At 51.2% G+C, this 115,343-nt stretch carries 119 protein-coding genes and 1 tRNA gene (2 of these 120 cut by a window edge); 44 read left to right on the forward strand and 76 right to left on the reverse strand.

Going from position 1 to position 115,343, the window contains the following annotated elements:
* On the reverse strand, positions 1–432 hold the beginning of the coding sequence (locus HBA55_RS38005) for a glycosyltransferase (RefSeq protein WP_206019681.1). The gene continues 855 nt to the left of window position 1, outside the view; only the first 432 of its 1,287 coding nucleotides appear in the window; it begins with the start codon at positions 430–432; its stop codon lies off the left edge, out of view.
* A gap of 295 nt (positions 433–727) precedes the next feature.
* Between HBA55_RS38005 and HBA55_RS08990 the strand changes: the two genes are divergently transcribed.
* Together HBA55_RS08990 and HBA55_RS08995 are read left to right on the forward strand one after the other, a co-directional pair.
* Complete coding sequence (locus HBA55_RS08990) at positions 728–1,420, forward strand: exopolysaccharide biosynthesis polyprenyl glycosylphosphotransferase (protein ID WP_166989653.1); 693 nt, start codon at positions 728–730, stop codon at positions 1,418–1,420.
* Between the two features lie 651 nt (positions 1,421–2,071).
* A tRNA-Leu gene (locus HBA55_RS08995) sits at positions 2,072–2,158 on the forward strand.
* A gap of 171 nt (positions 2,159–2,329) precedes the next feature.
* Here HBA55_RS08995 and HBA55_RS09000 read toward each other — a convergent pair.
* Genes HBA55_RS09000 through HBA55_RS37770 form a run of 4 tightly spaced genes read right to left on the reverse strand, consistent with a single transcriptional unit; the run spans position 2,330 to position 3,962 of the window.
* The gene (locus HBA55_RS09000) at positions 2,330–3,052 is read right to left on the reverse strand and encodes a hypothetical protein (RefSeq protein ID WP_166989655.1); all 723 of its coding nucleotides are present in this window, start codon (positions 3,050–3,052) and stop codon (positions 2,330–2,332) included.
* Entirely contained in the window at positions 3,042–3,323 is a 282-nt protein-coding gene (locus HBA55_RS09005) for a heavy-metal-associated domain-containing protein (RefSeq protein WP_166989657.1), read from the reverse strand. The genes HBA55_RS09000 and HBA55_RS09005 overlap by 11 nt, the downstream gene beginning before the upstream one ends.
* A gap of 10 nt (positions 3,324–3,333) precedes the next feature.
* A complete protein-coding gene (locus HBA55_RS09010; RefSeq protein WP_166989659.1) occupies positions 3,334–3,732 on the reverse strand; it encodes a hypothetical protein in 399 nt (132 codons plus the stop codon).
* The gene (locus tag HBA55_RS37770) at positions 3,729–3,962 is read right to left on the reverse strand and encodes a GDCCVxC domain-containing (seleno)protein (RefSeq protein WP_476704291.1); all 234 of its coding nucleotides are present in this window, start codon (positions 3,960–3,962) and stop codon (positions 3,729–3,731) included. Before HBA55_RS37770 ends, HBA55_RS09010 begins: the two co-directional genes overlap by 4 nt.
* A 68-nt stretch (positions 3,963–4,030) precedes the next feature.
* Between HBA55_RS37770 and HBA55_RS09020 the strand changes: the two genes are divergently transcribed.
* Positions 4,031–4,465 carry a MerR family transcriptional regulator gene (locus tag HBA55_RS09020; RefSeq protein WP_166989661.1) on the forward strand — a complete coding sequence of 145 codons (435 nt, stop codon included), beginning with the start codon at positions 4,031–4,033 and terminating at the stop codon, positions 4,463–4,465.
* A 70-nt stretch (positions 4,466–4,535) separates the two neighbouring features.
* Positions 4,536–5,471 (forward strand): CDF family Co(II)/Ni(II) efflux transporter DmeF, encoded by a 936-nt coding sequence (dmeF, locus tag HBA55_RS09025; RefSeq protein WP_166989662.1) that lies wholly within the window; start codon positions 4,536–4,538, stop codon positions 5,469–5,471.
* A 348-nt stretch (positions 5,472–5,819) separates the two neighbouring features.
* On the opposite strand, the gene HBA55_RS09030 is transcribed toward dmeF, so the two are convergent.
* From HBA55_RS09030 to HBA55_RS09130, 21 genes are all read right to left on the reverse strand, one after another.
* A complete protein-coding gene (locus HBA55_RS09030; RefSeq protein WP_166989664.1) occupies positions 5,820–7,022 on the reverse strand; it encodes a cation:proton antiporter in 1,203 nt (400 codons plus the stop codon).
* A 64-nt stretch (positions 7,023–7,086) separates the two neighbouring features.
* Entirely contained in the window at positions 7,087–7,440 is a 354-nt protein-coding gene (locus HBA55_RS09035) for a hypothetical protein (RefSeq protein ID WP_206019682.1), read from the reverse strand.
* Positions 7,437–10,631, reverse strand: coding sequence for an efflux RND transporter permease subunit (locus tag HBA55_RS09040; RefSeq protein WP_166989667.1), 3,195 nt, complete (start codon positions 10,629–10,631; stop codon positions 7,437–7,439). Before HBA55_RS09040 ends, HBA55_RS09035 begins: the two co-directional genes overlap by 4 nt.
* Positions 10,624–12,141, reverse strand: coding sequence for an efflux RND transporter periplasmic adaptor subunit (locus HBA55_RS09045; protein ID WP_166989669.1), 1,518 nt, complete (start codon positions 12,139–12,141; stop codon positions 10,624–10,626). The genes HBA55_RS09040 and HBA55_RS09045 overlap by 8 nt, the downstream gene beginning before the upstream one ends.
* The gene (locus HBA55_RS09050; RefSeq protein WP_240945984.1) at positions 12,134–13,501 is read right to left on the reverse strand and encodes a TolC family protein; all 1,368 of its coding nucleotides are present in this window, start codon (positions 13,499–13,501) and stop codon (positions 12,134–12,136) included. Before HBA55_RS09050 ends, HBA55_RS09045 begins: the two co-directional genes overlap by 8 nt.
* A 109-nt stretch (positions 13,502–13,610) precedes the next feature.
* The gene (locus HBA55_RS09055) at positions 13,611–13,961 is read right to left on the reverse strand and encodes a hypothetical protein (RefSeq protein ID WP_166989671.1); all 351 of its coding nucleotides are present in this window, start codon (positions 13,959–13,961) and stop codon (positions 13,611–13,613) included.
* Between the two features lie 55 nt (positions 13,962–14,016).
* Positions 14,017–14,637, reverse strand: a complete 621-nt coding sequence (locus HBA55_RS09060; protein WP_240945985.1) for a c-type cytochrome — start codon at positions 14,635–14,637, stop codon at positions 14,017–14,019.
* 12 nt (positions 14,638–14,649) lie between these two features.
* The gene (locus HBA55_RS09065) at positions 14,650–15,891 is read right to left on the reverse strand and encodes a porin family protein (RefSeq protein WP_166989673.1); all 1,242 of its coding nucleotides are present in this window, start codon (positions 15,889–15,891) and stop codon (positions 14,650–14,652) included.
* A gap of 26 nt (positions 15,892–15,917) precedes the next feature.
* Positions 15,918–16,277, reverse strand: a complete 360-nt coding sequence (locus HBA55_RS09070) for a heavy-metal-associated domain-containing protein (protein ID WP_166989675.1) — start codon at positions 16,275–16,277, stop codon at positions 15,918–15,920.
* Positions 16,278–16,382: 105 nt separating this feature from the next.
* Complete coding sequence (locus HBA55_RS09075; RefSeq protein ID WP_166989677.1) at positions 16,383–16,634, reverse strand: hypothetical protein; 252 nt, start codon at positions 16,632–16,634, stop codon at positions 16,383–16,385.
* Positions 16,635–16,725: 91 nt separating this feature from the next.
* Positions 16,726–17,376 (reverse strand): methyltransferase family protein, encoded by a 651-nt coding sequence (locus tag HBA55_RS09080; RefSeq protein ID WP_166989679.1) that lies wholly within the window; start codon positions 17,374–17,376, stop codon positions 16,726–16,728.
* Positions 17,366–17,692 carry a DUF2933 domain-containing protein gene (locus HBA55_RS09085; protein WP_166989681.1) on the reverse strand — a complete coding sequence of 109 codons (327 nt, stop codon included), beginning with the start codon at positions 17,690–17,692 and terminating at the stop codon, positions 17,366–17,368. The genes HBA55_RS09080 and HBA55_RS09085 overlap by 11 nt, the downstream gene beginning before the upstream one ends.
* On the reverse strand, positions 17,685–17,957 hold the full coding sequence (locus tag HBA55_RS09090; protein WP_166989683.1) for a DUF5676 family membrane protein: 273 nt from the start codon (positions 17,955–17,957) through the stop codon (positions 17,685–17,687). The genes HBA55_RS09085 and HBA55_RS09090 overlap by 8 nt, the downstream gene beginning before the upstream one ends.
* The gene (locus HBA55_RS09095; protein ID WP_166989685.1) at positions 17,954–20,446 is read right to left on the reverse strand and encodes a heavy metal translocating P-type ATPase; all 2,493 of its coding nucleotides are present in this window, start codon (positions 20,444–20,446) and stop codon (positions 17,954–17,956) included. The genes HBA55_RS09090 and HBA55_RS09095 overlap by 4 nt, the downstream gene beginning before the upstream one ends.
* Before the next feature lie 109 nt (positions 20,447–20,555).
* A complete protein-coding gene (locus HBA55_RS09100) occupies positions 20,556–21,017 on the reverse strand; it encodes a MerR family transcriptional regulator (RefSeq protein WP_166989687.1) in 462 nt (153 codons plus the stop codon).
* 191 nt (positions 21,018–21,208) lie between these two features.
* A complete protein-coding gene (locus HBA55_RS09105; RefSeq protein WP_166989689.1) occupies positions 21,209–21,622 on the reverse strand; it encodes a hypothetical protein in 414 nt (137 codons plus the stop codon).
* Between the two features lie 157 nt (positions 21,623–21,779).
* The gene (locus tag HBA55_RS09110) at positions 21,780–22,130 is read right to left on the reverse strand and encodes a hypothetical protein (protein ID WP_166989692.1); all 351 of its coding nucleotides are present in this window, start codon (positions 22,128–22,130) and stop codon (positions 21,780–21,782) included.
* Between the two features lie 16 nt (positions 22,131–22,146).
* Positions 22,147–22,710, reverse strand: coding sequence for a c-type cytochrome (locus HBA55_RS09115; RefSeq protein WP_166989694.1), 564 nt, complete (start codon positions 22,708–22,710; stop codon positions 22,147–22,149).
* Between the two features lie 81 nt (positions 22,711–22,791).
* Positions 22,792–23,091, reverse strand: a complete 300-nt coding sequence (locus HBA55_RS37205; RefSeq protein ID WP_206019684.1) for a hypothetical protein — start codon at positions 23,089–23,091, stop codon at positions 22,792–22,794.
* A 79-nt stretch (positions 23,092–23,170) separates the two neighbouring features.
* Entirely contained in the window at positions 23,171–23,689 is a 519-nt protein-coding gene (locus HBA55_RS09125) for a DUF411 domain-containing protein (RefSeq protein ID WP_166989696.1), read from the reverse strand.
* A gap of 697 nt (positions 23,690–24,386) precedes the next feature.
* Positions 24,387–25,229: a hypothetical protein gene (locus HBA55_RS09130; protein WP_166989698.1), complete on the reverse strand. Its 843-nt coding sequence runs from the start codon at positions 25,227–25,229 to the stop codon at positions 24,387–24,389.
* A gap of 443 nt (positions 25,230–25,672) precedes the next feature.
* On the opposite strand from HBA55_RS09130, the gene HBA55_RS09135 reads away from it, so the two are divergent.
* Positions 25,673–26,209, forward strand: a complete 537-nt coding sequence (locus tag HBA55_RS09135; RefSeq protein ID WP_206019685.1) for an STY4526/YPO1902 family pathogenicity island replication protein — start codon at positions 25,673–25,675, stop codon at positions 26,207–26,209.
* A 340-nt stretch (positions 26,210–26,549) separates the two neighbouring features.
* Positions 26,550–26,768: a hypothetical protein gene (locus HBA55_RS09140; protein ID WP_166989702.1), complete on the forward strand. Its 219-nt coding sequence runs from the start codon at positions 26,550–26,552 to the stop codon at positions 26,766–26,768.
* A 46-nt stretch (positions 26,769–26,814) separates the two neighbouring features.
* Here the strand turns inward: HBA55_RS09140 and radC are convergent, their stop codons facing one another.
* The 7 genes from radC to HBA55_RS09175 form a co-directional block, all read right to left on the reverse strand.
* A complete protein-coding gene (radC, locus tag HBA55_RS09145) occupies positions 26,815–27,306 on the reverse strand; it encodes a RadC family protein (protein ID WP_166989704.1) in 492 nt (163 codons plus the stop codon).
* Positions 27,307–27,418: 112 nt separating this feature from the next.
* Positions 27,419–27,892 carry a DUF3577 domain-containing protein gene (locus tag HBA55_RS09150; RefSeq protein ID WP_166989706.1) on the reverse strand — a complete coding sequence of 158 codons (474 nt, stop codon included), beginning with the start codon at positions 27,890–27,892 and terminating at the stop codon, positions 27,419–27,421.
* A 214-nt stretch (positions 27,893–28,106) separates the two neighbouring features.
* On the reverse strand, positions 28,107–29,663 hold the full coding sequence (locus tag HBA55_RS09155; RefSeq protein ID WP_166989708.1) for a conjugal transfer protein TraG N-terminal domain-containing protein: 1,557 nt from the start codon (positions 29,661–29,663) through the stop codon (positions 28,107–28,109).
* A 4-nt stretch (positions 29,664–29,667) separates the two neighbouring features.
* On the reverse strand, positions 29,668–30,012 hold the full coding sequence (locus tag HBA55_RS09160; RefSeq protein WP_166989710.1) for a hypothetical protein: 345 nt from the start codon (positions 30,010–30,012) through the stop codon (positions 29,668–29,670).
* On the reverse strand, positions 30,009–31,358 hold the full coding sequence (locus tag HBA55_RS09165) for an integrating conjugative element protein (RefSeq protein ID WP_166989712.1): 1,350 nt from the start codon (positions 31,356–31,358) through the stop codon (positions 30,009–30,011). Before HBA55_RS09165 ends, HBA55_RS09160 begins: the two co-directional genes overlap by 4 nt.
* Positions 31,355–32,368, reverse strand: coding sequence for a TIGR03756 family integrating conjugative element protein (locus HBA55_RS09170; protein ID WP_166989714.1), 1,014 nt, complete (start codon positions 32,366–32,368; stop codon positions 31,355–31,357). The genes HBA55_RS09165 and HBA55_RS09170 overlap by 4 nt, the downstream gene beginning before the upstream one ends.
* Positions 32,361–32,846 (reverse strand): TIGR03757 family integrating conjugative element protein, encoded by a 486-nt coding sequence (locus HBA55_RS09175; RefSeq protein WP_166989716.1) that lies wholly within the window; start codon positions 32,844–32,846, stop codon positions 32,361–32,363. Before HBA55_RS09175 ends, HBA55_RS09170 begins: the two co-directional genes overlap by 8 nt.
* 218 nt (positions 32,847–33,064) lie before the next feature.
* On the opposite strand from HBA55_RS09175, the gene HBA55_RS09180 reads away from it, so the two are divergent.
* The 6 genes from HBA55_RS09180 to HBA55_RS09205 all read left to right on the forward strand — a co-directional run bounded on the left by HBA55_RS09180 (position 33,065) and on the right by HBA55_RS09205 (position 39,979).
* Positions 33,065–33,403: an ArsR/SmtB family transcription factor gene (locus tag HBA55_RS09180; protein WP_338109383.1), complete on the forward strand. Its 339-nt coding sequence runs from the start codon at positions 33,065–33,067 to the stop codon at positions 33,401–33,403.
* On the forward strand, positions 33,403–34,041 hold the full coding sequence (locus HBA55_RS09185) for a cation efflux transmembrane domain-containing protein (RefSeq protein WP_166989718.1): 639 nt from the start codon (positions 33,403–33,405) through the stop codon (positions 34,039–34,041). Before HBA55_RS09180 ends, HBA55_RS09185 begins: the two co-directional genes overlap by 1 nt.
* Before the next feature lie 11 nt (positions 34,042–34,052).
* Positions 34,053–34,370 carry a hypothetical protein gene (locus tag HBA55_RS09190; protein ID WP_166989720.1) on the forward strand — a complete coding sequence of 106 codons (318 nt, stop codon included), beginning with the start codon at positions 34,053–34,055 and terminating at the stop codon, positions 34,368–34,370.
* A gap of 182 nt (positions 34,371–34,552) precedes the next feature.
* Positions 34,553–35,782, forward strand: coding sequence for a TolC family protein (locus HBA55_RS09195; RefSeq protein WP_240945987.1), 1,230 nt, complete (start codon positions 34,553–34,555; stop codon positions 35,780–35,782).
* Positions 35,783–35,832: 50 nt separating this feature from the next.
* Positions 35,833–36,846, forward strand: a complete 1,014-nt coding sequence (locus HBA55_RS09200) for an efflux RND transporter periplasmic adaptor subunit (protein ID WP_166989724.1) — start codon at positions 35,833–35,835, stop codon at positions 36,844–36,846.
* A gap of 10 nt (positions 36,847–36,856) precedes the next feature.
* Positions 36,857–39,979, forward strand: coding sequence for an efflux RND transporter permease subunit (locus tag HBA55_RS09205; RefSeq protein WP_166989726.1), 3,123 nt, complete (start codon positions 36,857–36,859; stop codon positions 39,977–39,979).
* A 136-nt stretch (positions 39,980–40,115) separates the two neighbouring features.
* On the opposite strand, the gene HBA55_RS09210 is transcribed toward HBA55_RS09205, so the two are convergent.
* The gene (locus HBA55_RS09210) at positions 40,116–40,373 is read right to left on the reverse strand and encodes a helix-turn-helix domain-containing protein (protein ID WP_166989728.1); all 258 of its coding nucleotides are present in this window, start codon (positions 40,371–40,373) and stop codon (positions 40,116–40,118) included.
* 117 nt (positions 40,374–40,490) lie between these two features.
* On the opposite strand from HBA55_RS09210, the gene HBA55_RS09215 reads away from it, so the two are divergent.
* Both HBA55_RS09215 and csrA read left to right on the forward strand, forming a co-directional pair.
* Entirely contained in the window at positions 40,491–40,940 is a 450-nt protein-coding gene (locus HBA55_RS09215; protein WP_166989730.1) for a hypothetical protein, read from the forward strand.
* Between the two features lie 2 nt (positions 40,941–40,942).
* Positions 40,943–41,131, forward strand: a complete 189-nt coding sequence (gene csrA, locus HBA55_RS09220) for a carbon storage regulator CsrA (protein ID WP_166989732.1) — start codon at positions 40,943–40,945, stop codon at positions 41,129–41,131.
* Here csrA and HBA55_RS09225 read toward each other — a convergent pair whose 3' ends face one another.
* From HBA55_RS09225 to HBA55_RS09280, 12 genes are all read right to left on the reverse strand, one after another.
* Positions 41,132–43,885 carry a conjugative transfer ATPase gene (locus HBA55_RS09225; RefSeq protein WP_206019687.1) on the reverse strand — a complete coding sequence of 918 codons (2,754 nt, stop codon included), beginning with the start codon at positions 43,883–43,885 and terminating at the stop codon, positions 41,132–41,134.
* Between the two features lie 2 nt (positions 43,886–43,887).
* A complete protein-coding gene (locus tag HBA55_RS09230) occupies positions 43,888–44,244 on the reverse strand; it encodes a hypothetical protein (protein WP_166989734.1) in 357 nt (118 codons plus the stop codon).
* Positions 44,204–45,562 carry a TIGR03752 family integrating conjugative element protein gene (locus tag HBA55_RS09235; protein ID WP_166989736.1) on the reverse strand — a complete coding sequence of 453 codons (1,359 nt, stop codon included), beginning with the start codon at positions 45,560–45,562 and terminating at the stop codon, positions 44,204–44,206. Before HBA55_RS09235 ends, HBA55_RS09230 begins: the two co-directional genes overlap by 41 nt.
* Positions 45,555–46,424, reverse strand: a complete 870-nt coding sequence (locus tag HBA55_RS09240; protein ID WP_166989738.1) for a TIGR03749 family integrating conjugative element protein — start codon at positions 46,422–46,424, stop codon at positions 45,555–45,557. Before HBA55_RS09240 ends, HBA55_RS09235 begins: the two co-directional genes overlap by 8 nt.
* Positions 46,421–47,119: a PFL_4703 family integrating conjugative element protein gene (locus tag HBA55_RS09245; RefSeq protein WP_166989740.1), complete on the reverse strand. Its 699-nt coding sequence runs from the start codon at positions 47,117–47,119 to the stop codon at positions 46,421–46,423. The genes HBA55_RS09240 and HBA55_RS09245 overlap by 4 nt, the downstream gene beginning before the upstream one ends.
* Positions 47,119–47,484: a TIGR03750 family conjugal transfer protein gene (locus HBA55_RS09250; protein ID WP_166989742.1), complete on the reverse strand. Its 366-nt coding sequence runs from the start codon at positions 47,482–47,484 to the stop codon at positions 47,119–47,121. The genes HBA55_RS09245 and HBA55_RS09250 overlap by 1 nt, the downstream gene beginning before the upstream one ends.
* Positions 47,485–47,487: 3 nt before the next feature.
* Positions 47,488–47,850: a TIGR03745 family integrating conjugative element membrane protein gene (locus HBA55_RS09255; protein ID WP_206019688.1), complete on the reverse strand. Its 363-nt coding sequence runs from the start codon at positions 47,848–47,850 to the stop codon at positions 47,488–47,490.
* Positions 47,851–47,916: 66 nt separating this feature from the next.
* The gene (locus HBA55_RS38170; protein WP_166989746.1) at positions 47,917–48,156 is read right to left on the reverse strand and encodes a TIGR03758 family integrating conjugative element protein; all 240 of its coding nucleotides are present in this window, start codon (positions 48,154–48,156) and stop codon (positions 47,917–47,919) included.
* On the reverse strand, positions 48,156–48,446 hold the full coding sequence (locus HBA55_RS09265; RefSeq protein ID WP_166989748.1) for an RAQPRD family integrative conjugative element protein: 291 nt from the start codon (positions 48,444–48,446) through the stop codon (positions 48,156–48,158). Before HBA55_RS09265 ends, HBA55_RS38170 begins: the two co-directional genes overlap by 1 nt.
* Positions 48,447–48,541: 95 nt before the next feature.
* Positions 48,542–49,294, reverse strand: coding sequence for a cellulose-binding protein (locus tag HBA55_RS09270; RefSeq protein WP_166989750.1), 753 nt, complete (start codon positions 49,292–49,294; stop codon positions 48,542–48,544).
* Positions 49,288–51,522: a ThiF family adenylyltransferase gene (locus tag HBA55_RS09275; RefSeq protein ID WP_166989752.1), complete on the reverse strand. Its 2,235-nt coding sequence runs from the start codon at positions 51,520–51,522 to the stop codon at positions 49,288–49,290. The genes HBA55_RS09270 and HBA55_RS09275 overlap by 7 nt, the downstream gene beginning before the upstream one ends.
* Positions 51,515–52,738, reverse strand: coding sequence for a ComEC/Rec2 family competence protein (locus HBA55_RS09280; protein ID WP_166989754.1), 1,224 nt, complete (start codon positions 52,736–52,738; stop codon positions 51,515–51,517). The genes HBA55_RS09275 and HBA55_RS09280 overlap by 8 nt, the downstream gene beginning before the upstream one ends.
* Positions 52,739–52,905: 167 nt before the next feature.
* On the opposite strand from HBA55_RS09280, the gene HBA55_RS09285 reads away from it, so the two are divergent.
* From HBA55_RS09285 to HBA55_RS09295, 3 genes are read left to right on the forward strand one after another with little or no spacing between them, the layout of a single operon-like run.
* Entirely contained in the window at positions 52,906–53,535 is a 630-nt protein-coding gene (locus HBA55_RS09285) for a hypothetical protein (protein WP_166989756.1), read from the forward strand.
* Positions 53,532–53,960: a hypothetical protein gene (locus HBA55_RS09290; protein WP_166989758.1), complete on the forward strand. Its 429-nt coding sequence runs from the start codon at positions 53,532–53,534 to the stop codon at positions 53,958–53,960. Before HBA55_RS09285 ends, HBA55_RS09290 begins: the two co-directional genes overlap by 4 nt.
* 2 nt (positions 53,961–53,962) lie before the next feature.
* The gene (locus HBA55_RS09295) at positions 53,963–54,730 is read left to right on the forward strand and encodes an ImmA/IrrE family metallo-endopeptidase (RefSeq protein ID WP_166989760.1); all 768 of its coding nucleotides are present in this window, start codon (positions 53,963–53,965) and stop codon (positions 54,728–54,730) included.
* 47 nt (positions 54,731–54,777) lie between these two features.
* Here the strand turns inward: HBA55_RS09295 and HBA55_RS09300 are convergent, their stop codons facing one another.
* From HBA55_RS09300 to HBA55_RS09340, 9 genes are all read right to left on the reverse strand, one after another.
* Complete coding sequence (locus HBA55_RS09300) at positions 54,778–55,509, reverse strand: TIGR03747 family integrating conjugative element membrane protein (RefSeq protein ID WP_166989762.1); 732 nt, start codon at positions 55,507–55,509, stop codon at positions 54,778–54,780.
* A gap of 17 nt (positions 55,510–55,526) precedes the next feature.
* Complete coding sequence (gene traD, locus HBA55_RS09305) at positions 55,527–57,599, reverse strand: type IV conjugative transfer system coupling protein TraD (protein ID WP_166989764.1); 2,073 nt, start codon at positions 57,597–57,599, stop codon at positions 55,527–55,529.
* Entirely contained in the window at positions 57,596–58,090 is a 495-nt protein-coding gene (locus HBA55_RS09310) for a PFL_4695 family integrating conjugative element protein (RefSeq protein ID WP_166989766.1), read from the reverse strand. Before HBA55_RS09310 ends, traD begins: the two co-directional genes overlap by 4 nt.
* Positions 58,090–58,581 carry a lytic transglycosylase domain-containing protein gene (locus tag HBA55_RS09315; RefSeq protein WP_240946011.1) on the reverse strand — a complete coding sequence of 164 codons (492 nt, stop codon included), beginning with the start codon at positions 58,579–58,581 and terminating at the stop codon, positions 58,090–58,092. Before HBA55_RS09315 ends, HBA55_RS09310 begins: the two co-directional genes overlap by 1 nt.
* A gap of 56 nt (positions 58,582–58,637) precedes the next feature.
* Positions 58,638–59,468 (reverse strand): TIGR03759 family integrating conjugative element protein, encoded by an 831-nt coding sequence (locus HBA55_RS09320; protein WP_166989770.1) that lies wholly within the window; start codon positions 59,466–59,468, stop codon positions 58,638–58,640.
* Positions 59,465–60,292: a FimV/HubP family polar landmark protein gene (locus tag HBA55_RS38010; RefSeq protein WP_166989772.1), complete on the reverse strand. Its 828-nt coding sequence runs from the start codon at positions 60,290–60,292 to the stop codon at positions 59,465–59,467. The genes HBA55_RS09320 and HBA55_RS38010 overlap by 4 nt, the downstream gene beginning before the upstream one ends.
* Before the next feature lie 165 nt (positions 60,293–60,457).
* Complete coding sequence (locus tag HBA55_RS09330) at positions 60,458–60,802, reverse strand: hypothetical protein (protein WP_206019690.1); 345 nt, start codon at positions 60,800–60,802, stop codon at positions 60,458–60,460.
* Between the two features lie 358 nt (positions 60,803–61,160).
* Positions 61,161–62,027: a phage integrase N-terminal domain-containing protein gene (locus tag HBA55_RS09335; RefSeq protein WP_166989774.1), complete on the reverse strand. Its 867-nt coding sequence runs from the start codon at positions 62,025–62,027 to the stop codon at positions 61,161–61,163.
* A gap of 812 nt (positions 62,028–62,839) precedes the next feature.
* Positions 62,840–63,889, reverse strand: coding sequence for a DUF4062 domain-containing protein (locus HBA55_RS09340; protein ID WP_166989776.1), 1,050 nt, complete (start codon positions 63,887–63,889; stop codon positions 62,840–62,842).
* Positions 63,890–64,418: 529 nt separating this feature from the next.
* Between HBA55_RS09340 and HBA55_RS09345 the strand changes: the two genes are divergently transcribed.
* Together HBA55_RS09345 and HBA55_RS09350 are read left to right on the forward strand one after the other, a co-directional pair.
* On the forward strand, positions 64,419–64,841 hold the full coding sequence (locus HBA55_RS09345; RefSeq protein ID WP_166989778.1) for a DUF6908 domain-containing protein: 423 nt from the start codon (positions 64,419–64,421) through the stop codon (positions 64,839–64,841).
* Between the two features lie 100 nt (positions 64,842–64,941).
* Positions 64,942–65,220: a helix-turn-helix transcriptional regulator gene (locus HBA55_RS09350; protein ID WP_338109386.1), complete on the forward strand. Its 279-nt coding sequence runs from the start codon at positions 64,942–64,944 to the stop codon at positions 65,218–65,220.
* On the opposite strand, the gene HBA55_RS09355 is transcribed toward HBA55_RS09350, so the two are convergent.
* From HBA55_RS09355 to guaB, 3 genes are all read right to left on the reverse strand, one after another.
* Positions 65,183–66,400: a tyrosine-type recombinase/integrase gene (locus HBA55_RS09355; RefSeq protein WP_166989780.1), complete on the reverse strand. Its 1,218-nt coding sequence runs from the start codon at positions 66,398–66,400 to the stop codon at positions 65,183–65,185. The genes HBA55_RS09350 and HBA55_RS09355 overlap by 38 nt on opposite strands.
* A gap of 308 nt (positions 66,401–66,708) precedes the next feature.
* Complete coding sequence (gene guaA, locus HBA55_RS09360; protein ID WP_166989782.1) at positions 66,709–68,286, reverse strand: glutamine-hydrolyzing GMP synthase; 1,578 nt, start codon at positions 68,284–68,286, stop codon at positions 66,709–66,711.
* Positions 68,287–68,335: 49 nt separating this feature from the next.
* On the reverse strand, positions 68,336–69,811 hold the full coding sequence (guaB, locus tag HBA55_RS09365) for an IMP dehydrogenase (protein ID WP_166989785.1): 1,476 nt from the start codon (positions 69,809–69,811) through the stop codon (positions 68,336–68,338).
* A gap of 322 nt (positions 69,812–70,133) precedes the next feature.
* Between guaB and xseA the strand changes: the two genes are divergently transcribed.
* Positions 70,134–71,513 carry an exodeoxyribonuclease VII large subunit gene (xseA, locus tag HBA55_RS09370; protein WP_166989786.1) on the forward strand — a complete coding sequence of 460 codons (1,380 nt, stop codon included), beginning with the start codon at positions 70,134–70,136 and terminating at the stop codon, positions 71,511–71,513.
* On the opposite strand, the gene HBA55_RS09375 is transcribed toward xseA, so the two are convergent.
* The 10 genes from HBA55_RS09375 to tilS form a co-directional block, all read right to left on the reverse strand.
* A complete protein-coding gene (locus tag HBA55_RS09375) occupies positions 71,510–72,208 on the reverse strand; it encodes an MBL fold metallo-hydrolase (RefSeq protein ID WP_166989788.1) in 699 nt (232 codons plus the stop codon). The genes xseA and HBA55_RS09375 overlap by 4 nt on opposite strands.
* A 27-nt stretch (positions 72,209–72,235) precedes the next feature.
* Positions 72,236–73,030 carry a sulfite exporter TauE/SafE family protein gene (locus HBA55_RS09380; RefSeq protein WP_166989790.1) on the reverse strand — a complete coding sequence of 265 codons (795 nt, stop codon included), beginning with the start codon at positions 73,028–73,030 and terminating at the stop codon, positions 72,236–72,238.
* Positions 73,027–73,581 carry a rhodanese-like domain-containing protein gene (locus HBA55_RS09385; protein ID WP_166989792.1) on the reverse strand — a complete coding sequence of 185 codons (555 nt, stop codon included), beginning with the start codon at positions 73,579–73,581 and terminating at the stop codon, positions 73,027–73,029. Before HBA55_RS09385 ends, HBA55_RS09380 begins: the two co-directional genes overlap by 4 nt.
* A 136-nt stretch (positions 73,582–73,717) precedes the next feature.
* Positions 73,718–74,194: a 2-C-methyl-D-erythritol 2,4-cyclodiphosphate synthase gene (gene ispF, locus HBA55_RS09390; protein WP_206019692.1), complete on the reverse strand. Its 477-nt coding sequence runs from the start codon at positions 74,192–74,194 to the stop codon at positions 73,718–73,720.
* A 53-nt stretch (positions 74,195–74,247) separates the two neighbouring features.
* Complete coding sequence (gene ispD, locus HBA55_RS09395) at positions 74,248–74,952, reverse strand: 2-C-methyl-D-erythritol 4-phosphate cytidylyltransferase (protein ID WP_166989794.1); 705 nt, start codon at positions 74,950–74,952, stop codon at positions 74,248–74,250.
* On the reverse strand, positions 74,952–75,233 hold the full coding sequence (gene ftsB / locus HBA55_RS09400; protein ID WP_166989796.1) for a cell division protein FtsB: 282 nt from the start codon (positions 75,231–75,233) through the stop codon (positions 74,952–74,954). Before ftsB ends, ispD begins: the two co-directional genes overlap by 1 nt.
* 126 nt (positions 75,234–75,359) lie before the next feature.
* Positions 75,360–76,652: a phosphopyruvate hydratase gene (eno, locus tag HBA55_RS09405; RefSeq protein ID WP_166989798.1), complete on the reverse strand. Its 1,293-nt coding sequence runs from the start codon at positions 76,650–76,652 to the stop codon at positions 75,360–75,362.
* 37 nt (positions 76,653–76,689) lie between these two features.
* Complete coding sequence (gene kdsA, locus HBA55_RS09410) at positions 76,690–77,541, reverse strand: 3-deoxy-8-phosphooctulonate synthase (RefSeq protein ID WP_166989800.1); 852 nt, start codon at positions 77,539–77,541, stop codon at positions 76,690–76,692.
* Between the two features lie 7 nt (positions 77,542–77,548).
* Complete coding sequence (locus HBA55_RS09415) at positions 77,549–79,174, reverse strand: CTP synthase (protein WP_166989802.1); 1,626 nt, start codon at positions 79,172–79,174, stop codon at positions 77,549–77,551.
* A 132-nt stretch (positions 79,175–79,306) separates the two neighbouring features.
* The gene (tilS, locus tag HBA55_RS09420; RefSeq protein WP_166989804.1) at positions 79,307–80,683 is read right to left on the reverse strand and encodes a tRNA lysidine(34) synthetase TilS; all 1,377 of its coding nucleotides are present in this window, start codon (positions 80,681–80,683) and stop codon (positions 79,307–79,309) included.
* A 95-nt stretch (positions 80,684–80,778) separates the two neighbouring features.
* Here tilS and HBA55_RS09425 point away from each other — a divergent pair, with 95 nt between their 5' ends.
* Genes HBA55_RS09425 through HBA55_RS09440 form a run of 4 tightly spaced genes read left to right on the forward strand, consistent with a single transcriptional unit; the run spans position 80,779 to position 84,593 of the window.
* Positions 80,779–82,734, forward strand: coding sequence for a S9 family peptidase (locus tag HBA55_RS09425; RefSeq protein ID WP_166989806.1), 1,956 nt, complete (start codon positions 80,779–80,781; stop codon positions 82,732–82,734).
* On the forward strand, positions 82,734–83,255 hold the full coding sequence (gene greB / locus HBA55_RS09430) for a transcription elongation factor GreB (protein WP_166989808.1): 522 nt from the start codon (positions 82,734–82,736) through the stop codon (positions 83,253–83,255). The genes HBA55_RS09425 and greB overlap by 1 nt, the downstream gene beginning before the upstream one ends.
* Positions 83,256–83,286: 31 nt before the next feature.
* Positions 83,287–83,808 (forward strand): 6-pyruvoyl trahydropterin synthase family protein, encoded by a 522-nt coding sequence (locus HBA55_RS09435; protein ID WP_338109387.1) that lies wholly within the window; start codon positions 83,287–83,289, stop codon positions 83,806–83,808.
* Positions 83,809–83,825: 17 nt separating this feature from the next.
* Positions 83,826–84,593, forward strand: a complete 768-nt coding sequence (locus HBA55_RS09440) for a queuosine precursor transporter (RefSeq protein WP_166989812.1) — start codon at positions 83,826–83,828, stop codon at positions 84,591–84,593.
* On the opposite strand, the gene HBA55_RS09445 is transcribed toward HBA55_RS09440, so the two are convergent.
* From HBA55_RS09445 to HBA55_RS09460, 4 genes are all read right to left on the reverse strand, one after another.
* Positions 84,594–85,328 carry an SDR family NAD(P)-dependent oxidoreductase gene (locus HBA55_RS09445; protein ID WP_166989814.1) on the reverse strand — a complete coding sequence of 245 codons (735 nt, stop codon included), beginning with the start codon at positions 85,326–85,328 and terminating at the stop codon, positions 84,594–84,596.
* A gap of 74 nt (positions 85,329–85,402) precedes the next feature.
* The gene (locus HBA55_RS09450; RefSeq protein ID WP_240946016.1) at positions 85,403–87,703 is read right to left on the reverse strand and encodes a CHASE2 domain-containing protein; all 2,301 of its coding nucleotides are present in this window, start codon (positions 87,701–87,703) and stop codon (positions 85,403–85,405) included.
* A 36-nt stretch (positions 87,704–87,739) separates the two neighbouring features.
* Positions 87,740–89,071, reverse strand: coding sequence for a FecR domain-containing protein (locus tag HBA55_RS09455; protein WP_166989818.1), 1,332 nt, complete (start codon positions 89,069–89,071; stop codon positions 87,740–87,742).
* 36 nt (positions 89,072–89,107) lie between these two features.
* Positions 89,108–89,791 carry a response regulator gene (locus HBA55_RS09460; RefSeq protein ID WP_166989820.1) on the reverse strand — a complete coding sequence of 228 codons (684 nt, stop codon included), beginning with the start codon at positions 89,789–89,791 and terminating at the stop codon, positions 89,108–89,110.
* A gap of 198 nt (positions 89,792–89,989) precedes the next feature.
* Here HBA55_RS09460 and HBA55_RS09465 point away from each other — a divergent pair, with 198 nt between their 5' ends.
* The 3 genes from HBA55_RS09465 to HBA55_RS09475 all read left to right on the forward strand — a co-directional run bounded on the left by HBA55_RS09465 (position 89,990) and on the right by HBA55_RS09475 (position 91,282).
* Entirely contained in the window at positions 89,990–90,313 is a 324-nt protein-coding gene (locus tag HBA55_RS09465; protein WP_166989822.1) for a hypothetical protein, read from the forward strand.
* A gap of 142 nt (positions 90,314–90,455) precedes the next feature.
* Positions 90,456–90,980, forward strand: coding sequence for a protein tyrosine phosphatase family protein (locus tag HBA55_RS09470; RefSeq protein ID WP_166989824.1), 525 nt, complete (start codon positions 90,456–90,458; stop codon positions 90,978–90,980).
* A complete protein-coding gene (locus HBA55_RS09475; protein ID WP_166989826.1) occupies positions 90,980–91,282 on the forward strand; it encodes an ArsR/SmtB family transcription factor in 303 nt (100 codons plus the stop codon). The genes HBA55_RS09470 and HBA55_RS09475 overlap by 1 nt, the downstream gene beginning before the upstream one ends.
* Before the next feature lie 63 nt (positions 91,283–91,345).
* Here the strand turns inward: HBA55_RS09475 and HBA55_RS09480 are convergent, their stop codons facing one another.
* Positions 91,346–92,125, reverse strand: a complete 780-nt coding sequence (locus HBA55_RS09480) for an enoyl-CoA hydratase/isomerase family protein (protein ID WP_166989828.1) — start codon at positions 92,123–92,125, stop codon at positions 91,346–91,348.
* Positions 92,126–92,404: 279 nt separating this feature from the next.
* Between HBA55_RS09480 and HBA55_RS09485 the strand changes: the two genes are divergently transcribed.
* Complete coding sequence (locus tag HBA55_RS09485) at positions 92,405–93,070, forward strand: PaaI family thioesterase (RefSeq protein WP_166989830.1); 666 nt, start codon at positions 92,405–92,407, stop codon at positions 93,068–93,070.
* Positions 93,060–94,208: a dienelactone hydrolase family protein gene (locus tag HBA55_RS09490; RefSeq protein WP_166989832.1), complete on the forward strand. Its 1,149-nt coding sequence runs from the start codon at positions 93,060–93,062 to the stop codon at positions 94,206–94,208. Before HBA55_RS09485 ends, HBA55_RS09490 begins: the two co-directional genes overlap by 11 nt.
* A gap of 534 nt (positions 94,209–94,742) precedes the next feature.
* Here HBA55_RS09490 and HBA55_RS09495 read toward each other — a convergent pair.
* Both HBA55_RS09495 and HBA55_RS09500 read right to left on the reverse strand, forming a co-directional pair.
* Entirely contained in the window at positions 94,743–97,043 is a 2,301-nt protein-coding gene (locus HBA55_RS09495; RefSeq protein ID WP_166989834.1) for a TonB-dependent receptor, read from the reverse strand.
* Positions 97,044–97,374: 331 nt separating this feature from the next.
* A complete protein-coding gene (locus tag HBA55_RS09500) occupies positions 97,375–97,872 on the reverse strand; it encodes a cyclic di-GMP-binding domain-containing protein, MshE-related (RefSeq protein WP_166989836.1) in 498 nt (165 codons plus the stop codon).
* A gap of 298 nt (positions 97,873–98,170) precedes the next feature.
* Between HBA55_RS09500 and HBA55_RS09505 the strand changes: the two genes are divergently transcribed.
* The 4 genes from HBA55_RS09505 to HBA55_RS09520 all read left to right on the forward strand — a co-directional run bounded on the left by HBA55_RS09505 (position 98,171) and on the right by HBA55_RS09520 (position 103,027).
* Positions 98,171–99,628: an NAD-dependent succinate-semialdehyde dehydrogenase gene (locus HBA55_RS09505; RefSeq protein ID WP_166989838.1), complete on the forward strand. Its 1,458-nt coding sequence runs from the start codon at positions 98,171–98,173 to the stop codon at positions 99,626–99,628.
* A gap of 61 nt (positions 99,629–99,689) precedes the next feature.
* Complete coding sequence (locus tag HBA55_RS09510; protein WP_166989840.1) at positions 99,690–100,049, forward strand: hypothetical protein; 360 nt, start codon at positions 99,690–99,692, stop codon at positions 100,047–100,049.
* A 141-nt stretch (positions 100,050–100,190) separates the two neighbouring features.
* Positions 100,191–100,988 (forward strand): DUF4126 family protein, encoded by a 798-nt coding sequence (locus tag HBA55_RS09515; protein WP_166989843.1) that lies wholly within the window; start codon positions 100,191–100,193, stop codon positions 100,986–100,988.
* A gap of 680 nt (positions 100,989–101,668) precedes the next feature.
* Entirely contained in the window at positions 101,669–103,027 is a 1,359-nt protein-coding gene (locus HBA55_RS09520) for a tetratricopeptide repeat protein (protein WP_166989844.1), read from the forward strand.
* Positions 103,028–103,105: 78 nt separating this feature from the next.
* Here the strand turns inward: HBA55_RS09520 and HBA55_RS09525 are convergent, their stop codons facing one another.
* Positions 103,106–103,777 carry a hypothetical protein gene (locus tag HBA55_RS09525; RefSeq protein WP_166989846.1) on the reverse strand — a complete coding sequence of 224 codons (672 nt, stop codon included), beginning with the start codon at positions 103,775–103,777 and terminating at the stop codon, positions 103,106–103,108.
* 91 nt (positions 103,778–103,868) lie between these two features.
* On the opposite strand from HBA55_RS09525, the gene HBA55_RS09530 reads away from it, so the two are divergent.
* The 11 genes from HBA55_RS09530 to HBA55_RS09580 form a co-directional block, all read left to right on the forward strand.
* Positions 103,869–104,366 (forward strand): hypothetical protein, encoded by a 498-nt coding sequence (locus HBA55_RS09530; protein ID WP_166989848.1) that lies wholly within the window; start codon positions 103,869–103,871, stop codon positions 104,364–104,366.
* A 25-nt stretch (positions 104,367–104,391) separates the two neighbouring features.
* Positions 104,392–105,591 carry a YgdI/YgdR family lipoprotein gene (locus HBA55_RS09535; RefSeq protein WP_240945989.1) on the forward strand — a complete coding sequence of 400 codons (1,200 nt, stop codon included), beginning with the start codon at positions 104,392–104,394 and terminating at the stop codon, positions 105,589–105,591.
* A gap of 190 nt (positions 105,592–105,781) precedes the next feature.
* Positions 105,782–107,332: a tetratricopeptide repeat protein gene (locus tag HBA55_RS09540; protein ID WP_166989850.1), complete on the forward strand. Its 1,551-nt coding sequence runs from the start codon at positions 105,782–105,784 to the stop codon at positions 107,330–107,332.
* A gap of 36 nt (positions 107,333–107,368) precedes the next feature.
* Positions 107,369–109,519, forward strand: a complete 2,151-nt coding sequence (locus tag HBA55_RS09545; RefSeq protein ID WP_166989852.1) for a PEGA domain-containing protein — start codon at positions 107,369–107,371, stop codon at positions 109,517–109,519.
* On the forward strand, positions 109,516–109,752 hold the full coding sequence (locus HBA55_RS09550; protein ID WP_166989855.1) for a hypothetical protein: 237 nt from the start codon (positions 109,516–109,518) through the stop codon (positions 109,750–109,752). The genes HBA55_RS09545 and HBA55_RS09550 overlap by 4 nt, the downstream gene beginning before the upstream one ends.
* 25 nt (positions 109,753–109,777) lie before the next feature.
* On the forward strand, positions 109,778–110,575 hold the full coding sequence (locus tag HBA55_RS09555; RefSeq protein WP_166989857.1) for a MotA/TolQ/ExbB proton channel family protein: 798 nt from the start codon (positions 109,778–109,780) through the stop codon (positions 110,573–110,575).
* A 2-nt stretch (positions 110,576–110,577) separates the two neighbouring features.
* Positions 110,578–111,873: a hypothetical protein gene (locus tag HBA55_RS09560; RefSeq protein ID WP_166989860.1), complete on the forward strand. Its 1,296-nt coding sequence runs from the start codon at positions 110,578–110,580 to the stop codon at positions 111,871–111,873.
* A 4-nt stretch (positions 111,874–111,877) separates the two neighbouring features.
* The gene (locus tag HBA55_RS09565) at positions 111,878–112,957 is read left to right on the forward strand and encodes a vWA domain-containing protein (RefSeq protein ID WP_166989862.1); all 1,080 of its coding nucleotides are present in this window, start codon (positions 111,878–111,880) and stop codon (positions 112,955–112,957) included.
* Positions 112,957–113,955, forward strand: a complete 999-nt coding sequence (locus HBA55_RS09570; protein WP_166989864.1) for a vWA domain-containing protein — start codon at positions 112,957–112,959, stop codon at positions 113,953–113,955. Before HBA55_RS09565 ends, HBA55_RS09570 begins: the two co-directional genes overlap by 1 nt.
* 188 nt (positions 113,956–114,143) lie before the next feature.
* Positions 114,144–114,776 carry a hypothetical protein gene (locus HBA55_RS09575; protein ID WP_166989866.1) on the forward strand — a complete coding sequence of 211 codons (633 nt, stop codon included), beginning with the start codon at positions 114,144–114,146 and terminating at the stop codon, positions 114,774–114,776.
* 3 nt (positions 114,777–114,779) lie between these two features.
* Positions 114,780–115,343, forward strand: the 5' portion of a protein-coding gene (locus HBA55_RS09580; RefSeq protein WP_166989868.1) for a hypothetical protein. Its footprint extends 123 nt past the window's final position; the window shows 564 of its 687 coding nt (coding positions 1–564); its start codon is at positions 114,780–114,782; its stop codon lies off the right edge, out of view.

The following is a 115,343-nucleotide window of genomic DNA, read 5'->3' on the forward strand; positions in this document are numbered from 1 at the left end:
ATAGACCACAGTACCGCTATAGTCATCGGGCAAGTATGGAAAAACCTCATAGTGATCCAGAAAAACGATGTCATGCTGACTGACCAACTTCGATATTTTTTGATTCAGGCCAGATGAAAACGTTCGCCTTACATTCAGAGGTTTCCCTTGAAGATAGCTGGCAACCAGCTGATACGGGTTGCGCGCAACACTCAACTCAACATGAAAGTGTTGACTGCAAGGCGATATCGAATGAAAGGCGTCGAGATATTTGGCGTCATCCTGTTTAAGTGGCGACACCAGCGTAACGTCATATCGCTCTGCAAGCGACTGCAGCAACTTCATGCTTTTCACCTTGCCTCCACTCTGCAGCGGAAAAGGAAGCTCAGGCGTAATAAATAACAGTTTTTTCATATTCTCTGATTCCTTCATGAAGTGAAAATCTTCGAACACATTGGCGGCTTCTCACTGATGCTCACAGCAGAGTTTGTGCCAACCCCGGATTCATCGGAGTCATACGTATCCACGTGAGCGTTTCTCCGTCGTCGCCTGACAACAAAATCAAACGAAAAACCTCAATCTGACTTGCAAAATGCACTTCGCTTCGCAAAAAGAAGAAGCCACGAGCGAAACTGTTTTCATGTGAACACTCAGAAATTTCTAAAAAACAGGCACTTACAAACCTGGCGCGACGTTTGCCATAGATACATCGAACCTATGAGTCAACCGTTGTAAAAGGAGTATCTATATGGCCGATGTTATGAGTAACAGGGGGAACCTTGAGGCATCCCCTCAACAGCTAAAAGCTCCGGCGATTCGTGACACATTAGAAAACGGGCTTTACTTATCTCTGAAACGTTTTATGGACTGCACGCTTGCAGGGTTGGGCATATTGGTATTGAGCCCGCTACTACCCGTATTGGCCCTGCTCATTCGCTGGGATTCCAGAGGGCCTATATTTTATGCTCAACGGCGTGTCGGCGAAAACGGAAAAGAGTTCCAATGTTGGAAGTTTCGCTCAATGTGTAGCGACGCCGAACGGCAAAGGCAGGCTCTCAACGAACGAAATCAAATGGATGGTGGAATACTTTTCAAGATCAAAGACGATCCAAGAATCACCAAACTGGGCCGTTACCTGAGAAAGTATTCAATCGACGAATTGCCTCAATTATGGAACGTTTTCTCCGGCGATATGTCTTTGGTCGGCCCTCGTCCCCCACTTCCCGTCGAAGCGGCTCAGTACACGCCTTTTGAACGCAACAGATTGAGTGTAAAACCTGGCATCACCTGCTTGTGGCAAATATCCGGCAGAAGTGATTTGCCATTCGATCAACAAGTAAAACTTGACTTAAAGTACATTCGTTTAAGGTCCATCGCTCTGGATCTGAAAATCCTTCTGCAAACTGTACCAGCCGTACTGTCAGCTCGTGGTGCTTATTAACAAAAGGGGTAGAAAAATGAATACATCCAACCATTGTTCTTCAGCAAAACAAAAGAGAATGAAAAATACAAACCCATCATCTACGCAAGACGGTGTCAGCTTACTCAGGATGGCTCATCTGAACTTTGGACTCTTCCAGCAGCTGTATCACCTGGGAACCGCTAAAGATCGTGTCTGTGGCGTATTGCAGATAAACGCTTCGGAATATGACTATCTAGCGACATTGTGTTGAGCCTTCCCTGCCAAACTGTCCTAGACAACATCGCCCTTGCTGAGCTGACTGACACAATCATCTTTAGAAGCCAGACAAGTCAGCTGACGAAAACGAAAAACCCAGCCTGATGGCTGGGTTTTTCAATCGAGATGACAGGCTGTGATTGCCTTTTCAATCACTCCCACTCGATTATAAACGAGGGTGTTTTTATCTTATTTTTCATATAGTTAGAAATCAATATTTTGGAAGTACCATGAAAAATACCATGATTAGAAAAAATTCTAAAAAATTTACATTTATTTCTTAGGGCGTACAAAAAACGACCAGAAATCATTAAAAATGAGAAAATGCTTGGATTTTCAACTTTATCAAAGCAGCATTTACGAAGCATACACTTCTTCGTCCCAAGGAAGCTACATCCATAGGTCTGTTGAGTTGCCAGAGTGATGAAATTGGTAGACATGGGAGATTCAAAATCTCCTGCCCGCAAGGGCGTGCCGGTTCAAGTCCGGCCTCTGGTACCATCTTTCCCTCTACCTAACGTAACGGATTATTTCCAGCAATCAGCTTAAACTAGCGCTTTGGGATGCAAACTGGAGTAACTCCGATAATCCTCAGGTAATGTTAGATAACCTCATCTAACGATATAAAGTAGGGCCAAATGCAAGAATTTGCATTTGAGTAATCTATTTATCTCAATGAAACCGCACGCTGAGTAAAAAACCAGTAGAATCCGGGCCATTCAAATCCTGAACAACACCACCCTCTATCACCCAGCGCCCTTGCGTCCACTGCAGGCCCAAAGTGAATTGATGGACAAACGAAGCTCCCTTTTGCCAGCGGCCACCCAGCTCAACGACTCCATACACTTCTGACGGAATCCCCCACTCTGGGTACACCGTTGGAATCAATCGATGCTGCCAGGATAGATCATAGCGTGCAGAATCCCGTCGATCTCCAGTACCGACCTGATATAGAGCATCAATATCCCATTCATTCTTATCCCGAAACCAGGTAGCTACTGCACCGGCTTGAAACGCCCCGTCCCGTGAGCTATCAGTTGGAATCACTGCACCGCCCAACAGTCCCAGACGACGCGTGCCTTTAGGTTCATCTACCTGAGAAAGAATCTGCCGGTATAGCAGGCTAAAGTCCTCAAGCCGTTCAGTATTTCCAGATGACAGGCGATAAGGAGCACCGACTAACAGCGTTTTTTTATGATCAATACCGTAGGCTAGGTTGGCTGTTAGCTGGTTAATATTAGTTTCATTGTCGTGGCTAACAACACCGCGTAAGACAGTACCACCCTTCTCTACTGGTAGCGCCACGAAAGAGCGCAACCCCATACCCAACGCGCCCGACTGGAAACACAGCCCAAGCAAACCAATCCAAAGTAGTGTCGCCCATTTATTTGGCATGGACCTTCACCGGTGTAAATCCGGAATCAATGATTGCCTGCTTGATTGCATCAATATCAGCTTTTTCATCACCGGTATCGATCCTAACTTTTTTGTTTTTTAAGCTAACATCTACCTGGGCAATTTCAGGTAACTTGCCCAATTTACGTAGCAAGCCATCAACACAGAACGCACAGGTCATACCATTGATTTCAATTTCCAAAGTCTCAGAAAATACTGTGACGGGAAATGTGATTCCCATTAATAGTGTCAACAAGGTCATAATTTTCATCTTAACCTCCCTAAACGCCCAACAGGTTCCTGAGGGGCAATAACAAAAAGGCTGCAGTAAATCCTACCGACCACACCGCCAAGGCCAGAAAAAAGATGCGTCGGTTCCAAGTCTGTGCTCGCATGCAACGGTCAGCCAAAATTGGATCAGCAGGGCAACTAACAGGGCTTTTCCAGAGTACCCATGCAGCAATTCCTAAAATCAGGGCTGAACCACCAAACATCCATGACTCATAGGACGCCAACGCGGCCAATACGGGAAATTGGCTGGTTAAGGACGCTACGACTGCCCCCATACCAATACTGACCAATAAGATAGGTAGTGCACAGCAAAGCAAGGTGCCGGTGGAAGCAAAGAGAGCCAACCAGCCCAACGCTTTTTGGGAGCCCTCAATTGATTCTCTCTTCATCGGCAACACCCCGTTTTTACACCGGATTTAATAGCCTGCTGGACCGGTGGACAGGGAACACTGCCATAAGAACAAAATACGCAGCAGTCGCCTGCCACAGGCTTAAACACCACAGAGCACTGGGGACATTGAAAGAAATACATGCAGGCGTCTTCCGGCATGATCTCTACAGTTTTGTGGCCACATTCGGGGCAGATCAGCTCAGATTCAAGCAGGACTGTCATCGGCATACCTCTATCATTTTGAGCCAGTAGTGCTAGTATAAAACCTGTAGTAACTACAGGTTCAAGTGATTTATATGCAAGAACATTCAGCTAAGACAGCGTTTAGTGTTGGAGATCTCGCCCGCGCGAGCCAATGCAAGGTCGAGACAGTTCGCTACTACGAAAAGATCGGCCTGATGCCAACTCCACAACGCACGGAAGGCGGACATCGGATATATAACCAGCCAGAGTTGAAGCGATTGATTTTTATACGTCGCAGCCGTGATTTGGGCTTTAGTGTGTCGCAGGTTCGTGACTTGTTGCGATTCGTCGATGAACCAAATCACACCTGTGGCGAAGTTAAAACCCTGACCCTGGCGCAATCTGAAGAGGTACAACGAAAAATTGACGACCTCCAGCGTCTGCATAAGGCACTATTGGAGATGGCTGATAGATGTAAAGGCGAGAACTACTCTTTGGAACAATGCCCAATTATCGACGCCCTATTTGAAGACCAAAATGAACAATAATGGCATACAGAGACTAAAACTGATCGCCATCGACTATCATATTGTTGCTCGAATACAGCAGAGATAACTAATGCATACAAACGATTTATCCAATTGGCAGCACGACCACACCTTCGGTCAAGATCAAATACGGGCAGGAGAAAAGCGTACACTTTTTGTTGTTATCCTAACCGCTGTAATGATGGTTATTGAGATCGTTGCGGGTGTTGTCTACGGATCAATGGCCTTGCTGGCGGACGGACTCCATATGGCCTCGCACGCTGCAGCGCTGTGCATATCTCTGTTTGCTTATATTGCCGCTAGGCGACTAGCCAGTGATCGACGTTTCACTTTTGGCACTGGAAAAATAAACAGTTTAGCCGGGTTTGGCAGTGCTATTTTGCTCGCTGGTTTCGCATTGGTAATGGCAACAGAGAGCATCAGTCGGTTGCTTAACCCCGTAACAATTACCTTCAACCAGGCGATTGTTGTAGCAGTAATTGGGCTAATAGTGAATGGAGTTAGCGCCTGGTTGCTAATGGCAACTCCACATGAACACCATCATGGTCACGATCACCACCACGACCACAATTTAAAAGCAGCCTATCTACATGTAGTAGCCGATGCATTAACATCATTTATGGCAATCGGCGCATTGCTAGCGGGAAAATATTGGGGGGCGAGCTGGCTAGATCCTACAATGGGTATTGTAGGTGCAATTTTGGTTGCCCGGTGGTCGTTTGGTCTACTGCTCGAAACTGGGCGTGTTCTTCTAGATCAACAAGCTAACGATGAAATTATTGACGAACTAATTAAGTCTATTGAAAAACCTGGAACAGACCGTGTTTCAGATATCCACGTATGGTGCATAGGACATGGTATTTACTCCGCTGCGCTTGTCATTATTTCTGATAAACCAATGACACCTGATCACTATCGAACTCTGCTTCCAGTGCAAAGTAACATTGTACATACAACGATTGAAGTCCATCAGTGCTCTTCTCACGTAAGCAACAAACAAAAATAGATAAACGTTAGTTTCTTTTTTAAATTGCGCATCTCTTAATGACTGCACTCGTTTTGGTTTTATTGAAATCCCTAATCCTTTGAAACATGACGATGCGTTCGCGTATCGAAAGCCGTATTAAACTGTCTCCTAATTCGAGCATCACCAAAGACAGCATTATTGATTAAATCAGACAATCGACCTTCCATTTTTTCCTGTGTGTTTTTCCCCAAAAGGACTTAAGTGTTATAGCAATATATAAATTTCGACACTACACACTTTTAATGTAAAGATGATTGAGCTCTATATTTGGTTGTATGGCCGCAAGACGTCCCTTGGATTACTCGCTCAGTTATTAACAGTCTCGTCCTATGTAAAACGACCAAATCGGCGGTAATAAAGCTTGATCCAAAAAGGCGAAAGCAGCGTCGTATAAGCGATCACCATAATCAGTGATGTATACATATCACCTCTGATAACGCCAGCGGCACTGCCAAGACCGGCGAAAATCAAACCCACTTCACCCCTGGGTACCATTGCCATACCCACTACAATACGTCGCGGAAAGGGCTCTGCAATCAACAGTGCTCCGGCAAACTTGCTCCCAATGGCTACTATCGCCAGTGTTAGCGACATGCCCCAGAAAAACCACGAACCCCAATCAACTTGGCGAAGATCTAGGGATAAACCGATCATCACAAAGAAAATTGGGGTAAATAACTGTACGATCGGTTTCATCTGGCTTTCGATTTTGCGGGCAAAGGCTGTATCAGTTTTTACCGTCAGGCCGAAGGGAAGAAAAAACCGGCGTGACAGTGCTAGGCCTGCAGCAAAGCCTCCTAGTAGCTCCGGCGCACCAAACAGGTGTGCCAACCAGGCAAAAAACAGTACCAGGGAAACAATGGTGACTGGAATTAACCCTGGATTGTCAATTCGTTTGTCCAATTTACCAATAACCGATGACATCAATTTGGCCAGCACCGGAGCGGTTAGGAAGAAGATGCTAATGTATGCCAAAACCTTAAAGGTATTAATCCAGTTGATCTCACCGGTCATTGAGAACTCATAGAGTATTGCGAGTAATATCACCCCAAAGAGATCATCCAGTACAGCAGCTCCCAAAGTAATTTGTCCCTCAGGGCTGTTCTGCCGATGAACATCCGTCAAAGTACGCACCGTAATGCCTATACTGGTGGCAGTTAGGGTGCCGCCCACAAACAGAGAAACCAGCATGGATTGCTGAAATAAAAAGTATGTTACCCCGTAGCCAAAAAGAAAGGGCGTGATAAAACCGCCTAATGCTACCATGGTGGCTTTGCGGCCGACATTTAGTAGCTTACCCATGTCGGTTTCTAGGCCGACTTCGAACAAGAGAAGAATAACACCAATTTCCGCAAGTACCCGTATCGGTTCATTGGGTTCCACCCAAGCCAATAGGCTTGGGCCGATTATAATGCCTGCCAATAATTCACCGATAACACTGGGGGCGCCTAGGGTTGCAACCAGTTCGCCGACTACACGAGCGGCTACCAGTATGATTAGCAATTGCAGTAAAAACGTATGCGGTTCCATTGCGAATCCCGAGATAAGTAGTCGTGTCTTGGAGAAGACTGTCGACTAACTTTTATAAGCTGTTTTAAAGCGCTTCCATGGCAGTAATAAACCGAATGTGGCTTTCTGGCTGAATATCTCCCAAACCCAAAGCCGTGTAGACGGCACCCTGATAATATAAATAACTCATAGCATCAGTGACTGGTGAACCTCGAAAAATGCCCAGCTCAAATGAGGATACTGACAAGCTGTAAGTGACTGCGTAGATGCCAATTTCTACAATATGTGTAAGAAACAACACAACAACAATCACTAACACCTGCGTGTGTGTTGGCAGGTTAAGCTTAGGCGTATTTGTACCCAGCCAAAGCAACACCCGGTAGCGAAACACAAAGGTAACTGCAACCAGGGCAAACGCCAACACAACAGCCAATATCACGCAGAATCCCCTCCTTCTCGAATTTTTGGAAGGGTTTCGGAAACCAAGAAATCTGTCTTTCTTCTCTCCTGAAACTGCAAAATAAAGCTATAAATAACCGGCAATACCAATAGGTTTAACACCATAACGGTCAGCATTCCGCCCAGCATCGGCGCGGCAATGCGGTGAGTAACATCCGATCCGGTACCACTACTTAACATGATGGGAATTAACCCCGCCATCGTAGAGATCGCCGTCATAGCCACAGGTCGTACACGCTTTGATGTCGCCGACAGTACGGCATTTCTAATTTCATCAAACGTCAAAATACCCTGAGAAGCAGCACGCCGCTTAGCGATTTCTGTATCGATAAAACTCAATACAAGCACACCAATCTCCGCAGCCATTCCCGCCAACGCAATAAACCCCACAGCCACAGCAACTGACATGTTGTAATCATTGATATAAACAAGCCAGATGCCACCAACCAAACCAAACGGAATCGATATCATCACAACTAGCGGCTCGGTGATGTTGCGGAAATTGAAATAGAGTAATAGAAAAATAATCAGCAGTGTTGCAGGTGCCACAATGCTCAAGCGCGCTGCGGCACGCTCCATGTACTCAAATTGCCCTGACCAAGTGATCGTATAGCCCGCAGGCACTGTGACCTGCTCCTTCAGGACACGCTTAGCCTTGGCAACATAGCCACCGATATCCGAGGTTGAAATATCAACATATATCCAAGCATTAGGACGCGCGTCTTCACTTTTAATAACCGGTGGGCCACGCTGATAATCAATATCCGCGACCATGGCCAGCGGAATTTGCGTACCTGTTGGAGTGGGTATCAATACCCTTTTTAGCGTCTCCATGTCATCACGTAATTCACGCGGGTACCGTAGATTCACCGGATACCGCTCAAGCCCCTCGACCGTTTCAGTGATATTCATGCCCCCGATAGCGCTTTGAATAATATCTTGCACGGCACCTACGGTAAGACCATAGCGCGCTGCACTCTCCCGGTTGATTTCAAAGTCAAGGTAATAACCACCCACTGCTCGGTCGCCGAAGGCTGAGGTTGTTTCCGGCAGCGTTTTCATGGCTTGCTCAATATCCTGGGAAACCTGTTGAAGAACATTGAGATCAGGCCCCGACACCTTGATACCAATAGGTGTTTTAATACCTGTCGATAGCATGTCGATACGGGTTTTGATCGGCATCGTCCAGGCATTCGCTAAACCGGGAAACTGTATTGCCTGATCCATTTCATTCATCAAATCCTTGGTCGTTTTTGAGGGATCGGGCCACTCCTCCTTGGGCTTAAGTCGTACCGTGGTTTCGATCATCGCCAGAGGCGCAGAGTCAGTCGCTGTCTCAGCCCTTCCAACTTTGCCGAATACATGGTGTACCTCAGGAAATGTCGAGAGGATCTTATCGGTCTGCTGCAGCAACTCCTTGGCTTTAGTAATTGATATACCCGGAAATGTAGTTGGCATATAGAGGATGTCACCCTCATCCAGGGGCGGCATAAATTCACTACCCAGCTTTGAATAGGGGTAATAAGTAGCTGCCAACAAACCTACCGCTAAAATCAGTGTGACACTCCGCCAACGCATGGCGAGCTTCAGGGCAGGCCCATGAATGGCATGGAGTGCGCGATTAATCGGGTTCTTATGCTCGGCCACAATCTTACCGCGCAATAAATATCCCATCATCACAGGAACAAGGGTAATCGCCAGAATGGCTGATGCTGCCATCGCGTAGGTTGCAGTAAAGGCCAGTGGACTAAATAATCGCCCTTCTTGCGCCTGCATGGTGAAGATGGGCAGGAATGAGACGGTGATAACGAGCAGCGAAAAAAACAACGCTGGCCCTACTTCCTGACAAGACGCCCCTATCGTCTTCCAACGTTCATCCAGGGTCAGCTCACTTCCCTTATCTTCACGGGCCTCGGCTAAACGGCTATGAGCATTTTCCACCATCACAATCGCCCCATCGACCATGGTGCCAATGGTGATCGCTATCCCCCCCAACGACATAATGTTGGCATTCAGCCCTTGAATACGCATGACGATAAAGGCCATCAGGATTCCCAAGGGTAGCGTAATAATCGCCACAAACGCTGATCGCGCGTGTAACAAAAACAAGATCACAACCAAGCTGACGATAACCAGCTCCTGAAAGAGCGAGGTATTCAGGCTTTTAACAGCTCGCTCAATCAAGTCACCACGGTCATACACGGGAACAATTTCAACCCCGTCCGGCAATCCAGCTTTCAGCTCTTCCAGTTTGGCACGGACAGCCTGAATGGTCGCTAACGCGTTTTCGCCAAAGCGCATAATGACAACGCCACCAGCTACCTCTCCTTCACCATTAAGGTCAACCAACCCCCGGCGAAGCTCGGGACCAATTTGCACATGCGCTACATCTTGAAGCCGGATAGGTGTGCCATCTTTGTCCACACTCACGGGGATACTATTGAGGTCATCAATTGACTGTATATACCCCAATCCACGAACCATATATTCCGTTTCAGCCATCTCCACCAGACGGCCACCCACATCCTTGTTGGACATTTTGATGGCCATCTTGATCTTATTCAGCGGTATGTTGTAACGCAGCAAAGCATTGGGGTCGACTTCAACCTGATACTGTTTAACGTAACCGCCAACCGATGCAACTTCAGAGACACCTTCTACCGTTTGTAGTGGGTAACGCAAATACCAGTCCTGCAATGAACGTAATTGGGACAAGTCATGCTTACCGGTTTTATCGACCAGGGCATATTCGTATACCCAACCTACCCCCGTGGCATCTGGCCCTAATGTTGGCGTAATTCCTTGAGGTAATCGGCCACTGACATAGTTAATAGATTCCAGCACGCGCGAGCGAGCCCAATACATATCAGTGCCATCTTCGAAGATGATGTACACAAAGGAAAAACCAAAAAAGGAGTACCCTCTAACCACCTTGGTTCGTGGCACAGCCAGCATTGATGTCGTTAGAGGGTATGTGACCTGATCTTCAACCACCTGAGGTGATTGCCCAGGGTACTCAGTAAATATAATGACCTGAACATCCGACAAATCAGGAATCGCGTCCAGCGGTGCATTTTTGTAAGCAAAAATGCCAACGAGCGAGATGATCACTGCCGCAATCAACACCATGAATCGATCACGCAGGGAGGCATTGATAATGGCGTTAATCATGTTCATGGACTCCGTGTGCTGAATGATCCACCTGTTTACTCATATCCATCTCGGAATGATCTTCCATATTCTCAGAGCCATGATTCATACCTGTATGGTCTTCCATACGATGGGAACCTTCTTCTCCGTCTGTTGCGGAATCCTGCGAGGCCTCCATCATTTTGGCCGTTGCTTCACGCAGCTTGGATTCAGAGTCCACCAGGAACTGGGCTGAGGTCACCACCTCTTCACCCGCACTGACGCCATCCAGTACCGCAACTTTGCCACTGGACTCAACACCAAGTTCGACCATACGAGGCTCAAATTTGCCAGGTTCTCTAACCACAAATACCTGCGGACGCCCACCGGATCGAATCACCGCTTCAGCCGGAATCACCACCGCATTACTTTGCTCATCCGACTTAATGCTGACTTCTGCAAACATATCAGGTCGTAATAGCAGTTCCCGGTTATCAAACACGAGGCGAACTTTCGTGGTTCGTGTCTTTGATTCTGCATAGGGGTAGATGTACTGAAGCGAGCCTTTAAAGGTCTTGCCCGGCACAGATGCCAAAGTCATCTCGACTTCATCACCAATTTTTACCCAAGGTAGCTCATACTCGTACACATCGGCGTAAACCCAGACCTGGCTTAGATCGACCATCATGTACAGCTCAGTCTTTGGCGTCACATACTGCCCCTGGCGCGACCCTATACGAATCACTGTACCGGACACAGGAGAATGAATATGGAGACTCTTCTTTATCTCACGGCTCTGTTCCAACTCCTGAATTTGATGTTCGGTAACATCCAACAATTGAAGCCGTTCACGAGAACTTTTTGCCAAATCCCGCGCCCCTTGCTTAATTTCTTCAAAGGGACTTTTTTCAAGTGCATTCAAATTGTTCAGAGCCAACAAATATTCCTGTTGAGCTGAAACCAATTTGGGGGAATAAATGCTTAGCAGGATGTCATCCTCAGCAACGTTCTGCCCGGTCTTATCGACACGTATGTCCTCAATCCATCCCTCAACTTTAGGGTGTAGTCGAGCCATACGTTCTTCATTAAAGTCGACCCTTCCCACAGCACGAATGGTTCGGCTAATCGCTGTCTGCTGGGCCGTCGCGGTACGAACGCCAATGTTTTGTACAATCACCGGATCGATCTTGACGGTACCCACAGCCTCACTGGATTCTTCGTCGGCATATACAGGCACGTAATCCATACCCATCGAATCTTTGGCGGGTACAGGTGATGTCACAGAAGGATTCATCGGGTTTCTATAAAAGAGTATTTTCCGCTCCGAAGGTTTGTCATCCTCATCTGCGTAGACTGGTATATAGTCCATGCCCATTGAATCCTTCGCTGGTACAGGCGAAGTAATACTGGGATTCATTGGATTACGATAAAAAATAGGCTTTTTTTCGTCAATCGGCACAGTAGTAGCGCCACCCCTATCGGATAGCCAATATCCAGCCCCTAGCCCGATACCGAGCATTAGCACGGCGATAATAAGTGTCGATTTATTCATAAACAGATTCCTCGCCGACAGCGGCCTCCAGGCGTGCTAATGCTTGTTTAGCATCACTCAACGCCTTCCAATATTGCAATTCATAGTTAAAGAGAGTCATTTGACTGCGCACCAGATTAAGAAAATCGACTTCACTGACCTGATATCCTGCCAACATGGATTGAACGGTTTGTTGTGCTTGTGGAATGATGCCACTGCCATACAGTGAAAATTGCTGCTTGGCTTCTTGATAATCTGTAACCGCAGAAGATATAGCTGCCGTTACTAGGCCCTTCTCATCCAGCAAGGCATAGCGATTCATTTGCAGCTCACTGCTTCTTTGTGAAACAGCTTTGGACTGTTTACGCCCGGAATAAAGTGGAACTTTTACACCCACCATGACGGAAAAGAAATCTGATCTCGACCCGCCCATAGGAGGTGGGTTGTCTCCGGTTCGATCACCGTAAGTAACCCCCAGTTTGAAATCGGGGTAATAGTCTCGCTTAGCCAAATCCAGACGTGACTGGGCGGCTTCGATTTTGGTTTCCATTTGTTTGAGGAGTGGACGCGAAGATTCAGCTTGCAGATAAAGCGTGCTCTCATCAGCCAAAGCCGGCATTGACTTGGAAACCTGGTCAGGCAAGACAATGACATCATTAGCTGGCCTATCCATTAGGATATTGAGTTTTATCACCTGATTGCGACGTATCGCCCTCAACTGAATTTCTTGATCCATCAATCTGGAAAGCTCTAACTGAGCCAGTAGTACGTCCTGCTGCAACCCCTTTCCTGTTTCGTACTTGGTTTGTGCAACCGTAATAAATTGTCGAAGTAAGGCTTGGTTGTTTTTTACTGTATCCAAAGCGCGATCTAGATAATAAAGTTGCCACCATTTGCTTTTCACATTCTTCACAAGCTGCAATCGCACCTCATCGACTGAATGCCCAGCTGCTTTCGCGTCATATTCAGCAGCCTCCTCCTTTAGGCCCAGCTTTCCCGGAAAAGGAATAACCTGACTGACACCTACCTGAAGCTGAGTCATGGGCTCTTGGTCCCTGTCAAAGGTATCAGTAGGAAAATTCATGGCATTCAGACTGACCATAGGGTCCGGCAGAGTACCAACTTGAGACGGCACTTCTAACAGGGCTTTATAGCGTTCTTGCACTTCGGCCAGATTTGGATTGTCACTGACAGCCACTTCTACTGCCGAATTTTCATTTAACACCACGGGGTTGACTTCATCGGCATACAAGTTGTCAGCCGCAATAAGGAGCGGCGCTATAGCTAATAACAATTTGTATCTACGCAAAAACACTCTCCTCCTAAACATCATCATGAAAGGAGGTTTGCCACTTGAAGCAAACTGCTTTATTTGTCTCATACGGCTTTATTCTCCCATGACAAGATGCTTCCTCTCAGGTGGTCGCCATCCACCTTGGAGGAAGCATGAAAATTTCGCCTTTCAAAAAGGCGCCTGCTGTCTTTAGTCATTATTTCTTGAATTCCACCATGTCATTTTTTTCCACGTCACCGCTTGATACTCTTGCTCGCGCAAAATGGTCATTAACAACCGAATTGATTTCTACAACACCAACGTACTCGACCCTGTAATCGTCGTCGCCCTCTTCTACAGCACCTTCCCAAACGTAGCGATAAACCTGAAGCTCTTGCCCCGGTTCAGCACCATCCTTACTACCTATGCAGACAACCACTTCATCACTATCGATACCAACCACCTGACCTCTCATAATTTTTTCGTGATAGAACTGACTACCAGCACAAGCAGTTATAAGCCCGACAAAAACCACAAGAAGGCTTGCTCTCACTATTTTGTTTAACATTTTGAATACTCCATTGGGAATAATTGATATAGCATGTAACTAAGTACGTTTAGCGTTACTCGGAAAATGATGCTTTGATATATTTCAGTGCTGCATTAAGGTCAGCATCTGAAAGCTGACTATTTCCACCTCTCGGCGGCATAGCCATCAAACTACCAGAACTTTGGTAGCCATTGATGATATTGCTGAGAAGTTCGCTGTCCTTTTTAGTTAGGCGGCCATTTTTTCTGGTAAAGTCGGGCACACTAGGCAAACCACCCCTACCATCTGCACTATGGCAGGCCATACAGTTATTTTCATAAATACCCTTTCCCAAAAGTTTATCCTGACTCTCATTTACAGAAGCTTTTACCTCAGCATTACTAACACTTCCATTTCTCGAACGGGTATTAACACCTTTCAAAAAGGTCACGATATCCCGAGTCTCTTGTCCAGTTAGACCCGCTCGTACACGCATATGGAACAGGCTAGTAAGCCCATCTTTCAAATCGGTCGGGTTGCGCATATTGTGGCAACGCGCGCAGTTTTCGGACCATGCCTTACTACCTTTGGCAAAATCCCCTGCTTCCGGATAATCGAGTGCATATAACGACTGTGTTGCTAATACCGTGAGTAACAAGAGGGCTGCTTTCTTTCTAACAGTATTTACACATTTCCAGATTAAATTTTTCATCATGGTTCTCCTCAATTAGAAGCCATAAGCCATTTGGAGCAAGAGTGCATCCTGATTAGCGTCGCTACCGGTCTGCCCATCGTTGAATTCGTAAGCTAGCTTTCCGATAAAGCTATTGGTAAAGAGGTAATTGGCCCCTATGGACCACTGCTGTTGGTCTTGGCTGTTATGAGGCGAATCGAAATCTGTATAGCGGGCTACCAATTCCCATTTGGATTGAGGGAATCGATAGGCTCCCTGGGTATACCAGGTCTCCCATGTCGCACCTTCTGATGCGGCAGTACCGCTACCGGTATCAGCGCCAACTTCCGTTTCGACATATTCGCCGCGTAAATTGAACGCTTTGTATTGCCAGTTAAAATCTGCTCCGATCACATCATAATCACGTTCACCTTCACCGTTTAGTACACTACTATCGCCATCCTCAATGGAAGTCACCGTTGCTTTACCACTCGCCGCTGACAGGCCCAGTTCAAAACCAGCGAAGGGAATAATACCCAGGCGGCCGCCCATAACCTTTTCACCATCGCCGTCAGAACCGAATCCCTCAGCCTCCACACCATCCAGTTCAAATTCACCATCTTCGAATTCGGCAATTAATTCCGGTCCATTGCTGAGATAAACAGCGTAGTTAGCCCTAACAGCTCCAATAGGAAATCCACCCCGCAACTGCAAACCCACATCTGAAACCGGAGCCGCACCATCATGGCCAAACCCAGGTGGTGCCGAGGGTAGTTTATTGATCCAGGAGGGATGAAAATTTTGTCGAAATTGACCAATTGGGCTTAAGAATTTTCCGCCCACTAAGACCATATAGTCATTGATAAACCAGTCGATGGTCAGGTATTCAAGGTTCGTTTCAGTCTTACCATCATCGCCTACAGTAAACTCAAGTTCCGATTCCAACATCACCAAATCGCGGTACTGAAAGTGAAAGATGGGAGCGAAAGTACCAACATTGAAACTACCATCCTCAGATTCTGAATCCGTATACCCGACATCAGCATAGCCAGTTATGTGGACTAGATTGTCAGCTTGTAACCGCTCTCCAGCTTTCGCAACATCCTTCTTGATAACCTGAACCTCTTCTTTAGTAGCACTCTTCTTAAGCTGCTGCCTTAGCTGATCCATTTCCTGCTGCATGCGCTCTAAGCGTTCAGCTAGCTCTTCAACAGAGGGCTCAGCTAGCGCCGCTGCTGAAACACTGAAAGCGGTGACAGTGAACATAATAGTGCTCGCTAGTTTATTTGTTTTCATAACTTGTCTCCGTTGTGATATTGGAACTACCTACCGGGTGGTCGCTTGTGACAACTCCAAGGTTCATGGCTGGCGTTATCTTTCACGTTCTGATCGACAAACTTGTAATAACCTTCTTTAAAATGTGTCCACCAATCATCAGCAATATCGCATTCATGCTTCCTAATAATTTCTTCAATCTCATTCAGCTCTCGTTTCGTTGCGTCATAGGCCACCTTGAGTAAACTTTCTGATGGATCTACAGAGACTGCATCTACGCCCAATAGCTTTTCAATTTCTTGAGCGATTAACTGATGGTGTTCAAGCACAGGGCCTTCCAATTTCAAATGACGTACCATCAGAGAGTCTTCGTTCACACCGACTTTGTGTTGCTGCTTACTATCCATAACTCTCTCCTTTGTTTTCCCATCCCCACCTAGCCATTAAACTGATACGGTGAATGACTAGGTAGGGGCTAAACTGCTCGGCTTAAACAACTATCGAATAAACTACTATTTGTGCACTTTCTTGTGGTTATGCACTTTCTTCTTTTTCGGTTTCTCAGCGGCTTCATCGTTGTCTGTCGCAGCCGATTCACCTGCAGATGGCAGCCCTTTGTGCTTGCGGTGGTCATGTTTGAACTTTTTCTGCTGTTCGACTTGCTTCGCTACAGGTTCCTGTTCAGGCGAATCAGATTCGTTAGCCATCGCCATTGAAGACAGACCAAGCGCAATTGATATTAGAGCTGTTAATAAGAGTTTCATGGTTATTCTCCGCTAATCATTTAGTAGTTTGTTTGTACACATCGGATATTTCGTTCTGATCTCATAGGCATTTACCTCTCAAGCTACTCGTTTAATGTTGTTCCACTGAAACCCGGCCAAAGTGGGGAATAAACGCCGGAGTGCTATTTCTGTATTGAATATATTGATCACCAAATTGCTCAATGGCCTGGCGCTCCTCCGCTTTTGAAAGACGGAGGTACACCAACAGTAAAATGGGAAACATGACCAACGTAGGAATGGTTGGCCATTGCAACAAAAATCCAAACATAATCAGGACAAAGGCGACGTATTGTGGATGTCGCATACGCGCGTACCATCCGGATGTAGCTAATACACCGGCCTGCTGCGCCTTGTGTAAAACGCTCCAGGCAGACGCTAATAGGAAGAACCCCAGCACGATCAGTACATTGCTGGCGATATGCAATGGGTCAAAATGAGCGTTGCCCTCAAAACCAAGGATCGTATGCAACAAGTGACCGTTTTCATGAGCCAGGAAATCAACACCAGGGTATTTCTCAGCCAACCAGCCAGACAAGAAGTAAATAGTGAGCGGAAAGCCATACATTTCAGTGAACAAAGCGACGATAAAGGCGGAAAAAGCCCCCAGACTCCGCCAGTCACGTTCCGTCTTCGGCTTGGTAAAACTGAAAGCGAAGAAAATAAAGATGGCTGAATTTAATATGACGAGGGTCCATAAGCCGTACGCTGACTCACCGTGCATTGTCTTTCTCCTTATCGGTTCGCTCTTCACGACCCGCTTTCAAGCCTTCAATATAACCATCGCGGTAGGCCTCATTTTTGTTTGTCTCCTCCTTGAATGAATCATGCGAGCTATCATGATCTGTCGAGTGATGATGCCCGTGCCCACCGTGCATAAAAATGTGCATCAGAGGACATAAAAGCAGGATCAAATAGGGCAAGAATTGAAAAATATGCTCTCGATGTTCGATAAACAGCAAATAGGTTGGAAAAGAGATAAACAGTAAGGCAACCAACCCCTGCGGAGTCATCCAAAAGGATTTATTACTCTTACCCATTTCGGCCTCCGGCGATCAAACGGTTGTAAATGGTTGCAATCAGCCATGCGGTGACCCCCGCCGTTATCGACCAGGCAACCAGCCCGATCAACAATCCAGACCAACGCATATCCCACTGCCAGGTCATCATATCGCTGTGCAACATGGCTCCCGACACATGCATCGCCTGGCTGGGGAGTAAAGCCACAAGTAACGTACACAGCACCCATAGCGCGGCAAAACTGATGGCCGCCGCCAGTGCAAATTTGTTTGCGTTCAGTTTCATTTTTCCACCTCCAGTTGAGCGCGTTTCAAAAGTAGTGAATTGCCGATTACCGTCAGGGAACTCGTTGTCATAGCCACAACACCCACCATGGGGTGTAATAACCCGAGAGCAGCAATGGGAATGGCAGCCAGATTGTAGATCCAGGCCCAAAAGAGATTTTCGAGAATCTTGCGGAAGGTGGCTTTAGACAGCCGAATGGCCTCCACCAGCTTGCTCAGCTCACCCTGTACCAGGGTGACATCCGCTGCTTCAATGGCAACATCAGCACCCGCGCCGATGGCGATACCCACATTGGCCTGTTTTAACGCCGGTGCATCATTGATACCATCACCGACCATGGCCACCCGATCCCCGTGCTCTGCCTGTAACTGCCGAATGGCATCGACTTTACCTTCCGGCAAGACTCCAGCCAGCACCTCGTCGATACCCACCAAGTCAGCAACATGCCGAGCCGTGCGCTCGTTATCGCCAGTGACCATCGCCACCTGTATGCCCATTCTGTGCAGCGCCGCAATCGCCGACTTGGAATCCGCTTTGACCGTATCAGCTACAGCGACAAGTCCCGCAGCACGACCCTCGATTGCCACAAGCATGGCAGTCTTGCCTTCGCTCTCCAGCCGAGTCAGGGCCGTATCCAGCTCTTCTCCAAGTTCAATTTGTAGTTCCATCAGCAAGCGGCGGCTACCAACATGAACCTGCCGACCGTCCACCACACCTTCGACACCCCGGGCGGTGAGAGATTTGAATTGCTTTACGTCCGGAACATTTAAGTCCCGAGAGTCGGCGCCCGCGACAATGGCTTGCGCAAGCGGGTGCTCCGAGCCTGCCTCCACAGACGCCGCCGACATAAGTACTTCGTTTTCTTCAAAACCTTCAGTGGCAAGGACATTCGTTAGCGCGGGCTTGCCCTCGGTAATGGTCCCCGTTTTATCCAGGACGACCATCTTGATATCCTTGAATGTCTGAATGGCTTCGCCGGAGCGAATCAACACACCCCGTTCAGCCCCCATCCCGGAACCCACCATAATGGCCGTAGGCGTCGCCAGTCCCAGCGCGCACGGGCAGGCGATTACGAGTACTGCTACGGCAGCCAAGATTGCAGCCATCAATGGAGAAAGCGTAGGGTCTACCCAGGGCAGAATATTGGCTCCCCAAAGCAAGACCGGACGTAGGGTTTCAGCCATCAGTAGCCACATGACGAAACTCGCCAGTGCGATGACAATAACCCCTGGCACAAATCGAGCGGTTACCCTGTCGGCAAATTCCTGGATAGGTACTTTTGAACCCTGAGCCTCTTCAACGAGGCGAATAACCTGGGCAAGAAAGGTATCGCCCCCAACCCGGGTAGCCCGAACTTTTAGTAGTCCTTCCTTGTTGATGGTAGCGCCTATGACATTGTCACCAATTGTTTTCTCAACCGGAACAGATTCTCCAGTTGCTATGGACTCATCCACATGACTTACACCGTCGACTATCTCCCCATCGGTGGGGATCTTTCCGCCTGGACGCACCAACATCAAATCACCCACCTGTAGCTCAGCAATCGGCACTTCCTCTTCCTTACCGGCGCGCAAAACCGTAGCCGTTTTAGCCCCGAGTGTTAATAAACGCTTGATCGCCTGCGAAGCCCGCCCCTTAGCTCGGGTTTCCAGATATTTTCCTAGTAGATGAAAAGTCATTATCGTGGAGGCCATCTCGATAAAAGATGTCATTGGATAGAAAAAACCAATCAGACCTATCAGATACGGCGGTAAGCTGCCCATGGAAATGAGCACATCCATGTTCGCCGTTCGATTGGTTAGAGATCGCCAGGCCGAGCGGTGCGTCGCCATACCACCCCGCAAAAATACGGCGGGAAACGCCAATAACGCCACGATCAACAAATAGCCGGGAATCGGCTGCCAAAACATCTGGGGAATCATCAGTAACATGATCAAGGTGGTAGGTATTGCCGCAAACCACAGCCTCTGCCAGGCCTCCTTGAGGTAGCGTTCTTCCGAGTCATCTTCAGCGGAGGTTGATACTGAACCTTTATGTACAGAAGTAACGTCGTATCCAGCTTTTATCACCGCCTGTTCTATGAGATCGGCGCTGGATGTTTGACGGTCGTAATCAACCACCACTTTATGCGTGCCGATATTGGCTGTAATTGCATAAATACCTGACAACCTTCGAATAGAGGTGTCAATCAAACCAGCGCAGTGATCGCTACCCATACCGGGAACAGTGAGCGTAAGTTGCGCAACGTTTTCTCTTTTTATAGAGTCAACTTCATATCCACCTCTCTCCACAGCACTTTGCAAATCTGTTAGCTCTAATTGTTCGGTATCAAAGCGCACCGATACTCGATGAAGGGCGATATTGCTTTCAACCAAAATTACCCCTTCTAACCTCATGAGTGATTGCTTCACCAGGCCCGCGCAGTGATCACTGCCCATTCCAGGTACAACCAAATTCGCTTGACCTGTTACACCACCAGCCTTACCCATTCCCCCGTTACTTTTTATAGCTTCAGCTCAAATGACTCTTTCGAACCTTGGACTTCTATTGGGGTGTCAGCGGAACGGACTGAAGCATCTGGACCATTTGTATTGCGATTCATGACTTTGACTCCTGGATATGATTACCGCTGTATTTTTCTGTCAAGTGATTGGCGCTATCCCAAGTTTCGATAAGGTGACAAATACTCTCCCCTGAAGGAGCGCGGTCAGGTAATTCGCGCCAATCACTGGATGCGCATTCCATACGAGCCATCAGTTTCTGCGCGTCGCGCATCTCTTCACGAATGGCCTCCAGTCGCCGGTCGATGAGTTTTCGAACCAACGGGCAAGGGGTATCACCGGACGCCGCCATATCCAGGATTGCCCGAATATCTTTCAGGGTGAAACCCAGTCTTTTGGCCGACAATAGAAAGCGCAGTCGACGTTCTTGCTGTATTCCATAGCGTCGATAGCCGTTGGCTGTATCCCTTTCCGGAGATAGCAAACCCAGCTTTGTGTAGTGCCGAATAGTGTCAGCACTCACATTAAATCGTCTGGCGATTTCAGTTACCGTTTTCATAACACCTTTCATCCTGACGTGTATTCGCAATCAGCTATTGGTTTCGCAAATACTTTCCAGTTACTGTCGGAGCGCTGAAGTTAGACGCACCCGGCCTAGGAATTGATCGTACAACCTGGGTGTAACACCTAGGTCAATAGGTCAATGTTTGGAAATTCCGAAATAACAGGCGCAGTGACGCCTTTCGGAAATTAGGCGTGTTTTGGAGGATGAAAAATACGGGAAGGGAGCCCGTAGGCACGTGCTCCAGCGGAAGCAGCTACAAGAGAGCTGCTGAGTAGGTCGAGATTAACTGATGACTTTTGGAATGCTGCGACTCCACTCACTACGCAAGATGAGGTACATATTCCATCCATGCAATCCATATCGCAATCGTCACAGGACTCAGAGGAAGCAGAGTCGGCAGTCTTTTCATGGCAAGGAGCTTTCGATTGCTCTTCTGCACCTTGATCACCATGATGCCCCATGGGGTGGGCCATGACACCAGAATCCACCATTTCAGCCGAATGGGAACTATCATCCGTCATTTGCGCAGGCATAGCAGCCATTAGAGGCTGAACGATCAACCCCCAAATCACTAATGCTATACCAATCAAACGAATCATAGACACACTCTTAAACTATCTCATTTACAGCATATTATTATTGCTGACATCAATAGTTGACCTAAATCAAATGTTGTATACATGGGTTTCCTTCATAGGGTATAGGTCTGCCCAAAAGAAACACCTTAAACCCTAAATAGTCAGAGGAAGTTGTCAACTACCCCTCCACAGTCTCCTCTAGTTGATCAAGCAACTCCTGCATATCTCTCAGACTGTTTTTCATTGCAGCCAAATAGTCGAGATCATGCTTACTTAAACTAGCACGGACTGAGCTATTCTCCTTAGCCAACGAGTTTCTGAGCAGTAACACAGTACTTCTTAATGTAGACACCTGCCTTTTGATACTCTTTATCTTTTCCGTTTTGCTGGAAGCCACCTGGAAATCTTTTTGGTACTGGAGTATATAAGATCTCTTTTTCTCCAAATCTCTCGCAGGGTCTTCGCCATTGTGGGCATAAACCGTCATAGATATAAACAGCATGCACATTGTAGTTACCAAGTATTTCATTATTTTCTCGCTTTAGTTAATGATGAGATGAAGTATTAGGTTCGTCTCGTGCTGTGATAATTTGATATTGTTCCGGGTTTAATTCAGGCAGTTTCTGCAGGAACGCAACCATCGCCCAAATACGATCATCATCATGTGTTGGCCCCCACGCAGGCATACCTGAGGCTTTAATACCGTGTTTGATAATCCAGAACTGACGTCGAGCGGTTTGCTCGGCATCTGTTTGATCAGGATGATCATGTCCATGCTCTATTGAGGTCTTGCTCAGATTTGGTGGTTTCGGATACAAACCAATACTCATATCGCTTTGCTCCTTTCCAGGCTTCAGGTGGCAAGAAACACACATATCGTTATAGTCAGCGCCACCAGAGAGAAGCAATCCAGGATCATCCAGTGGAGGAACACTGACACTTCCTGAAGCTTTCTTGATGGATTGCTCACGCAGGGTTTCCAGTAACCAATAAGTAAGCTTGTTGTGAGGAACGTCAGCGCCCATAGGATAGGCCCCTGAGTACAGATAGCCCACACCTCCCACCAAAACAACGGCCACAATAAGGACAAGGGATTTAACCATGCTCATTTTATCTTCCTAATGACATCAACAGCCATTCAATAAAACCAGTAGCGGGAAGCAGCTGTGCCTGCCGCCCTACCAGTTAAGTTAATGGTTATGCCCATCCTTATGTTGATTCATCTGATTGGGCTCGCTCTTATCGCCGGTCTTATGCTCCGAATGCCCTGCATGATGTTCATCGTCATGCATTGCGCTCTTACATTTTTTCATCATCGCCAGCATGACCGGATCATTCGCATCCATCTTTGAGTGATCCATATTTTTCATTGCCTCGCATTTTGGCTTTTCCATCTTTTCTTTATGCAGAGACGGGTCGTGAGCATAGACAAATCCGGCGGCAAAAAAACCGGCTAATAAAACATAAATTGCAATCTGTGTTTTCTTCATAGGTAAATCCTCATAACTTCATCAAAATATCGGATAGTTCAAGATTAGTTGCTTTTCTTTCATAGCTTACTCCCACTGTTCACTTTCCAGCCGATAGCCCGCTGATATGCTGATAAACTTCAGAGCTGCCATCTTTTTTCAGCAACAAAACGTCATAGGGGTCAAAGCGATCTCCCACTTCCATACCCGGACTACCCACCGGCATACCGGGTACTGCTAATCCAATGGCATCTTCAGGGGGAGCGGCGAGAAAACGCTGGATGACGGAGCCAGGGATATGCCCTTCAAACACATAGCCATCATTTGTGACAGCGGTATGGCAGGACTGATAACGCGGCGCTATACCTTTATCAGATTTTATCTCGTTCAAATTTGTTGGGTGATGCACTTCGGATTCAAAGCCGAATTCTTCGATATGTGAAACCCACTTTTTGCAGCATCCACAAGTTCGACTTTTATAGACATCCAGCGAGATCGCTTCATCGGAAACTGAACTCGACACAGTGGTTAAACTTGCCTTATCGGAATAGGCAACAACACTCGACAGTAGCAAAGTGGTAGCGACTATCCACCCAATACTTCTAACAACCCATTTCATGCTAACTCCCACAGAGCATAAGGTCTTTTCAGACTTTCTATTTGGGAGTTCTGAGACTCCCGCCAACAACAAACGAGTAAACAGCGCCGAATTTCAGGCGCACTTACCCTGTATTAGCGGGCAATAGGGGGACGAAAGAGAGAAACAGCTAACTGAAGATCAGCCGACTCGTCATAGTGACCGGTTAGCGACTTCAGGCTAGAAGAAAAAGTAGACTGGTATGCAGGCAATGCCACTGAGGAACACCCACCCAAGCTGCAATCACAATCAGGGCAGCAGTCAGCGGTAGCCATTCCATCCAACGAGACCGTATCTGAACCCATATGCTGAGAATGATCCATCACGCCGGAATCCATCATCTGTTCATGGGCCTGCATTGGAGCAGACGGACTTTGGCAAGATACACTCGTAGACGCCACTGCCTGACCGATGAAAGTCATCATCAGTAGCGCTACGATTAAATGTCTGTATTTTGCTGTCCGCATAATTCGGTTTACTGAAAGAAGCCGGTCAATTTAAGTCTCAGGTACATAGAGCACAACGCAGGCAGATTAGTTCAATTCCTTCGATTCTGCAAGGACTCGTTGCGGCTACTTACAAGATACAGGCCCCTCAAAACAACCTTAACCGGCTGTTTTTATTAAATAAATTCCAAAGCATAATTGGTCATATTTTAAACACCCCTCGTCCTTTCATGCTAGTCTGTGTCACATAACTTGTAACTGTTACGCGCATCTTTCTCTATCAGCCCTGCCATATACAGGTTTATCAGCACCTGTCTGATCTCATCGATATCGAGTTCATATTGTGCTGCTTTGATCCTCCGAATGACTGGCTGTACCTGACCTCGAATAATATCGTTAGAAAGATTGACTATTTTCCGTCGCTGCTCAGAATCATCGATGGACACTTCTGGCTTGATAGCATCATCCGTTTCTTTATCATCCCATAAAACATCGTGCCGCATGGAATTTGCAAGGCTAATCGCTCCCAGCGTAATAACTTCTAATAACAATGCCAGTAATCCATAGCCCAAATTTCTGATCGTTTCTGTACTTACACCAAAAAGCCGTCCCAGGATTGAAAAGAAGCGTGTAATTGGCACCTCATTCATCGCCGTATCCTTGCCAGCACTCGAAGATCGCTCCATCAAGCCTATCAGCGAACTTTTTAGCTCACGTATTCTCTCTGCGTTTTTTTCCCCTTCAACCCATTGTCGGTGATACTCACTATTTAGGCGCTTTTCCAGCAAACGCTCATGGTGATCTATCTCCTGCCTAACCGCACTCATTCGCTCTTGCAGCGCCCTATATTCCACAGACACCAATCGAGAGTTGTTGATTGCAGAAAACTCTGCAGAAAGGAAAAATGCGCAACTGGCCAGCAACGAGAATCCAGTAAGGACCAAAGCCATAACACCATAATAATGACTGCGCTGCCTTTCTGACCAAAACAAATATTTGCCGAAATCGATACAACACCCGACCAGGATAAACAAACCCGCTGCCAGTAGACTTTTACTTAGCCCGTTACCGATCATGACATCACTGGGTGACACGCCCGACAAAGAAAGAGCAAACAAGCTCGTTAGAATCATGCTAACAAAGCAAAAAGTGTATTTAACAATCTGAATTAGGCGCATCTAAAGCCCGTATATCATGCATTGGACAAGGCCACCATAATCCTATTCGCGTTTGTTCTAATCCATATTCTTCCTTTCCTCGAAAGATAAAACTTTTTGAGAATCGACTTCGTATCTAATGAAATCACGCCCTTCATACTCCCCGTGTTCATAACAATATCCGCTTACTATTCATTAAAACCAATGCCTTTAAACCTAGGTGTTAACACCTTGTTTTGCATAAACTTTCTTCTAATTATGAAAAGTTTCTCAACGTTATTTTTCTTCGTTGTCAATAGTATGGAATTGCTACCGAACAACATGGACTGACCTACCGTCAGGGAACGATGGAGTTACGATTTATGGCCAACTTTGAAGATAAAATGTGCCGCTCTGCAGCGAAGACATTGATGTTATCCCTTGAATCTCTTCAATCTATTCATTTTGAGACTCATAAGCTCTCCGATGAATTACTCACCGCAATGTCCAGGCTTAATCTTACAGAACAAAAATCACTTATTAACCGTGCTCGCTACTTTCTCAACATTGGCCTAGACGAAAAAGCGCTGAAGAGGCAACTTAAAGAGCTGGAAGACATGCGCGAAGAGCGCGAATTAGAAGATACGTACCTTTTTCATGGCGCACCATTGATTCTAATGCGCCGATTATTTGGTATGCATGCGTCTGAGTTTTCTCGTCGTCGCAACATCCTTAATATTCGAGGAGCAGGCAGCGGAAGACCTCCATTGTGCAGCGAGGAAACCGATCATCTGGTCTGGAAGACTTGGCAGCACCATAAACAACTGGAGGAGCGTGAGCGTTTTCTCAAAATAGCCGACGAAACCAACCTGGATCTTCACCTAATCTGGAGCGCTTTACGCGAACATATTGACACCTGACCATCATGAATGTCGCCTGAATACCTCTTCTCCTTCCCCAGATACGGTATAATCATTTATCCCTAAATGGACTCCAACCTTCAAGGAGAACAATGGATGTTTACAAGTAACTCTTTCCGTATTTCCTATCTAATAGCAATATTGCTCTTGCCCAGCACGGCTAACGCGGAACAATCCTGGGAATACCTGGTAAAAACATACCCCTTGTTGGGCAATGATGGCGCGCTAACCCAAGCACTGAATAAGCTAGGTCAGCAGCACTGGGAACTCGTAAATTGCGCCAAAGGCAGTGCGAAACTTACTTGTATTTTTAAGCGTCCTGCAAAAGGGGACTAATCTGATGAAATGGCTTAAAACATCTTATCTGTTCATAGCAGCACTAATTACCGGCACACTCAGCCTATGCTGGCGCACCCTGCTGTTTTTAATTGATCTAATCGATGGCGGCGATGACGAAAATGATCACGCCCCTACCGATAACATCATTCATTACAACCACCGAACTGGTGAGATTGACCCGGTAAAACGCGCAGACGGCCTTTACGACAACAATCTATAGAAAATGCCCGTAAAACCTAAGTTCTACGGGCATTGGTTTTGATCAACTAAAGCAATCCCCGCTCAGCAAACGATTCCACTACTTCATCACCCACTATAAAGTGATCCAGCACCCGGATATCCATAAGTGTCAAAACCTCCTTCAGTCGCTGGGTGATATTTCTATCACTCTGACTGGGTTCTGCCACTCCGGACGGATGATTGTGAGCAAAGATCACTGCAGCGGCATTCACCTGTAAAGCGGCCTTAACCACTTCACGGGGATAAACACTACAGCCATCAATAGTGCCTGCAAACATTTCCCGATACTCAATCAGTCGGTGTTGGCTATCAACAAACAGACAGCTAAATATTTCTCGCTGCTGATCGGCTAACTGTAAGCGTAGATAGTCTCGTACTTCATGCGGCGAACTAAACACTTGGTCACGAGTTTTTAATCGTGCATATAGCAGATTTTTGGCTTCAGCAATCAGTTGGTTTTCCTGCTCGAATGTTGTTTCGGAGGAATACATTTCACTCGAAGGTTTAACGTCTTTCATGATGTGCTCCCATGAAAATAGGGAACACACCGGGTCCTTATGGGAACGGTGGTTCCCATAAGGATGTAACGGACAGTATTTATCGCTAGATCAATACTGCCCTGGTGGCGTGTTATCCATTTGCGACTTGAGACGTATTCTCATGATCATCAAAAGTGCGTTGGTCTTCATAGACCAGCTCACCGTTAATTTTCATGGAGTGTATACGCGTCAAGAAGCCACCTATCGCAGCCCCCAATTCACCAGCACGTTCACCTTGTTTATAGATGAATGCCTTGGCACGAGGGTTAGCCATATTAAAGCGAATCAGCACATTGGCATCTTCGGCTTCGATAGCTTCCCGGTGTTCTAATACCACACCGAGTACGGTTTCAGACGAGATAACGAGATCATGATATTCATAATGCACATTATCCGCTGGCCCCTGGATAACCGATACTTGAGCTGCATAGCGTTGAGGTTTTCCTTCAGCACCGAATTCACGAATACTGTTTAGATAACCAATGCCATTGGCATACTCGTTGAAGTACCGGTTGTTTTCTGCAGTAGCAGAAGAAGTTGTTGCATTTTCAGTTGGTTTACTCATAGCAGTGCTCCTGATTCAATGAGTTGATGTGATAAAAAGAGCCGCTGACCCAATGGGGCAACAAGCTCCCCGGTTGGGTGAGTGAACAAACAGACCATTCAGCATTTCCGTAGAAATTACTGCATGCCACACCGAAGCGTTGATCCGGGCATGTAGGTTGCTATTGAGACAGCAATAGCCACTGTTGGTATGTGTTAGGTTATTCATGATCGGATCATTTCCCTGTTGCTTTCTTGCCTTTCAAGCGACCGGCTAAACGTGGATTAATTCGACCCGCCCCAGCGGTGCCACGGGTGATCGCCTGGGTAGCACCATCGAGCTGGGAGGCAGCTCGAATACCTGCCAATCCAAGGTAAACGGATAACAGTAATGGCAACACCAAATACAGCCCGCCAGTGAGAAAGTTTAAAATGATCCGTTTAAGCGTGAGGTCGGTACTAAACAGTGTGGTTACGCTGCCAGGATCTGGGTAAAACGCCTGAATCAAATTTTGATCCACCCACCAGGCAAAGAACCACAACACTGTCCAGAACTTCACTGTAAACAAGATCAATGCGCCAATAATCAACAATGAAAACTTGTAGCGACTGATCAATATGAAGAACGGCAGTAACGCGTAGAGTCCCATCAGAATCAGGGCTTGCACCATCGGAGCCGCTTCAAGAAACACGCGCAGATAAGCCGCAAAAGACACACTGGTCTTTCCAAGGCCGTAAGCAGCCAGGCCTTGTTGCGCTGCATTTTGTACAGACACCATCACCCCTGGCTCCCCAACACTAAAATCAACTAAATTGCCGTAGGCGAAGTCATATCCTCTTGTAGTCCAGCGCGGTGGAGAGTTGATCAACGCAATCTGAATAACTGCATCACGACGTGGTGCAGGGTCCCACCCCGGTTCAGCGGCAGCAGAGAGTAAATCGAGATCACCCAGCTCATTGAGAATCGATTGCTGAATACCTTGCCACCATTCTGTACAGAATGGCTTCCCATAAACAGGGTTATTAGACGCATCCCACTCTACGTCCCTGAGTGCCGACCAAGGGTACCCTTCCCTGACGGTATCAGCACGGATGCTATCGTAATATCCCGGAATTTCCTGATACACATGCGAACCGATCCAGTCGGGATCACTATCACCATAACGATTCAGCAACGCGGTAATTGCGGTACTATCGGGACGTTCGGCCAGGTATTTTGATCGTGCTTCAATAAAGCAATCTCTAAAGAAATCGTTAATCTCATGCTGCAAATTGGGGTCTTGAATGGACGCATCGCGCAATTCATCCACATAGCCTCTAAAATCCAAAGTGGGCGGCACATCTTCCATCACCGCGCGGTTAAAGCCAGAACTAAAGCTCATCACCGCATACCAAAACACGGGCACATTCACCGTCACCGGCGCAGCATTAAACGAAATGCCTCCACCATAGGTAGTGCGTGAGTTATTGACCGTCGCCACGGGTTGTGCGGGCGTTCCAATGACTGCGCGTGGAGTAAACGACAGATCGACAGCATTCAACGGTGTTGCTGGTACCGCTGCAATCAGTATCACAAAGAAGGCGACGAAAAACTCTACCTCGACAATACGTAGTGTGGTATTGCCCGCTTCCTCGGCATCTTCCCCCGCATACGAACGAATAATGGTATCGAGAAGAATACCCAAAAACGGCAGAAACACGATACCGGTTGCCACCAGCACATCCCAAATACTGTTATAAAATAGCCAGCCAAATAATGTGGTGTATAGTTCTAACGTACTATCAACAGCCATACCGTTAGGCCATCCAGTCCAACAAATACGCTAAAGGATTTTGAACAATCAAACACTCATAAAAGATGATCAAAACTACTAATGGGCGGCGGCTTGCAGAGTATGAAGAGTTATTCCGACGATAACGGGTAAGATGGCAAACCAGCTGAGGCCAAAACATCACCAGCAGACTATAAATAGAAGCCCGCCACCAACCCAACGGCAAGTTCGCCACCAGCGAGTCCATCGCCTGAGGAGACTGTGAACTCACCCAGAGACTGACCGCGACTCCCATGATAAACAGTAATAGCAATGCAGCAGAGGTATATCCCCAGAGCAAACACTGGCTCTTTAAAGGCACAAATTTCATTGTTCTACACCGCCATTTTTCAAAGGGCGAGAGTCAGTCGGAACCGAGGCTGGCGTATTGACAGACGACTGCCGGATCGCATTGTCCCGTAGCAACAGCTCTACAACGGTCGAAGTAACAAATTTATCGCGGGCATCTTTCTCGAAAATCACATTACTGATTTCGCTTTCCAGCTCATCCAGCGCCTGAATCACTTCTTGTTGTGCAATCTCATTCGCTGCAACATAGCCCTCTTTCCGACCAGCCAATAGCAAGCGGCGAATAATCATGGCCTCCTCCATGACCCTCGCTTCAGCAATTTCCTGGCCGAGCTTATTAATGACAATGGATATTTCGTCGGGAGACTGATTGCGGATCGCCAGAATAACTTGCAACGTCACCGCAATACCCGGCGCTTCGACTTGCTCCAGGTTTGCCCGTGTAGGCTGCGTTGAACCTGAAACAATATCCACTAGCAACTGCACAATATCTTCAGTGGTCTCTTCGATATAGGGAATCAACCCTTTGCCAGGCCGTGTCCCTTTGGTACAGCTATCGCAAAGACCTACCTCGATCTCGCCTAATACATTATTAATCCACTGATCAACGGCGTTAGGGCCAGCGAAATGCTGAGCAAGAGGCGCACTATTCGGCAGGTTACTACCTGTTTCGGGAGGCCGTTGTGACAATATATTCAAACCGGCTTTGGCAACATCTGATAGCACGCGAATGGGAGGTTGGTTAACCCCACCTGCCCTCAGTCCACCCACCCATTCAATCCCTTCATTAGGCGCATCTTCAGCATCATCGACCGCATCGTGGATATTAGCTCCACCGATACCTACTGAACGCTTCCAGGAATCGCCCCAACTGACCGTAACCCATTCATCAAAAGGGTTAGTGTTATTGGCAATCTCGTATTGAATACGCTCACAGCTTTTGGTGGCCAGCGAAAAGGATTCGATGGCTCGCAGTAATGCATTTTGAAACAGGTCATACAGACCTGGATTCGCCTTTTGAAGGATATAACCCGGTAAGTTTGCTATCGCGGCTGTTGCTGCCAATTCGATGGCATTGACCGCGTTATCGACACCATTTCGCAAATTGTCCAGTGAACTTTCGATAGCCACCATTGGATCAAAACCACTGCAACTGAGCGCAGAGGCCTGTCCACTCAGTGATAGATCAATCGTAGTGATATTTAGGCTGGGTGGAATAGCGATATCACGCCCACCACCGATCTTGTAGTAGAACAGGCTATCATCGCTTGGCGCTTCTGCAGCAATTAGCGGATGACAAGTTAAAAAACCAACAATCAGGATCACTAACCAGCGACAAAACCGCATATCTGTATGTTCCGCAGTCATAAACAAATCCTCACCGGAACAGTGAATAAATAAGCGCCTTTTGCTTCACAGCATTCGTAGGGTCGCCACAAGGTAAAGGCGTATCGGTTATCTTCAGAATGACGCCCTTGGGACCACGAAGTACTCAGTACATCGTTTTCACCAAAGGCATAACACTGCTCATCAACTTTTGGAGCCAGCATTTGCCATACCCCCGTACCCGGATCGTTCTCAACCAATTCACCCGGCAACCAGGTTCGGTTATAGCCATTACCATTTAGCGCGTTATAGACATGAGGTTGACGAGTTTGAGTAACGATGTTGCCAGCTCGCTGGGCGACAACCGCAGCCGCTTTGGCATCATCCTTCTGATTGATAAATCCTGTGCGCGGCCAAACCGGCCCCCATTGTTGCTGGATGCCAGCGCCTACGACACGCCGACCAGGTAGCAGGTTTTGCAAGTACAACATCTCGGGTAAACCAAGACGCCAAGTCAGTGAATCCAGAGAAGAAAGCAGATAGGGATTGAAAGACTCGGCTTCGGAAGGGCAGTAATACCCTGTGTTGCCGATAAAGTCAGAAACTGAGGAGAACGGGTGACCAATCGCGGTCACTTCTTTGAATCGCAGACTCTGATCAGTTGCTGGATTCCCGCCTTCAGTTCGATGTCCTCCCCCCACAAAGGCACCGTGAAAGGTGCTGACGATCCCACTGACTATTCCCGAATCTAACGAGCCAAATAGCGACTCCATTTCTTGCCAAGGATTTGTACCGGGTTCGTCGTAAACACTCACCACCAAATCGGGGTTATAGTGTGCGACTCGGATACTGGTCTCAATAGAACATTCATAAATACTGCAACGCAGCCAGACACAGACGCCAGTAATGCAATAGTTCAGGCAGGAACGATCCAATGTGATTGCGCCAACAATATCCGCAGTCGTTATCGTCGTCGGTTCCGCTTCAAAGGCATACCCCTTGTATCCCTGTAACAGCAAGAATAGAACCATAACTTGAAAGACTCTATTCATTGACAGTCACTCCGTGTTGATTTTCTCTCCAATGACGGTATTGATCGATTGCCTTGGCTAAATCTGTTACCCCATAAATCACCGCCTGCTGATCAAAAATGATGACTGGGTAACGATCAAGACCATATGCCATCATCGTGCCCAGAGGGAGATACGCCTCACGTAACTGCGCGTCCAGTTGAGCACGGCCAATTTCGGCTACCCTCTCCTCAATAACAGCGCGAGCACGCTTTTCTTCATTAGGTAATCCTTTACCCAATCGTACTTCGATAGACTGAACACTATCGAGATTAAGAATTGATAGTTCGGCTTGGTACCCAGGATACCCAAGACTATTCCAGTCTATGGGCTGAACTGATCGTTGATCGGACGTAATGGCAATAATGGTTTTAGGCAGATCATTGGTATCCGCTTTTGACCCTGTCGCGAAACTCAGGGTGCATACCATGAGTACAGCTTGAATCCGTAATGTAGGCACAGTGCTTCCTCTGAATTTGTCGAATTAGTGACTACATGGTTACCCAGCCTCAGCAGTAGCACGACAGAAAAGCTTTCAGCACCAAAAGTAAGATTCAAGGGCGAAGGCACAAACGAGAACTAAGAAAGATTATTCCGACGCTATGGTTAAATTGAGCTTGACTAGACAGACATATCGTGCAAACATATGAACACATATTCATTTGTTTGGATGTTATTGTGAAACCCGAAAGACGCCCCCTTAGCACGTTAGGTACAGAAGAAGCGGTATCGCAATTGGCTGATTTGTTCCGCCTGATGGGGGATACCAGCAGGCTGCGTATTATTCTGGCCAGTTTGCATGAACCAATAAGCGTATCAGACATCGCCGAGAAGCTGGAACTTTCACAATCACTGGTTAGCCATCATCTGCGCCTGCTGCGAGCTGCCCGAGTCGTCCGTTCAGAACGGCGTGGAAAAAAGGTTTTCTACGTCGCGGCTGACGAGCATATTCAATGTGTGATTGAAGATATGGTGGCTCATATCGGGGAACCCGATCAAGCTGAGGGGGACGACTAATGCCAGGGTGTACAAACTGTCCGTCTGACACAGCAGCGGCAAGCAATACCATTGACCCGGTATTTCGCCGCGTATTATGGGTTGCACTTATTTCGAATGCAGCGATGTTTTTCGTTGAGATCACCGCCAGTCAGATTGGCGATTCGATCTCTCTGCAAGCCGATGCGTTGGATTTTTTTGGTGATGCGGCTAACTATGCAATTAGCCTATTTGTCTTGGGGATGGCTCTGCATCTGCGCGCCCGTGCCTCTTTATTCAAAGGTGCGACCATGGCTGCTTTTGGCCTTTGGGTGATTGGCAATGCCATTTATCGCGCATTGATCGGCAGTACGCCTGAAGCTTCGGTCATGGGAGCAGTGGCTATACTCGCACTGGCAGTCAATGTTGCTGTTGCGGTATTGCTGTACCGCTATCGCACAGGTGACAGCAATATGCGCTCTATATGGTTATGCAGTCGCAACGATGCCATTGGCAATATAGCGGTAATGATCGCTGCAGCGGGTGTCTTTGCAACATCTTCGCGCTGGCCCGACCTTATCGTCGCGGCGATCATAGCCAGCCTCAATTTCAGTGCGGCAATTCACGTTATACGCCTGGCGATTGGCGAGATGCGTGCAGAACCCGTCAAAACTGCGTAAACTGATAAATTATGTCCAGACCGTTTATCTGCTATCTGTTTATCTTTTCGCTACTCTTTATGGGTATCGAAAGCGCTGTCGATATTGCTGGTGGTGAACATCCCCACGGGGACGAATATGCGCATGTCTTGGACAGCGATGACTCGCATTCATCTGATTCAACCACGGACAACGATCACTGCTCACATTGCTGTCACGGTCATACCGGCAGCATTGCCGGTCATATCACCGTTCAGAGCGGTGATATGAATAGTCAACAGTTTGCACTTTACCAGCCACACGTCCTCAACTTTTCCCAAGCACCACCCACTCCCCCGCCCAACGTATAAATCATTTCTGATCTTGATCAGCATACCTGCTGTTGCGGAGTGACCTTCGCTTGCAACAACCGCGTGTGCACGAATATTCATGGAATATCGGACTATGATTTATGCAAATACGAAACATTATTGCTGTCTTACTATTAGGTAGCCTATCCCTGGTGAGCTGGGCGGATTCGACTAAATCGCCCATGCAAAACACCGAACAAGTGTCGCGGCATATCAACACTTCTATAGCACTAACGCTGGAAGATGCCATCACCCGCACCCTGAAAAACAACCCGCAGTTGTACCAATACCGTTTTCGCCAGCAAAGCCTTATAGCACAGCGCGAAACCAGCTCGCTTTCTCCTGCCCTTCAGTTGGGGCTGGAGGTCGAAAACGTAGCGGGCAGCGGGGAGTTTAATGAGGTTGACAGTGCGGAAACCACCCTTGCACTGTCTTCGGTGATTGAGCTGGGAGCCAAGGCACGATCACGGGCTGCGGTCATTGATGCCAGAGCCGACCGCCTGAATTTTGAGCGCCAGGCGGCAACGCTGGATGTACTCGGAGAATTAACGACAACGTTTATTCGCGCTCTTTCCACCCAAGAGAACATTGCTCTGGCAAAAGAGGCATTTGCGCTGTCAGAGCAAATGCTAAAAACCGTTAAACAGCGAGCGTCTAAAGGTGCTGCCCCTGAGGCGGAAGTGATGCGCGCTAAAGCAGCTCTCACTCGTACATTTATTCGACTGCAGGCATTGCGCAGCAGTTTTAAGCGCCAGAAGGTTACGTTAAGCAGCTTCTGGGGGGGCACCAATCCCCACTTTACTGAACTCAGCGGCAGCCTATCTGCGTTTGGCTCTTCGGATGATTTTGCCAGTTTATTGCAACGCGCCAAGCATTCCCCTGCCATTGCTATTTTTGCCAGTGAGGCTCGGTTAAAAGATGCTGAGGTCAAACTGGCTCAGGCACAAAGTCGCGTGGACATTGGCTGGCAGTTGGGTGTCAGGCGTTTCGAAGAAACAGATGACACTGCGTTAACGGCGGGTGTTTCGATTCCATTGTTCAGTGGTAAACGTAACCGTGGGGCCGTCGCCTCGGCGTTGGCCGAGCGCAATGCCGTGGACTACCAGCAAGCTGATGCCCAGCTCAGGTTACACAACCGCTTGTTCGCTGCCTATTCTCAGCGCGAAGAAAATAAGGCTGCAGTGAAGCAGTTCAGTTCACATGTCTTACCCGCGCTAGAGCAGGCATTGCGTTTGACACGCCAAGCCTATGAAAACGGTCGCTATCGCTATCAAGACTGGATTGCCGCACAGGAAGAGCTGCTTACTGCCAAGCAACAACATATTGAAGCCGCTACTGCAGCACAGCTCAATCAAGCACTCATCGAGCAATTAATTGCAGAGCCACTGGCAACTAACGATTTATCTTATTAACACAGCGTTTTGGCAAATAAACAGTTTGCCAAGAGCGACAGGAATTAACGATGAAAATTTCACGACTTTATTTATACCTGACTATCGCAGTAACTCTCAGCGTAACAAACCCTGCTTTTCCTCAGGAAAACTCCGGTGATCACGACCATGATCATGAGACTCATACCACTGACCTTGCCAAGCATGATGAAAGTGATGAGCATCATCACAAGCATAAAAATGGAGATACTAACGAAGACGATGATGCTCACGACGACGAAGAAAATGCCAGTCGCATTAGTGGCGATATGGCTGACCAAGTAGGTATTAGTACAACCTTCGCGTCGGAAAAAATCCTCCACCAAACCATTACCAGTTACGGCGTGCTCTCAACTGGGCCGGAACAACTCAGTCATATGCGGGCACGTTTTTCTGGATTGATTACCTCTGTTAAGGCCAGTATCGGCGATACGGTCAAAGCGGGCGACTTACTCGCCGAAGTGGAATCCGATGAAAGCCTAAAGAAATATTCAGTGCGCGCTCCCATTTCTGGGACGCTTGTACAACGCCACGCCAACACCGGCGAAGTCACCAAGGATCAGGTGTTATTCTCCATCGCCGATTTTGACACGCTATGGGCCGAACTGCGCATCTACCCAGCGCAACGGGATAACGTCTCTACAGGGCAAGCCGTCGAGATTGTCTCAGATAAAAAAACCATTGCTGGCAAGATCAGCCATATCATTCCATCCCTTAATAAACCCTATCAGCTCGCTCGCGTACAGCTGGATAACAGGCAGCTGGGGCTATCGCCTGGTTTACTGGTGGAGGGGCGTATCGTAATTGACGAATTTAAGGTGTCGTTAGCCGTTGAAAAAGAGGCTGTGCAACAGCTCGGTGGACGTTCCGGTGTTTTTATTCAAGAGGAGGAGACTTACCACTTCGCCCCCTTAATACTTGGCCGTGCCGACGATCATTACGTTGAAGTACTGGATGGCATTAACGTAAACCAGCGCTATGTCAACCGAAACAGCTATCTGATCAAAGCGGATATCGAAAAATCTGAAGCCGAACACGAACACTAAGGGGCGCACCATGATTGATTCTATACTGCACCTTGCCATTGAGCGGCGCTATTTATTTCTCAGTTTAATATTTATTGTGATCGGTATCGGCGTCTGGAGTTACCAAAAATTGCCGATTGATGCCGTGCCTGATATTACCAATGTACAGGTACAGATTAACACGGCAGCACCCGGTTATTCGCCTTTAGAAGCAGAACAACGCATTACCTATCCGGTAGAAACGGCGTTATACGGGCTGCCCAAATTGGCTTACACCCGGTCCCTATCGCGTTATGGTCTCTCACAAGTCACCGTCGTCTTTGAGGAAGGCACAGACATCTATGCCGCGCGCAACCTGATTGATAATCGGTTGGGCACGATTCAAAGTGTGTTGCCACCCGGCATTGAGCCAGAGATGGGGCCAATCTCAACCGGGCTTGGTGAAATCTTTATGTACACCGTGCAAGCATCACCCGATGCTACCATGACGAATAGCCAGCTTTATGATGCGACCGCCTTGCGAGAGATTCAGGACTGGATCATCAAGCCCCAGTTGGCACAGGTCAAAGGTGTGATCGAAGTCAACAGCATTGGCGGTTTCAACAAGCAATACCACGTTACGCCCGATCCCAAAAAGCTGCTGTACTACCGCATCAGCGTCGAAGAACTGGTCAATGCCCTGCAAGCCAATAATGACAATCGCGGCGCGGGATACATCGAGCGCAACGGGCAGCAATTACTGGTTCGCTCTCCCGGTCAATTGGCTACCCTGGAAGACATCGGCAATGTGATCATTACCGAGCACGACAGCGTACCGATAAAAATTCAAGATGTGGCCGACATTGGCATTGGCAAAGAGCTACGCTCTGGTGCTGCGACGCAAGACGGAAAGGAAACCGTACTGGGTACAGCAATGATGCTAATCGGTGCTAACTCCCGCACTGTGGCGCGCGATGTCGCCAGCAAGCTTGAAGCCATACAGGAGTCATTACCCGATGGAGTAATCGCCGAGCCTGTATATGATCGAACACAACTGGTGGACAAGGCTATCGCTACCGTTGCCAAAAACTTGCTCGAAGGCGCGTTACTCGTCATTGTTGTTTTGTTTGTCCTGCTTGGTAACTTTAGGGCAGCATTGATTACTGCTGCTGTTATTCCTCTATCCATGCTGGCAACGATGGCGGGCATGGTCAGAACAGGTGTTTCGGCTAATCTGATGAGTTTGGGCGCGTTGGATTTTGGTTTAATTGTCGATGGCGCAGTCATCATTGTTGAAAACTCGGTGAGACGTTTAGCGCAAGCACAACACAATAGCGGCCAACAGACGTTGCGAGAGCGACTCAATACCGTCTATGAAGCAACCGCTGAAGTCATTCGGCCCAGCTTGTTTGGCGTGGCCATCATCACCGTAGTGTATATACCGATTTTTACACTCACTGGTGTTGAAGGAAAAATGTTTCATCCCATGGCCGCGACGGTTGTTATGGCACTACTCTCAGCGATGCTGTTCTCGTTGACTATTGTGCCTGCCGCTGTCGCTGTCTTTTTACGCGGTAAGATCAGCGAAAAAGAAAGCGTGGTGATTACCCAATCAAAAGCCGTTTATAAGCCACTATTGCTGATAGCACTCAAGGCTCGCTGGGCAGTTGTTAGCTTTGCTGCTTTATTGGTCGCGGGATGTATCTGGCTGGCAACCACTTTGGGTTCAGAATTTATTCCGCAACTAAACGAAGGGGATATTGCGCTACACGCCATGCGCATACCCGGCACAGGGCTGGAACAGGCTGTCGGCATGCAGGAAATTCTTGAACAACGCATCAAGTCCTTCCCCGAGGTGGATAAGGTCTTTGCCCGTATTGGAACAGCTGAGGTCGCCACCGACCCTATGCCACCCAATGTCGCCGATAATTTCGTGATATTAAAACCGCGCAGCGAATGGCCGGACTCCAGTAAAACCAAGGATGAGCTAGTGGAAGAAATGGAAGCCTCCCTGAAACAGCTGCCGGGCAATAACTACGAGTTTACCCAGCCGATACAAATGCGCTTTAACGAATTGATTTCCGGTGTCCGTGCCGATCTCGGTATTAAAGTCTTTGGCGATGACCTCGATCAATTGGTATTAACCTCGAACGAAATACTGAAAGCGATTAATCAGGTGCCTGGAGCCGCTGATGCGCGAGTGGAACAGGTGACTGGCTTGCCAACCTTGTCGGTGATCCCCAAGCGCACAGCGCTTGGTCGATACGGATTAAACGTCGTGGAGTTGCAAGACTGGGTATCTGCTGCCATTGGTGGTGAAGCGGCAGGCTTACTGTACGAAGGAGACCGGCGGTTCGAGCTAATTGTTCGCTTACCCGAAACACTGCGCCGCAATATCGACCGGCTGGCGTTTTTGCCCGTCCCCCTACCCAATGGCGATTATATTCCGTTAGAAGAAGTCGCCACATTAGATATTTCACCGGGGCCAGCGCAAATCAGTCGGGAAAACGGGAAACGTCGGGTAGTCGTCACTGCGAATGTAAGGGGACGCGATCTCGGTAGCTTCGTCGCCGATGTCAAAGCACGTATTGGCAGTGATGTCGATATACCACCGGGGTACTGGCTGGATTACGGCGGCACCTTCGAACAGTTGGAGTCTGCAAGCCAGAGGCTAGCTATTGTTGTCCCCGTCACCCTGTTAATTATTATCGGTTTGTTGGTGATGGCATTTGGATCACTAAGAGATGCATTGATTATTTTTACCGGCGTGCCTTTGGCGCTAACCGGCGGTGTTCTTGCCCTCTGGTTTCGGGATATGCCGCTGTCGATTTCAGCAGGTGTAGGATTCATCGCACTATCTGGAGTAGCCGTGCTCAATGGTTTAGTTATGCTGGCCTTTATTCGCGACCTCTGGCATGAAAAAGGCGATCTTCTAGCGTCAGTGGTTGATGGTGCGTTAATTCGGTTGCGCCCAGTATTAATGACTGCACTGGTAGCGAGCCTCGGCTTTATCCCTATGGCCCTTAATACTGGGACGGGTGCTGAAGTACAACGGCCTCTGGCAACAGTAGTGATAGGGGGTATTATTTCATCGACGTTGCTAACACTTTTTGTATTGCCCGTGCTTTACCACTGGGTACATCGCCATAGCGAACATGCTGTCAAAGCCGACTAGCCGTGAAAGCACACCCTCCTCCTGTGAGGGTGTGTAATTTTCGACCTGCCCAAAGCAATAAGTAGACGTAATGGGTTTGATCCTCAACTACCATGACCACGGACAATGTGCACCGTGAGCGGGTCTAGATCAGATTCTACTTTCTCGTTTTCTTGAGCTTTTTGTAGTGATTGAGGACAGGCAGAAGCAATTTGTCGGGTGTAATGTTCAGCGCATCACACAATTTGATCAGTGTGAGAATAGATGGCAGCTTGTTGCCCGCTTCGACATCCTGCACATAGCGCAGTGTCATATTACCCTTTGTGGCAACTCCTTCCAGGGTTTCAGACGCCTGGCGACGCTGCTTAAGCAGGTTTTCACCGAAGGCTTTTTTGATTTCATCTCGCAAAGTCATACGCTCCATAGAGCGTAATTGTTAAGTTTTACCAGCTTGACCTCTACGCTCTGTAGAGCGTAAACTGAGATCCTGAGCTATAATGCGTCCAAACATCACTATAGGGACATGGAAATTGTGGACCGACTATTTGTAATCTCGCTTACTTTCTATTTCTTGACTGCATGCACTTCCATACCAATCAGCGAGCCGCTTAAACAAACCAAAGCAGACAACACCCTGGTTCAGTGGCAAGCATCAGAGCCTGTAACACGATGTGAAGCAAGCACCATCACCGATTTTCGCTTTGTCCTCCACCATAATGGTGAGTGGCAAAGTACTGCAAAACTAAAAAACACTGATCTGCATAAATACCGCCCCTATTGGAACGACCACATTACCTTGAAATTCCTGAATGGCACGGAGCCAGCCGTAACACTCGATCTTTTCACGGAGAAAATGCGTGCAGCATCGATTCGCACCGTTGAGAAATCCGGTGTTTGGAAGGTCGGTTATGAACACTTTAACAAACTGCAATCAGCAACCGTTACCGTAGTGCATGACTGCGAAGGACTTTTGGAGGGGTAAGGATGCTCATACTAACGCGAAGGATCGGCGAAACACTGATGATTGGTGACGATATCGAGGTTACCGTACTGGGAGTCAAAGGCAATCAAGTCCGCTTAGGAATCAAAGCCCCAAAAAATGTTAGGGTAAATCGTGAGGAAATTCACCAACGAATACAGCAAGAGAAATACGACGAGCCCCCTGATGAGTAGTCACAATTGCTGATCCTGCTCCGTCGAGTTCATACTGTCAGCAATAACAAATACTGCCTCTAACTCGGAACAATGCTGAGACCTCATAATTTCAGCCCGCTGCTGCTTTTCATGCTTTTCGGTCATGGCCAACGCCAAAGCTAACGGTGGCGGTACGTTTCTAAACAAGCACTGCAAGTTGTCCGATAACACAACACCTTCGGTATAGTTTCCAGGCTCCTTTTTTGCCGCGCGAAGCATACTTTTTTGCTCTTCGGTCAGGTCTTTAAAACGTGAAATTTGCTCAATTTCTTCCTTTGGACAGACCATAGCAACCCACCACTCGAACATGCTGAGCAGCTTTTTGGCGGCATCGGGAAAGTCTTCCAGATTTTGAGTGGCCAGCCATAACCAGGCACCCAACTTTCGCCACATTTTCACGATCTTAACCAAGAAGATAGCTAACAAGGGGTTGGTGGTAATTAGGTGAGCCTCATCGCCCAGGACAAAAGTCGGACGATGATCATATTGCTCACGCTCTACCACTCCGTTAATCTGATTCATCAGGCCCATAAACCCTAGGGCCAGCTGATCTTCATAACCTTCGTTAGCTAACAGGCCCATTTCCATAATAGTGACATCGGCCTCTGGCCAGGCTTTGCCCACGCGATTAAAAAAGTGCCCGGCAGTACCTGAACAATACAATGCCATTGCATCGGCCATATCTTTGGCGCGTTCTCGACGTTTCGGCGTGCTGGACTCTTCTACCGCTAACTTGTTCAATGCATCAACCACATCCTCGGTTAATACGATTTCTCGGCTGCCAGCCACTTGCTTCTCCTCCGCAGCGAGGATAATCGCCCTACGAATCGTTAGGCGATCAGCCCGTGTCATCACGGCCTCTTCCTTGCTATCCCCGCCGGTAATCATAATGCGGGCCTTCAATTCCATCTCGCCCAATAGATCACGTTCTTCGTCATCATCACTGTTATCCGAAGCATCCAAGGATGCCTCTTCATAAGCTGAAGGCTCTTCATCAAACGACGCTTGCTGTGCCCGTTCCCTTTTGAGCATTTCATAGGCGTCAGAAAACGGAGGCAGGCTAACGTCTTCCTTGGGGTGAAGCGTTACCTGATTAACGCTCAGTCCGAAATATCGACAGTAATCCCCCAACAATTTAAACGAACCGCCCTTCTCTATAATGTAAATTCGCGCACCGTAGATCGCTGCGACCTGCAACAGGATGTACACCATTAATGCCGACTTACCAGAACCAGGAGGCCCCAGAACCAAACCAAAGGCATTCTTAGCCCGGTCCAGTTTGTTCAGCGGATCGAAGGTTAAAGGCTCGCCGCCTCGATTAAAGAAAACCAACCCCGGATGTCCAGTACCCCGGCTGCGACCGTAAAAAGGTAATAACCTGGCGAGATCACTGGAAAACACCAGGCGACTCTTCTTGTTGACCTTTTCCCGCTTCGGCTCATAGTTCATGGGTAGCTGGCGAATATAGGTATCCAACGGCAGCAACTCATCTTTCTCTCGAATGGGATGCAAACCATTGGCTAGTAACAATGCATTGACTTCATTGGTCTTCTTTTGCAAATCTGCGAGGGAATCGCCACGGGTGAACAGCGTTATAACAGTGGGTAATAGGTAATCCCCGTGAGACATCCACTTCAACGCTTCCTTGGCATCCTGCTCCGCCGCCATCGCTTCAGCCGTTTCACCCTTTGCTGAATTAAGTACTTGCACTACATGGTTTTCGACGAGGTCTTGTGGTTGAAGTGTCAAACATAAAGAGAGAATACTGCCCTCGGGCAGCTTATCGAACAACGCATACAGGTTATCGCCAACCTGTCGTTCGCCGGTGAAGTGGCCGGGAACAGGCTTTCTACGCAACGCATCCACGGTGATCGCTCTATGTGGCAAGTCATCGAAGTACCAAACACCATGACCGCCATCGGATGAGGGCTGAGAGAGAAACAACAGATCGGACAGGTCATGACTAAATACCCGATCCTTCCTTTCAGGAAGTGACATTAACTCAGTCAGCTTATCCAAATCTCCCTCCGTCACTTCAGCCTTTGGATTAAACCAACGCAATAACCAGGCATAGAGATCATGGTCATCACATCGTCTAATACCAATGCCTGTGGCTGCCATCTGGGTGACAAAGCGTTCCGCGACCTGGTTGATCTCGGTAACGGGGTCGATATGTTCGTTATCGTTTAACTCTCTCCGGCGATACAAAAATACCCGCACTCGACGCACCTTTCCTCGCCAACTACCGCCCGTCACCGTGCTGTCTTCAAATAACCCGGTGCTCTGTGTCATACGCTTGAAATGCCTTTGCATACGGGCAACGAAATTGCTTGCCAATAATCGATGCTCTGATGTTTGCCTGCAATGGCTCTCTGCGTAGGTATTCAAAGATCGTGATAATACTGACAGTGAGTCTTCATCCGAGACAAAACACTGCAAGACGAAAGGATTATCGTGTGCAGGAATTGTGTGATTGATACAGGTTTGTATATTGGCCTGGACTTCCTCCAAGAACGTGCTTGATCGTGCTTCAGTGGAAACACCGGTGATTTCAAACATCGCTGCAGCACTATAACTATCTTCGAGGGTAAACGTCTCGGTCGCCTCATCGTAGTCTACCCACGGTAACCAATCGCTTAACGACGCGGAGTGACGATAGAGTGTATCCACATCAGCATCCGTAATCACTGAACTACGGCTTGGTTGCTTGCCTATTAATTGCTTATCTGCCATTTCTATTCCCACCCTGCCTGTTCGCCCGGAGCCGCAATATGATCCTGGGTGTAAAGCCGGAAAAAAGTGCAATATCCAGGTACTGGGTGGCCTGCAGCAGTCAGGTGCCTAAAAACATACATTCGCAGTGTCGGATTAGGTAACCACTGAAACTCTTCTTGTTCAGCATTGACCTCATCGCTGATTGCACGTTGTGGCCTAACCAGTTGTTCATCGTCAGCATATTGGAATTTTTCATCGTGAATGCTTTTCATTGACGGCATGTCCGTACCAAATATTTTTGCCTTGGAACTGGCGCAACCAGACAATAGTCCGGTATTAATCCAAATCGTGATTAATATGAGAATTATTTTTCGCATAGCGTAATCTCCTTGCAATCGAACTTTTATCCAGTGGCAAACTGCGGTCTAAATGGACGGATACCTCTACCCCCGGATTCACCACCACCGCATCAAAACTCTGTTTTTGTCGTGCCAACAACCACCGACTGACTTCATCTGTTGCTGACTGCACAGCCTCACCAGCAACCAGTTTATTAATGTCACCTACGACAGTGCTCGTCGTTGAACCGGTTAATGATGATGTTTGCCGCTGCTGCTGTGCTTCGGCATAGGCAGAACCCGCCGCCCCTAACCCTGCCAGTCCAATACGCTGGGTAATAAATGATGGTGCGTTGGTAACAAAGCGCCCCGCTACACAGGGCACGCCGCTAGGGTCAGAGATGTAACCCAAGGGTTGCCCCTGGCTACTGTGGTTAACGATAGAACCGTCCTCAAAAATGAAGGTGGCTGATGTTAGGCGAGCACTCACACAAGAGAGGTTCCAGTCACCAAACCCCAAACCACTGAAAATCATGCCTTCGACCTCGGGCATATCGTGGCCATTGGCTAACAGGTTTTCTTTGCCGATATAGATTTTTACCGGATAGGGATCAGGCGTCTGTCCCTCCACAGGAATACGGCCAATCAACGCCGTTAGAGCTAGTCCATCCGTTAACGTTGCATCTTTGGGTATCGTATAAACAGGATCGACAACAATCTGATTTTTCTTTTCAGAATCTCGTACCTCGTTATCCGTCGCAGAGGTATTAGGAGAGCGAGGCAATAAGCCGGCAAATCGGCCCCTATCACCTTCGGTCGTTTCTGGTTCGATATAATCAATAGGGTTATGCCAGGCACCCTGATCTGGATTGACCGGAATCACATTCTGACCATCAAAACCAAAGCCTGCGGGCAATCCATCCTGATTTAATTGCCCAATGTTGGCTGGGCCTTTACTTTCTTTCAAATCATTAAGTTCACGCCTTAGCTGACTGAGGTGCTGTTGAAGCGATCCTATGGTCGCCTTGGTTTCATCCAATGTTTCCTGCGCTTGCAGATTAGCCGTTTCCAGCCTTGATACTTTTTGCTGGTTCTCTAGCACCTTGCCCATGTTTTCTTTGGTTGATGCATTCAAAGTATCCGCCTTTTTTACCGCCTCTCGGGCGTAGGCCTGCAATGCTTTGATAGTATCAGTCTGCGTATCACCATCCTGCGGTTTGGCTTCAGGGTCATACCCAGGTATTTGCTCCACAGGCTGATAACTTTCCTGTGGTTCCGAGCACATCACGAGTGACAGGCAACCAATGGCCAGCGCAGCCCCCCCGATTAGCAACGGATTCATACGCTTTTCAGCCATCCTGCGTTTCCTCTTTACCCGTTTGCCTATTTTGAAGAGCCCGGTTGTCAATCGGCAGGGAAAGGCTTTCCACGAAAGACCGGTTCGAGACCAGATACAAGGTGGTAGTATCTGTTTCGCTACCCATTTCCCCCAAACGGTCATGTTGCAATGTTGCCGTCAGCCAATCTCCACGGACAAGATAACTTAGGTTTAGCGCTTGATGAGAATCGGATCGATCAAACTGTAGCTGCAGTGACTGCCGCGACAAATTACGCACTCTAACCGCTGTCACTGTTAACCCATGACCTTGCCATGAAGCTATTGGCACAGCTTCAATAAGACCACCGCGAATCAATGGAATTGACGTTTTTGATTCAACCGGTATTCGTTTAATCGCGCTGTCACCATCGACTAACCGCTCCGGCGCGTAGAGTTGTTGTGCAGCGTAACGAGTTAGCCGGACACGCCAGTCATCAGTGGTTTTGTACTTGGCTACTTCCTTACTGCGATTTCGGGTGCTCTCTTTTGTCATCACAATCAATTCATCGCTAGCTGCAGCGGCTTCACTGGCCGTTATATCTAACAAATAAACTTGCTGATCATTCAGCCCCTGAACACGGATACGGGTTGTCGGAAATGACTCAGTTGCCCTGACATACAAAACACCGTTTGCCGCAAGCGCTGACACTTGGCGTTTAACCATGTCAGGCAGCCAATAACGCACATCATCAGGGAAATGAATAATACGTTCATGACCCACTTGTAGGTGAATGCTAATGGGGCGCTTGTCCCAAAGTACACGGTGTGGGGCATCGGCTATGACCGTAGCAGCCGCTACCGTAAGTAAAACCCCACAAAACCACTGAAAACAGGTTTTCATAAATCATCTCCAGGACGCAGGAAGGGTTTGCCAAGCTGGTCCTCTGGTAACAGCACTGGGCGCATGGCTTCATTACAGGCTAATGCCATGCCCCAGGGATTAACCTCTTTATCGACATCAAATCGAACTACACGTAAGGGATAACGCAACAGCACATCCTTAACCGGATGGCCTCCAATCGATTCCGTGACATTGACATCCAGCCAGATTCTCCACGCACTGCTGGTTTCAATCTGGACACGTTGACGGGAATAAGTTTGACCAAGAATTTCCTGTACTGAGCGAACCCGTTGACGCAACTCACCCAGTTCCTGCTTGGTATTCATATCCGCTTCCAGCGCAGCTCGACAGCCAGGCGTAAGAAAACCCTGCAGCGCGTATATTTGCTTGGGGTAGTCTTTCTCTCCGTCGCTTGGCCAGCGGTTCAATTGCTGGAAAATGTAATAAGCAAAGGTGTATACCGTCGGTGCTGGCACACTATCAAAATTGGTTACCAGCCCCTGAGTCAAATCGGGCGGAATATAGAGCCGCCGCGTTTCCTGCAATACGCCGTTACGCCACCAGAGCGCGATGACTGCAACAAGCAAACACACTAGTACGAGTCTCAATGTACGAATATGATCAGTGGCGGCGAGCAGTCGCTGTCGGGCCTGATTGTTTCTGATAGCCGCTGGTTTACTTATGGTTTTATTCATCACTTCATTCTCCGGCCAATATCCCAAACCCGGCTTTGCCGTATGAACGAGGAACGCAGCAAGTGAAAGTCTTCAAGCCATAGGCGTAATCGCAACTGGTAGTAGCCCAGCGGCCTGCCCCGCTTGAGCTTTTGTAATATCGTTGCGCCAATAACGACCCAGGCAATCACCAAGAGCAAACCGATACCGACGCCCATCATCAGATAGCCAAATAAGCCGCACAAAATGACGCTACCGGGCACCAGGGCAATACCACCCACAGTAACCAGCAGCATCAATTCTGAGAGTGAGCATCCCCTGAAGATCGACGGTTCAGCATTCAGACGCACCGGCAACAGCTCATTGGATTCCTGCTGCGATTCCATACCTCAGATTATTCCAACGGCTTCGTTCAGGAAGAAAGACACGATTGCCAGAAGCACACCGGCTATAACTGCGGTCAAGCCTACAGAACCCCAATCAGGGTCATTGGAACTACGCGCTTCATTAAATTTGGAAAGCAAGATCCAACCGATCCATAGAAAACCAGCGCCTGAGATAACCAGGGCAATATAGTCAATGGCATCTCCCGACCACCCCTGCATAAAGGCCAAATAGTTACCGTTAGGCGCACCGCTCGACGGATCGACGGGTGTAGGCAGCTGTGCCTGAGCTGATATTGAGACCAGCCACAGCCAAAATATTGAAAAAGGAGCAATTTTGCGCTTCTGTATAAAAGCAGATTCATGCATTAAAGGGTTCATTTTCTTCCTCACATCTCGTATTAAAAGTTTCACATTGGTATGTTTTCGTTAGCGCTATCGCAGTAGGAAGCCAAGAACGAGGGTTAAAAAGATTGAGCGGACTGACCGCGTCAGAAAGTCGTAGAAATTTATTTTTCGGTGCGACCAGGCTTTCCACTGAGTGACAATGACCCAGGCGACCCAGATATAGAGCACCGAATAAAAGATCAAAAGAATCGTTAGGCTAAAGCTCCCCATGGGTACGCCTAGCGTTGCCCCGGTGAAAGCAGCCTCTTGTGACGCTGATACGGCCATCAGCGATAATTTCCTTCGATGGGAGGTAACGACCGTGGCTCACGCCGCGCCGTGTTGGCGGCATCAAGAATGCCTTCTTGGATTTTTAGCATATCTGCTCTCAGGCGCCGGTAATTAACCTGCCTTCGATCACCCGGATTCACGGCCTGCTGGGCTTCGTCAATGATATTGGTGATGGCCTCCAGCTCTTTATTCAGACGCTGGAGTGCAGATCGCTCCTGGTCAGTGACGGCATAAGTAGGTGCTGAGAGTACAGCAACCAAGAGGATTAGAGGTTTTGTCATTCGCATGATCATTGTCCTTTGTTGGGGCAATGATCATGGAATCTTTGGATTAGCTGTAGAGGAAAGCTTTCAGCAGGGAAAGAAATTTAATGTAGCTCGGGCTATGGTTCCTCGCAAGACTCTAATAGCGTCTTCGCGTACCTGAAACCACGCTCCTTTACAAAGTTATTGTTTATAACCAATAAGAAGGCAAGCACAAACACAACCGAAGTAAGCCCAGCCCCTACTCCAAGCAAGTAATTACTCAAAATAATCCCGTCTGTCTCTACTTTAGCAAGCGCTAGTACTGGCCATACAAAATACAGATTTATCACTACGCATATAAGAGCAACCAACAGCCCCATCACACGTATTGACAGTAAATTACGTGCAAATCCATATGCCACATTATCTCGGTAAACAGCTGGATACTTTGTTTTGTCTCGGGTGAACTCTCTAAGGAAGTTTATTGCGCTTTGGTATTTTAAATCCGCATCGCTCTGATCTTTTATCTCATCCTCTACTTTGGGTAAGTTCAGTCCGTCAATTTTGCCATCCAGCCATTTGTGATACCGCTGCTTTGTATATTTATCTAAGACCTGATCTCTGTGCCTAAGGATGGCTGTTGTAGGAGCTCCACCCCATATCGAAAACAGCTGTTTTTGGCATCTATTTCCCAAGTTAGAAACAAACGTTGAAATAAATGTCATGACACCAAAACTGATCAATACTGTGAGCGACCCTCCCAATATGCTTTTTGAACTCGGACACCAAGCCAACATTGTCAAAACGAATGGCAGAACCGAAAAGAACGCAGGCATAAACCTCGCGTTGATTGTGTAGTGGTCGAAATATTTCCCAAGCTCTTTTAACATTCAACTCGCACTATGTGCCCTCCAGTATAGGTAAGCATGACAATGGGTAAATCGTAGTTTATTTGCAATTTTTTAAGTGAGTTTTTATCAATGGTTGATGGTGGTGTCGCGCTGGTATGACTGTGCCAGGTACCCAGAAAAGTTATCTGCCCGTTAGTCCTTTCGTGAATACGCTCGAATTCTTCAGCAAGGCCTTCCACATTCAAAACAAACCTATCCCGAGTACGCACGCTGCCTTTCGGCGCATCCAGTAAGTAGTTGACGTAGATGGTTTTTGAAAGTTGGCATACCTGCCCCGCAATAACTCCCCCATTTTCGAGCATTGGGTCATCAATGCTCAGATCTTCAATGTTTTTAGCTACCGATCCCAGAACCCTGACGTTCCAATCAAAATCGTTATTTCTGGGAATGATTAAAGTCGGAGGAAACCTATAAGTCATCCAAGTCATATCTAAGGAAGAGTGATCTATTGTGCCAACATGCAGAATACCTTCCGATGTATCGTTGCTGTTTTTTATATGCGCATTTATTCGTGAAGATACAGCCGCCGACATCAACGAAATATCTATATCATTCATTATTGTTGTCACCGAACCACAACCTTCTCCAAAGTGATTAGATTGCGGCCCCTCTCCACCATACATGGCCTTTTTGATCGGCTCACTGCCAATACATAACGCGTTCACAAAAGCAGCAATATCATCAACACGTACTGAGCGAGAATCTCCCTCTAGAGCAACAACGCCCATGGTGGATTTTCCGTACAAGGTTGACTGAACCAGCCTCCCACGAAGTGACTCACAATGGTGAGACAAATAGTACCGAACAGGCAGCGACGCTGTAGTATCAAGAACATAATCTGTCCTTTTACTGAGTGAAAACCCCGCCTTAGTACCCATAGACCGAATATCTTTGTCTATTGGCGTTGACTCAACATTGAGACTCGATAGTTGCCTGTGTAGCAGCTGAGATTTGCTGAAACACAAACTACTGAAATCTGGAACAATCAGCCCATGCCTAGCATTATTGTGGCTACCAAAGTAATCGTTATCAACTAACTCAAACTTGTAGCAACCAGTCTTCGCTAAATGAAGCGCAACTTTTGAACCAAGGCTGCCGCAACCCAGCAGGCCAATATTTACAGGTTCTTCAACTTTGTCTCCCGATACTGCTTGCAGTAATTTCGGACAAGTCCGTTCAATCAATTGCGTTGGTCGAACGACCGACTCATCTGGAATTTTTTCCGCATGATCCTGGCTAAAGTAGACACGATAAGCGAGAAGTTCCCATGGACTTTCCGTACCTATCAAGTTGAAGGGGCGCTTAACCGCAAAAGTCACCATGAACTCTTCAACAGGGGCCTTATCCTGCTTCTGCATGGACTGGGGGCTCGACATTGCAAGTATATGTTTTAGCCGCGCGTCAAAGGCGTGTTGCAAGCCCAAGCCTTTTGCAAACCCGCGTAAACTCACAAAATCATGGACTGATTCAGGCCGGTATTCGTCAAAGACCTTTCCGTTTTCTGTCCGGAATAGAACGCCAGGAGCGTTACGAATGGATGTATACGTGTCAATTCCCAGATTTTTCTTCTTCAGTGCGGAATTGGATGCCCCCAAACTGGGGGTTATTAGTTCCCCCATCAGAAAACCCTCTGAACTCCCCACACGGTAATACCGATAGTTGTAGAACTTGACAACATCGGTGCTCGCATCCAAATCGGCACGAATGGCATGGGTATCCGCGTGAATCAGGCCTTTTGTATTGTCTCTGCGAACATGCTCCCAGCCCTGCACTGGGCAATGTAATTCATTTGCAGCTGCATTATTTAGCCATTGGCACGCAGCATCCAACAGCGCCGTCAATCCCATACTATGAAGCAAGTCTACTAACGGTGACTCCGAGATGCAGGGATAAACCAGTTCCCCCGGCGTGTAGGGATTAAGGTGTGGAAGATTAGTCGGAAAATCCACCCTCAACCGAGGTGAGGGCGCACGTTGCGGGTAGTCCAATGGCAAACGCCAGTAGACGGTTTCTACCCCTCTGACACCAGTATCCGAAACCCCCTGTTTGCGAAACCTGTTAGGCAGCTTAACCACCCATTCCGTTTCAACGATAACGGCATATTGCCCGACAGATACGTCCTTAACGCTATTAACTGCCGAATAATTACCTATCTGTTCTAGGGCCGCCTGAATGAAGGGCGAAACCTCCGGCTGTTCATCACCCATGGCCAATCGCGTTGCCCGCCCCAGTAAATAACGTTCCTGTCGCCGCAGTTCGTGCAGCTTTTTTGGCAGTGCCTGATGACGCCTCAGAGGTCTTTGCTTCTTCCTGAGGGCCGCTATTTGTTAGCTTGTAGGTCAGCACTTCCGGTGCCTTCCCACTGGAAGGTTTGTAGTCAGCAAGACACTGAAATGTGCCGTCATTCTCATCCGTAATGCTTGCATACTCCTTCATGGCTTGATAGTTCGGCGGATCATTCTCGTTATCTTCGATTTCGTCGCTACTTGAAACAATTACTGCACCTGGGCGCGCTTCGCCTAATGCGGATTTTGCGTCTTCGGACACTCGCGGATTATCAGTGTCGCTAAAGCTGTCATGCGACAAGGTATGCCAGGAACAATGATGCGGGGCTAGCAGGATGTCGTATTGCAGCACATCGGTATTATTTTTGTACTTCTCCCATAACACATCCCACACCTCAACACCGGCATCACCGGCCAGCAAAATGTAGTTAGATGGCGACGAGTAACCGTGGCTAGCAAGTCCCCACTGGATAATGATACTGGAGCGGTTTTTATCCGGGCAGGTGTTGTCTTCAAACTCATCATCAGCAAGCGGTCCCAATACTCTGGCACTTAACTCCTTGATATACACTTCATTGAGCGTGTCTATCACATCCTCGTTTTGATAGACGATATCCAATATTTCGTCCGTCTTGCCATCTTCATCTTCGCCAATTAAACGTATACGGTCACCCTGCTTACCGATCTGTTTTTCAGCCTTATAAAGCTCGACCCTTCGCTTTGCCTCAGTATTAAAAGCAGTTGCATCCTTACAAAGGCTGTTATTTTTGCTTTTGCGCCTGAAGATTAGGGGTGAAGACCATATCTCTCTGACAAATATCTTACCGTATTCGCCATCTTTAGGTGCCACGTAGTCATCAGGGCTCCCCCGATGAAAGTTCTCCCGAAATCCTCTGATGTGATCCTCGTCTGGGTGGGTAAGGATCAGCACATCCACATAAGGACGCCCCTCATCATCTTTATCCAGCAGATCATGTAGTGACGCTAAGGCGTCACATTTATCGTCATCCGATTCGCCATTTTGACGAATATGCATGTCCACCAGCACATAGTGGTAGGTGTCATTGGATGCTATCTTCATAAGTGTCATGTCGCCATTTCCAACCGGAATATGGCTGATTGTTGATTTTTTACTCATTTCGACCTCTATAAACGCAACCTAGCGTATAATTTGCTTCAAATTGGTAGATATGGGCGATAAATTAGCCCCTTACCTCCTTCTACTGCCAAAACTCAAAAAGTGGCGATTTTTTTTGCCACATTTTCGAAATCACCAGTATTTAGCACATAGGAAGCGCACAAACAGTGAATACGATGGATACAAATACTGAGACCCATTTCTCTGAGATAGAGGTACAGGACCTGCTAGATAACCTAGCGGAGCCCGATATTGTCCGATTACTTCAGATCTATCGCACATTGGGCTGCACCGCTAGAACCGGGTTGGCAGAACATGATGTTTTTGGACAGGTCGTCATGAAGGCCCTTTCGCTAGAACGGCGCTGGCCTAGGGATGTAAAAACCATCAGTTTTTTTATTGAGACGGGAAAAAGTGTTATTAGTAATGAGGAAGAGAAACACTCAAAGTTGCTTGTCACACCTACAATTGATGAATTATTAATCACCGATGACGATTCATTAGCACCGACAAGTGCGACAGCCAAACTTTCTCATGCATCCGCCGAATCAGTTATCGAACATGGTCAGTCTGAGAACCTGATTGCCACTTGGATTCAAAATATCAAGCAATTGTTTGAGAATGACCCCGAAGCGGATTGCTTCATTACGCAAAAGCTAAATGAACAAAAAAAATCCAGGATTTTAACTTTATGCGAGTTTACTGATCAGGTTTATCGAAATGTCGAAAAGAGAGTGAAAGATAAGGTGAGAAAGCGGTTTCCAAATGGGCTTCCATGGTGGGAGGTAGAATCATGACACTGGCATTTATCAAACAGATTAATGAGTACGTTATCGAAGCAACTATAGAGGCGAGTGACGAAGAAATTCTTGCTTGTGTTGGCAGTGACGGATACCCCTCACAGCAAGATATTCATCAAGCCCGCGCGGTGATTACACGGGCGGTTAAAGAGCAACGGCAATACAGGCTATCCCAGCAAAAGGCCGCGTTTCAAGCGTATAAGCAAGAACAGAAAGTTTCTCAAAACGTTCCCCCAAAACGATCTATTCCTGAAATGCTATCGGATATAGTTACAGCTATGCAAAATCAGGACAAAGTGCCTGAAGGGATAGTTCTTGCTTTTAGGGAACAAGGACAGGATGGAAGTGAGGATGACATTATCGAAATTTGGAAAAACTTAGTAGAGCTAGGTCTTATCGATCCAAACGATACCGACAGATAATTATGAAGTTCAAACGACAGCCAGACGACATTCTTAAGAAACTAGGTATCTACGAACCAGAAGATATCGACTTGGATTTAGTGGCTTATTCACTGAATGCTGACGTCAAACGCTCAGCTTTATTCGATTGTGAAGGCAACATTATAGGTACCGATGAAAAAGCTATTATTACAATTAACAAAGATGCAGATCCTCGTCGGCAGCGCTTTTCACTTGGGCATGAGTTGGGCCACTGGGTTAATGATCGAGGGAAAAATCTGACCTACCGCTGTGATACCGATGATATGAGACAGCGTAGTATGTCTAAGGATAACTTCAGACAACAAAAAGAAGTTCGTGCCAATCAATTTTCTGCTGAATTGATGATGCCTAGCCATATTTTTGGTCGGTATTTAAATGATATTGATATCACAGCAGACTCTGTAAACTATCTGGCTAACGAATTCGATACTTCTCGAACCAGCACAGCTATTCGTTTTGTAGAAGTCAGTAGCTCCCCCTGCATGATAGTTTGTTGGGATAAGTCCGGAAAAAGGCGGTGGTTTTCAAGAAACCCTATTGTTCCGGACTACATCTGGCCCCATACCAGTATCATGCAACCGAAAAATGCCTTCACTCTCTCAAACGGCATAGAGGTTGATGCCGATAAATGGATCAATAACGAAGGTTCTGAAGACTTTAGCGTTGTTGAAAGTGTTTTCTCCAATGGCTATGACATTCTTTCTTTAATCTGGTGGAAAGATGAATCTCACTTGAATCAACCAAATTGAATTCAATATGAAGTCATGACTAGCAAGCGGTATTGCAAATACTTATCTTAGAAATACTTCTTCAGCCTCTCAAACCCAATACGAACAGCCAGCCCTAGTAGAATTGCAAAGGGCAGAATAACGATCACCGGATTGATGCTGAACGGCAGACTGATATAGACCACACAAGCTGCTACAAATGAAGGTACAACGGACCGCCTCGCCAGATTAAAGACATTACTACTTTCACGCCCCCCGCCCCAACGCCTAAGGTCGCGTTCGACCAAACCGTCAACGCCTCCCACGAGCGCCGCTACTAGGAAGATCGGCAGCGAAAATAGAATAAGCGCTAAACGGATGATGAATGTTTGCGTGACGTAGGTGGATGCTTGAAGGTAGTCGTCGAACCGTTGGTATAAATCATACCCCCATGTCTGCAACGATGACAAAAAGCTGCCGTCAGCAACATCAGGTGCATTATGTAGAAGCGTTTTAAGCCAGGATTGACGGGATACCCACCCTACGGCCTCGCCCGTTAACGCAACAATATCGCCCCTGATAGCTAACGACTGATCATAGAGTTGCTGATTGAGGTAAGCCCGGTCAGCAGCCAGAACTGCTTTTGCGTGGTCTGCCCCTTGTTCAGGCCAGAACCAGATCATGCCCAACCATTCTATAATGATGGACAGCATCAAACTGATGATCAGCCAGACCAGCAGTTGAACCAGCGCGGAAAACAGTTGACCGATCAGGCCGGGCTCTTTTCTTCTGGGAGGCTGATACTGCTGTGGTTTGGCCATGGGTTTTCCACCCAGGCCTATCGGCCACTCACACTATTGGAGAAACTGGACCAATCCACGACTGACGTATAACTACGCCGCATATGCTGGAGCATATCACCCAAATCGTCGGGCAGTTCCTGGTCATCCATTTTGGACGGCATGGGAATCCGGATTTTCCACAGTTCACTGCCCCTCAGCAAGACGAATGCCTGCCCTTTGGGAAGCGCCACAATATCGGCAGATGAAATCATGGGCACGCGGCTGATGCTCACTCTATCCTGATTATTGGAGGTAAAACCCATCCCAGCAGAGGTATCGACATTGTCGGTGACACCGGAAACCGCCATGATTTCGCTGACACTCACCTCCGGTAGCTGCTTGGTGAACATTTCACAGGTGGCCACCTCTTTCACACCCATAATCAGCATAGTGCCAATATTGCCAGCCAACTGCCCGGCTTTCGCTTCACTACCCAACTCGGCAATCGGGTCGCTCCAGGTTTGGGTATATAGATTTAGCTGATAGCCAGCACCGCCGCTTTTATTAATCAGCGTCTTGAACTGCGGCCCGATCAAGTCAGAGAATTCATCCCCGTGAATCACAATATCCGGTGGTTTCTTAGCCTGCTCGTTCGAATTGCTGGATGCTATACCATGCTTATAGATATGGCCCGCCAGACTGGTCAGGTCACTGAACATGGAAGCACCTACCGCACCGGCCACTTCCGGGTCGGTAAGTGCGTCCAGCCCCACATAAACGACAGCGTTAGATCTTATCGCTTGCGCCCACTCAAGCACCGGGCGTTGGTCTTCGGTATTGCACTTATCGGGTGCCAGGATAGAGGCGATATTGCCCGTGGTCAGTTTTTCCAGAAAGGGCTTGATGGACACCGTGATTTTCAAAAAATACTCACGATCATAGCGAAAAGCAGACATCAGACCCTCTAACACCTGATCGAAAGCCGCATGGGTATTGAGGTAGCGCACCATCGCCAGAGCTTCAGGGTCTTTGCCCTGATCGATACGCGGCAGAGATTTTATGTTAATGCTGTCCTGTAATTCTCCCAGCTCATCCTGCCAATCTTCCGGGCCGTGTTCTGCCAGCCAATGTCGGCCATACAGTATCAATAGCGCATCAATATCGGTGATATAGCGACGAATTTTGAGGTAATCCGGTGTTTCACCCATCGCCACCAGCGCTACGGCGATGACGTTGATAAATTGCCAAGCAAATTCTTTAAACGCGCTGGCCTCCCCTTCACCCGGTAACTGGCTAGCGATTCGTGTAGCAACTTCTGTAATTCGTGAAAAAGAACCAATGGCATTGTAACGAGCGCTCAGCTCGGGATAGCCCAGATGAAAGATAATGAGCTGACGCCCTGCTTTCTGACATTCCACATAGATGCGCTTTAGATAATCGGCATCTCCTTTCGGGTCTAACACAATGACACAGTTGTTGCCGCGTCGAATATCCTGGGTCGTCAGCACCTCGGCCAGCCGTGTTTTGCCATGGCGTGTTCGGGCGATCACCACCATATGTCCAACCCGGTCACTGAGCGGCATGGTGGCATTGGTTTCCCCCCTGATCCCGACGCCGTGAATGACGGCATCGCCCCCGATGGCTGGCGGGGGACGGACGGGATTCAGAGGGGAATCTCGTGCGGTCCATCGCATGATCGTTCGCAATAGGGGCGCATGCTCCCATTCGATCTCTTTACGACGAACCCATTGTTTGATTGCACTGGGCTGCAGATAGCGTTCAGCGCGCTTATCGCGGGCAGCGTAGAGTCGTTCGGTATGTGTCTGGTTCCAGCGAAAGCCTCGCCCCAAGAACAACACCGACTGACTCACTGGCACTTGGGATGATGACATAACATAACGCGGGCTTCGTTTGAGATGGCGCTGATACTGAATCACTCGCCAAGCCTGGCGACCACGCCACACACCAATCCCACCCAAGCACCCGGCGCTGAACAAGGCAACCGATGGCGTCATCATCAAAGTGTGTGGTGCAGCTAACACGATCCCCGCACAACTCAGCGCCACAATCGCCGAAGACAGTTCCACTGGAGGGCGTAATAACACCTCGACTTCATACCGGTCTGTCACTGCTCCCAACCCTCCTTTGATAACAAGATCGGGTAGTGGCTCAAACCCAGCTTAGTGGCGAAACTCTCGGCTGAAGCGGGTACCAGGCGAAGTCCCTCCGCGATGGCTAAAACCGCCTCAATCTCCTGGCGATCCTTCGCCTCTACCAACAGGCCAACGGCCCCAATACGGATAAGCTGCTCGCGCTTTTCGACTAACCAGTTTCGCGATTCCTGATCAGCCCCCACTAAAAACAAGGGCCGCTGCAAGTAACGCAATGCTTTTGGGGTGGCTGTGACTTTGCCCGGCTGCATTGAAGGTGTGGTGATCGGCAGGTTGAACGGCGACTGCCGATTCGCGCCCTGAACGGTGGTCTTTTCTTGTGGCGCTCGTTTCGGAAGATAGGGCTCAAGCGGTAAGGTATCGCCTGAGTCATAAATCACGGTCAATGGTTCTCTGGCGTGAGCGCCTAAACACAACAACAGGAAAATCAGTCCGAATAGTCCTCGCATTAGAACCACTCCCGCCAATACTGCCTTACACGCTCTCGGTAACGCTGAGCGCTGTCGAGCGATTCCGCGTCCTGGCCGGGGTCGTGGTAGCGCCCTACTGCCTCCCACCAATCGTTAGTCTGCTCAAACTGCTCGTACAGAATCGTGGCTCCTGCACTGAGATTTTTAATCGGTACCAGTGATTCCTCAATCGTGGCAAACCGCTGCCCATGCCAACGCCAGTTAACCTGCATCAACCCGATATCGACTGACTGTTGCTTTCGGATAGCCTGGGAAACTCGGTGAATCGCATCATGCTGGGATTCGCAAAAGACGCTTTGGCCATCAATATTCAACGCCCAGGGCCACGGTAACCGCTCACCACGATAATGCGTGCCACTTTCTGTCAACGCTATCGCATAAAGAATATCCGCAGGTACTTGATGGCTCTTGGCAACTATCAAATAGGCCACCGGCACGTCTTCCAATGCGACCGCCGCCACTGATTGCATCAATGTCACGCCGGCAATCCACGGCTTAACTAAACATGACCTCATCAGATAAGGATTCATAACCCTAAACTCTCCCCGCTCAACTGAAAGAAACGTCCATTACGTTTTAAGAAAATCGGCATAGCATTTGCCGGTGAAACCGTGGATTGACTCTTCAATCGTTGTAGTAAGCCCTCATCACGATTCAAGGTTAGATGCCGGTCATTGAGCCAGGCTGTTTTTATCGCGTGGGCATTCGCCCATGCGATTACAGCCCCATCATCTTCAGCATCATGAACGTACACATCGACACCGCTTTGTTGAGTACTCGACAACAAACCTATTAATCGGTTAATCACCGGCAAACACTCACGGCAATTTGGAGGTACAAAAAGAAGCAAACGGTCTCCATCAACAAAGCGTTTTTTCGCTAACCGTTTTACCTCCTTCATTGCAGACTTCTGTTGTTGGTGCGCAAAGTAAGGAGCCAATAAGCGGTGATCTAACATTGCTTCGTTGGGGAACAGACGTTCAAAAGCTGCGCGGTAGGCTTGTTGAAATTTCAACGTCCGTTCAGTTAAATCAAATTCCTGCTGTGCATACAGCTCGGCGTAACGCCGTTCTTCCTGCGAAGACTCTGCAAACATCCCAAGTACTAGCAATGGGTCAAGGTCGGGACTCCATTTTCCCAATGGGCCACGCATTAAATCGAGATAACGTTGATATTCCTCGTGATCCAATCTCCATCGTTTCGCCAAAGTCCGTAATTCAATAGTTCGGCTGATCGGAGTTTCAGTATCAGGGGTTTGTGATGAGTTCGCTAAAGCCTCACTCGTATCTGCAATCGCTGCACTAGAAATAAACGAAAGCAAAATCACCCCTATAGCTAAAGCGCCCCGATGATTCACGGCGTCACCTCACTTTGAATCCATAGACGATAGTGCTCGTCAACGAACTGACTGGCTTCAAATGCGGCTGGCAACGTTTCAAGATTAACGGGCGGGATTTTCAGCGTTTCTCCTGCCAATAGATGATTCATATTGTCATTGGCAAACGCATGGGGATTTGCACGAAAAAGGTAAACCAGAACCTGGTCTATTGTCATACCCGGGAAATCGAGCTGATTGGCGACATGGCTTAAACTATCGCCCCGCTGTACCGGCCCGTAGGTTTGATGTTCTTGCTGAGCGACCGGGGTTTCCCCCGGCTCTTTCGATGGCAACGAGGTTATTTCCTTCTGATCAAGCCACCCTTGTTTGGCGACCTCCATATCTTCAACCGTAACGAATTGACCAAACCCTTCACGCAACTGATAGCGCACTGAGCGCTTGACTGGATTGATTAAAGGTCGAAAGCTTTTCCCGCCCAAGGTGATCAAAGCATCCATTAACGTCATCGACCTTAAATTCCGATGCGGTTCAGGAAGTACCAACATCAGTAGGAGGTAGTGTTCATCTGTTTCAGGGTTTTCATCCAGATGAAACCCATACGAACCTAGAAGAAAATTCAGTGACTGACCGACTGTTGTGATTCGCTCAGGCACTTCTATCCCTACAACGCTTTGCAATAGATCGGTTTGTTCAATCTCGGGGCCTAACTGAATAGAAAGATAGCGACTCTCAACAACACGGCTATCCTTCGTATCCGCTATCGCTGTTAATGGAAGAATTAGTACTATTGTCAGTATCAACCTTAAATTGCCAATCACTATCTCTCGCATGAATACCGCCACTCATCCACTCATTGATAATGCTCACCAGATTATCGATAGCAGCTTACAAGCGGCAGTGAAAAGCTTTCGTAACTAAAAGAAAGAATAGGATTGATCTATTTTCTTGGAATGAGTGGAGAAGAAAAAATGACAAAGGCCTGACTGGAGTCAGACCCTTATCGTGGATTACTGGGCAAAAGCCAGATGACTGTCTACTTCCAGTCTTATTGCAGCACTCGGCTGCCAGTGCTTCAGTACTACGAGGGTTTCCCACCGTACACTTGAAACACCTATCATCGACGTTTCTGTCAACTGACCTTGCAGCTGTGTTAACAACGCACGGGTACTGTAACTTTCTGAAATTGTACCTTCGGCACTGATACTCAGAAGATTCTCCTCAATGCCTATATCGACATAACCTGCATCGACAAACTCTGTTTCTCGCAATTTGCCGAGAACGGATCGTACGACAGCCATATCGGCATCAGCTTTGAGTTTCACTGCACCTCGCATTTCCAGGTACTCCATCATCTTTCTCCTCATCGTTGAATGAACAAGAGAAAGATGTCCCTACGGGAAATCATTCTCCCGTAGGGGTGGTATAACTGGCTAACGCATCAGCGGTTGCTTGCAACGTTTTCGAGTCATACCGATTGTTTGGCAGCGTAGCCGCCGGGTGCTATTGAAACTGCAATAGCCACAGTGTGATTCGTCATGAGGTTTCAGCGTCAAGGAGGAACACAGGCATTAGCCGAGTAGTCCTTGATGTGCCGATCTCTATCACCCTTTCAAAGGGGTTGTAGCATCGCTGCAACCCCTGCTACCGGCGAGGGCGGGAAGGCCCAGCGGCCAGGGCAGCGCCCGTTGAGCGTAATTCCTTAATCATTACTTACCTTCCTAAATACACCGCCGTGATTTGCTCGCGCTCATGACCGAGTTCCTGAGAAATCGCCCAGCGAGCTACCTGATCATTCGCGCGCTCTTCTTCACTGAGTTCACTGCTCGTTGGGCCACCACAGGCGGGTGCCTGTTTTCCGGTAAGTTCGTAATATCGCTCTTGCGCATAGCGGTGACGTAAACCATGCAACTTGGACAGTCCTGCCTTTTGCGTCTCACGTTCATAGAGACGCATCTGCTGAACATACATCAGGTGAGATGGAATCAATGAGCCTTTTCCTGCCACCAGTCGCGCGCGTTTTAAAACGTCCCGCTGCTCGTCGGTGCGAATAGGAATTTCCCGTGCCCGTCCGCCCTTACACCAGGTAGATTTCAGACGAATGTAGGTATTCCGATCCGCATAGTCTGGACTGAACTTAATCGCTTCTTCCCGTCGAAGGCCAAAGGCTTTTTGCAGTTCCAGGCTGATTCTTAAATGCGGATCGCTGATTTTTTTTAGCAGCTCCTGATCCAGGTCACGCGCTTTCGACACTTTAGTAACAAAGACACGAGACTCAATGCCATAATAAGCATTATCTTTGGCCACAACGTTTTGCTTTCCGATCTTTTCAGCCCACCAACGTAAAGCGGCAAGCCGGTTTTTGATCGTACCGGGGGTTAGCCCTTCTTCCAGATATTTGGCGACCAAGGCATCAACATGTTTAGGCTTGAGAGATTTCGCCTCCATGCGCCGATAGCCCAATTCATTAAGATGATTAGCCATCGTTTGTAACAGCTGGAAGCGTTCAGCTTGTGTAGCACGACTACCATCCTGATTGCGTTGACACAAATCCTTTAATTGATAATTGAGATCTTTCACAGACAACTCCTCGTCGAGAAATAAAGCGTGTTTGCATTCTCGGTAAAGAGGACGTGCTGAGTCGTTAGTTAACCTTTCAAGGCTGAAGGAAATAATCTTCAAGTATTTACTGATGCATCTATCTGATGCCAGCAGCCGTCGCCCAAGCAGAACGGGCATTGAAGCAAAGAAGCTCTGCAGAGGATTGCTAGATCGTGCGTTACTGATAGTGTCGTTTATGTCTAATCGTTCCGGTCAGGTTTATTGTCCGTTCTTTGCCCAAGACGACTGTTCTGAACGGACAAGTTACCCAATGGAACAGACGTGCGACCGTTCAGAACAGTCGTTTTTAAGCTGGAACAGTGCGGTGTTGAAGTTTCGGTCAGTGTTTATGACTGTCCAGCCACCACAGTGGATGGAGAAGCAATCTCAAAAACGGATTGCTAACGTCATGGGACACCACTCCCACAAAACCTGAATAGCGGCATAACCAACAGTGCCAATCCCCGGATGGGTACGACGCTGTTTCGTTTTCACGCTTTAGACAGTTTTACTTTCTTTTGCCAGGCGTTCCTCCTCTGTTAGGTGATAAGCCACTCATTGCGGTTGCATGAGTCAACTTGAAAAGCCCTTTCGGGCCGGTTTGCTATTGAGAGTGCAATAGCCACACATGGAATCTGTATTATCAGTGAGAAGGGTTAGAAGAACCCTGATAATGCTTTCGGCATGTCAGGAATTTTTATTAGATTCAGTTCTCATGGGGGTTAGCGATGATTTGCACCCCACGTCACTGCATTTTATTTGCAGTGACGTGGGATAGCATCCTTGCATAATTATTCATTGTTTGAGTTGTAACGGAATATTCTCGCCATTCGATTAACACATTGCTCAATCCATTCGTTGTAGCTGCCTTCCGTCAAGGGCAGAAAGAGCCGACTGAAATCTACCTCTTCATCTTTCGAGAACATCCGCATGGTCATGGATGAACCGCCTGGTGAATTAGCGACATAGGTGTTTTCCATATTATGCAAAGCAATATGCGCGAATCCTGAGTTAGCGGTGATCACATGTCTAAAGCCTTTCGCCAGGTTAACAATGGTTTGTGGCGGCGCAAAATGTCCCGAGAAGAACCCTTCATTGGCTTGTGTCGGATTAGCCGTGAGTACCGTCAAACCATTTGCGCAAAAATAGATAGTGCACTTCCCGCTGTTTAAGCCCGTCCAATGCGCATGATCAATCAATTCATACCCATCTCGAAATTGGGTAACACCGCCCTGGCAAAGGCGCGCAAAGTAGTCATCCATCTGCTGCTCTAAAGCAATAATGTCAGCCACTCGCTCCGGCTGAGCCAGAAACGCGAGCATTAATTGAGGGTCATCCCGATAACCACGCCTCTCGTTTATCACTTGCTCGATAAGCATTTTGAAGGCGTCTTCCGAGATCGCTTGACTCATTGTATCGATTTGTCGCAAAGCTTTGACGATTTCATTATTCAGTTCCAATTCTGTGCTGAAACTGGCTCGAAATACCCCTCCCTGATACGCTTCTACTTCGCCAATAAAGGCCTGCTGGCGTTCATCATCAACCGGTGTTTGTTGGATAAAGGCCAATATCGATTTTCCGGTTGCCTTTGCGGTTTCGAATTCAGCTTGTGTAACGGATATACCCTCGGGCGTCTCATAGCCATAGGCTGATCCCAATATGAGCAAATACACATCACATTGCTCAACCTCGTGAATACACGCTTTCTCTGACGAATACGGTCTTGCGGCAAATGCTTCGCACATGACCGGTGTATAGTCCATTAGCGTGACAGCCTGTTTAGCAGCCTCTCGAAAAACCTCCATTCCTCCGACCACAGAACTTACAAATACCTTACTCAATTAACGCCCCTCACTAAAATAAAATGCTTATTCAACTATTTTGTGGCTGTTTAGCTTGCCCCTACTTCTGACCTATTTACCCACATTACTGATTAGCCATTAATGCATATAGCGTGATAACCAGCTTACCGTACTCTTATTATGCCAGCCATCACGTTTCCGCTAACTTTCATTATTGGGCTCATTTACCCTAGGTGCCAGGCGTTTTAGCGGGCTTTACCGGGTTCGCTATACGCTCATTCCCCGATGGGGAACTGCCGCCCTTCCAATCCCTAACGCTTCAGCCCTCCGGACTGCTTAAATTCAGTAATAACCCCACGCTGATTCAACCCCGCTAGGGGCTTTGCCCCACGCGCATTGCAAGTGCAAGGCTTCGCGCTTCCTCACCCGTTCAGATTCCCCCGCTTTGCTCCTCCACTTAGCTGCGGCTTCCGGTGAGCCACCTGCAATTTGCTACCCCCACGCTTCGCCAGCGGTGCAGGAGCGCAGACGGGTGCTGCGCTCGTTAAACAACAAGCGAGGAAAAATCATGAGAAAGACAATTTATGAAACCAACTATGACCGGCTGATTAAGCTGGGTGTTATTACTAATGAGGGGGCTGTAACCGACCAATATCGCCGCAGCCAGGTAGCGGGGCTGATGGATTGGGTGGTCGAGCGATTACCACATCTCGACGGTGCTTCCGGCAATGATGAAGGCATTGCAGTGTCGTTAGCGCATTACTTTGAGCAGAACGGCGATATGTGCAAAGATCCTGAAATGGTGGTGCTTATCTACCCGTCGCAGCGGATGGTGGAAGCCTTTACCTTTGAAATGTCGATACCGCCGATCTACCAGCAAGTCTTTCCAGAGCCAAGGAAGTTATACCCTCACCTGCGTAAGGAACTGAATGCGTTTTTACGGCAGTGGCTGAATAATCTAATTGCACAACAGCATTTCGTATCAGAGTAATTTTTTAGCGCATTGAAAGATTTATGGCAGAAAGGCGATAGAAGAGTTGTTAGTGTTCTCGCTCGATATATCCGTAAATTGAATAGATGGAATAATAGCCGTGGGTAATACCAGAGAAGCCAAGCACAGGGATAATGGGAGCACCGTCAATTCAGGGAAGACGCTGATCAACCGCAGAACATTACTAACGATGATTCCACTCTCGGATCGCACCATCTACAATCTGGAAAAACGCGGCGAGTTTCCTCGCCGCATCGTATTAACAAGTCGCAATGTAGCATGGGATCTAGCGGAAGTAGAACATTGGATTGAAGAACGTAAACAATCGGACACCAAGGCCATCAGGCCGGGTATGCCTCTAATTCTCGGTTCACGTTAGTCCATTCATCAATCATATTTGCCCAGTCTTGCAGCATTTCTGTCCGCTGTTCTCGGTATTCCGCTTTATTGTAAATAGCCCTTACGCCCTTCTGTTCATGGGCAAGACTTTTCTCTATCCAATCCGTGTTGTAACCAGCCTCATGCAACAGCGTACTGGCTGTTCTACGTAAATCGTGTGGACCAAATTTAGCAAGCGATTTCCCATCTTTCTGAGCCGCTTTGTACGTATACGTTAGAACTCGATTGAGTGTTGCATTGCTCATGGGAGTATCCGAATCGTACCGCGACGGAAGTACATACCTTGAACCACCAGCAAAAGTCTTTAATGCAATAAATATATCCATAGCTTGTTGAGATAAAAAAACTAAATGAGGGTTACGCCTTTTCATACGCTCTTTCGGAATCGTCCAAAGAGCTTCGCTAAAATTAATTTCGTCCCAGGTTGCATTGGATAGTTCTGACTTTCTCACTAAGGTGAGTAGTAATAGTTTAATCGCCGCGCGGTATTGAGGTGATGTCCCGATTCGGTTCATATACTTGTACATCAGATCAATTTCAGCGGGTGTTAACGCTCTATCACGCGGTACAAACCTAGCGATAGTGGTTGGGCGTACCATTTCAGCAGGATTCTCAACATTCTGTCCTCGCTCAATCGCCCAACGATAGACATTTAAAACTACCTCGCGCGCATGAACTGCCGTTGCTGGCGCACCCCGCTCAACAATAGCGTCAGTCAAAGATCGTAGATCTTCATGAGTAATCTCAGCCAACTTTTGATTGCCAAAAGTCTTCTTCAACTCTCGGTTATAGACTGACTTGCGCATATCGCGGGTTGAATCCGCCATCTGATAACCACGCAGCCATTTATCTGCCCATGCTCCAAATGTTTCGGCACCTTTAACTCGCGCCCTATCACGCGCCTTTTCTCTCGCTGGAGACTTACCAGAAGCAATCATTTTCTTTGCTTCGTTAAGACGCTCTCTGGCCTCAGCCAAGCTAATACCGCCAACGCCATAACGCCCGATGGTCAGCGTTTCTTGGCGGCCATTTAATGAGTAGTTGTATCTGAATGAAACGGTACCGGTCTTGGATACCGCGACATAAAGCCCGTCGCGGTCGACAACTTTGTACATTTTGTCCCTGGGTTTCAGGTTTCGAAGCTTGGTATCAGTCAGCATAAAAGCCCTCTCTAAAAACGCCCCTAATACCATGATAAAAACTAGCGATTTTTAGGGTGTTTTTCTCTTAAATAACAAATACTTACCGAAATCCAATACCATGAAGACCTTAAAAATCACTGCATGGTATTGTCTTTGATCATCAACACTGAAAAAGACGATACCATGGAAAATTCCATGAAAAAAGTTTGCTTGGTGGTGCTAGAAGGTGCTTGAAATCATCAAGCATAGAAACAAAAAACCCATTGAAAACAATGGGTTAAATGAAGAGTATTGCTAGAATTTGCTAGGTGCTACTAGACGTGGAATCATTCCCACTCAATCGTAGCAGGGGGCTTACTCGACACATCGTAGCTTACCCGCGACACTCCGGAGATCTCATTAATAATCCGGTTGGATACTGTCTCCAGAAGCTCATAAGGCAAGTGAGCCCAGCGCGCCGTCATAAAGTCCACCGTTTCCACCGCACGCAGGGCAATCACCCACTCGTAACGGCGGGCATCGCCAACAACGCCCACTGACTTAACCGGCAGGAACACCGCGAAAGCCTGACTGGTTTTGTGGTACCAATCGGCCTTGTGCAGCTCTTCCAGGAAGATATGGTCAGCTTCGCGCAGAATATCGGCGTACTCTTTTTTCACTTCACCGAGGATACGCACACCCAGTCCGGGGCCAGGGAATGGGTGGCGATAAACCATATCGTAAGGCAGACCCAATTCCAGGCCAATTTTACGCACTTCGTCTTTAAAGAGTTCACGCAGGGGCTCAACCAGCTCAAAGGCCATATCTTCTGGCAGACCACCCACATTGTGGTGAGACTTGATCACGTGGGCCTTGCCGGTTTTTGACGCAGCAGACTCAATCACATCCGGGTAGATAGTCCCCTGAGCCAACCACTTAACATCCTTCAGCTTGGCCGCCTCTTCATCAAAGACTTCAATAAAGGTGTTACCGATGATCTTACGCTTGTCTTCAGGATCGGCGACGCCTTCCAGTTTACCCAGGAACAGGTCTTCAGAATCTGAGCGGATCACCTTAACGCCCATATTCTTGGCGAACATGTCCATGACCTGATCGCCTTCGTCTTTACGCAGCAAACCGTTGTCCACAAATACACAGGTCAACTGATCACCGATCGCTTTATGCAGCAGGGCAGCAACCACAGAGGAGTCAACACCGCCAGAAAGTCCAAGCAGGACTTTATCGCCACCCACTTGTTCACGCACCTTGCGGATGGCGTCTTCGACGATATTTGCCGGTGTCCACAGGGGTTGGCAGCCACTGGTTTCCAGCACAAAATGTTCGAAGATGCGCTTACCCTGCAGGGTGTGAGTCACTTCAGGGTGGAACTGTATGCCGTAGAAATCTTTTTCTTCGCAGTACATGCCGGCAATCGGGCAGGAATCGGTAGAGGCCATCAGCTCAAAGCCTTCTGGCATCTTGGAGACCTTGTCGCCATGGCTCATCCAGACGTCCATCAATGCATTGCCATCGTGATCGACATGGTCACGGATGTCGTGCAACAAAGCGCTGTTGCCATGGACCTTAACCTGCGCATAACCGAATTCACGCAGATTGGAGGTCTGGACGGCACCGCCCAACTGCTCTGCCATGGTTTGCATGCCGTAGCAAATACCGAGAACGGGAACACCCAGATTAAAAACCACGTCCGGCGCACGGGGGGATTCACCCTCAGTCACGGATTCGGGGCCGCCGGAGAGAATGATGCCACGGGGATCAAAATCGCGAATTTCCTGTTCGCTCATATCGAAGGCACGGATCTCCGAGTAAACGCCAATTTCACGCACGCGACGTGCGATCAGCTGGGTGTACTGCGAGCCAAAGTCGAGAATCAAAATACGCTGGGCGTGAATATCCTGGGTCATTACCAATCTCGGTTGTGTTTAAAAAAACGTTTTCCTGTGTGCTGAAAAATCAGCGTCCACCTACCGGGTAGTTAGGTGCTTCTTTCGTAATCTGTACATCGTGAACATGAGATTCGCCCATGCCCGCCGCCGTCACCCGCACAAACTCGGGCTGGGTGCGCATGGTGTCAATGTCCAGGCTGCCGGTGTAACCCATCGCGGAACGCACACCACCCATCATCTGGTGCACAATTGCCGCCAGTGGCCCCTTGTAAGGAACACGGCCCTCAATACCTTCCGGCACCAGCTTTTCGGCACCCTGACTGGCATCCTGGAAGTAGCGGTCAGAAGACCCCTGGGTCTTGGCCATGGCGCCCAATGAACCCATTCCACGGTAGGCCTTATAGGTACGGCCCTGGTAGAGCTCAACCTCGCCCGGCGCCTCTTCGGTACCGGCGAACATGGAGCCCATCATTACCGCGTGCGCGCCGGCCACCAGCGCCTTGGCGATGTCTCCGGAAAAGCGGATGCCACCGTCAGCAATCACCGGCACACCGGTACCCTGCAATGCTTCTACCACATTGGCAATCGCGGAAATCTGGGGAACACCCACACCACTTACAATGCGGGTAGTACAAATCGAGCCGGGACCGATGCCGACTTTAACGCCATCTGCACCAGCCTCAACCAGGGCTTTTGCAGCCGCAGCAGTCGCAATGTTGCCGCCAATGACCTGGACCTGGGGGTAGTCCTGCTTGATCTTGGCAACGCGATCCAGAACGTTCTTGGAGTGACCGTGGGCGGTATCCACCACCAGCACGTCAACACCGGCGGCGACCAGAGCCGCGACGCGGTCGTCCGTATCGGGGCTGGTGCCGACTGAGGCGCCAACGCGCAGACGGCCCTCAGGGTCTTTACAGGCGTTGGGGTACTTTTCAGCTTTGTTAATGTCCTTGACGGTTATCAGGCCACGCAGCTCGAACTGATCATTGACCACCAGCACCTTCTCAATGCGATGCTTGTGCAGCAGTTCCCGAACGGCGTTGGGCTCTGAGCCCTCGCTGCAGGTCACCAGCTGGTCCTTGGGCGTCATAATGCTGGAGACCGAAGCGTCCAGGTTGGTCTGGAAACGAACATCCCGGCCGGTAACGATACCCACGAGATTACCGCTTTCCATCACCGGCACACCGGAGATATTGTTCTGCTGGGTCAGGGCAACCAGATCGCGAATGCTGGCGTTGGACTCGATGGTGATGGGGTCTTTGACCACACCCGCCTCGAATTTTTTAACCGCTCGCACTTCCATGGCCTGCTGCTCGATAGACATGCTCTTATGGATAATACCGATGCCGCCTTCCTGGGCAATGGAGATGGCCAGGCGGGCCTCGGTGACGGTGTCCATGGCGGCGGACACCAGGGGAATATTCAGTTGAATATCACGGGTGAGCTGGGTTTTCAGGGATACATCCTTGGCGGTCACTTCGGAGAAACCCGGTACCAACAATACATCATCAAAAGTCAGCGCTTCCTGAGCGATACGTAGCATAGGGAGTCCAGCCTCAATATTAAAATTTGGGAACTGCAGATAAAACGAGTTTGCCCGGCATCTCCTCAATGATTTGGGGGCCGGGTCTCAGGAATTTAAGCAGTTCCGGGATAAACGCGGAATTATAGGCCAAAAGGGGCCAGAGAGGAAACCCATAAGCATAACTCTCAGGGCCAAAATCGGGGCAGGACCAAGTGTGTCAGGAATGGGCGACAAATTGATGGGCAGGTGCGCTCAAGCCTCAAACCTGAGTCATTGAACATCGGGTGGGGTCGGTGCCACAATGCGCTGCAGCGCCACGACAGCAACTTAGAGACTCTTTATGCCCCCCATTTCCCAGGCTCCCGGTCAACTACCCCCTCAAGGGGCCTCCCAGCGCCAGATTATCAGCGTCTCTCAGCTCAACCGCCAGGCTCGCCAACTGCTGGAAACCCATATGTCGCTGTTATGGGTAGAAGGTGAAATCTCCAATTTTGCCCGCCCCTCCTCCGGCCACTGGTACTTCACCCTCAAGGACGCCAATGCGCAGGTCAAATGCGCCATGTTCCGCAACCGCAACCAACGGGTACGGGCGATTCCCCAACAGGGGCAGCAGGTGCTGGTGAGGGCAAGAGTCAGCCTCTACGAGGGACGGGGCGACTACCAACTGATCGTCGAGCATATGGAGGACGCAGGCATTGGCGCCCTGCAACGGGCGTTCGATGCGCTCAAATATCAGCTCGGCAGCGAAGGATTGTTCGATGCCGCCTACAAAAAGCCCATTCCGACTCACCCCGAGCACGTTGGTGTGGTGACCTCCCCCTCCGGAGCGGCGGTACGAGATATATTGCACGTTATGAGACGGCGCTTTCCCGGCATTCCGGTTTCCATCTTTCCGGTTGCGGTACAGGGGGCCGAAGCCGCACCTCAAATTGTCGCGGCGCTGGAGCGTGCCAACCGCCTGAGCGACTGTGATTTACTGATCGTGGGTCGTGGCGGGGGCTCACTGGAAGATCTGTGGCCATTTAATGAAGAGTCGGTGGCACGAGCCATCTTTGCCAGTGAGATTCCGATTATCAGCGCCGTAGGGCATGAGGTGGATGTCACCATCTCAGATTTTGTCGCCGATTTGCGGGCTCCTACTCCGTCGGCGGCCGCTGAACTCTGCACACCCGATGCACAAGAGATTTTGCAGCAATTTGTCGGCTACGAAGTACTTTTGGAAGAGAGTATGCAACGCAGGCTGGCGCTAGCGGGCGAGCGATTAATGTCACTGCGGGCGCGTCTGCAGCATCCCGGACAGAAGCTCCAAGCCCAGGCGCAGCATCTGGACAATCTGGAAATTCGACTGCGGCAGTCGATGAACGGACAGCTGCAACAGCATCGCAACCGCCTGCAGTCAGCCCAGCAGCGACTTCAGCAGCACAGCCCCGGCAGCCGCATCGCGCAGATGCAGGAATCGCTACAGCACCGTCAGCAACAAATGCGGCAATTGATGCAGGCGAGACTGGAACGCCATCGCCAGGACCTGGAAAAGCAGGTAGCACTGCTGGACAGCGTCAACCCCCTCAGCATTCTGCAGCGGGGTTACTCCGTGACCCGCAGAGAAGGCGGCCAATTGGTTCGCAACCATGAGGACGTGCAGGTCGGGGAGCAACTGACCACGCAACTGGCCCAGGGTCGTATTATTTCAACCGTTACCGCCACTGATAAAAAAATCTAGAGTCCAGCCCCACACTGGCGGTTGGCCGGCACAGCAACGTCCATCTGTGCGGGATGCGGCAGATGCAGGTTATCCATCAGCCGCACATACTCGTCTTGGCTACTGACCTGCAGCCTGGGGTTGCAGCGCCGCTCCTCGCCAAGCGTGGTGACCGTCCAGCCCTTATAGTCGTGGCCCGGATAAACCAGCGTATTTTCCGGCAGTTCCCGCAGCAGTCGCAGCAGGCTTTGGTATTGAACCGCCGCATCGCCATTCTGAAAATCCGTCCGGCCAGTGCCACGAATCAGCAGAGTATCGCCACTGAATAACCATGGCTGCTGCTCTCCCCGGAGAAGAAAACAATAGGAATCATCGGTATGTCCGGGAGTATGCAATACCTCAAGCTCCACTGCCCCTATAACAATCCTGTCATCTTGAACAAAATTGCGACTGACGCAGGGCGCCTGACTTTCGACGCCCATCATGGTCGTGCACCCGGTCGCTTCACGCAGCGCCCCAAGCGCAGTAATATGGTCAGCATGCAAATGCGTATCGAGAGCAAACTTTAGAGTCAGATTCAGGTCTCGCAACAACTCCAGATACTGCTGCAAATGCTCCAGCACCGGATCGATCAACAGGGCTTCACTGGAGTTCTCATCGGCCAGCAGGTAGGTATAAGTGGAACTGTTTTGCTCAAACATTTGCCGAAAAATCATCACGCATCCAACCTCTTAACTTGTAACTTAAATCCACCACAGCAAAGGCACGGTAGCCAATAGCATAATTGCAAAGACTCTTTGCAATACGGCACCTGCCAACCGGCGCCCAAGCAAACCACCCAAACTCATGCCGAGCATTCCACCCAGGGAGGTCTGGGCCAGCAATGTGGTATCGAGCCCCGGATGCAACCACCAGTGCGCGGCGAATCCCGACAGACTGACGCAAGCAATAACCAACAACGAACTGGTGACCGCCTGCGCCATCGTCAGCCCGACAACCAGGGTCAAAATCGGCACGATGACAAATCCGCCGCCAACCCCCAGCAACCCCGAAAGCACCCCCGTCGCCATACCGGCGACAATCGCCTGCACCAATATGGGCGAGGGCCAGAAACCATTGGAGGCCAAGAGAGGCGGTGTTTGACTCCAATCCACTGCCCCTTCGGCTCGAATCTCAGTTGTTGACGAAGGCTCGGCGGCATCGCGCCACAAACGGCTGGACACCCACACCGCCAGCAGGGAAAAGCCGCCCAACAACACCATCACCGGCACATATCCCGCCAGCCAGCGCCCCAATGGCGCGAGAACAACGCCTCCCACCAAAATAATAGACACCGGCAGCCAGACAATGCCGACTCCTCGTCGTTGAATGACGCCCAACATCGCACTTACCGCGACCGCCCCCAACGCTATACCGGTCGCCTGCACCAGCGGCAACCCCAACAGCAAGCCCAGCAGAGGCACCGCAAACAGGGAACCGCCCGCCCCCGTCAGCCCCAGGACCAGGCCAATAACCAGACCGACCAACAGCGCCGTCAACTGTTATTCCAGGGCATTCGCGCCAGCAGCAACCCCATGGCACAGGTATCGGTGACACCCGCAAACACCAATCCGGCACCTACAAAAGCGGACAGACCCATCGCCCAGGGACTCACCGTGGCCGCCAACACCACGCCCAGCAGCACTAACGCTCCCGCAGCAATCCTTACCTGCCGTTCCAACGACATCATTGGCTTCTCCGCACGCTCCAGCCATTCCTCCGGCAACGCCTCTACACCACCGGCGACTACGCACAGGGGATTGCCAATCCGGCCGGCCAGGCGCTGTGCGGCCATTTCGGCCCGCTTGCCGGCCTGACACATCAAGTATAGGGTCTCATCCGGTCCGATGCCCCGCGTCTTTAAACGCACCTCCAGTGTCTCTGCAGACAACTGTTGCAGCGGCAGGCACTCACTGCCCCGACAGCGCTCGCCGGCAAATTCAGCCACAGTACGGACATCCAAACACATAGTGACCTGCTGCTGGCTTAATCGCTGGACAAATTCCCTGGAAGATATGGATTCTGGAGCACTGGAGAGAGCGACATTCATGGCAAATCTCTGAATTAATGTGAATGCTCTACATTATATTAGGTTTTACTAATTTATCAATATCTAATGTTCTAGCCGATATACGTTCGGCGCGAACCGCCTGAGGCAGCGCGCAAAACAGATCATCACATGGGATTTAAGAACAGGATTCCAGCAGCACCACGGCGTGGGCGGCTATACCCTCTTTACGCCCGGTAAAACCCAACCGCTCTGTGGTCGTCGCCTTAACATTAACCTGGTTCACATCGGCCTCCAGATCCGAGGCAATATTGACCACCATGGACTCTATGTGCGGTGCCATCCTCGGCGCCTGGGCAACAACGGTCATATCCGCGTTTGCCAGTCGATATCCAAGAGCACTGACTTTGGCAAAAACCATTCGCAGCAGATCACGGCTATTGGCGTTGCGATAGCTGGGGTCGTTATCGGGAAAGTGTTTGCCGATGTCACCTTGAGCCACGGCTCCCAGAAGGGCGTCACAGAGCGCGTGCAGCAGAACATCGCCATCGGAATGTGCCACCAGACCGTGGGTGTGAGGGATCACCACACCACCGATAACAATCTTATCGCCGCCGCCAAAGGCGTGAACGTCGTAACCGTGACCAATTCGCAAAATCGTTTCTCCTGAGTAGCGGTTAGATTTTAGGCCAGCAAATTATAGTTGGGTTATGGGGATGCTTGCAGCTTCAGGGTCAATTCCGCCAGCGGCAGGTCTTCAGGACGGGTGATTTTTATATTGTCGCGCCGGCCTTCAACCATCAGAGGTTTGTAACCTGCGGATTCAACGGCAGAGGCTTCATCGGTGATATTAAGCCCCTTTTGCAGAGCCTGACTTAAGGCATCAGATAAAACGCCGTAGCGGAACGCCTGTGGGGTTTGGGCCTGCCAGAGGACGCTGCGATCAACAGTTGCTTCGATGCTACTGTCATCGCTGACCCGTTTGAGAGTATCGCTGACCGGTACGCCGAGAATACCACCGGCGGGATGGTGTTTAATGTCATGGCGTAAATTCTGGATATCGTCCAGAGCCACACAGGGACGGGCAGCATCGTGGACAAGCACCCAATCATCGGGCTTCACTTCGTTTTGTAAAGACTTGAGGCCATTGAGTACCGAATCGCAGCGCTCATTGCCACCCTCAACGGTTTTGACCAAGGGGTTTTGGACCGCCGGCAAACGCTGCCAGTAAGTGTCCTCGGCGCCGAGCACTAATACCACACCTCTCAGATCTGGCAGCTTTAGCAACCGTTCCAGTGTATGTTCAAGGATCGTTTTACCGTTGATTTCGAGGTATTGCTTGGGTTTATTGGCCCCCATACGGGCACCCACACCAGCTGCCGGAATAACTACCCAGCAATCGGAAAGCTCCATCAACGCTCCTCAGGCTCCACTACCATAAACAGAGTCTCCCCGGGCTTAATCATGCCAAGGTCCTCCCGGGCCCTCTCCTCAACCGCATCCAGCCCGGATTTTAGCCCCTCAACCTCGGCGGCCAAAACCCGATTGCGCTCCCGCAAGCGCTCATTCTCTGTCCGCTGGGTTTCAATCTCCCCGGACAGTCGCACCACCTCAGCCAGACTACCCTCACCCACCCACAACCGGTACTGCAGACCGGCCAAAAGGATCACAAGGATAGGAATCAACCATTTCATAGGAGATAGCGGTAATTTGCCGAAGGATCAGATAAAAGATACGGCTGATGGTAAAACACTTGCCGTCAAAAACAAAACAGGCCGGCAATGCCGGCCTGTTTTGTCAGGTGCAGGAAGACTCAAATCTTAGGATTTGAACTCCGCAATGCCGCGGTAAGGCGCATTATCGGTACCCAACTCAGCTTCGATACGCAGCAGACGGTTGTATTTGGCTACGCGGTCAGAACGGCACAGAGAACCGGTCTTGATCTGACCGGCGGCAGTGGCCACAGCCAGGTCAGCAATAGTGGTGTCTTCGGTTTCACCGGAGCGGTGAGAAATAACCGCGGTGTAACCGGCGTCTTTGGCCATCTTGATAGCATCCAGAGTCTCAGACAGAGAACCAATCTGGTTGAACTTGATCAGGATAGAGTTACCCACACCCTTCTCGATACCTTCTTTCAGGATCTTGGTGTTGGTTACGAACAGATCATCACCAACCAGCTGTACCTTGTCACCCAGCTTTTCAGTCTGGTACTTCCAGCCATCCCAGTCAGACTCGTCCTGACCGTCTTCGATGGAGATAATGGGGTACTGGTCACACAGCTCCGCCAGGAAGTCACTGAAACCTTCAGAGGTGTATACCTTACCTTCGCCGGACAGATCGTACTTACCATCCTTGTAGAACTCGGAAGAGGCACAGTCCAGAGCCAGGGTAACGTCGTCGCCCAACTTGTAGCCCGCCTGCTCGGTGGCTTCTTTGATCACCGCCAGAGCGTCAGCGTTGGAGGCCAGGTCAGGGGCGAAGCCACCTTCGTCACCAACAGCAGTATTCAGGCCCTTACCACTCAGTACCTTCTTCAAGGCGTGGAAGATTTCAGCACCCACCTGCAGAGCTTCAGAGAAAGTCTTGGCGCCGATGGGCTGTACCATAAACTCCTGGATGTCGACATTGTTGTCGGCGTGCTCACCACCGTTGATGATATTCATCATCGGCACAGGCATGGAGTACTGGCCGGAAGTGCCATTGATGTCCGCAATGTGCTGGTACAGGGGAATATTCTTGTCTGCCGCAGCAGCCTTGGCGGCGGCCAGGGAAACGGCAAGAATGGCGTTGGCACCAAAGTTGGCCTTGTTGTCAGTGCCGTCGGCGTCGATCATGGCCTGATCCAAAGCCCGCTGATCAGCCGCGTCTTTGCCCACCAGCAGATTCTTGATGGTGGTGTTTACGTTCTCAACGGCCTTCAGGACACCCTTGCCCAGGTAGCGGCTCTTGTCACCGTCACGCAGCTCCAGCGCTTCGCGAGAACCGGTTGATGCCCCGGAAGGCGCACAGGCGGAGCCGACAACACCGGATTCCAGAATCACGTCGGCATTGACGGTGGGGTTACCACGAGAGTCCAGCACCTCGTAGGCTTTTACATCAACAATCTTACTCATTTCGAGACTATCTCCGTTAGGATGTTTTAAATAGCTGTTAACTAATGTCCAACGCCGGCAGGGATTTGATCAGGTCATCGACCGCCTTCATCTCCGCCAGGAAGGGTTCCAACTTCGCCAGCGGCAGGGCGCTGGGTCCGTCGCATTTGGCCTGGTCCGGATCTGGGTGCGCCTCCAGAAACAAACCCGCCAAACCTGTGGCCATGCCTGCACGACCGAGCTCCGCCGTCTGCTGACGACGACCGCCGGAGGCCGCACCCATGGGGTCGCGACACTGCAGGGCATGGGTAACATCAAAGATCAGCGGCGCACCGCCACTGACTTCTTTCATGGTGCGAAAGCCGAGCATATCCACCACCAGGTTATCGTAACCAAAGCAGCTGCCGCGCTCACACAGCATCACTTGCTCGTTACCGCACTCGGCAAACTTTTCAACAATATTCTTCATTTGCCCGGCGCTGAGAAACTGGGGCTTTTTAATATTGATCACCGCACCGGTTTTGGCCATGGCCTCCACCAGATCGGTCTGGCGTGCCAGAAACGCCGGCAATTGGATCACATCGACAACATCAGCCACCGGCTGACACTGATGGATCTCGTGAACATCGGTAATCACCGGCACTTTAAAGGTCTGCTTGATCTCGTCAAAGATCTTTAGACCTTCCTCCATGCCCGGACCACGATAGGAGTGCACGGAAGAACGATTGGCCTTATCGAAAGACGCCTTAAACACGTAAGGAATGCCCAGTTTGGTCGTCACCTCCGCATAGTGTTCTGCCACTTGCATGGCCAGATCACGGGATTCCAACACATTCATGCCGCCAAACAGAGTAAATGGCCGGTCGTTGGCCACTTGCACATCCTCTACCGCGATCGTTTTACTCAGCATCGGGGCATCAATCCTTTTTGTTGTTCACTGCCGCCTGAACATAGCTGGTAAACAGCTTGTGTCCATCGCGGGGGGTGGAGGTGAATTCCGGGTGGAACTGACAGGCCACAAACCAGGGGTGATCTTCCAGTTCAACCATCTCCACCAGGTTGTCATCCGCAGACCAGCCACCGATTTTCAGGCCGGCCTTTTGCAGTTGATCAACATAATTGTTGTTGACTTCATAACGATGACGATGACGCTCGACGATCACGTCTTCACCGTAAACCTCACGGGCGCGGCTGCCCGGCACCAACCGACACTCCTGGCCACCGAGACGCATGGTGCCGCCCAGATCGGAGGCTTCATCGCGTTTCTCTACGTCACCGTCCGAAGTCACCCACTCGGTAATCAGACCGATCACCGGGTTTTTGGTCTGCTTGTCAAATTCGGTACTGTTGGCGTCTTTCAGACCCAGCACGTTACGGGCGAACTCGATCACAACAGACTGCATACCCAGGCAGATACCCAGATAAGGTATGTTGTTCTCACGCGCATATTTCACCGCGGTGAGCTTGCCTTCCAGACCACGCTCGCCAAAACCGCCGGGCACCAGAATGGCGTCGGCATCCTTGATCAGGGCCAGCCCCTGCTCTTCCACGTCCTCGGCATTGATATAGTTCACATTGACCTTGGTGCGAGTGTGAATGCCGGCGTGGGTCAGGGACTCATTGAGCGACTTGTAGGCGTCCAACAGCTCCATATACTTGCCCACCATGGCAATGGTGATCTCGTTTTCCGGATTCAGCTTGCCGTCCACCACGGCGGCCCACTCGGACAGGTCCGCTTCCGGAGCTTCCAGGCCAAAGTTCTCCAGCACGATCTGGTCGAGCTGGTAGTCCTTGAGCAGCTGGGGGATAGAGTAAATGGTCTTGGCGTCGGGCAGAGGCACAACCGCGCGCTCGTCAACGTTGGTAAACAGAGCAATCTTGCGGCGGGAGTCGACGTCCACCTCTTTCTCGGAACGGCACAACAGCACTTCCGGCTGCACCCCGATGGAGCGCAGCTCCTTCACCGAGTGCTGAGTGGGTTTGGTCTTGGTTTCGCCGGCAGTGGCAATATAGGGTACCAGCGTCAGGTGAATCCACTGAGCACGCTCGCGACCCAGCTCCACTTTCAGCTGGCGGGCGGCCTCAAGAAACGGCTGGGATTCAATATCACCCACGGTACCGCCGATTTCCACCAGGGCGATATCACAATCACGGCCACCTTCAAGCACACGACGCTTGATTTCGTCGGTGATATGCGGGATTACCTGTACAGTACCACCCAGATAATCGCCACGACGCTCTTTGCGCAACACGGTTTCGTAGACACGGCCCGTGGTAAAGTTGTTGCGGCGGCTCATTTTGGTACGAATAAAGCGCTCGTAGTGGCCCAAGTCCAGATCCGTCTCGGCGCCATCTTCGGTCACATAGACCTCGCCGTGCTGGAACGGGCTCATGGTGCCCGGGTCTACATTGATGTAGGGATCGAGCTTTAACACCGTTACTTTAAGGCCCCGGGCTTCCAGAATTGCGCCCAGTGAAGCCGAAGCGATGCCCTTGCCTAAAGAAGAAACAACACCACCAGTAACGAAGATATATCGCGTCATGAATAACCTTGCTGAATTAATGATCAAAATTGGGTTTGGGCGCCCCAGAATGTCGACTGAGTCCCAGCCGCGGGCGGCCCTCAAGATGGGACGCCAGTCTACCGGAAAGAGGCTTCTGTCTCAATCTTCTCTCTATTTATCCGACCGGTGTGCTGAGCCGTTGCGCGAGCAACTGAAAAGCGATTGCCAGTGCAACTGAAAACCGGTTTCCCCGGCTTCACACTGCCACCCTTTACAGGGCCATAAATGCCCCACTGCAACAGGTTCGCGTTCGGGATTACCCTGATTCAGCAGGATGGGGACCCGGTCCCGAAGCCAGGGTTCCACTTCGCTTTCCTGCAGCAGTTTTTTCAGCGTCTGGGAATGTTGGCGCCAGGCGGGGTGACAGCGCTCGCCGGGGAGACGGCGGCTGACTCTGAAGCCTTCTGCCGGCAATCTGAAGCCGCCCGATTGCACCGGCTCCAAGCTCAGAAGCCAGCCCCCCCATGCCAAGGGCTGCCTGCCGTCCCAGTCACAGTCTTCCGCGACCTTGTCAGGCAATGGAGCCAAGCGGTACAAACGCTCACGATAGCGCCGCAGCATGACTCCCCCAAAACTGACCTCGGCCTCACTGTCCGATCGTCCATTGAGCAACTGTTGCTCAAACTCGGCCAGGTGGGCCTCCTCTGGCAATGGAAGCCCCCGGGTGGTCAGCCAATGGCGCAACAGGTTACCCCGTCGGAAGCGACTCATCTGTCGCAAGGGCGCCATAGCCAGGCTCTCGCCAAGGCGCTCTTGCTGAGGTTCAGCCCTGTCCAGATCCGAGGCCGCCACCTCCATCATCAATTGCTCGGCCTCGGCGCAATGACGGGCACTGGTTGCAAAGCGTTTGGCAGCACCGGGCCAGCGCTGTTTAAGCGCGGGCATCACCCGGTGGCGGAGGTAGTTGCGGTCAAACTCGAGGCTGGCATTGCTGTCGTCATCAATCCAGGACAATTGGTGATGCCTGGCGTAGACCTCAAGCTGATGACGTGTCAATTCCAGCAAGGGGCGATATAACCTGGCCTTGCCCAATTCACGGCTGACAGCCATGGACGCCAGTCCCCGAGGGCCGCTGCCGCGGAGCAACCTGAGCAGCAGGGTTTCTGCCTGATCGTCCTGATGATGGGCCAGTAGCAACCCGTCCCCCGCTTCCAGCACCTTCTCAAAGGCAGTGTACCTGGCCTGGCGGGCTGCATCTTCAATACCGCTGCCCACGCTTTTCACCTGTACCTCAATGACGCGCAGCGGAATGCTCCAGCGTGTGCAGCACTCCAAACAGTGTTGCTGCCACGCTCCGGCCAGTTCAGATAAACCGTGGTTGATGTGCACAGCTTCTACGGGCGTTTTGGATGCAATCCCTTTGAGAAGATGCAGCAGAACCGTGGAATCCAGCCCGCCACTGTAGGCCACCACCCAGCGATTCACGTGGTCATGGGCACGCTCGAAATCGGCCAGCGTCTTAACCAGGGTGTTGTCAGTATCAATCATGCAAACAGCGACTATCAGGCCATGAGAAGTTTGCCGCCATTCTACCAGCTGAAATACAATGAACCCATTGCTAGAAGGAGCCACCCAACCTCACCATGACCACCATCCTCCCCTACGGCAGCTGGCCGTCCGATATTCACAGCGAAATGCTTACCCGCCAGAGCGTAAGGCTTGGCGAACCACGCCTCTACGGCGATGCCACCTACTGGGTTGAGTCACGCCCACAGGAACAGGGGCGCAGCGTGCTGATGTGCAAACGCCCGAATCAGAGTGCGCAGGAAGTCCTGCCCCGCCACTGCGATGTGCGCACCAAAGCCCACGAATATGGCGGCAGCAGCTACTGCGTGGATGGTGACGATGTCTACTTTGTGCAGTCGACGGATCAACGTGTCTATCGGGCAAGCGGCGACAGCGAGCCTGTTGCCATTACACCGGAGGGCCCCTGGCGCTATGCGGATTTCTGCCTGGATAGCGAGCGACAGCGTTTGCTGTGCCTGCGTGAGGATCACACATGCCAATCCGAGGGTATTGAGGAGACCAACCAGTTGGTGGCTATTGATATCAATGGTGCCAAACTACCCACGGTGATTGCTGAAGGTCACGACTTTTTCTCCAATCCCCGACTATCGCCGGATGGCAGTCAGCTCAGCTGGTTATGCTGGGACCACCCTTGCATGCCCTGGGACAGCAGCGAAGCCTGGCTCGCAGACATCGACGACAGTGGCATGCCCACTAACGCTTGCAAAGTAGCGGGCGGTGCGGGTGAGTCTATCTTTCAGCCCCAGTGGAGCCCCGGCGGTCAGCTTTATCTGGTGTCTGATCGCAACGACTGGTGGAATATTTACCGCCTCGGGGCTGAGGGCGAATTGGAACCGGTAGTCACCAAGGCCGCTGAGTTTGCCACGCCTCAGTGGGTGTTTGGTATGTCCACCTACGGCTTCCTCAGCGCCTCGGAAATCCTCGCCTGCTATACCCACGGTGGCCAGTGGCATTTGGCGACCATCGATACTGAATCCGGCACATTGATCGATATTGAATCACCCTTCTGTGATGTCGGCTCCATTCAATGTCTGTCCGGCCGCGCCGCGTTTCTGGCTGCCAGCCCTACCCGCACCACTGATCTGCTGGCTTTTGATGGCGCAGAGTTCCAGCGCCTTGCCAGTTCCAGTGGAGACCAACTGCCCGCCGAATTGATCAGCACCGCTCAGGCGATTACCTTTGACACCGGCAAGGGTGCCCAGGCTCACGGTTTTTACTATGCACCGCGCAACGGCGACATTTCAGGCCCGCAAGGAGGCACACCACCGCTGGTTGTGCTCTGCCACGGCGGCCCCACCGGCGCCACCGAAACAGGTCTTAATCTGAAAATCCAATACTGGACCAGCCGCGGCTTTGCGGTGATGGACGTCAATTACCGGGGCAGCACGGGATATGGACGCCACTACCGCGAACAGCTCAACCGCGCCTGGGGCCTGCACGATGTGGAAGATGTCTGCGCAGCGGCTGATCATTTGGTGGCACAAGGTTTGGCCAACCCCGATCAACTGGCGATCAAGGGCAGCAGCGCCGGCGGCTACACTGTGCTGGCCGCCCTGACCTTTAGCGATACCTTTAAAGCCGGCGCCAGCCTTTACGGTATCGGCGACCTGGAAACCCTGGCCTGCGACACCCACAAGTTTGAATCCCGCTACCTCGACAGTCTGGTGGGCGCCTATCCGGAAGAAAAAACGCTTTACCTGGAGCGCTCTCCGATTCACCACGCCGACCGGCTCAATTGCCCCGTCATCTTTTTCCAGGGGCTGGATGACAAGGTGGTTCCCCCCAACCAGGCGGAGTCCATGGTGTCTCTGCTGGACGAAAAACAGGTGCCCGTGGCCTACGTCCCCTTTGAAGGAGAAGGTCATGGTTTCCGCAAAGCCTCCAGTATCCAGCGCTGCCTGGAGGCGGAGTGGAGCTTTTACGGCCAGGTATTCGGTTTTGATGTACCCACCGAAATCAATCCCGTGGCTGTTCGCAACCTCAACCCATCACCCAATGGAGACGGCAGCTAATGGGCCGTTGGCGACCACCGCGCCGACGTGGTTCGGCTTATATTACGCCTGCGGGCGCCAGACGCCTGCAGGAAGAGCTTACCCATTTATGGAAAGTGGAGCGTCCTCAGGTCACCGATGTGGTTCACGAAGCCGCCAAGAATGGCGATCGTTCAGAAAACGGCGACTACATCTATGGCAAACGCCGGCTGCGGGAAATCGACAGTCGCGTACGCTTTTTAACCAAACGGCTGGATGAGCTGACCATTGTCGACCGCGTTCCCGACGACAAGGAGAAGGTCTTCTTCGGCGCTTACGTCACCCTGGTGGATGACGACGATGGAGAGACCACCTACCAGATCGTTGGGCCCGATGAATTTAATGTGAAAGAAGGCAAGCTGAGTATGGACTCACCGCTTGCCCGACAACTGCTTGGCAAGCGCCTGGACGACGAAGTCTACCTGCGCACGCCGGAGGGGGAACAGCGCTACGATATCGTCGAGATTGAGTATCGCAGCTATAAGCTGGACAATGACCCGTGAAAAGCAAGATATAAAAACATTCGAGGCCAAAGTGGAAGTACAAAACTCAAACAATACTGACAGACAACGACTGACCACCATCGATATCAGCAAGGAGTACCTGCACTTCTCCGCGGCTCATTTCACCGTGTTTTCCGCCACGGAGCGCGAGCGCCTGCACGGGCATAACTTTTTTGTCTCCGCCAGCGCCACCGCTCGTGTCGGTGACGATGGTATGTGCTTTGATTACAGTCTGCTGAAGAAAAAACTGGCCGTCCTTTGCCAAGACCTTGACGAGTACATGTTGCTGGCCAGGGACTGTCCCTACCACAGTATCGAGGACACCGGCAGTTGCTATGAAGTACACTTTAACGGTGAGGTGATCCCCTTTCCCAAAGCGGATACCCTGTTGCTGCCCGTTACCAATATCACTATCGAAGAGCTTTCCCATTACCTGCTGCAACAACTGCAAAGCGATCCCCTGTTCGGCGACAATCCGATGATTACGGAACTGGTCATGCGGGTATCATCAGGTCCCGGTCAATGGGGTTCCAGCCACTGGGTGCGATCCTGAAACAGGGAGATAATCAAATGGAAGCCACACTGAACCCAGCAACCGAGGCTGCGGTTGATGCCGACCTGCGCGAAAGGCGCGAGCGGGTGTTCCTGGTTTTGGCAGGCGTTTTCCTGTGCTCCATGACGCTGCTGAATGTGATCGGCATCAGCCGTTTTGTGCAGCTGGGGCCCCTGGCGCTGGCGGTTGGCGTGCTACCCTACCCGCTCACGTTTCTGTGCACGGATCTCATCTGCGAACTCTACGGCAAAAAACGCGCGAACTTTTTGGTCACCGTCGGGCTGTGCCTGAACTTCTTTATTTTGGGCTGTATGTATCTGGGGCAGCTGGTAGCGCCGGTAGATGCCTCCGCCATGCCGCCTTGGCAGGTACTGCATCTGGCCGCTGACGTGCCTTTGCCCGATGGCAGCACTGCATCAGGTTCCGTGGAACTGTTTGACCTGATGTACTCGCTGACCTCGGGAGCGGTATTTGCCTCGATGATGGCTTACACCGCCGCACAATATTGTGACGTAAAACTGTTTCACTTCTGGAAGCGGCTGACCAAAGGCCGTCACCTGTGGCTGCGCAACAACTTCAGCACCCTGATCAGCCAGGCCGTGGATTCCTTTATGGTGGTCAGCGTTACTTTTGGGGCCGTTTACCTCGCCGGCGGCATCACCACCCAACAGCTGCTGGTTTTGATGGGCAGTAATTACCTGTTTAAAATGACCTGTGCGCTGCTGGACACAGGCCCGTTTTATTACCTGACTTATAAGCTTAAACGCTACCTGCAGATGAACTGATCAGCGTTCGATCTGTCCCAGATTGGCGTGCATCACGGTGCCGTTGACCACAGGGTTGGTGGCGCAGAAATACAGTGTCCCGGCAATTTCATCGGTATTGATCAGACGGCCATAGGTGCAGATGCTGGCGATTTCCTTCAGCACCTCATCTGAATTACCCACATGCTCGCGCAGCATTTCTGTATCGGTAAAGCCTGGGCAGATACAGGCGGTATGTACCTGACGCCCCTGCAGATCCTGACAGGTGGCGCGCATCAAACCGACCAATGCATGTTTGGCACTCACATATGAGGCACAACCAGCCACGGCTTTTTCACTGAGCGTGGAGCCTACATAGATAATGGCAGAACCGGGAGTCAGGTGAGGATTTACCAGCCGGTTCAAGGTCGCCGGTGCCACCACATTAACATCAAAAGACCGACGCATGGCTTCAGCATCCACCTCCATGGCGGAATCATTCACGTGCAGCCCGGCATTGTGTACCAGTACCAGCTGCTCAGCACCAGCGATTTCGGCCTCCAGAGCCGCGCCTATCTGCTGAGACCAATGCGGCTGGGTAAAGTCAGCCTCCAGGCTGATACAACCGGACAGGGGCGATGGCTTGCGCGAAATATTGATGACCTTGTAGCCCTGCTGCTGAAACCGCTTCAGCGTCGCCAGGCCAATGCCGGTGCGCCCGCCGGTGACAATGGCCACTTTTGTTGATCCGGTCGCAGTTGATCCGCTGGCACTCATGACTCTACCCCTATTAAAATCCGATGAGCGCGCAGTTATAGCCCTGTTGGCGTTGCTTAACAAGCCCCTGGACCCTAATTGTCCAACTCACTCTCGTCACATGCGGGCAGCGCCAAAATAAACCGGCTGCCTTTGCCTGGCTGACTCTCGACAGTGACCCGGCCCTGATGCCGTCTTGCCACCGTCGCCACAAAGTGAAGCCCCAATCCCGCGCCTTTTTCTTGCTGGTGTTTTTTTGATCGGGTAAAACGGTCGAACAGGGTGGGCAGATCTTCACTGGCGATGCCTTTACCCTGATCCGACACCTGCAATAGCATCTGCTTGCCCTTGCGCTGCAGTGACAATTCAATCTCTGTCAGAGGCATACTGTATTTGACGGCATTGGAAATCAGGTTTAACAGTGCCCGCTCCAGCATGTCCTGCTCGCCCATCACCCAGGCGTCTTCGTCCGTGCGCTCGCACCTGAGTTGAATCTGTTTGCTGCGGGCGAGCGCCATGCCCTGCATCTGAGCCGCATCCAGAACCGCGTGTAGATCACACAGACGCAATTGTGACGGCTGCAGCGACTGGGCACGACTCAGGTGCAGGAAGCTCTCGGCGTAATTAAGGTTTTTGCTGACAAGCAGCTCGATATCGTTAAGGGCCTGTTCCGGTGAAGGCGGATCATCCGACCGCTGCATGCCAACAATAGCCAGTACAGACACCAGTGGCGAACGCAGATCGTGAGACAGAAAGTTCAGCGCTTCCATACGGGCTTTTTCGGCCGCCTTGAGTTCGCTGACGTCCGTTACCGTAATGATCAAGGTGTCGGGTTCGCGGTTCTCCAGACTGATAAGAGCCGCCTGCACAAACAGGTCCCGGTCCTCCTGCTTCGCCTGCAGAGACAACGCCTGTTGCTTTTGCAGAAGTTCACGCAACAATTCGCTCCAACTGCGATTGTTGGCCGGTTCCAGGGTCGCCAGCCAATGCAACAGGCCCGGTTCTACCTCTGTTCCGGATTCCTCAAAGAGGTTCTCCTCCGCATCTGATTTTATCACCGGCGCCAAAAGTCCTTTCGCCGCGCTATTGATCAGAAGAGTCTTGCCACTGAGGTCCGCAATAATGACGGCATCCTGAAGGTTTTCCAGGCTTTGTTCTATTAAACGGCGATCTTTCCTGGCCTGATGCTGGGCCTGGTTCAATCGGTGCACCGTTCGCTCCACCAATTCTGTACCGGCAATCGTTGCAGGCAGATTCACCGGGGACAGCTCCCGCAACTCCCGCCGCAGATAAGCCAACGCCACCTCCAGTCGCAACCAACTCCAAAGGGGATAAAACAGTAACAGAGCTATTACCATGGGGCTGACGGGCAACCAGATACCAAAACCGAGCTGCAGTATCGTATTGGCAAAAAGAATGACCGCCAAAGAGCCCAGTGTCGCCAACAGAAACGCCGCCGGACTCAAGTGCCCCAGCATGACCACCAACAACAGCACCGCCACTGCACAAATCCAGGTAACGGTGGTTTGAGCGGGGCGTACTATAGTCAGCTCATGACTCAGCGCCTGATAGCTCCAGGCATTGAGCTCTACCCCCGGCATAGACCCCACCGAAGTGGTAAACAGGTCTCCCAGACCAGCAGCAGTCGCTCCCACAAAGACGATTTTGCCTTCAAATCCCGTTACCCGTCCTTCAAGCACGTCCACAAACGAGTGGTGAACAATACCCTGATGAGAACCGGGCATTGGCAGCCAGTTGTGAAAATCCCTGGCAATAAGGTGAGGATCATTGGAATTCTCAACGACCCTGTCCCTCACCCCTTTTGGAGCTTCACTGGAACCGGAGACCAATTGATGCAGTGCATAGGAGAGATGTGGCCAATAGGGATTTCCCAGGCCCTCCTTGAGATAGAGACTGCGCACCACGCCATCGGTATCCGGCGCCACATGCACATGACCAATCGCAGCGGCCGCCTGATAAAACCGGGATGCAGGCACCACTTCCATCACCTGCCCCTGACGCCCCAATTGCTCCAGATAGAGAGGCAAGATAACCCGGCCGTGCTCAGATAGAGCTCTGGCAAACGCCAGGTCTCCCGCTGGGTTTCTGGTATCAGCGTCTGCAAAGATCACATCAAACACAACCGCCCGAGCCTCACTCAGGCGATACAATAATTCGGCATGATGTTCTCTGGACCAGGGCCAGCGGCCCAGCGACTGCAGGCTTTTCTCGTCGATCTCAACGATCACCAAATCGTCGGGCGGCGGCAGCGCACTGATCTGTTGAACCAGGTCAAACCAGAGCCAGTCCAGTGCTCGCGTAAGCCTTTGCGAACTCATCAAAGCCACCAACAGCGTCAGTGCCACTCCCAGCGCCAACAGAGAGCGGCGCTGCATCAAAAACCTGGTTACACCTCCCATCATCCCAGGGTGCTACCAGAGGACAACGATAATCAGAGTGTAGATCGCTGCGACAATCCAGTCGTAGTTGCCGGGTTGCCATGGCAACGCATTGGAAAATTCGGTTTGCTGCCCTTCCTCACCTATGGCACTGACGCGAACATACAACGCCTGCTTGGACTCTAGCGAAAGGCTTGTAGCCGACTGGGTTTCATCCCGCAGCAGCTGCGTAAATTCAGCATCGGTGGCCACCTGCACCCGGTATGAAACGGCAGTGGGCACCGCCGCCCAAGTCAGGGTGGCGGCATGACGCCCTTGCTTTTGCCAAAGGCCGGGATTGAGCACCGGGGCTACCAGCGGCTGCGCAATGCAAAACGTTTGAGAGGCCGCCAGACCCAGCAGTTCATCGGCATCAATAGCGCGCAGGCGCAGGCGATAACACCCGGGTTGAATCTGATCAATAATAGCTCGGGGTAGCGTCGGGGTGAGCTTTTTCAGTAGCTCCTCCCCTTCATTGTCATTAAGCAACTCCAGTTGATAACGGCTGGCACCTTCGAGGGCCTCCCAGGTGACGGTGGCGGGAGCCAACCTGGGTGCGTCACTGGAAGTAAACCTAGGTGCGGGCAATAACGGTTTGGGGTTTTCGAGCGGTTGGTCCTCGCGGGCGGTAATGCCGTAACCGGCAGCCACCGACTGTACCAGTTTGTCTGCCTTAACCTCGACCAAGCCTTCGAACACTTCGCCCCGCATCACGCCTTTGTCACCCTCGGTGCTCGCACTGACCCGGTACTCCGTACCTCGCACAGCCGCCACCGCCGTGGGTGTGGTGATTCGAAATCGGGTTGCCGGCGTGCGCGGAATCACACGGGTTTTGACGGCGCCCTGATTCAGGCGCAGCTGGCTGTCCACGATGCCCTTGCCGATGTGTGTGGTCATCGCATCGAGCGACAATTGGGAATCGGGTTCCAACTGCAAGCTGCTGCCGTCTCCAAATCGCAGGTTAACGTGCCCGGCCGCTGTTTCCACCACAGCGCCAATGGGCAGCTTGTCGCCGACCCGGACCGCTCTGGTTTGGCCGGATTCCCGCACGCTTACCGTACCGGACACAAAGGTAACCTCAACGGGTTTCGGTTGGACTCTCAGCCAGCTGACGGGAATTCGCAGAATTTGACCGGGAGGCATCACGTAGGGGTTTTTAATCTGATTCATGCCCGGCAAGAGCATCCAGCAACTGCGTTTGTTGGTGTACTTCAGGCACACATCCCAGATGGTGTCGTCAGGTCTCACGCTATAAAGCCACTCGGCACTCTGTGCTGGCGCCAGCATGATTAGCTGCAGGCTAATCGCAGCGATCAATCGCTTCATCGGAAGGTTCCTTAATCCGCTCCTTGTCCCCTACCCCTATTCCACGGGCTCCAAACGGTATCCGTGCTGATAGATAGTGGTGATACAATACCCCATGTCCGGATTGATTTTTAGCGTGCGGCGAACCTTGCTCACATGAACATCCACCGTGCGGGTGTTCAGGGCAGCGTTAACTCCCCAGATCTGTTTTAACAAATACTCCCGCGACAACACTCTGCCGGGGTTGCTCAGGAATTCAACGGCGAGGGCAAACTCCTTCTGGGTTAACTTCACCGCCTCACCGTTGACCTCGGCACTCAAGCGCTGAGTATCAATGGTGATAGGCCCCAGCGTCAGAACATCATCGGGTGAGCGAATACCGGCTCGCCGCCTGAGCGCTTCCAGCCTGGCAGCCAGTTCCATAGGTCGCAGGGGTTTAACCAGGTAATCGTCAGCCCCCGCCGCCAGCGCGCTGACCACGTCCTCCTCGCTATCTCTCTGGGTGGCGAACAACACCGGAAAACTGAACTGATCCTGCTGCCGCAGCTGCTTGAGCACCTCCAGTCCCGATGTGTCCGGCAATTCCCAGTCCAGGATCACCATATCGAATGGTTGCTCGTAGCAGCACTGCAAAAAAGTATCGCCACGATCCGAGTGAACCACCTCGTGGCCGGATTCCTGCAACCACTGACACACCAGATCGGCCTGTTGCTGGTCATCTTCCAAAAGCGCAATCTTCACACCGCCCCCCGCAGTTTCCTGGATTCCTTATTGTACGTACCGTTTTGCCATCAGCTTGGATTTGAGCAGTTGCAAGGGCTCCAGCGCAAGCCCCCAGCGGTAAAAATTATGTAAGAAAACGTTTTACAGCCTTTTACAAACAGCTGGCGGAGCTTTTGATACATTGATACTGAAAGCAAGACCGAGGTCGAAAAGGATATGCGACTGATACCGATGGACAACAACCTGGATAAAGCACTTTACTCGTTACGAATGCAGGTGGAAATTGCGCAACATGTCTGTTTCCGCCCGAGCCAGGAACTCGATGACATCATGGCGCTGTTAAAACTCTCCTCCAGCTCTCAGCATCCGCTGGTACGTTCCGCACATAATCGCTTTGTGCGCTTGCTGAGCCGGGAACAGCTTTCCTGCTTTGCCGCTCTGGGCCTCAACCTGAAAGCCGGCATGCTCAGCGATGCGGCCCTGAGAGGTGATCTGACGGCCAACTACAGCGACGGTAACGGCAAGCGCAGCAAGGGCTAACCCTGAGCCCGCCCGGGCTTTAAACCGGGCTTTTGCAGACAGGGACGTCTGACTTTGTGGCATTGGACTGATAACGCAGCATAGACAACTACATTAGAATTACCTAATATAATCTCTTTGCGGTCATTATGAGAGGTTTACGATGCGGTCACAGATAACTTCAAACGGCCATCTGTTAGCGCTATTGGCATTGCTGTCTCTGGCGGTACAATCCAGTACGATTATTGCCCAAGAAGTGCTTGCGGACCGGATTGTAAACTTCAAAACCTTTGACCAACGGCTCTCCACCTCCGGAAAACTTCGCTCAGGTGCCCTGCCTCTGTTGCAACAACAGGGATTTAAAACCATCCTGGACCTGCGCACCCCCAAAGAAGGCACTGCGCAAGAGCAACGTGATGCCGAAGCTCTGGGTCTGAGCTATATCAATATTCCGGTTTCCCGTTCGCTTCCCTCCCAACAAACCCTGGCAAAAATCCGAAATCTGCTCGACAATAGCGACGCTCCCATTCTGATGCATTGCGGTTCCGGCAGCCGCGTGGGTATGGTGTGGAGTCTGTTGCGCCTGCAGGCCGGAGACAGTTTAAAAGATGCCCTCGATCAGGGGCGCAAGATGGGTATGAATTCGACAATGGAAGCCAAAGTGCTAGAGAAAACCCAAATCGACTGATGGCGACAATGGAACAAATGGCGGCCCACGCGGGCGAAGCGGCCCAATTGATGAAAAGCCTGGGTAATGAGCATCGCCTGATGGTGCTCTGCACCCTCATTGACGGCGAGCTGTCAGTGGGTGAACTCAACGACCTGGTGCCGCTCAGTCAATCGTCTCTGTCACAGCACCTGGCGGCACTGCGCAAGGCAGAACTGGTGGATACCCGCCGGGAATCCCAAACCATTTTTTACCGCCTGAAGGGCGACAACGCCATTCGGGTTATCGCCGTACTCAAAGAAATTTTCTGCCCGGATCAGTAACCTGAAACCGAGGTTCGCTGCATTAATCCGCAGTCCAAGTTTGGAACACCAGGCAACTGAACACTAACGACGCCCCTTAAACTCGGCGCGGCGCTTTTCCAGAAACGCGTTAATACCCTCCTGACCATCCTCGCCGCCGGCATTGGATGCAATCATTTCTGCCTCCAACGCCATCTGGCTCTCCAGGCTCTCGGTGGAGGAACGCTGAATCAGCTGTTTGACGCTGCCGAATGCCTTGGAAGGTCCCGCTGCCAGCTGTTGGGCCAGTTTTTTTCCGGCTTCCAGCTCGGTGCCCGCTTCCACCACCTGGTTGACCAAACCCCACTCCAGTGCCTCTTGTGCGCCAACTTTACGGTTGGTGATCAGCATCTCCTTGGCTCTGCGCTCGCCAATCAGACGTGGCAGAAAATAGCTCGAAGAGCCGTCGGGTGACAATCCGGCAGCGGTATAAGCGCCGCTAAAACTGGCTTTCTCAGAGGCGATCACAAAATCACACTGGACAGCGAAACTCATTCCGGCACCTGCGGCAGCCCCTTGAACAACACAGATGGTGGGTTTATCCATGCGATTAAACAGTGAGATGGCACTGTGCAGATAAACGGTCAATTCCTTGATGGCCGCGCCGATATCAGTGCCTGACTCGGCAAAATAGGCAAGATCCCCACCCGCACTGAACAATTTTTGATCGCTACTGATCAAAACCGCGCGGATGTCATCGTTTTTGTCGCACTCCATGGCAATTTCCAGCAATTCCTTCATAAACGGCAAATGCATGGCAACGCGCTTAATGGTGATATGAGCGACTTGTTGGTCTATTTCCAGGGACAAGTGTTGGTACGTCATGTTAACTCCAGGGTTCGCTGTACTCTGGGCTCAAACCCCGGAACTCTGGTGGCTCTTGGGGGCAATAGGTTGCCGGATTGTAAGTGATCTGCGCGGTTGCAGGCCAGTCTGGAGCGGTCAAGATTGTTTCAGGATGTCCGATTATGTGTGTCTGCTTTGCGTATCACCAAATTTTCCTCCTACAAACGGACGATCAATCATCACAATTTTGAATATGAATTCAATATCAACTGTGATAGCTTCATAACCACCAGTAACAACTTTCCGGCAGGACCATCCATGCAAGCCAACACACACAACCGCGACAGCCAGGCCACGGACCAACAACGCAGAGCGCTGCGACGGGTGAACGACGCACTGCGATCGCTTATCCGTCAGAAAATGCGTCTGGATGCCCCTGCCGAGCATCTGGATGAATTGGCGGGTCATCTGGAACAGTTGGCAGCCAACAACAGTCCTTATGTTATTGGACGCGCACTGGAGTATTACAAGCCAGACCACGGCGGCGATATCAACGCCGTGCAGCCCTACAGCCCCATCAGCGGCCTCTACAATCCCATTGCGCCGATCTGGAATTACCAACTTCAATCGGACCGCCTGACGGTGGAACTGACCCTGGATGACGTGTACGAGGGGCCACCCAACTGCATTCACGGGGGCATTATCGCCGGGGTTTTTGATCAACTGTTGGCCATGTTCAGCACCACCCAGGGGGTAGCGGGTCCGACGCTGTACCTGAATGTCCAATACCTTAAACCCACACCGCTTTATCAGCCCCTGCGCTTTGAGGCCTTTATAGAGCGTATTGAGGGCAAGAAAGTGTTCACCATAGGGCAATGCCGATTGGGGGACGAAGTACTTTCCAAGGCCGAAGCTCTTTTTATCAATCAATTAATGACTGCACCTGCTGAATCGACTGGAGAGAAAACCCTGCATGAAACTTAAGCCTATTGCCCTGGCCTTTTCCGGTTTACTGTTCGCCGGCGTGGGAGTCGGCGTTTACCATGTGCAGACCGAGTACGGCGGTATTGGCCTGCCCTGGGTAAACTCCCTCGATCTTCCTCCATTCCCGGATTACCCGAAGCCACAGACCACACTCAATGAAACCCAGCGAGGCGAAATCTATTTCGAGTCCAAAAGCCCCTATGACTTTAGCGTGCTGCTCAACCGGTTTGAGCGGGCACCTGCGACCACAGGCAAAGGTGTCCTGCATCTGCCGGAAGCGGCCAGCGCAAGCAATCCTGTACCTGCGATGATTATTCTTCATGGCAGCGGTGGTCTGGCAGAGGGTCGTGAAGACCGCTACGCCAAACTCTACACAGATAACGGCTATGCGGCTTTTGTACTGGATTACTACGAACCTCGGGGCGCCACACCGGAGCTGCCCTATCACCTGAAAGTGTTAACCACCACAGAAAGCGATTTACTGGTCGATGCCTATTCAGCCCTGAAACTGCTCAATACTCACCCCGCCATTGACGCTGAACGAATTGGAGTAACAGGCTATTCCTACGGCGGTATGGCGAGCCGTTACGCCATGGACCCGCGCATCAAAGCCATTGTGGCGCCTGACGTGCCACCCTTTGCCGTGCACGTTGATACCTACGGCCCCTGCCATCAGAATATGGGCAAAGCCGGTTCCACGGGCGGTGCTTATCTGGCATTGAAAGGCGATCAGGATGCGAGCATCGACCTGGATGTTTGCCGGCAGGTAGAGACCGAATTAAAAGCTTATGGCAGCCACGTGGAATCCCATGTGTTTGCAGGTGCAGGTCATGCCTGGGAAAATGCCTCCCCTCGTCGCCTGTCTGAATCCAGCCCCTATGTCAGTGAGTGTCGCTTTTCGTTTGATGATCAGGGCTTTCCCACCGTTGACGGCGAAGCCGTATCAACGCCACCTGCCGATGCCAGTCGGGGCGAGCGGGCACTGGCCCGCGCCATGATTCTGCTCGATGTGCCCCACTGCATTAAACGCGGTTATATTGTTGGCCGCGACGACGATACCGATCGTCGCGCCAAAGTCGTGCTGTTGGATTTTCTCGAACGCCACCTCAAGGGCGACTACCAGGCCAGCACCCAATAAAGCGCTAGGCGTTTAAAACACCGCCAGATACTGTCGTCCCAGCAATGGCTGGGGCGACACCATTGCCACCAATGCCATCCACAGAGTGATGAATATTATCCAGGGTGATTTGGAAATCACACTCTTGCCAATATTGACCATCAAGCGGTAGAAAGCGACGTCGTCATCGGCGGCATGTGTCGACAGCTCGATGGCATAGTGCGTTCATTGTGCTGATGATCCGGAGCGAGGCCACCGTCGGTAACGGTGGCTCTGACGTTGGAGGTTCCCTATTAGCGCCAGAGGTCGGGAACAAATCGGACAAATGCCGGGGGGGAGCGAACAGATTGGAGGTCTGAAACAGAGCGCGACCCAAGGCCGCGCATCGGAGAAATCTAGTGTCGTGAGTCTGAAGTTCGTTGAATTAATTTCAAAGCCAAAAACTGGAGAACAAGGCGGCTGGACGCAGGCGTAGTGGTGCTACGTCAAGTTCAGCCAACGCCGTTATCCAATTTTTGGCGAAGGAATTTTTCAACGAACTTCGGATTCACGACACTAAAATTCGTAAATCACATCAACCCCCACCGAGCGGGGATCGCCCCAGGTGTAACCGCGATAAAAGCTGAAATTGGCACCATGGAAACGATACTCTTCATCCGTAAGATTACGGGCCCAGGCCGCCACTCGCAGACTGCCCTTACCCAGCTCCAGTTCCTCCAGGCCGATGCGGGCATTCAGCAGAGTGCGGGAATCAATGGCCGTGTCCGGATCATTAAACGAAGTACGTGAAGAGCCGGTATAGGTGGCGTCCAAGCGCATCACTAACTGGCCAAAACTCAGGGGGGCAAAGCTATATTCCAGCCCCAGTGTCGCAGTGTCGCGCGGGCTGGACTGGGTCTTGGTGGCATCGTCAAAATCCACATCCAGATAACCGGCGGAGACGTTAAGCATCAGGCCCTCCGCCAACACGGCAACGGCATCCAATTCCAGACCGGTGGTGGTGGATTCACCGGAGTTAAAACTGCGGCGTATACCACCTACAAAGTCGGTCACCTGCAGGTTGGTGTTGTCGTTGTAAAAGGTTGCCAGATTAATGCGCAGGCGGTTATTCAACAGAGTGGACTTCATGCCCAGCTCCCAGGACAACACCTCCTCCGGATCGACCGGTGTCAGTGCCGCAGAGGTGTCCGCGGGGAAACTCGCGCGACCAATCGTTCCCGGGTTAAACAACCCCGACGCGTAACCCTCGGACACTTTCGCGTAAAGGCTGATATCGTTGTTGAGCTGATAATTGGCCGTCAGCGCAGCGGTGAACTTACTCCAGTCTTCAGACTCTGAGTGGTCCTGCAATAAACCAGGATCTTCCGACAGTAACGTCAGTGTTTTCTCATCCTTGGAATAACGCAGTCCCAGGGTAACCGACAGTTGCTCGTCGACATCGTAGGTGAATTGACCAAACAACGCTTCAGATTTGCTTTCAATCTTGTAAAAGCTGCCGATATTGAGAGACAAGGCGGCAAATGGCGAAGCCATTGGGTTGTAAATAGTGATCTGCCAGGGGTTAAGCTCTTTGCCGTCTTCCTCAAAATAATACAGACCCACCACATAATTCAGCCGCTCTTCCAGGGCGGAACCGATGGCCTGGAACTCCTGCGAAAACTGCTGCTGGGATTTTTGGTTACTGCTGTTAAAGATGTAGACCGGCGCCATCTGAATTGGAAACAAGGGGGCCTGATAATTCTGCGCCGGATCCAGAGCTATACCGGTATAGGCCACACCATCGGTGTCCAATGATTCGACGATTGCCTCATAGTGCCGATAAGCGCTGATGGACTTCAGCTCTACGTCACCCATCACCCAACTCAGCGTCAAATTGTGCCCCTGAATATCCACATGTTCGGCACCCACCGAGTCCATATTAAAGGTATCAAGTCGTTTGTCCGGTTCTGCCACGGCGGCCATGGCGGCGAATGGATTGCCGGCAATACCGGCACCGGTAACGGTATCAATGGTCAAACCGATGGGTGCATCGGCGGGCACGATCACATCCGACAACTGATTCGGTGCCGCCACGGCTTCGCCATTGGTTTTATCGAATGAGTAGCTGGCACTGAAATTGTCCGAGGGCTGCCACAAGAGGGCAACGCGATAGGCATCGGTTTTTTCGCTGCCCAGTTCCGATTCGGTGTGCGGATGAATGTTCTTGGCCCAACCGTCGTAGGCTTTATGGGCATAAGTCAACTTGGCGCTGACACCACCCAACTCCGGGGTATCGATGGTGCTCACGGATTTAAACAAACCGTCACTGCCTGTGGTCAATTGCTGCTTGAAACCCAACTCACCGCGAGGTTTGGCGGTGATCATATTCACAGCACCACCGGTGGTGTTCTTGCCCCACAAAGTGCCCTGAGGGCCACGCAAGACCTCCACCCGCTCCAGATCAACAATGTCAAATACCGCTCCTGAATTTCGGGCCATGTAGACGCCATCCAGGTACACACCCACCTTGGGATCCACCGCCAGTGAAGGCTCCGCGGTACCCATGCCGCGGATGTTCATTCGTACATTGTATTTGCTGCCCAGTGAACGGGTCATGGTGACGTTTGGGGTATATTCGGCAATGTCTATCACGCTGGTAGCGCCAAGACTCTCCAGGCTGCTGGCATCAAATGCTGAAATCGCAATAGGCGTATCCTGCAGAGAGGTAGCGCGTTTTTGTGCGGTTACGATTATCTCTTCGATGGCCAATTCACTGGCCGTTTCAGCTGAAGCGTTCACTCCGGTGAATATCATGGCGGCGGATGTGATCGCGGCTGCGATTGGGAGTAAGTCAAAACTCTCGGTGTTCTTGCTCATAGTGACAACCCATATGTTTATTGTGATATGACGAAATCCAGTTAATTGACGCACCGCTTGGCGGTCGTCGTATCACCGATTTGAGCCCTCCTCCCAAAGGGTTCTCACCAAGTGACGGGTCTCTCAGTTGATCGATATAGCCTCGACCGGTAAGAATACGGAATTAATCCATACCCCCCGAAATTGAAAATGATTTCAACTTCAAAATAATACTAGTACAAAGTTGAATTCATTTTCAACATTTTTTTAGCAAAACGGGATATTAGCCGACAAAAACCTGTAAGCGATTGAAATTAAAGGATTTTTACCGACAATAAAAATAACGGTGTGATCAATAGTGAAGCTGCATTCCCAATCCCTGCCCGGCCCACTGCAGCCGATAGGCGACACCTTCACTGAATTGAGTTACACCAGCACTGTATTCACCCTTGAACTGATTGAAAACCGGTTGCTGGGGTAACACTCTTGACCGCTGGATACCCGACTCCGATGCTGGAGGTGTATATTCGAGCTCCATGGATTCGAGGCTCTGCAGGTAGCGATAACGTTCGCCGGAATCGAACGCCTGGACAACCATGGCAGGACCCACCGTAAAGGTCGTCACCAGCGCCGCCAGTCGAACCACTTTTTGCCAGCGCAGACAACGCCGGACCTGGCGTTTGGTTAACAGGCGATTGCGAATCAGTATCTCACCCAACTGCAGGGAACAAGCGCTCTGTTCCCGAACCGCAGATTGGAGCTGTTCAGGGGTTAACAGCTTGCGCTCTAGCAGCAAATCACCAAGTCGATTGGTTGTGGAAAAACTGACACCGATCATCTTTCCGCCCATCCGGATTTCTATTGAAGCTTGCGGACCCCGCTTGCGGTCCGATGATACAAGTGTGGTGGGTTCTGGGATGAATGAAAGGAAGTTGTTAGAACAGTTGATATTGAAGGGACAAGAGCTAATTCGATATAGAACTATAAGCCCGGGTTTTTACTAGAAATTTTGCGAATGGCGCTATAAATCTTAGAAATAGATAACATGTTAACTTTGATTGTCGAAGCGAACTATGGAACAATCGCCGTCCGCCTCAAGCGCAATGCCTATACTAGGATCACTGAACTCACCTGACTGGAGACCGCCTATGATCACGCTCAACCACCCGGAACTGTTGGCCACCGCCTCCTACATCAATGGCCAGTGGGTCGACGACGCCGACAGCAGTGTTGATGTGATCAACCCCGCCAATGGTGACGTCGTCGCCGCCATTACCAACCACGGCGCTGCTGAAACCCGCACCGCCATTGACGCCGCCGAAGCGGCCATGCCGGCCTGGGCCGCAAAACCGGCCAAAGAACGGGCCAATATACTGCGCAAATGGTTCAACCTGATCATGGAAAACCAGGATGACCTGGCCCTGATCCTGACCCTCGAGCAGGGCAAAACCCTGGCCGAAGCCCGAGGAGAAATCGCCTATGGCGCCAATTACATCGAATGGTTTGCCGAAGAAGCCAAACGCATTGATGGCGACATCATCCCCGCACCGGACAACAGCAAGCGCATACTGGTGATCAAACAACCGGTGGGAGTTGTAGCCTCCATTACCCCCTGGAACTTTCCCAATGCCATGATCACCCGCAAGGCCGCACCGGCGCTGGCCGCTGGCTGTACCTTTGTCGGCAAACCCGCCACTGAAACGCCGCTGTCCGCCCTCGCCCTGTGCGTCCTGGCCGAAGAAGCCGGCATTCCTCCCGGCGTCTTTAACATGGTGGTGGGCAAGAGCTCCCGCGAGATTGGCGGAGAAATGACCTCCAACCCCAAGGTTCGCAAACTCACCTTTACCGGCTCCACCCCGGTAGGCAAAGTGCTGATGGAACAGTGTGCCGGCACCGTCAAGAAAACCTCCATGGAGCTTGGCGGCAACGCTCCTTTTATGGTGTTTGAAGACGCCGACCTCGACGCTGCGGTGCAGGGCGCCCTCGCCTCCAAATACCGCAACTCAGGCCAGACCTGCGTCTGCTCCAATCGCATTCTGGTGCAAGACTCTGTCTACGACGCCTTTGTCGAGAAACTCCAGGCTGCCGTCTCTGAATTTAAACTCGGCAACGGCACCGAAGACGGTGTCACCCACGGCCCCATGGTTAACGCCAAAGCGGTAAAAGACGTCGAAGTCCTGGTCAACGACGCCCTCGACAAAGGCGCCCGAGCCACCGTCGGCGGCAAACCTTCCGCCCTCGGAGCCTGCTATTTCGAGCCTACCATCCTCGCCGACGCCACACCGGAAATGAGGGTTTTTAGAGAAGAAATTTTTGGCCCCGTCGCCCCTGTGTTCCGCTTCGCCAATGAAGAGGAAGCCATCGCCATGGCCAACGACACTGAATTCGGCCTCGCCGCCTATTTCTATACCAAGGACATGGGTCGTATCTTCCGCGTTGGCGAAGCCCTGGAATACGGCATCGTCGGCATCAACGAAGGCCTTATCTCCAACGAAATGGCTCCATTCGGAGGCGTCAAGGAATCCGGTTCCGGACGAGAAGGCTCCAAATACGGCATGGACGACTATCTGGAAATCAAATACATGTGCCTGGGCGGCATTCAGTAAAGATTCAGCCACCCCCTGACATACTGGCTACACCATCGGACAAAACCATGAGGTAGCCAGTATGAAAACCCTGATAGCCGTCTTACTGACCGGCGGCGTACTCCTCAGCCCATTAGCCCTGGCCCACGGCAGTGGGGGCCATTCCAGCAGCGCCTACATCTATACCCACAACAGCCACCGCCACCACGACCGCTACGGTATTGGACTCAACCTTCACTACGACTCCGGTTATTATTCGGGTCGTCATTATTCAGACCGTCGCTATTCTGATCGCCACCGCTTTACTGACAGAAAGTGGCGCAAATACCGCCACGCCAGAAACCACTACCGCCACTGGCGCCGCCATCACAACGACAACAGACACTACCTGAACCGCCACTACCGGTCCGACCACAGCCACCACAGCCGCTGTCGGCACTGAGCTATTCCAAAACAAAACTGCGATTTTGTTTTCCTAACATGAATCGTTTTACAAAGGTGCCAGGAGTTTTACATTTGCATTCCAGGCACAGTGGTAAACTCTACTCAAGCCCCACTCCAGAAACTTCGGAGGTATAACTGCATGGAAAGTTACGAAGCCCTTCTCGCCACCCTCGCCCTCACCATGGGCGCCTCCTGGGCCAGCGGCATTAACCTCTACGCCGTCTTACTGGTACTCGGTATTGGTGGCTCCACCGGTAATATCGACCTGCCGCCTGACCTCCAAGTCCTCTCCGACCCACTGGTCATCGGCGCCGCCGGCCTCATGTACTTCGTAGAATTCTTCGTGGACAAAACCCCCGGCGTCGACACCGGCTGGGATACCCTGCACACCTTTGTACGCATACCCGCCGGTGCCATGCTCGCCGCCGGCGCCGTGGGCGACGTCACCCCGGCACTGGAAATCGCCGCTGGCATCATGGGTGGCACCCTGTCAGCCACCAGCCACGCCACCAAAGCCGGCACCCGAGCCGTCATCAACACCTCGCCCGAACCCTTTACCAACTGGGGCGCCTCCATCTCAGAAGACCTGATGGTATTCGCCGGTCTCTGGGCCGCACTCAACCACCCCGTCGCCTTCCTGGCACTGCTGGTGCTCTTTATCATTATCGCCATCTGGGTTCTGCCTAAGCTCTGGCGTGTCCTTAAAGCCATCGTAAAAACCATTGGCCGATTTCTGGGGCTGGTGGAAAAAGAAGACCCGACAGCGACGCAGACCCGCACCGCGACCACCGCTGCGTCTGAAACCGAAGACCAGCTCAACCAGCTCCAGGCCCTGCAAAAGCTGAAAGAGGCAGGCAGCCTGACAGACGAAGAATTCCTGAACGCCAAACAAAGAATACTGGGCGCCCCCACACAACCCCAGCGAACAGCCAGTTAAGACCTCTTAACAATGAGGCACCCCACACCGGATACCACGGTGTTAGCGGTGGCTGGGGGCTTGTTTCCGCGCCCCCAAGAGGAAACTCTAAACTCGATGCCAAGGCCCGGGTCGGGGGAAGCCATATGGGACCGTCTGCGCCAGGGATGGCGCAGCAGAGCTACATGGATGTATTTATGCGTGTCACAGATGGCTTCCCCCGACCCGGGCCGCTACGCAACAATTTAGAACATCCGCCCCCAACTCAATGGGAAACAAGACCCCAGCCGCCGCTTGAGGCACCAACCCTCAGAGCCCCCAAACCGCCCTACCACAACTCCCCAGAAAGCCAGAACCGACACCTAGATTATTTTGTGATATAAGACCCATTCTTTATGTGGTCAAAATATTAGCGAATATGGAACTCATTGGCTTTGAACTCACCTAAGAATGACGGGAAGCTAGCCGAGCATCGGGTGTAGAGAAAAAACGGAAAAAGTTCCCGGAGAAAAACCAGGCAATAGAGAACCTTCGTGGCGTGGCTTTGGCAGCGTGCCACAGGAAGATGAAACTTCTTTTGCAGTCACCCGCTTGGCTATACTTTTTGGTACTGGAAACAGGAACACTTGGTGCCAACTGACCTGGTGAAAAAGAAGTGCAATCAAACGCGCGCGAACTGGTGTCGAAAATACGAGAAAATCATGAAATCGTCTCACATATGGCTTGTAATTTTCCTCTTGGGAATAGCTCAGGGACATGCGAACGACAATCTTGGGGACAGTGCCAATCAGGCAGCTGGAGCTACGGCTACCGAGAGCGTCAATGACACAGCGGCTGCCACTGCGGCAGCTGGCAATCAGGAAGATGTTGCCAACCTGTTATCACCTTATTCCATTACCGATAACAGCTCCCCCCAACCGACCCAAGGTGTTTTCACCGCCTCGGACGCCGAGAGCTATCTCGACGCCATCGCCAATCTTGAGGCGGAATACGGGCCCTATCATGGCGGCCTGTCCCAACACCTGATGACACTGGGCGAGAACTACCAGTCCCGCGGCAACCATGACGACGCCGCCGAAGTGTTTCGTCGCGCCATGCACGTCAGCCGCATCGGCGAAGGCCTGTACAGCCTAAGCCAGGTACCCATGCTGGAGCGGTTGATCGAGAGCAATGTGGCCAGTGGCGACTGGGAAAGCGCCAGCGAAAGCCACCACTACCTCTACTGGTTGCACCGTCGCAACTTTGGCGAGGAAGACCCCCGCATGCTGCCGGTGATCACAAAACTCAGCAACTGGCACCTTAATGCCTATGCCCTGGACGTGGGCAGCGGCCTGTTCCAGCATCTGATCAACGCCCATAACCTTTATTCCATGGCCGTCAGCATTATCGACCAGAATTACGGCCAGAACGACCTTCGCCTCGTAGGCGCCCTGCGCGGGTTGACGGTCTCCAACTATTATTTGGCCACCTATCAGGCCTCCTCCGCCAAGAAGACAGACTTTGAGGCCGGATTCGGCAACAGCAAGAGCAACGCCGATGAAAAAGCCCGCCTGGAACAGTACATCCTGAACAGTTTCTCCAGTGGCAAGCGCGCCATCAGCCGTATCCGCAATGTCTATGCCGCCAACCCGGAGTCCCCGGCCGAAGCCGAAATCCAGGCGCAAATCGAGCTGGCTGACTGGAACCTGCTGTTCAACCGCTGGCACACCGCCATGGACATGTATCAGCAGGCTTATGACAACCTGGCTGCCAACGAAGAAACCAAAAGCAAAGCCCAGGAATTCTTCGGCCGTCCCATCGCCCTGCCTGACCTGCCCCTCCTGAAAGGTAACCTGGATACTGCCAACGATGCTCAGGAATATGTGCTGGTCAAGTTCGACGTCACCCCCAATGGTCGCGCCCGCAATATAGAGATTCTGGAATCCTACCCGGAAGACAGCGTGCGCAACCGTTCGCGAGTGCGCAAGGCGTTAAAGGCGTCCAAATTCCGGCCACGATTTGAAAATGGGGCGCCGGCCATTACCGAGAGAATGGTGCATCGCTACGTATTTGCAGATTGACGCACAGACATAGAATTAAACTATTCCCAGCTTTGGCGTTCCAAGAGGTAATGGGTGCAAAACGCCTTCTCCATGGGCTCAAACATAGGGATAGAACATGGCCAGACACGCCACCACACTACTGGCAATAGCACTTGCCGGGCTGGTTTTGACGGGGTGCAAACAAGAGCAGCAAAGCTCCTCGTCTTCGAGCAGCAGCTCTTCATCCTCGTCCAGCAGTAGCTCCTCTTCGTCTTCATCGAGCAGCAGCTCTTCGTCCAGCAGCAGCTCCTCTTCGAGCAGCAGCATGCCATCCATGCCGAGCCCCAGCAGCTCTCCGTCCATGCCCAGTACGCCATCGATGCCCAGCACCTCCAGCCCCAGCATGCCGAGTCCATCGCTGCCCTCACCCTCAAGCAGTCGGGATTCCGGCGATGACGGCAGCCAAAGCAGCAGCCGCTCCTCCTCAACCCCGGGCAGCGAAGCCAATAGCCGCAAGAGCGGTGGCAGCCAGAGCACCATGGAACGCGGTAGCGGTGAACCCGCTGGCAGTGCAGAACGACGCCAGAGCCAACCCGGTGAATCAGAGCCTTGGGATGAAGCGGACGAATCCCAACCGGATACCGCTGAACCCAGCGAATCCTCACCCAGCGACGACATCGACTTTTCTGAAGAGGAAACCAGTAGCTCTTCGTCTTCGAGCAGTTCATCTTCTTCCAGCAGCAGCTCTTCGTCTTCGAGCAGCAGCGCCTCATCCAGCAATTCTTCCAACAGTGCGTCTGAAAGCTCGCCCTCCAGTAGTTCCAGCAGCAGTGCCTCCGGAGGCCGCAGCCAGTCCAGTCCCTCAGAGAGCGGGCCGGTAATGAGCCGGGCGGAACGTGCCGCAGTGCTCGAAGGTCAGCTGGAAGAGTCCATGGCCACCTACGACGGTATGATTCTGCGGGAACGGGAATATGTGCTCAGCCGGGCCAACCAACGCGGCAGCGAGGAAGAGCTGGAAGCCGCCGATGCCGGCGGTTTGCCCTATGACGAAGGCGGCGACGAAGAAGGCCAGGAAGGCGCCGGTGCTCCGCCCCCCTCAGGACCGGAAGGGGAAGAAAACATGGGTGAAGAAGGCGGCCCGCAAGGCCCCAGTGGCAGCTCCTCCGGCAGCGGCACCCTGCCTCCCGGCAGCCAATCCAGGCAAGGGGACTACAGCCACAGTGGCGGTTACGCACCACCGGCGGATATACCCGATGGCAGCGACGACGATGTCGTCGCCCGACAGATACGCGAAGCGGCGATGAAGGAGCCGGATCCCAAGCTGCGTGAAAGACTCTGGGAAGAGTATCGCAAGTACAAGAACCAAAGTGGCCAATAACTTTCAGCAATCGAGTGGACGACCCATGATTATCAATACGTTGCTTAAACCCACCCTGATGCGCTGCGCGTTGGTAGCGGCTTTTTTCGTCGTCGCCGGCTGCTCCACGCACACGGTAAAAACCACTCAGACCGCACCGGTTATCCAGGAGCACGCCGAAATCCCGGAGGCTGAACTGCTGGATGTGGGCATCTACTTATTCGACCCGGGTCTCGACCTCGCCAACGAAGAAGATGGGCCGGCGGTGTTTCCGGAGATTCGCAAGGCTGAATCCCGCTATATGCCCTACCGCCTGATGGAAACCCTGCAGATGAGTTCTGCCTGGGGCGCCGTGCGCGTGATACCGGCCAGCCAAAGCAGCGTGGATGTGATGATCAGCGGCCAGATCCAACAATCCGATGGCGAGACCTTGCTGGTCAAGCTGAGCGTTAAAGACGCCACCGGCCGCCACTGGTTTGACAAAGAGTATACCGGTGTTGCCAGCAAATACGCATACAGCAAACAGCGTACCGGTACCATACCCAGAGAACCATTCCAGGGGCTCTACAACGAAGTCGCCAACGATCTGCTTACCTTCCGTCGCAATAACTTCGATGGTGCTCAACTGCGTACCATACGCACTGTGGCGGAATTGAAATTCGCCCAGAGTTTTTCTCCCTCGGCGTTTGGCGGCCACCTGAGCGAAAAAGACGGGGCTCTGCAAATCGATCGCTTACCCGCTGAAGGCGACCCTATGCTGGAACGTATCCGCCGCATTCGCGAGCGGGATTACCTGTTTGTGGATACGCTGCAGGATTATTACGGCACCTTTGTGAAAGAAATGGACCTGCCTTACCAACAGTGGCGCAGCCTGAGCTATAACGAAGTAATCGCCCTGCGCGAGATGAAGCGCGAAGCCCGCAACCGCACCATTATGGGTGTGGCGGCGATACTCGGTGGCATAGCCGCCGCCGGCAGCGACAGTGGTTCCGCTCGAGCCGCGGGCAGTGTTGCAGTGGCCGGTGGTGGTTACATGGTCAAAAGCGGCTTCGACAAACGGGCCGAAGCCGAAATGCATGTGGAGGCTTTACAGGAATTGGGCGACTCGCTCGAAGCGGCGATAGAGCCGCAGGTCATCGAATTGGAAGACCGCACCATCACCCTTTCAGGAACTGTGGAAAACCAGTACGACCAATGGCGCGATCTGCTGCGTGAAATTTATGATCTCGACACAGGCAGTGAGTAATCCGGGCCAGACAGTTTATTCCGGAAAGACGAGTATTTTTGGAGAGTCGGTGGCAATCCGGCCAGGAAACAACAATAATTAAAGTACCGGCACATTGAAGTACGGACATTTCGAAGGGCTGCAGGATTCAGGAGATTTTTGCGCAGCCCCTCGACTTTAGCAACACTTGAGACCAATTTCGCCAATCATCATGACAGAACCCGAACACACCAGACCCGAGGAGGCCCAGCCTCCGTCAGCCGAATCGCCAGGCAAATGGGATGACAGTGAGTTTCATCCCCAGGAAGCGGGCAATTGGCTGCTAAAACATCGCCGCGAAGCCGGCATTTTTGCCCTACTGAGTGTGGTTTTGCTGGCCGTGGTGTTCTGGCTGCCGGATGTCATCGAACCGCGTCAGCTTGAATCCCAACCCAGCCAGGAAACGGTCTCCACCCCGGGCGAAGCAGCTCCATCTCCCCAGGCCCCACAACTGACCGAATCCCCCTGGCAGGACGCACAACTGGCCAAAGCCCGTCGTCAGGCCCAGGAAATTCTCGCCAAGCTGCTCGACAAGCAAAACACTCTGGAAGGAATGCAGGTACAACTCTGGGGCGACGATGAATTCAATGCGGCGATGTCAGCCGCCGCCGAGGGTGATCAGGCCTACCAGAAACGTGAATTTGATCAGGCTCAGACCCTCTACGGTCGGGCGCTGGATCAGTTCGAGGCACTGGTGGACGCGTCAAAACAACACTTTGAAGATGCCATGGCAGCCGGCAGCGAAGCCATCGACAACCAAAAAGTCACTGCAGCACTGGAAGCCTATACATTGGCCACGGCGATTCGCCCCAACAACGATAAGGCCATTGAGGGTATGGAGCGGGCACAAGTACTGGGACAGGTAGTGACAGCACTGGAAGCGGCAGAGAATCACCTGTTGCAACAACAACTGCAAGATGCCAAAACACAGACACAGGCAGCTCTGAAGCTCGATCCACTCTCCCAACCCGCCAAACAAATGCTCGCGCGTATCCGCAAGGCCATTACCGAGCAGAACTACGCCGCCGCCATGGGCCAGGGCTACTCAGCTTTGAATAACGGTCAGTTTGATAAAGCCATCTCACAGTTTGAAAAGGCCGCCCGCCTCAAGCCAGGCAGCCAGGCCACCAAAGACGCCCTGATACAGGCCGACAACCGCAAAACCCGCACCCACATTGACCGGGAAATGGCCGAGGCCAGCGATCATGAAGGCCAGGAACAATGGACCCAGGCTGTAGAGGTTTATCAGAAGCTGCAGGAACTGGACAGCAGTCTGGTGGAAGCCCGTATCGGCTTACTGCGCAGCCAGGCCCGCGCCAGTCTGGACGAGAATCTGCAAAAACTGCTGGATGACCCTCTGCGCCTCGCCGATCCCGTGGTGCTGAAACGCGCCGGACAAATGCTGCAGGACGCGCGTTCAGTGCAACCCCGAGGCCCCAGAATCAGCGAGCAAACCGAGCAGTTGGCAAAAATCCTGCGCAGCGCTCAAGACCCTATCGCTGTATTGCTGCGTTCGAATAATCTCACTCAGGTCACCGTCTACAAAGTCGGCACCTTGGGCAACTTCACAGAACATGCCCTGCAGTTAAAACCCGGCCGCTACACCGCGGTGGGCAGCCGCAGCGGTTATCGGGATGTGCGTGAGGAATTCACCGTCCAGCCGGGCGGCGACAGCCTCACCATTGTTATTCAATGTGAGGAGAAAATTGCTCTTGGCGGTTAAGCGAGTGCAGTGGCAAACAGAGGCCGGCCAATCCGTATGACTCAACAGGAAGAGATACCCGCTATTACTACTCAAGACGACGACATTATCCAACCGACGGCGTTCCAGCCAGCAACGGCCGAATCCGAAAAAACCCGCTCACGACTGAACCCCGTCAACGCGGCCATCGGCACCCTGCTGGTACTGGCGTTGATGGTGATGGCCTATTTGTTTTCAGCCAAGTCCCTCTATATTCGTTTGCATGATCAACCACCCCAGGGGCAAATCGTGCCTTTGGCATTTGGTGTCGACTTCAGCGGCAACAATGTCTCCGTGGATGGTCTGCTAACCCTGACCATCGGCGATCACTTTCTGCTGTTGCCCGGACAGCGCCAGCTTAGTGTGACTGTCGCCGGCTACAAGCCATTGAATACCACCATTGAAGTCAACACCGAAGACACTCAATACCTGGACTTTACCCTGGCTCGCCTGCCCGGAGCACTCACCATAAACAGCAATACACCCGGGCAAGTGTTGATCAACGGCAAAGCCGTTGGAGACAGTGATCAAAAAATCGAACCCATTGATGCCGGCGTACACGAGCTGACCCTAGAGGCCGACCGTTACCAGACAGTGCAGCAGCAGATCGTGATCGAAGGCCGCCGACAACATCAGCAGCTCTCAATTGAATTGCAACCCAACTGGGCCACCATCACCCTGACCTCCAACCCCGAAGGCGCTACGCTGACCGTGGGTGGAAAAGCCGTGGGCACCACCCCCATGAGCACCGAATTGCTGGCCGGTAAACACGAGCTGGAAGTCGGTATGAACGGTTTTAAATCCTGGCGCCAAAACCTGAGGGTGGAAGCCTTGCAGGATCAGGATTTGCCACTGATTACGCTCAAACCCCTGGACGCACGACTGAATGTGACCTCCAGCCCCAGCGGCGCCAGCGTAACCGTGGACGGTACTTACCGCGGGCAAACTCCACTGTTGCTGGCTCTGGCCCCGGGCAAGAACGCCAGCCTCACTCTGTTTAAAGACGGCTACCAACCCCACCATCGCACACTCTCGATGCAAAACGACAGCCAGCGGAGTTTGTCGGTAAAACTGCAACCGACACTGGGCGATATTCGTATCCAGGCCCAGCCGGCACAAGCATTGCTGTATGTGGATGACCGCTTGATGGGACGCGCCAACCAAAGTCTCACGCTGCCCGCCCGACAGCATAAAATTCGTATCAGCCATGAGGGCTACGCCGATCACGAAACCACAATTCTACCGCGCCCTGATCTGGCCCAGACATTGACCATCGCGCTGCTGACTCTGGATCAACAACGCTGGATCGATACTCCCAAGCAAATAACCAGCAAAGCGGGACAAAGCCTTAAGCTGTTCCGCCCCAACGATACCTTTACCATGGGTGCCTCCCGTCGCCAACAGGGTCGGCGGGCCAATGAAAGCCAGCGTACCGTCAAACTGGACCGCGCCTTTTACCTGTCCACCCAACTGGTCACCAATGAACAATACCGGCGTTTTGATCGCTTCCACTCCTCTGGCCACGTCAAGGGTAACAGCCTCAATGGTGAGAAATATCCGGTAGTGGGTATCAGTTGGCAACAGGCCGCTGCCTACTGCAACTGGTTATCAGAACAGGAAAAACTCACCCCATATTACATTGTGGAAGATGGCGTTATCACGGGTTTTGACATCAACTCCACCGGCTATCGTTTACCCACCGAAGCGGAGTGGGCCTGGGCAGCCCGCCTCAAAAACGGCGCCATGCAAAAGTACGCCTGGGGCACCCAACTGCCGCCTGACGAAGGTTCCGGAAACTTTGGTGATCGCCGCGCGGCTGCGCTGCTGGGGGCTATTCTCACCAACTACGACGACGGCTACCCCGTCACTTCTCCCATCGGTAAGTTCGCCGCCAATCATCGCGACCTCTATGACCTGAGCGGCAATGCGGCGGAATGGATCGGTGACTACTACGGTATCAAAACCGGCTTGTCACTGAAGGCCGAACTTAATCCCACCGGCCCGGAACAAGGCGATTTTCACGTAATCCGGGGGTCCAGCTGGGCCCACGCCACCATGACTGACCTGCGTTTATCCTTCCGGGATTACGGCAGTGACGGTCGTAACGACGTCAGCTTTAGGGTTGCCCGTTATGTCAGAGAGAATCAAAGTGAGGAACCAGCGCCATGAACAAGCCTTGTTCCTTCTGGCACGCGGCATTGCTCGCTGCACTGCTGAGCTCCACTTTGCCGGTGATTGCCCAGGACGCTGACAGTGGCGAATCCAAGGATGCTTCCAAACCTGAGCAAAGTCAGCAAGACCAACAAGAAGATACGGAGCCCGTACCCGGGCGTAATGAACGTTTTGTACCCACCGAAGAAATCTCGGAAGACCTGTCGGTGTCGTTTCCCGTCGATATCTAGTCGATAGAAAAAGGATAAGCCATTTATGAGACGCAACGCTGGATCGGAGTTTATCTACCAACTGTTTGCACTGCTCATCGCAGTCATCATTGTGCACTCACTGTATGTGGCCTGGGTCCGCCCCAACGCCGACGCCATTTTGCAGGAGCAGCTGGATCGCCAGGCTGCCGGTGAAGCCTACGTAGTGCAACGCAGCCTCTATGTGGTCATGCGAGACTACGAACAGGAAGCTTGTTTTGTGTTGATGCTCTGGGCCGTGGCCATTATGGGTTATAAAACCCAACGATCGCTGCGCGAGCGCAAGATGCTCGACATGCCTCTGCTGCGGGTTCGCGAAGGCAGCAACATTCTGCCACAGGATACCGTTGAGTTTGCACGCCCATTGCAAGCCTTGCCGGACAACCAACAGGGGCTGTTGATTCCCAGGGCCATGCTCACGGCCCTGCAACGATTTCAATCCACAGGCAATGTGGCTGATGCCAGCTCCGCCGTCAAGGACATCTGCGATACCGAAGCCGAGCGACTCGACAGTGAACTGTCGATGGTACGCTACATTGCCTGGGCTATTCCATCCATCGGCTTTATCGGCACCGTGCGCGGTATCGGCGAGGCACTTGGCCAGGCCCACAAAGCCGTTGAAGGTGACATTGCTGGCGTTACGGTCAGTCTGGGCGTCGCTTTTAATTCGACCTTTATCGCCTTGGTGATCAGCATCATCGTGATGTTTTTCAGCCACCAGTTACAGCTGCTGCAAGAACGTCAGGTTTTGGACAGCCAGGGCTATTGCAACGACAAACTGCTGCGTCACCTGCGGGCCTCCTGACCATGACGATATTATTGGAACTTAACGACCTGGGCGTCCGCGCCTACCAAGAGGGAGAACTACTGTTCGAAAGCCCCGGGTATGCACTGGTGGAGAAAAACCGGGTCATCCTGGGTGAGGAGGCGCGCCAACAAGCCCGATTGCACCCTTTGAATCTTCACAACGACTTTTGGTCCGAACTCACCGCCGAACCAATTCACAGCCCTAACCCTCAGGTCCGGCATAACGCCGACCTGGTCTACCTTCATCTTGAGCATCTGAATGAACTCGCTCCAGGGGGATTGCGGGACCAACCCATTGTCTGCTCTCTGCCCGGACACACACCGCGTGAACATCTGTCGATGCTGCTGGGCATCGCCCAGCAAAGTAAACTCAAAATAGTGGCACTGGTGGATACCGCTCTGGCCAGTATGGTGGGTCGCGTGCAACAACAGGCGGTATGGCATGTGGAGATGCACCTTCACTATTCTGTCATTTCACAGCTGGCACTGAGCCAGGGAGAACTCAAACGAACTCATCAGGGGCTGGTGAAACAACAGGGCTGGCTGGCGATACAAAATCACCTGCTGCAATTCTTTACCGATGCCTTTATCGAGCAAACCCGATTCGATCCCCGTCACAGCGCGGCGTCTGAGCAGGCGCTGTTAGAATCCATTCCAGAGTGGATGGAGCAGGCCAGGCTGCATGCGGCCTCCTCTCAAAAAGTGCACTGTGAACTGGAACGCCATCGCGTTGAACTGGATGGCGCCACCTTACTGGATCAGATTCACGACAGTCTGGCGGAACTGCGCCAACGTCTGCATTCGCTGGATGCACAAAGTGTGTTCCTGGGTGATCGACTGTCGCTGCGCGCCAGTTACCTGCCCATCAAGCATCGCACCCTCGACCCCGAGGAACTGGCCGCCGGTTACGAGCACCTTTGCCAATCGCTGCCGCTGTTCAACGACGGACTGCGTTTTATCAGCGCGCTGCCCAGCGAAGTGGTCAACAGTGCTCCACAGATTGAGGAAGACACACGCCCGGCTGCCACCCATATTCTGTGCTCTGATCGGGCTTTTCCACTTAATCGCTACTATTCCATTGTAGACAGCCAAAGCGAGGATATGCTGGCTGTACAACCGGGTGAAGCCCCTAACGCGCTGGCGTATCTCAATAACGATCAACTGATTTTGCCTCAGGGTACACCGCTACTGTTAAACGACGCCCAGATTCACAATGCAAGACAAATGAAGCTGGGGGACCGTCTGATTTTGCCTGGCTGGCGCCAGCCTTTACAGCTCATTGTGGTGGAGGGTTAGCACCTTGGCCCGCAAACGTCGCTTTACCACTTTCAGCTTGTCGTTTCTCGACATTATGTCCTGTGGGTTTGGCGCGGTTGCTTTGATCTTTCTGATCATCAAACACGACGTAGACAATCAGGCGGAGATAGAAAACGAAGAGCTGTTGGCAGAAGTCAATTTGCTGCAGGAAGATATTCGCGACGGCGAAGAAGGCCTGGTTCGAGCCCGCAATACCTTGTCGGCCCTGGATCAACGTCTGGCGGATGCCGAGGGACTGGCCACCCGCATCATTAAAGATATTGATCTGTCCCGTACCAGAATCGAAGACCTGCTCTCCGATCAGGAGCAGGACTCCATCGAAGCGCTGGAGAAAAAGCTACAAAAACTGCGCGAGGAAAAGAAGGAGCTGGAGCAGATTGAACAGGATCGCGGCAACGATGTGCGCCAGTACGTGGGTCAGGGAAATCGCCAATACCTTACCGGCATGAAGTTGGGCGGCTCCCATATTTTGATCTTGCTGGATGCTTCTGCCAGTATGCTGGACGACAGCATCGTCAATATCATTCGCCGCCGCAACATGCCCGACGATGTAAAGCGTACCGCTGAAAAATGGCAGCGCGCGCTAGCCACTGTAGACTGGTTAAGCGCCCAGTTTCCTCAGCAAAGCCAATACCAGATTTATACCTTTAACACCGATATTCAAGCGGCAGTCACCGACACCGAAAACACCTGGCTTAACGTGCGCGACGGCGCCGAGCTGGAACAGGGTATCCTGAATCTGCGCAAACGGGTGCCCGAGGGTGGCACCAGTCTGGAAAAACTCTTTCATGCCGTCGCCCTGCTCGATCCCCTGCCTGACAATGTCTATCTCATTACCGACGGCCTGCCCACGCAGGGCATGAAAAAACCCAAGCGCAACACCATCAGCGGCGCCGACCGGGTCAAACTGTTTAATCGCGCCTTTGAAGTCTTGCCCGAGGGCATCCCCGTGAATGTCATTCTCGCCCCCATGGAGGGCGATCCCATGGCCGCCGCCGCGTTTTGGCAACTGGCCCAGGCAACCAACGGCTCGTTTATCAGCCCCTCGAAGGATTGGCCGTAATGAGACAAAGACGCGAGCAGGAACAGTTCAACATGTCCTTTCTGGATGTGGTCTGCTGCGGTTTTGGCGCCATTGTATTGCTGTTAATGATCACCAAAACCATGGCCCCTATCGTGATCGAGGAAACCACCGTCAATATGGAAGGACAGGTGGCAGACCTGCAACAAAAACTGTTTGCCCTGCGCGGCGAGACCACCGTTCTCAACCGCGATCTGGACGCCAAGCACGAACAGCTGTCGGCGGAAAAAAAACGTATCGCGATTCTTCGCAGCAAGCTCAGGCAACTGCAGGCCGACTACGCCCGCCTGGCATCCGCCGCCTCCACCGAGGACACCAAACGCGGTGAACTCTATATCGCCCTGCAAAGTCTTACCGAAGAAATGGAACGCCTGCTGGGCCGACAACACCAACGCCAGAACAGTGTCATTGGTGGCATTCCCGTCGACAGCGAATACATTATTTTTATCATCGACACCTCCGGCAGTATGTTCAATTACGGCTGGGAGCGAATGATGGATGAACTGGTCGCCACGCTGGAAATCTACCCCCGGGTAAAGGGCATCCAGATTATGAATGATATGGGTGATTACATGTTCACCAATTACCGGGGCGAATGGATCCCGGACACCGAAGGTCGCCGCGATGTCATCATCAAACGATTGCGGCGCTGGAATCCGTTTTCCAACAGTAGTCCGGTAGAGGGGATTCAAAAAGCAGTGCGCAGCTTTTATGACCCCAAAAAGAAAATCAGTCTCTATGTACTGGGTGACGAATTTACGGGCCGCTCGATACAAACCGTGGTCAAGACCGTCGATCGTCTTAACAAGGAACGTAAACCGGGAGAACGCATGGTGCGGATTCACGCGGTGGGGTTCCCGGTGCAATTTGCCCGCCCCGCCCATCTGCAGACCACTGGCATTCGATTTGCTGCCCTGATGCGGGAGCTGGCCTATCGCAATGGCGGTACCTTTGTGGGATTGAACGATTACCGGCCGTGAAATGGACTAAACTGTAAGAACAAGTCCGCAAACCGGCGGCGAGACCGGCGCGGCTGTTTTAAAGCTCATGTGAAGCCCATTGAGCTTTAGGACGGATTGAGAGCCAGACAACATCAGGACAGGAGCTTTAGCGGTCGCCGTTAGGATGAATTATTGGCACCGATATTAATTTTAGGGGGAATCTCCCGATGATGACGATAAAAAGAACGGTTGTGCTGTTACTGCTGGCCGGCCTCTGGGGCTGCACCAATAATTTAACGGTGGTAGGAGACTTTCCCCCGCCGCTGATACACACCTTACCCAAAAGCATCGGCGTACTCTACGACGACGACTTCCGTAACTATATCTACACGGAAAAAAGCGAAGATCGCAGCAAGTGGATCATCAACAATGGCAATGCCCAGGTCACCCTGTTCAACCGGGTACTGCCGGTGCTGTTCAACCATGTCGAGGAAGTCGGCCAGATCCCCAGCCTGGATGCACCAGCAGGCACAGATCTGGTCCTGCACCCCAAGGTCATTGAGTTCCAGTATTCTGTGCCCCGGGAAACCCGTTTTAAAGTCTATGAGGTATGGATCAAGTACAACCTTAGCCTCTACGACAATCAGGGTGAACTGATCGCGGACTGGATCGTCACGGCCTATGGCAAGACCCCGACTGCTTTTATGCAGTCCAACGAAGAGGCGATGAATGCTGCGGTTCTGGTGGCACTTCGAGACCTGGGCGCCAACCTCTCGCTTGGAACGCCTCGGGTTCCCGAGATCAAGGCGTGGTTACAAAACCACAGCGCCTCCGCCCAACAAGCCAGTCTGGAGGGTTAAATCATGTCTGAACGCCTATTGATCCTTCTGGCCCTGATAACACTTCAGGCCTGCACCTCGGTCACCATCGACGAATACAAAGCCAGTCCCAGCGTCCAGATAGAACAGGGTGAACGGGTGGTGGTGCTGGGACGCCGTCACTCCGCCAACTACGAAACCGAACCGGACCTGATCACCTGCATTGCCGAGGTGCTGGGCAAAGACAACGACCTGATTCAGGTGGTCTCTGAACGGGAGTTCGTGGATGCCCTCTACCCCTGGTTCGAACCCCGAACCGCCCCCATGCGAGTGAGAGACATGAACCGCATTCTCACCCGCGCCGAGGTCGCCGAACGCATCAACGGTTACGACATTCGCTACATCGTCTGGGTGGATGGTAATACCGAAACCACCAGTTCCAGTGGCTCCATCGGCTGCTCCATTGGTGCGGGCGGTGCCGGGTGCTTTGGATTCGGTACCTGGGATAAGGAATCCGACTATGAAGCCTCGATTTGGGATTACCAGGAGCTCGAAAGCCTGGGGCAGATCAGCGCAGACGCCGCCGGCACCTCCTATATGCCAGCGATT

The sequence above is a fragment of the Pseudomaricurvus alkylphenolicus genome (assembly GCF_011683955.1).
GTDB lineage: Bacteria > Pseudomonadota > Gammaproteobacteria > Pseudomonadales > Cellvibrionaceae > Pseudomaricurvus > Pseudomaricurvus alkylphenolicus.

Bases quoted from the DNA above. Each gene is read 5' to 3' on its own strand.
- HBA55_RS09225 (WP_206019687.1), bottom strand. From the start codon at position 43,885: ATGGCAGATAAGCAATTAATAGGCAAGCAACCAAGCCGTAGTTCAGTG.
- HBA55_RS09355 (WP_166989780.1), bottom strand. From the start codon at position 66,400: ATGCTGACTGATACCAAGCTTCGAAACCTGAAACCCAGGGACAAAATG.
- HBA55_RS09480 (WP_166989828.1), bottom strand. From the start codon at position 92,125: ATGACGTACCAACACTTGTCCCTGGAAATAGACCAACAAGTCGCTCAT.
- HBA55_RS09520 (WP_166989844.1), top strand. From the start codon at position 101,669: ATGAAATCGTCTCACATATGGCTTGTAATTTTCCTCTTGGGAATAGCT.
- HBA55_RS09530 (WP_166989848.1), top strand. From the start codon at position 103,869: ATGAGCCGGGCGGAACGTGCCGCAGTGCTCGAAGGTCAGCTGGAAGAG.
- HBA55_RS09205 (WP_166989726.1), top strand. From the start codon at position 36,857: ATGATTGATTCTATACTGCACCTTGCCATTGAGCGGCGCTATTTATTT.
- HBA55_RS09005 (WP_166989657.1), bottom strand. From the start codon at position 3,323: ATGAAAATTATGACCTTGTTGACACTATTAATGGGAATCACATTTCCC.
- HBA55_RS09240 (WP_166989738.1), bottom strand. From the start codon at position 46,424: ATGAAAACCTGTTTTCAGTGGTTTTGTGGGGTTTTACTTACGGTAGCG.
- HBA55_RS09510 (WP_166989840.1), top strand. From the start codon at position 99,690: ATGAAAACCCTGATAGCCGTCTTACTGACCGGCGGCGTACTCCTCAGC.
- HBA55_RS09515 (WP_166989843.1), top strand. From the start codon at position 100,191: ATGGAAAGTTACGAAGCCCTTCTCGCCACCCTCGCCCTCACCATGGGC.
- HBA55_RS09375 (WP_166989788.1), bottom strand. From the start codon at position 72,208: ATGATTTTTCGGCAAATGTTTGAGCAAAACAGTTCCACTTATACCTAC.
- HBA55_RS09450 (WP_240946016.1), bottom strand. From the start codon at position 87,703: ATGCAGCGCCGCTCTCTGTTGGCGCTGGGAGTGGCACTGACGCTGTTG.
- HBA55_RS09465 (WP_166989822.1), top strand. From the start codon at position 89,990: ATGCGACTGATACCGATGGACAACAACCTGGATAAAGCACTTTACTCG.
- HBA55_RS09275 (WP_166989752.1), bottom strand. From the start codon at position 51,522: ATGGGTGATGAACAGCCGGAGGTTTCGCCCTTCATTCAGGCGGCCCTA.
- HBA55_RS09250 (WP_166989742.1), bottom strand. From the start codon at position 47,484: ATGGAATCGCAGCAGGAATCCAATGAGCTGTTGCCGGTGCGTCTGAAT.
- HBA55_RS09295 (WP_166989760.1), top strand. From the start codon at position 53,963: ATGAAGTTCAAACGACAGCCAGACGACATTCTTAAGAAACTAGGTATC.
- HBA55_RS09075 (WP_166989677.1), bottom strand. From the start codon at position 16,634: ATGAAACTCTTATTAACAGCTCTAATATCAATTGCGCTTGGTCTGTCT.
- HBA55_RS09315 (WP_240946011.1), bottom strand. From the start codon at position 58,581: ATGCAATCAGTGGCGGCGGTCGCATTGGAAGACGTGCCGGTGGCCTAT.
- HBA55_RS09080 (WP_166989679.1), bottom strand. From the start codon at position 17,376: ATGCACGGTGAGTCAGCGTACGGCTTATGGACCCTCGTCATATTAAAT.
- HBA55_RS09545 (WP_166989852.1), top strand. From the start codon at position 107,369: ATGACTCAACAGGAAGAGATACCCGCTATTACTACTCAAGACGACGAC.
- csrA (WP_166989732.1), top strand. From the start codon at position 40,943: ATGCTCATACTAACGCGAAGGATCGGCGAAACACTGATGATTGGTGAC.
- HBA55_RS09100 (WP_166989687.1), bottom strand. From the start codon at position 21,017: ATGAAAACGGTAACTGAAATCGCCAGACGATTTAATGTGAGTGCTGAC.
- HBA55_RS09415 (WP_166989802.1), bottom strand. From the start codon at position 79,174: ATGACGCGATATATCTTCGTTACTGGTGGTGTTGTTTCTTCTTTAGGC.
- HBA55_RS09425 (WP_166989806.1), top strand. From the start codon at position 80,779: ATGACCACCATCCTCCCCTACGGCAGCTGGCCGTCCGATATTCACAGC.
- HBA55_RS09475 (WP_166989826.1), top strand. From the start codon at position 90,980: ATGGCGACAATGGAACAAATGGCGGCCCACGCGGGCGAAGCGGCCCAA.
- HBA55_RS09310 (WP_166989766.1), bottom strand. From the start codon at position 58,090: ATGCGAGGACTATTCGGACTGATTTTCCTGTTGTTGTGTTTAGGCGCT.
- HBA55_RS09490 (WP_166989832.1), top strand. From the start codon at position 93,060: ATGAAACTTAAGCCTATTGCCCTGGCCTTTTCCGGTTTACTGTTCGCC.
- HBA55_RS09270 (WP_166989750.1), bottom strand. From the start codon at position 49,294: ATGTTAAAAGAGCTTGGGAAATATTTCGACCACTACACAATCAACGCG.
- HBA55_RS09170 (WP_166989714.1), bottom strand. From the start codon at position 32,368: ATGAATAGAGTCTTTCAAGTTATGGTTCTATTCTTGCTGTTACAGGGA.
- HBA55_RS09485 (WP_166989830.1), top strand. From the start codon at position 92,405: ATGCAAGCCAACACACACAACCGCGACAGCCAGGCCACGGACCAACAA.
- HBA55_RS09550 (WP_166989855.1), top strand. From the start codon at position 109,516: ATGAACAAGCCTTGTTCCTTCTGGCACGCGGCATTGCTCGCTGCACTG.
- HBA55_RS09070 (WP_166989675.1), bottom strand. From the start codon at position 16,277: ATGGATAGTAAGCAGCAACACAAAGTCGGTGTGAACGAAGACTCTCTG.
- HBA55_RS09195 (WP_240945987.1), top strand. From the start codon at position 34,553: ATGCAAAACACCGAACAAGTGTCGCGGCATATCAACACTTCTATAGCA.
- HBA55_RS09265 (WP_166989748.1), bottom strand. From the start codon at position 48,446: ATGCGAATGACAAAACCTCTAATCCTCTTGGTTGCTGTACTCTCAGCA.
- HBA55_RS09140 (WP_166989702.1), top strand. From the start codon at position 26,550: ATGAAATGGCTTAAAACATCTTATCTGTTCATAGCAGCACTAATTACC.
- HBA55_RS09040 (WP_166989667.1), bottom strand. From the start codon at position 10,631: ATGATTAACGCCATTATCAATGCCTCCCTGCGTGATCGATTCATGGTG.
- HBA55_RS09155 (WP_166989708.1), bottom strand. From the start codon at position 29,663: ATGGCTGTTGATAGTACGTTAGAACTATACACCACATTATTTGGCTGG.
- HBA55_RS09540 (WP_166989850.1), top strand. From the start codon at position 105,782: ATGACAGAACCCGAACACACCAGACCCGAGGAGGCCCAGCCTCCGTCA.
- HBA55_RS09045 (WP_166989669.1), bottom strand. From the start codon at position 12,141: ATGAATAAATCGACACTTATTATCGCCGTGCTAATGCTCGGTATCGGG.
- radC (WP_166989704.1), bottom strand. From the start codon at position 27,306: ATGAAAGACGTTAAACCTTCGAGTGAAATGTATTCCTCCGAAACAACA.
- HBA55_RS09085 (WP_166989681.1), bottom strand. From the start codon at position 17,692: ATGGGTAAGAGTAATAAATCCTTTTGGATGACTCCGCAGGGGTTGGTT.
- HBA55_RS08990 (WP_166989653.1), top strand. From the start codon at position 728: ATGGCCGATGTTATGAGTAACAGGGGGAACCTTGAGGCATCCCCTCAA.
- HBA55_RS09210 (WP_166989728.1), bottom strand. From the start codon at position 40,373: ATGACTTTGCGAGATGAAATCAAAAAAGCCTTCGGTGAAAACCTGCTT.
- HBA55_RS09200 (WP_166989724.1), top strand. From the start codon at position 35,833: ATGAAAATTTCACGACTTTATTTATACCTGACTATCGCAGTAACTCTC.
- HBA55_RS09280 (WP_166989754.1), bottom strand. From the start codon at position 52,738: ATGAGTAAAAAATCAACAATCAGCCATATTCCGGTTGGAAATGGCGAC.
- HBA55_RS38170 (WP_166989746.1), bottom strand. From the start codon at position 48,156: ATGGCCGTATCAGCGTCACAAGAGGCTGCTTTCACCGGGGCAACGCTA.
- HBA55_RS09090 (WP_166989683.1), bottom strand. From the start codon at position 17,957: ATGAAACTGAACGCAAACAAATTTGCACTGGCGGCGGCCATCAGTTTT.
- HBA55_RS09570 (WP_166989864.1), top strand. From the start codon at position 112,957: ATGAGACAAAGACGCGAGCAGGAACAGTTCAACATGTCCTTTCTGGAT.
- HBA55_RS09135 (WP_206019685.1), top strand. From the start codon at position 25,673: ATGGCCAACTTTGAAGATAAAATGTGCCGCTCTGCAGCGAAGACATTG.
- HBA55_RS09495 (WP_166989834.1), bottom strand. From the start codon at position 97,043: ATGAGCAAGAACACCGAGAGTTTTGACTTACTCCCAATCGCAGCCGCG.
- HBA55_RS09535 (WP_240945989.1), top strand. From the start codon at position 104,392: ATGATTATCAATACGTTGCTTAAACCCACCCTGATGCGCTGCGCGTTG.
- kdsA (WP_166989800.1), bottom strand. From the start codon at position 77,541: ATGCTGAGTAAAACGATCGCGGTAGAGGATGTGCAAGTGGCCAACGAC.
- ftsB (WP_166989796.1), bottom strand. From the start codon at position 75,233: ATGAAATGGTTGATTCCTATCCTTGTGATCCTTTTGGCCGGTCTGCAG.
- HBA55_RS09385 (WP_166989792.1), bottom strand. From the start codon at position 73,581: ATGAATGTCGCTCTCTCCAGTGCTCCAGAATCCATATCTTCCAGGGAA.
- HBA55_RS09185 (WP_166989718.1), top strand. From the start codon at position 33,403: ATGCCAGGGTGTACAAACTGTCCGTCTGACACAGCAGCGGCAAGCAAT.
- ispD (WP_166989794.1), bottom strand. From the start codon at position 74,952: ATGGAGCTTTCCGATTGCTGGGTAGTTATTCCGGCAGCTGGTGTGGGT.
- HBA55_RS09440 (WP_166989812.1), top strand. From the start codon at position 83,826: ATGGAAGCCACACTGAACCCAGCAACCGAGGCTGCGGTTGATGCCGAC.
- HBA55_RS09575 (WP_166989866.1), top strand. From the start codon at position 114,144: ATGATGACGATAAAAAGAACGGTTGTGCTGTTACTGCTGGCCGGCCTC.
- HBA55_RS09105 (WP_166989689.1), bottom strand. From the start codon at position 21,622: ATGATTCGTTTGATTGGTATAGCATTAGTGATTTGGGGGTTGATCGTT.
- HBA55_RS37770 (WP_476704291.1), bottom strand. From the start codon at position 3,962: ATGCCGATGACAGTCCTGCTTGAATCTGAGCTGATCTGCCCCGAATGT.
- HBA55_RS09010 (WP_166989659.1), bottom strand. From the start codon at position 3,732: ATGAAGAGAGAATCAATTGAGGGCTCCCAAAAAGCGTTGGGCTGGTTG.
- HBA55_RS09245 (WP_166989740.1), bottom strand. From the start codon at position 47,119: ATGAATAAAACCATAAGTAAACCAGCGGCTATCAGAAACAATCAGGCC.
- HBA55_RS09095 (WP_166989685.1), bottom strand. From the start codon at position 20,446: ATGGGTAAGGCTGGTGGTGTAACAGGTCAAGCGAATTTGGTTGTACCT.
- HBA55_RS09060 (WP_240945985.1), bottom strand. From the start codon at position 14,637: ATGATGAAAAATTTAATCTGGAAATGTGTAAATACTGTTAGAAAGAAA.
- HBA55_RS09115 (WP_166989694.1), bottom strand. From the start codon at position 22,710: ATGAGCATGGTTAAATCCCTTGTCCTTATTGTGGCCGTTGTTTTGGTG.
- HBA55_RS09445 (WP_166989814.1), bottom strand. From the start codon at position 85,328: ATGAGTGCCAGCGGATCAACTGCGACCGGATCAACAAAAGTGGCCATT.
- HBA55_RS09455 (WP_166989818.1), bottom strand. From the start codon at position 89,071: ATGAAGCGATTGATCGCTGCGATTAGCCTGCAGCTAATCATGCTGGCG.
- HBA55_RS09030 (WP_166989664.1), bottom strand. From the start codon at position 7,022: ATGGAACCGCATACGTTTTTACTGCAATTGCTAATCATACTGGTAGCC.
- guaA (WP_166989782.1), bottom strand. From the start codon at position 68,286: ATGACCCAGGATATTCACGCCCAGCGTATTTTGATTCTCGACTTTGGC.
- HBA55_RS09560 (WP_166989860.1), top strand. From the start codon at position 110,578: ATGACGATATTATTGGAACTTAACGACCTGGGCGTCCGCGCCTACCAA.
- xseA (WP_166989786.1), top strand. From the start codon at position 70,134: ATGCCCCCCATTTCCCAGGCTCCCGGTCAACTACCCCCTCAAGGGGCC.
- HBA55_RS09055 (WP_166989671.1), bottom strand. From the start codon at position 13,961: ATGTTAAACAAAATAGTGAGAGCAAGCCTTCTTGTGGTTTTTGTCGGG.
- HBA55_RS09150 (WP_166989706.1), bottom strand. From the start codon at position 27,892: ATGAGTAAACCAACTGAAAATGCAACAACTTCTTCTGCTACTGCAGAA.
- HBA55_RS09470 (WP_166989824.1), top strand. From the start codon at position 90,456: ATGCGGTCACAGATAACTTCAAACGGCCATCTGTTAGCGCTATTGGCA.
- HBA55_RS37205 (WP_206019684.1), bottom strand. From the start codon at position 23,091: ATGAAGAAAACACAGATTGCAATTTATGTTTTATTAGCCGGTTTTTTT.
- guaB (WP_166989785.1), bottom strand. From the start codon at position 69,811: ATGCTACGTATCGCTCAGGAAGCGCTGACTTTTGATGATGTATTGTTG.
- HBA55_RS09255 (WP_206019688.1), bottom strand. From the start codon at position 47,850: ATGCATGAATCTGCTTTTATACAGAAGCGCAAAATTGCTCCTTTTTCA.
- HBA55_RS09345 (WP_166989778.1), top strand. From the start codon at position 64,419: ATGAGAAAGACAATTTATGAAACCAACTATGACCGGCTGATTAAGCTG.
- HBA55_RS09165 (WP_166989712.1), bottom strand. From the start codon at position 31,358: ATGACTGCGGAACATACAGATATGCGGTTTTGTCGCTGGTTAGTGATC.
- dmeF (WP_166989662.1), top strand. From the start codon at position 4,536: ATGCATACAAACGATTTATCCAATTGGCAGCACGACCACACCTTCGGT.
- greB (WP_166989808.1), top strand. From the start codon at position 82,734: ATGGGCCGTTGGCGACCACCGCGCCGACGTGGTTCGGCTTATATTACG.
- tilS (WP_166989804.1), bottom strand. From the start codon at position 80,683: ATGATTGATACTGACAACACCCTGGTTAAGACGCTGGCCGATTTCGAG.
- HBA55_RS09110 (WP_166989692.1), bottom strand. From the start codon at position 22,130: ATGAAATACTTGGTAACTACAATGTGCATGCTGTTTATATCTATGACG.
- HBA55_RS09555 (WP_166989857.1), top strand. From the start codon at position 109,778: ATGAGACGCAACGCTGGATCGGAGTTTATCTACCAACTGTTTGCACTG.
- HBA55_RS09065 (WP_166989673.1), bottom strand. From the start codon at position 15,891: ATGAAAACAAATAAACTAGCGAGCACTATTATGTTCACTGTCACCGCT.
- HBA55_RS09125 (WP_166989696.1), bottom strand. From the start codon at position 23,689: ATGAAATGGGTTGTTAGAAGTATTGGGTGGATAGTCGCTACCACTTTG.
- HBA55_RS09000 (WP_166989655.1), bottom strand. From the start codon at position 3,052: ATGCCAAATAAATGGGCGACACTACTTTGGATTGGTTTGCTTGGGCTG.
- HBA55_RS09130 (WP_166989698.1), bottom strand. From the start codon at position 25,229: ATGATCGGTAACGGGCTAAGTAAAAGTCTACTGGCAGCGGGTTTGTTT.
- HBA55_RS09300 (WP_166989762.1), bottom strand. From the start codon at position 55,509: ATGGCCAAACCACAGCAGTATCAGCCTCCCAGAAGAAAAGAGCCCGGC.
- HBA55_RS09050 (WP_240945984.1), bottom strand. From the start codon at position 13,501: ATGAGACAAATAAAGCAGTTTGCTTCAAGTGGCAAACCTCCTTTCATG.
- HBA55_RS09190 (WP_166989720.1), top strand. From the start codon at position 34,053: ATGTCCAGACCGTTTATCTGCTATCTGTTTATCTTTTCGCTACTCTTT.
- HBA55_RS09160 (WP_166989710.1), bottom strand. From the start codon at position 30,012: ATGAAATTTGTGCCTTTAAAGAGCCAGTGTTTGCTCTGGGGATATACC.
- HBA55_RS09330 (WP_206019690.1), bottom strand. From the start codon at position 60,802: ATGATGGAGTACCTGGAAATGCGAGGTGCAGTGAAACTCAAAGCTGAT.
- HBA55_RS09500 (WP_166989836.1), bottom strand. From the start codon at position 97,872: ATGGGCGGAAAGATGATCGGTGTCAGTTTTTCCACAACCAATCGACTT.
- HBA55_RS09230 (WP_166989734.1), bottom strand. From the start codon at position 44,244: ATGCGAAAAATAATTCTCATATTAATCACGATTTGGATTAATACCGGA.
- eno (WP_166989798.1), bottom strand. From the start codon at position 76,652: ATGAGTAAGATTGTTGATGTAAAAGCCTACGAGGTGCTGGACTCTCGT.
- HBA55_RS09290 (WP_166989758.1), top strand. From the start codon at position 53,532: ATGACACTGGCATTTATCAAACAGATTAATGAGTACGTTATCGAAGCA.
- HBA55_RS09505 (WP_166989838.1), top strand. From the start codon at position 98,171: ATGATCACGCTCAACCACCCGGAACTGTTGGCCACCGCCTCCTACATC.
- HBA55_RS09235 (WP_166989736.1), bottom strand. From the start codon at position 45,562: ATGGCTGAAAAGCGTATGAATCCGTTGCTAATCGGGGGGGCTGCGCTG.
- HBA55_RS09020 (WP_166989661.1), top strand. From the start codon at position 4,031: ATGCAAGAACATTCAGCTAAGACAGCGTTTAGTGTTGGAGATCTCGCC.